This is a genomic window from Klebsiella sp. YJ, from assembly GCF_002108615.1.
Classification (GTDB): Bacteria; Pseudomonadota; Gammaproteobacteria; order Enterobacterales; family Enterobacteriaceae; genus Klebsiella; species Klebsiella planticola.
This window is the reverse complement of the sequence record NZ_MTEG01000016.1, coordinates 1-113,847: the sequence shown is the minus strand read 5'-3', so window position 1 is coordinate 113,847 and position 113,847 is coordinate 1. Positions and strand designations below refer to the sequence as shown.

Genomic DNA, 113,847 nt, shown 5'->3' with positions numbered 1-113,847 from the left:
GATCAGACGATAGCTATCAAGGCCATCGCGGGCCGCCAGCCATTCGCGCCAGGTCTGAGCCTGCTGCAGACGACGCTCGAAAAAAGCGTTATCGATAGCTTCATTGCGATCGAAGCTCCAGACGCGAGCGCGGATCTGCGAAGAGGGCGAATACGCGCCGCGGGCCAGCCATTTTCCCTGCGAATCAACGATATCGATGGTCTCACCGGAACGAGCTTTACCTTCCATCCGGGCGACGGCGCCGGAGAAAATCCACGGATGGCGACGCAGCAGGGATTTCTCGCGTCCTTTGGTTAACACTAAGCGGGGGAAAATGGAATCTGTCATGGAGCTACCTTTAAGCAACGGGAATGTCGCACCGAAAAATGGCGCGTAGGTTAGCACAAGTGACCGGCGCAAGCATCATTCCACCTGCGCCGACAGGTGAGCGTTTCGGCACAAAATGCCGGCGCTTTGGCACAATAAAAACCTTCCCGCGATCTTACAGTGATTCCTCACCCAACGGAGGAAAACACGATGAAAACAGGATCCCGGTTAGCGACAATCTTGATTGCGGTTATCAGTACCAGCGCGGCAGCAGCGCCATTTCGCGTCACCAGCAGCGATATGCGCGAAGGCGACAGCCTGGCGACATCCCAACAGTTTAATGGTTTTGGCTGTCGCGGGGGGAATGTCTCGCCCCAGTTGACCTGGGAACATGCGCCGACGGGTACCCGCAGTTTTGCGGTGACCGCCTACGACCCGGATGCACCCAGCGGGAGCGGGTGGTGGCACTGGACGGTGGTGAATATACCGCCGACGGTTTCCAGTCTGGCGACTGGTGCCGGAGATAAAAACAACGCTAAACTGCCTGCAGGCGCCGTGCAGGGGCGGAATGACTTCGGCTATGCGGGCTTTGGCGGAGCGTGTCCTCCGCCCGGGGATAAGCCTCATCGTTACCACTTTACGGTATGGGCGCTGAATACGGCGACATTACCGATTGATGCACAGGCCAGCGGCGCGTTGGTGGGCTTTATGCTGCGCAGCTATGCTATCGCCAGCGCCCAGCTGACGGCCATGTCAGGACGCTAAACGACAGACAGAGAGCTCAAATGCGGAATATTCACTTTCAGCATAACGCGTTATCGGCGGCGGAAATCACCTCCCGGCGATTATATAAACTGCATCGCGTCAGGCTTTTTTCGCCTGCGCTGTGTCGGGTCAATCGAGGAAGTAAAATCATCGTGCAGGGGGCCAGTCAGATGCAGGCCACCCCGCAGCAGCTGATTATTTTGCCCGCCGACGTTGAGCTCGAGGTCATTAATCAGCCGGACAATGGGCTATTTTGTTCCGACCTGCTCTCATTGACCGCCGACCTGCTCGCGGATTTTAAAGCACGTTACATGAGCGAGCCGCCGCCCGGCCGGCTGACATCACTCTGCGCGCCGATGACTCCTGAGCTGTCGTTTATGTGGCAGAACGTGTTGCAAGCAGTGCGTGGGGGACTATCGACGGAACTGCAGCATCACCAGACGATGGGGCTGCTGCTGGCGTTGCAGCAGGCGGGATATGCCGGACCGCTGTTAAACGAAAGACAGCAGGATCTGACCGGCCAGGTACGGCAAATTATCATGCTGTCGCCGGCGGAGGCGTGGAGCGTTCCCCGGGTGGCAAAGATGTTGTTTTTGGGGGAATCGACGCTGCGCCGCCGTTTACAGCTGGAATCGCAAAGCTTTCGTCTGATCGTTGAAGAGGTTCGCATGGCGTACGCCTTAGGCCAGCTGCAGTCAACGTCGCTACCCATAGGCGAGATCGCGCTCAACAGCGGCTATCAGTCCGGGTCACGCTTTACCGCGCGTTTTCGTCAGCACTATGGCCTGTTGCCGAAGCATGTACGCTGACGAGAATTTGCTATTCTGTGCATCAGGGCAGGCCAAAAAAGGAGCGTAACGATGGCGACAATCTGCACAATGGCATGGGTTTATGGCTCGGTTCAGGGCGTGGGGTTTCGCTACTCGACGCAGCGGGAGGCGCTACGCCTGGGGCTGACGGGCTATGCTCGTAATCTTGATGATGGCAGCGTGGAGGTGCTGGCCTGCGGGGAGGAAGACCAGGTTGCGGCACTTATCGCCTGGCTAAAAGCCGGCGGGCCGCGCAGTGCGCGGGTTGACAGAGTCAATACCGAGCCTCATCAACCCACCAGAGAGTGGCAAAAATTTGCCATCCTCTATTAAATGCACTTCACCGGTTTAGGCAGGCCGGCAATTTTGGTGGCCTGTTTGGCCGGCCCTTTCGGGAACAGACGGTAGAGATAGCGGCTGTTGCCTTTCTCTTCGCCAAACTTATTCGCCATCGCCTTCACTAACATGCGAATGGCGGGCGAGGTGTTGAACTCCAGATAAAATTCGCGCACAAAACGCACCACTTCCCAGTGTTCAACGGAGAGCGTAATGCCTTCCTGCCCGGCGATAACTTCCGCCATGGCTTCGTTCCACTGTGTCGTCTCTTTCAGATAGCCTTCGCTATCGGTCTCAATTTCGTTGCCTTCAAAGATAAACATAATTCTTCACATACCGTTCAGACTGGCCGCAGTGTAGCAAAAAATAAGGCCCCGCATAAGCGGGGCCTGAGCACAGCGTCGGCAGAGGTTAGTCCCGGCTTGCGAAGCCAAGGATGCTCAGCAGGCTGACGAAGATGTTGTACAGCGACACGTACAGGCTGACGGTAGCGCGGATATAGTTGGTCTCACCGCCGCGGATAATATTGCTGGTTTCAAACAGGATTGCGCCTGAAGAAATCAGGATAAACACCGCGCTGATGGCCAGGTGCAGAGCCGGCAGCTGCAGGAAGATGTTAGCCACCATACCGATCAGAACCACCACTACGCCTGCCATCAGCATCCCGCCGAGGAAGGACATGTCTTTACGGGTGGTCAGCACATAGGCCGAGCAGCAGAAGAACACCAGAGCGGTACCGCCCAGCGCCAGACCAATCAGGTCACCCATGCCCGCAGACAGATAGGCGTTGAGCATTGGCCCAAGGATATACCCCAGGAAGCCGGTAAAGGCGAAGGCCGCCAGAATACCTGTCGGCTTATTGGCCAGTTTATAGGTCAGGAACATCAGACCATACATACCCACCAGCGTCAGAATCAGCCCTGGAGAAGGTAGCATCAGCACCGTGCTGGCCGTTGCCGTAATGGCGGAAAATGCCAGCGTCAGACTGAGAAGGAAATAGGTGTTCCGCAGAACTTTGTGCGTACTGAGCAGCGATGAACGGTCACGCGACGACGTAATAATACGATCCATGAGTCACTCTCTTATGACAGATGTAATTAATAATGAAGCATAAAAAAACCGCGACGGAAGCCATAGTGCTTTTACCCATCTTTACTTAGACCCCAACGCAATCACGCAGCATATTATTCTAATAAATAATGGAAAGGTGGTGTGTTTGTGCGTTTGACTTCAGGAATCCGATCGGAATCTGATAGGTCACTGAAAAATATTGCGTTATTGCCGTTCTGTGGCTAAGTGTGGAGAGGGTACAAACGAAGCGTAATAAAGGCAAGGGATATGAAATCACAAAAATACAATCACATCACGCAAGCATTGCTGGCTCTCGGTTTACTCTGCACGACGGCCACGATATTTGCCGCTCGGGTTCCCCCGGGGACGGTGCTGGCAGAGAAGCAGGAACTGGTGAGAAATAACGGCAGCGAGCCGGCATCACTGGATCCGCATAAGGTCGAGAGTGACGTTGAGTTTAATATCATCAGCGATCTTTTCGAGGGGCTGGTCAGCGTCTCGCCGGCAGGTGAAATAGAGCCGCGGCTGGCGGAAAAGTGGGAAAATAAAGATAACACCGTCTGGACCTTCCATTTACGTCCGGGCGTTACCTGGTCTGACGGGACCGCCATCACCGCGCAGGATATTGTCTGGAGCTGGCAGCGTCTGGTCTCTCCTCTGACGGCATCTCCTTATTCCAGCTACCCGGGCAATATGCATATTGCGAACGCGCAGGAAATTGCCGAGGGGAAAAAAGCGCCGGAGACGCTGGGCGTGAAGGCGGTTGATGATGCGACGCTTGAAGTCACATTAACGCAGCCGAACGCGGCGTTATTAGCGATGCTGGCGCATCCTTCGCTGGTGCCGATTGATAAAGTGCTGGTAAACCGCTTTGGCGAGCAGTGGACCAAACCGGAGCATATCGTGACCAGCGGTCCGTATAAGCTGTCCGCGTGGGTAGTTAACGAGCGCATCGTGGCCGAACGTAACCCGCGCTATTGGGACAATGAGCATACGGTAATTAATAAAGTGACCTGGCTGCCGATTCATTCAGAGGCGGCGGACGTTAACCGCTATAAAGCGGGTGAAATCGATATTGTTTATACGGTACCGATTAACCAGTTCGCGCAGCTTAAAAAGACCATGGGCGATCAGCTGAACGTGTCGCCGCAGCTGGCGACCTACTATTATGAGTTCAACACCACCCGGCCGCCATTTAACGATCCGCGAGTCCGGCTGGCGCTGAACATGGCGCTGGATAAAGACATCATTGCTGAAAAAGTACTGGGGCAGGGACAACGCCCGGCCTGGCTGATTAGCCAGCCTGATATCGGCGGCGTAAAACTGCAAAATCCAGATTACGCCAGCTGGCCACGCGATAAGCGCATTGCCGAAGCCAAAAAACTGCTGAGCGAAGCGGGGTACTCGGATAGTCACCCGCTGGTGTTTAATCTGCTGTACAACACTTCGGAATCACACCAGCGCGTGGCGATTGCCGCCAGTTCGATGTGGAAGAAAAACCTTGGTGTGGAGGCGAAGCTGCAAAACCAGGAGTGGAAGACGATGCTCGACACCATGCACACGCACAATTTTGACGCCGTGCGCTATGCGTGGATTGCCGATTATGACGATGCCGCCACTTTCCTGAACAATTTCCGCACCGGCGACAGTGAGAATACCAGCCAGTACAGTAATCCTGCCTATGATGAAGCCTTAAAGAACGCCGCCAAAGCGTCGGATGGGGTGGCGCGCGGTAAGTACTACCAGCAGGCAGAGGATCTTCTGGCGAAAGATGTACCGGCGGTTCCGGTTTATCACTATGTCCGTACGCACCTGGTGAAACCGTGGGTGGGGGGATTTACGCCTGATAAGCTGGGATACTACTTCACCAAAGATATGTACATCAAAAAGCACTAACGCTCAGCGGGCAGATTTCGTGCTGAAAAAATGGTCAATCTGCTGTTGGTTCAATCGATTAACAGCATTTTGGCTATTTTTGAAGCAAGTGAACGGCTCCTGACTTTACACGGCGCAAGTAGCTGTTTATAGTGCGCCTCATTACGGAAGTGTGGCCGAGTGGTTGAAGGCACCGGTCTTGAAAACCGGCGACCCGAAAGGGTTCTAGAGTTCGAATCTCTACGCTTCCGCCAGATACAGAAAAATCCCGCGATAGAAGTATCGCGGGATTTTTTTCGTGTATTATCTGGAGTCTTCCTGTCCGGCCTGGGCTTTGTCGCTGAGCCAGCCCATCATATATTCGGCGTAATGTGTGCTATCCAGCAGAGGCTTTGCTTGCACCCAGCCATCATTGACTTCTTTTTGCCAGGAGTCTCCCCAGCTGTTGATAACCTTCAGAACATCCAGACACTGATTTTTTTTGTCACAGAGCGTTTTGCTACCGCTAATGACAACGGTATGCAGCACCAGACATTTTTTGCCTTTTGTATTTTTATCAAGGCAAATACCTTCTAACACCAGCGGCCTGCCGCTGTTGAGTACCGTTTTAATGACCGCGATGGCTTCTTTATAGTTACCGTGTCCTGGTTTTTTATTCTGTCCGGTCTCTTTTCCCGAACTGCCAGGTGTTGTCGTGTCACCTCCCGCTGGCGGATAAACCGCGACATCCACCTTTCCGGCGTTCTCAAGCCACACTTTATTCGCGACCCGGTGGCATTTTATCGGCACGGTAAGTTTAACGACGAAGTCGCGATAAGTGGGTTCCCGCATGAGCCTGAGAAAACTGACCGACTGCTCTTTTATATTGGGGAATATTTTCTTTAATGTTGAGAATTCTGTTTGGTGAGTATTAAAAAAATCCTCAATGCATGTCTGACAATTAAAGTCTGTTTTTTGAGCGGTATTTGTGAGGTTTTTGTAAATGTTATAAACCTGATTCCACATCGTATATTCCCGAACGCCGCCATCATCGCTAGTGGCGAAATCAGGCATCGTTTTATCTTTTGACGAGCACTCAAGTGATGGGTTACCGAACGCGTCATAGGCTGCATAATTTAAAGCATTTATTGCACTCCCGCCTTCATCTGCAAGAGGCTCATGACTTCTTGAATCCTCTTCGCCAAAAGGTTTTACCAGCCCGTAAGGTGAAAAGATTTTGTCTGGCGTATAGCGAGTACAATCCTCATGTAATTTGAGGCAGTTTTCCGCAGTAAGCACCACTGCCGCAGAGGCTGCGTAGCAGATCCCCCGACCTCCCTGCGCAGGTACTTTAGGTAAGTTAGTGACTTCAATCAGATCGCTTTGCACCGCATATTCTTTCGACGGTGGGGTGAATGCCGCAAATGAAGGATATTGAGCCGATGCTTCAGGCGGGATCAATAAAATAAACGCCAGAATAGCTAAGGTGTTGACCCTTTTCATATCGCCGAACCTTCTCTATGAGCACCGCTGTAAATAACGATGTTAGCGTATTGCTCGTTTTTTGCGCCATTGAGAGAGAAACCTTCGCGTTCGATAAATTCCTGCTTTACATGGCGCTAAGAGATGTTTATAGTGCGCGTCATTCTGGAAGCGTGGCCGAGCGGTTGAAGGCACCGGTCTTGAAAACCGGCGACCCGAAAGGGTTCTAGAGTTCGAATCTCTACGCTTCCGCCAAATAAAAAGAGGGGTTACCGAAAGGTAACCCCTTTTTGTTTTGGGGTCGTTTACCCTATCAGTCACATCGTCTACATTGTGAGGCGCGTATGACGCCATTCTCTTTACCCTGCTGCGCCGGGGCCGCGAACTGAGTTCCGGCGTTGTCTATTCGCCGTTTCACCGCATCACCTGTTGAGCAAGCCTGACAGCAGGCGATAAAAGCAGACCGTCTGCTCAGCGATAGTGAATATCTTGCCTGGCCGCAATGATCCCCCCTGGGAACTATCTGTTATGGATAGATTGCAACGCAGCGCCGTACTGCTTGTACACATTGATTAAAAGCAGAGGCCATTCCCGTGGTGGCATTCACTTTTGCCATTGAGATAAGCTTTCATATAGGGCTTTTATTGGCAAAGGTATTTGTCTGGTACAATTTCGGTACTGGAGCATCCGAACCGATCCGCCGGCACCTCCCGCAGTAAACAGATGCACTGCCCTGGTGCCGTCGCCGGTGAGGATAACATTGCGCGACCTTGAAACTAGCCGGAATTGTGACTAAATTCTAATTTGGTCATGAGTTGTCAATCAATGGCTATCACGCTAAGCTGAAAAAATGACTAAGAATATGAACGTCCCACCATCACGTGGTCCACTTGATCACAGCGTCCGAGAGCAAATTGTCGAAGCGGCTTTTGAGCATTTCGGCCATTACGGCTACGAAAAAACCACCGTGGCAGAGCTTGCTAAATCTATCGGTTTTTCAAAGTCCTATATCTATAAGTTTTTTGATTCCAAACAGGCTATCGGCGAGGTGATCTGCGCTAACCGCCTGTCGTTGATCATGGAGGCGGTCGATGCCGCAATTGCCGATGCGCCGTCAGCCAGCGAGAAACTCCGTCGTCTTTTCGGGGCGCTCACCGAAGCGGGGAGCGAACTGTTTTTCCACGATCGCAAGCTTTACGATATTGCCGCCGTCGCCGCGCGGGATAAGTGGCCTTCTACGGAAAAGTATGCAGAACATCTGATCAAGCTGATTGAGGGTATTCTGGTTGAAGGCAGGAAGAACGGGGAGTTTGAAAGGAAAACGCCGCTGGACGAAGCCACGCACGCGGTATATCTGGTGATGTGTCCTTTCGTTAACCCCGTTCAGCTGCAGTTTAATCTCGAAGCGGCTCCCAAAGCAGCGGTGCTGCTTTCCTCACTGATTTTAAGAAGCCTCGCCCCCTGATTAGTGACCATTGACTTTATTGGTCACTAGTCTGAGAATGCGGAAACTGTCCTGTTATTTTATTAAGGGTTTCCCATGCTCAGGCTTAATTCAGCCCGTTTTGCCGTTTGCCTCCTGCCGTTCATCCTGGGGGCCTGCGGCGACAATTCCGCTAATGACGATCCGCGCACGCGGCCGCCGCTTGTCAGAGCCGCATCCGTTGAACTCGCGAACAATACTTCCCGGACCTTTACCGGCGTGGTGGTAGCAAGAACGCAAAGCGATCTTGGTTTCAGGGTGCAGGGTAAGATCCTCGAACGCTTTGTGGATACAGGCCAGACCGTTAAACGGGGTCAGCCGCTGATGCGACTGGACCCTGTCGACCTGAAGCTGCAGGCGCTGGCGCAGCAACAGGCCGTTGATGCCGCCAGGGCACGCGCAAGAAAAGCAATCAGTGATGAGGCGCGCTATCGTGGCCTCGTTGCCTCTGGCGCCGTCTCCGCGTCAGAGTACGACCAGATTAAAGCGGCGGCCGATTCTGCTAAAGCGGAGCTCAGCGCCGCCCAGGCTCAGGCAAACGTGGCGCAAAACGCGACGGGCTATGCCGTGCTGCTGGCCGATTCCGACGGCGTGGTGATGGAGACGCTCGGCGAACCCGGTCAGGTCGTCAGCGCCGGACAGGCGGTGATTCGGCTGGCGAGAGCGGGGCAGCGTGAGGCGCTGGTGCAGCTCCCGGAGACGTTGCGTCCCGCCATCGGCAGCGAAGCTCAGGCTACGCGCTATGGCAACGAAACCGAGCCTGTTATCGCCAGACTGCGGCTGCTTTCGGATTCGGCTGATACTGCGACCCGCACATTCGAGGCGCGGTACGTGCTGGAAGGCCCGCTGGCGAACGCTCCGCTGGGGTCGACCGTGACGCTGCAAATTCAAAAAAATAGCGGGGAACGCCCGGTGATGCAGGTTCCGCTGGCTTCTCTGTACGATTCGGGTAAAGGGCCCGGGATCTGGCGGATTTCTACACCGCCAACCAAGGTCGTCTGGCAGCCCGTAACGGTGCTAAGCGTAGGTGCGGAAGCTGTGCAGGTGACTGGCGATGTGCGGCCGGGCGAGAAGATTGTGGCGCTAGGGGCGCATCTTCTGCACGAAGGCGAGGCTGTGCGACTTGCTGAACAACGCGATGCTGCCCATGCGGGGAGCAAACCATGAGCGCAAAACGCTTCAATCTGTCCGCGCTGGCGGTGCGCGAGCGCTCGATCACCCTGTTTTTGATTATTCTGATTACGATTGCCGGTATTTATTCGTTTTTTGGCCTTGGACGAGCGGAAGATCCGCCCTTTACGGTCAAGCAGATGACCATTATCAGCGTCTGGCCCGGGGCGACCGCGCAGGAAATCCAGGATCAGGTTGCCGAGCCGCTGGAAAAACGTCTGCAGGAGCTCAAATGGTATGACCGTACGGAAACCTATACCCGCCCCGGCATGGCCTTTATCACGCTCTCATTACAGGACAGTACGCCGCCATCCCAGGTGCAGGAAGAGTTCTATCAGGCGCGAAAAAAGCTGGGGGATGAAGCCAAAAATCTCCCCGCCGGCGTGATAGGGCCGATGATCAATGATGAATTCTCCGACGTCACTTTCGCGCTTTTTGCGCTGAAAGCGAAAGGGGAGCCGCAGCGCCTGTTGGTTCGTGATGCCGAAACATTACGCCAGCAGTTCCTGCACGTCCCTGGCGTGAAGAAAGTCAATATTATCGGCGAGCAGGCGGAACGCATTTATATCTCCTTCTCGCATGCGCGTTTGGCTACGATAGGGCTCTCTCCGCAGGATATTTTCAATGCGCTTAACAGCCAGAACGTCTTAACCCCGGCGGGTTCAATTGAGACTCGCGGCGCACAGATCTTTATCCGCCTCGATGGCGCTTTCGATGAATTGCAGAAGATCCGCGATACGCCATTTATCGCTCAGGGCAAAACGCTCAAGCTGTCCGACGTGGCAACGGTTGAACGCGGTTATGAAGACCCTCCCACTCTGCAGATTCGTAACCAGTCTGAACCGGCGCTGCTGCTCGGTATTGTCATGCGCGAAGGCTGGAATGGCCTGGCGTTAGGTAAAGCGCTGGATGCCGAAGCGGCAAAAATCAATGCGGCTATGCCGCTGGGGATGACCCTGACGAAAGTCACCGATCAGTCGGTGAATATCAGTGCGTCGGTCGACGAGTTCATGCTCAAATTCTTCGCCGCCCTGCTGGTCGTGATGATGGTCTGTTTTGTCAGCATGGGGTGGCGCGTGGGCGTGGTGGTCGCGGCGGCGGTCCCCCTGACGCTGGCGATTGTTTTTGTGGTGATGGAAGCCTCCGGTATCAACTTTGACCGCGTCACCCTGGGCTCGCTTATTCTTGCTCTCGGCCTGCTGGTCGATGATGCCATTATCGCCATCGAAATGATGGTGGTGAAAATGGAGGAGGGCTACGACAGAATTAAAGCTTCGGCCTACGCCTGGAGCCATACCGCCGCGCCAATGCTGGCAGGAACTCTGGTGACCGCCATTGGTTTTATGCCTAATGGTTTTGCGCAGTCTACCGCTGGAGAATACACCAGCAATATGTTCTGGATTGTCGGTCTCGCCCTGATCGCCTCGTGGTTGGTTGCCGTTGTTTTCACGCCGTATCTGGGCGTGAAGATGCTGCCGGATATTGCAAAAGTGGCAGGCGGCCATGCCGCTATCTATAACACGCCGCGCTATAACCGCTTCCGCCGTATGCTGGCCCGCGTTATCGCAAGCAAATGGGGTGTGGCCGGGTCCGTCGTCGCGATTTTCGTTTTGGCCGTTCTCGGAATGGGGCTGGTGAAAAAACAATTTTTCCCCACCTCTGACCGGCCGGAAGTTCTGGTCGAAGTGCAGATGCCCTATGGCACCTCTATTGGGCTGACCAGCGCAGCGGCGGCCAAAATAGAGGCGTGGTTGCAAAAACAGCCGGAAGCGAAAATGGTGACCGCCTACATTGGCCAGGGCTCACCGCGTTTTTATCTGGCGATGGCCCCCGAGCTACCCGACCCGTCGTTTGCCAGGATAGTGGTGTTGACGGACAGCCAGCAATCACGCGATGCGCTCAAACTCCGGCTGCGGGAAGCCGTCGCCAGCGGACTGGCGCCTGAAGCGCGCGTTCGCGTAACGCAACTGGTGTTTGGCCCGTATTCACCTTTCCCCGTGGCATGGCGGGTAATGGGGCCAGATAGCGATAAATTGCGCGACATCGCAGATAAGGTTGAGAGCGTGCTGCAGGCCAGCCCGATGATGAGGACCGTTAATACCGACTGGGGGCCGAAGGTACCCGCCTTACATTTCACCCTCGATCAGGACCGTCTGCAGGCAACCGGTTTAACGTCGAATGCCGTGGCCCAACAGCTCCAGTTCCTGTTATCGGGAATTCCCATTACCTCTGTACGGGAAGATATTCGCTCGGTGCAGGTCACGGGGCGCGCCGCCGGTGATATACGCCTGGACCCGGCGAAAATTGAGGGGTTTACCCTGGTGGGCAATGCGGGGCAGCGCATTCCTCTCGCACAAATCGGAAAGGTTGAGGTCAGAATGGAAGACCCGCTACTGCGTCGTCGCGATCGAACGCCGACCATTACCGTGCGCGGTGACATTGCCGACAACCTTCAGCCGCCGGACGTTTCTGCCGCCATCATGAAACAGCTACAGCCGATTGTTGATTCGCTCCCCCCTGGATACCGTATCGATATGGCGGGCTCGATTGAGGAATCGGGCAAAGCCACTCGGGCGATGGCGCCTTTATTCCCCATTATGATCGCCCTGACGCTGCTGGTCATCATTCTGCAGGTACGCTCCATGTCGGCCATGGTGATGGTGTTTCTTACCGCTCCGCTGGGGCTGGTCGGCGTGGTCCCTGCGCTGCTGCTTTTCAATCAGCCGTTTGGCATCAATGCCCTGGTCGGGTTGATCGCGCTTTCGGGCATTCTTATGCGTAATACGCTGATTCTTATCGGTCAAATTCATCATAACGAGAGGGAAGGCCTCGATCCGTACCATGCGGTGATAGAAGCTACGGTACAGCGGGCGAGGCCCGTGCTACTGACGGCAATGGCCGCTGTGCTGGCGTTTATTCCCCTGACCCATTCGGTGTTCTGGGGAACCCTCGCTTATACGCTGATTGGCGGAACGTTAGGGGGCACCATCATGACGCTGGTCTTCTTGCCGGCGATGTATGCTATCTGGTTCCGGATCCGTCCTGAGGTTCCGCCCCATTCGGCACGACAACAGGCGTAAACGGTAGTGCTTCGCATCGCGAGCGCCACGGCCAAAGAGGGGGAGGTGAGACGTCAGGCGCCCCCCCCGAACAGGGGGTGATATTTTTGTGATGCAAGTCATAAAATAACGTCCGGTTATTGTGATGTTACTTGCACGCAATGGATTTGAATTTGAATCAACCCGCGCTATCTCTGCGGGTTTTTTTTCTTCCCGCGCTTGCTGACCGGCGATCGGCTACGGGTCAGACGGAATCAAGGGCAGAAAACCGCACCGACTCCATACCCATTTCAGCCAAAGCGCTCATGCCGCTTGCGGCGGGGAGTGACTCACCCATCGCTGGGCTATCGCTGGGGTATCGCTGGGCTATCGCTGGCTGAGCAGAGAGAACATTTGTCTGGCGCAGACTATTTGCCGTTGCCGGATAATGTGACCGCCCAGATGTCTTGCGCCATAGCTGGCTGCGTAAAACCCATTGGGCTTTCACTCCACGTCCTGCGATGGCGGGTTTATTCCCCGCTTTTTTCAGTGGCAGGACGTTTAAGGCAGCAAATTTTTCACCTTCCTGTCATCCGTTGCTATATGTAGTGCGGTTTGCGGCCACTAAAGAGTTGTTTCTCTTCCCGGCTGTCTTCGACATCAGGAATGACCTTTGCCTGGCCCTCTCTATCAGGTTACGTATTTCCCTGCCAACTTGTTGCGCCGGGTTTGCCACGATTTATCTTCCGGGTCTATGATGACTATGCAGGCATCATGTGCCGTCCAGGCAGGTTAAACACTGAGTAACAGGTGTTGTTATGGCCACCGATCCGGAACGAATTTATCTTGAGATCCTGGAAACTATCCTGATGGCCACGCTGGATCCCCAGCTGTGGAAACTCGCGCTGCAGAAGCTGTCGTTCCTCACCGGTCATCAGTACGCGGCATTACTTTTTTATGATAAAGGTAATGCGCATCTGATGACGGATTCATTCCTACTTGAAGAAAAGGTAGTTACGGCCTACCGGGATGTCTTTCTGGCCATTGACCCTGCCGAGAAAATACTGACGGGATTGCCTGTCGGACAGATGTACCGGGACAGGGAGTTTTTAGGCGATAAATTTATTGCGAACAGCATTTATTACAATGAATTTCATCACCCGAATGACCTGAATTATCTGACCAGTGTCAAGCTGTGTACCGTCAATGGTTATTCCACCTATTTATCGCTGATGACAGCCAACGATGCCGTCTATCCGCAGTCTGCACAATTTGACCTGTTTCAGCGCCTCATCCCGGCCTTAATGACCGCCAGCCAGCTTCACGCCAGATTTGAGCAACTTCGTGACACGATTAAGTATCAAACTGCCATTATGGACAACGGTATTTACCCGGTCTGGCTTGTGGATCGTAGTGGGAAAATTCTTTACGCCAGTGCCCATGCCGAAAGTTACCAACGTGCGAACGTCCGGTTAGCCTGGTCTGCCGGCGCTGATACACTCAGTCTGGATACCGACAACAAAAAACTGAAACATGCCATCGAACAGGCCACGCGAACCGCGGAGCCACCCCGGGCAGGATTATGCTACACCGCCAGACGCCCGGCAAAACCGATTCTGGTTCTTCCGGCTTCCCGTATTCCCGGGGTAGCCTGCATTATCATTCCCGAGCCTTTCTTCAGCGGTAGCGCATTGATGGCGGTGTTTAATGTCAAACCCGCCGAAAATGCGGTGGCTGAACTGCTGGTCAGGGGGATGACCCCTGCTGAATGCGCCCTACATCTGGGCGTATCCATCACTACCATCAGAACTCATCTCAGTGCGCTGTACCGGAAAACGCATACCCGAAATCAGTCCGAATTGCTGCTTATTATCCGGGCCATTCACGGCTGATTTATTTCACTTACTCATTCATATGAATGAGTGAGAATTGCATTATCGCCATTATACTCATGCTTATACGGCCGGGCGGATTTTAATTATCTTCATTAATGCCAGCGGCATATCGGTGTCTGTTTACGGGATGCGGTAATGATGTTTTAGCTTAGTCCGACAGTCCTGCTGTTTTTAGAATGCCAGGGTATATTTTTTGTCTGGAATTGCATGAAAAATATCCTGAAACTTCTTTCGTTCATCATTCTGACATTACTGCTCTCGGCGTGTGGTTCTGAATAGGTCGCGAATCACGGAACAGCGGCATGGCAAAAATAAGCGAGATAACATCCTGTTGCAAAGGATGTATCTATATGAATGACTTTGTCTTCGCATGTCAATAATAAATGAAAGTGATATTGATGAGGAGTGTATTTATGTTTTCTCTCAAAACATACTGGTCAGCACATGCAATATTCTTGCTCTTTTTTTCTGCTGCCGTGCTGGCCGGGGAACCCTCAGTGCAGGGGCAGCATCTGTGTGGCGAGAATTACAGACTTATTTTCTCATCTATAATACTTTTTATTGTCATCTTTGGGACGCTGATTTCTATTTTAGTGATCCGCAACTCTCTTCCTGAAGAATGGTCTTTGGCCGATGCGCTTTCTGAAGATGTGGCGTTATCTGCCGTCTCTGAAGTTAAGGAAACAAAAAATGGCATTGATAGCGTGACAAAAACACCGCTTTATGACGCAGCAGGTAAACCTGTTCTGGAAACAGTCATGAAAGCCAGTTCGAGTCGGTTGATTGCGCTGATAGGGATGCTGGTTATTTTGTTTATGTTTGTTGGTTTTGGGTCCTTAATATTACTTGATTATGGTATGACTGGTGAAATATCAAGTCCTGAATCCGTTGGTGAGATTATTAAATTCCTGTCTGCCGGGATGACATTATTTGCACCATACCTGGTAAATAAGTTCTCTTCTCTGTTTCAGAGCTTATCCTCAAATAAATAGAGGAAAAACAGCGTCTCTGCAGTAATAAACCCATGAAGGAGAATATGATGGAGACTATGAACAAACGTATATTCATCACGACCCGCTATCCTGTCAGCGCGCAACATGGTCGCCCGCCCAGTGAGTTTCTGCAACAACTGGTCGAGACTCTGGATGCTTTACCCGATGATGTTTTTGCCGAAAATGAGCTTCATGATATCTATGCCGTCATGAAAGGGGTGCTTGGGCCTTACACCAGTCTTCAACACCGAAAAGCAGTGATGTGTGAAGTGCTTCGCGTGCAGGCGGGATTTGAATCGGACTGGCGCTGGGAAGCTGGCGTCGATCTGAGAAATCATCATTCCCGGACTCACATTGAAAGCGAAGAGACCGGAGCCTTTCAGGTCTCATTTGACAGTATTGGCACCAGGCAATCGGCACTGCTGGATTTTGCCAAACGGCATGGGATAGACACGGCTGAAACGTTCATTACCAAAATGAAAACCGACCACAGCCTGGCCGTGGAATATTGTGCCCGACTATTGCGTATCAGCACCGCCTGGTGCGGTACGATAAAAGACCCGGGTAAGGTTATCTCCCATGTGCGACGCGATGCCGTAGAGGAATTTCAGACATTTCTCTCGCCGCGAATAGCTTCCCAGACGCTATTCGCGGCAGGTATCGGGCCGCTCAGCGACAAAGAGAAAATGATCGAGGTGATGAATATTGCCAGAACGCCAGCTCGTTATGAAAAAGTACAGGAGGTCGCCGCGAGTGAGCTCTTTAAGCTAACCCATGAGAGCTGGCCACATGATGGCTGTGCGCTAAATCTGGCTAATCTATTGCAGGAAGGTGGGATTGCCGTTCCCGATATTACGCAAGCATTAGCGTTGGGCAACTATCTTCACGATGAAAGAAAATGGGAAAAAATTCCTGTTGGTCAACAGCAAGCGGGAGATGTCGGTTCTACCTGCGGCCCGATGGCTCATCATGGTTATGATCATATTTATCTGGTGCTGGAACGTCAAGATAGCGACAAAATGGTGATTGTCGATAATCAAAAACCCCAGCCTCATGAACGACTCGCCAGCGGAAAGGGTAAAACACCCACGAAATTCTTTTTGCGCCCGGTCTGAAGCAGCAAAACAAAGATCGACCCGATTAGCGCGTCGCGCCTCTCCCGGTGTGGCCGGGGAACCGTCAACGCCAGCGGAAGCACAAGTTGGCAACTGCATTATTTCAGCCGTTGCCGCACGGAACCCACGCGATATATGGCGGTGGGTTCTCTACGCATCATTCGATGCTCAGCTTTCAGGGCATCTGCTCTACCTTGCTCGCCAGCAGCGTGCAGGGCGCGCAACCCCGATATATTATCGGGACTGCGAGAGCGGTTATTTATTTAACATCTTATTATAGACGTAGAAATCCGTGTCGCGTACGAAGCCATTTTTCTCATACAGCGCTTGCGTATTATCCGTTGCGGTACTGAGCATAATAAACGCCGGGTCGGACTCTTTGGCTAATTGCCCGGCGCGGGCGATAAGCGCTTCAGCAACTCCTTGTTTACGGGAAGAAGGATCAACAAAAAAGTCATACAGTAACCAGATACGCTTCATTTCTAATGAGCAAAACAGCGGATACAGCTGCGTCAATCCCACGACTTTGTCAGCCACTTGAGCAAAGAAAATAGTCGATTCATTAAGCTGTAAGCGCTGCAGAATAAAATCACGCGCCTGTTCGCGCTATGTCGCGACATCATAAAATTCGCGATATGCCAGAAACAGGGGCAGGATTTTATCCACATCCTTGGGTTGCGCCTGATAAATATTCATATTAAACCTCGTGACAAAGACCCATTATGGGATGCCGAATTATGCCACCGTAAATGCCAGCCCGGTGGCAAAACAAAATGCTGGCCATTTCACGCGCCGCGCTCGTTGTCTGTCCGGGGGATCATGCCGTCAGTGGAAAGACCTGCCGCTATCGTGGCGCAGATTCGCGCTCGCTGGCGTCGGCTAAACGGATGGTGTAGGATTTTTGTTCGCGGCAGAAATGCAACTGAGATCATATTTTTCATATTCTCTGCGAAAAAACGAACATTTCTTAAGGTTGTTTTAATCTTTCATTTTCCATTGTTTTAAATAAAGCATTTTCAGATAAGAAAGCTATGCAGGGCAGTATTTTTAACTATTTTTATTTTATGGGAATTGTTTTCATTATCATTCCTATTTCTCTGTGTTTTAATCCTTTCCGGCCAGGCTATCGGCGGCCATTTGTCCATCAATACTAAGGATTAGCACATGAATTTTCGCCTGTCGTCTTATTGCTCCGCCGCGCTCGTCGCTGCTTCGGTGTTTCTTGCCCCTCAGGTCCTGGCGGCCGAAAGCGGTGAAGGCATCGTTGTCTATAACGCGCAGCATGAAAATCTGGTCAAGTCGTGGGTGGATGGCTTTACCAAAGAAACCGGTATTAAAGTGACTCTGCGTAACGGCGGCGATAGCGAGCTGGGAAATCAGCTGGTGCAGGAAGGCACGGCTTCACCGGCTGACGTTTTCCTGACGGAAAACTCCCCGTCTATGGTGCTGGTCGACAATGCAAAATTATTCGCGCCGCTGAATGCCGACACCTTAAGCCAGGTCGCGCCGGAATTCCGCCCTGAGCATGGCCGCTGGATCGGCATTGCCGCGCGTAGCACCGTTTTTGTCTATAACCCGGAAAAAATCAGTGAATCTCAGCTGCCGCATTCCCTGATGGATCTGGCGAAACCGGAATGGAAAGGGCGCTGGGCCGCTTCGCCATCGGGTGCTGATTTCCAGGCCATTGTCAGCGCGATGCTGGCGCTGAAGGGCGAGAAAGCCACGCTGGACTGGCTCAAAGCGATGAAAACCAACTTCGTAGCCTATAAAGGCAACAGCACCGTGATGAAGGCTGTCAATGCCGGGCAAATTGATGGCGGGGTGATTTACCACTACTACCGCTTTGTCGATCAGGCCAAAACCGGTGAGAACAGCAAAAACACCAAACTGTACTACTTCAAACATCAGGATCCGGGTGCTTTCGTGAGTATCTCCGGCGGTGGCGTGCTGGCCTCCAGCAAACACAAAGAGCAGGCCCAGGCCTTCATCAAATGGATCACCGGCAAGCAGGGCCAGGAGCAGCTGAGAACCAATAATGCATTTGAATATGCCGTGGGCGTTGATGCCGCCTCTAACCCGAAACTGACGCCGCTGAAAGCGCTGGATGCACCAAAGGTCGAGCCTTCTTCGCTGAACAGCAAAAAAGTTATCGAACTGATGACGCAAGCTGGCCTGCTGTGATCCCTCCGGTGAAGTGAATACCTTATGTCTGGTCTGAGTATTACACTCGGAAAAAAAGTACGACGCCTGCCTGAGCGCAGGCGTCCTGCATTTCCGATGGTTGCATTAGCGGTACTGTTTTCATTATTAGCCCTCCTCCCGCCGGGTTTTGTCGTTGCCGTGGGTATTGATACCGGCTGGGAGACCATTAAGGCGCTGGTGTTCCGTCCGCGCGTCGGGGAGCTGCTCAGCAATACGCTGTGGCTCAGCGCCCTGACCGTACCGGCGTGCATTGCGCTCGGCGTGACGGTCGCGTGGTTGACTGAACGCACGACCCTGGCGGGGCGGCAGGTCTGGTCGGCGCTGGCGGTTGCCCCGCTGGCGATACCGGCGTTTGTGCAGAGCTATGCCTGGGTCAGCTCGGTGCCATCGATGCACGGCCTCTCCTCCGGCGTGTTCCTCTCGGTGCTTGCCTACTATCCCTTTATCTATATGCCAGTAGCGGCGGTGCTTCGCCGCCTGGATCCGACGCTGGAAGACGTTGCTGCCTCGCTGGGTACGCCGCCGTGGCTGGTTTTTTTCCGCGTGGTGTTGCCGCAGCTGAAGCTGGCCATTTGCGGCGGCGCACTGCTGGTGGCGCTGCACCTGCTGGCGGAATACGGCCTGTATGCGATGATCCGTTTCGACACCTTTACGACCGCGATCTATGACCAGTTCCAGTCCACGTTCAGCGGCCCGGCGGCAAATATGCTGGCCGGCGTGCTGGCGCTATGCTGCCTGGCGTTCCTGCTGCTGGAGAGCGTCACCCGGGGCAAAGCGCGCTATGCCCGTATTGGCGCCGGGGCCGCGCGGGAGCAGAAACGCAAACAGATGAACGTGATGGCGACCCTCGCGGCGCAGTCGCTGCTGTGTGCGCTGGTGCTGCTGGCGCTAGGGGTACCGCTGATGGTGCTGTGCCGCTGGCTGTGGTTGGGAGGCCTTGAAAACTGGATGAACGCCGACCTGTGGCTCTCTCTTCGCCAGACGCTCATGCTGGGGGCCAGCGGGGCGCTGCTGACGACCGCCTGCGGCATCCCCATCGCCTGGCTGGGGATTCGCTATCCGCATCGTCTGTTTCGTCTGCTTGAAGGGTGCAATTACATGACCAGTTCGCTGCCGGGTATCGTGACCGCGCTGGCGCTGGTTACGGTGACCATTCACTACGCCCGGCCCATCTATCAGACCGAAGTGACGCTGTTTCTGGCCTACCTGCTGATGTTTATGCCTCGTGCGCTGATCAATCTTCGCGCGGGAATCGCCCAGGCGCCGGTGGAGCTGGAAAACGTCGCGCGGAGTCTGGGAAGAAGCCCGGGGCGGGCGCTGTGGAGCATCACACTGCGTCTCGCCGCGCCGGGGGCGACGGCCGGGGCCGCTCTGGTCTTTCTCGGCGTCAGCAACGAACTGACCGCGACGCTGCTGCTTTCACCGCTGGGAACCCGTACGCTGGCCACCGGCTTTTGGGCATTAACCAGCGAGATAGATTATGTCGCTGCGGCGCCTTACGCGATGCTGATGATCGCGATTTCTCTACCGTTGACCGGTGTGCTCTATCACCAGTCGAAAAAAATTGCAGGTCTGTAAATGCTGGAATTAACCGCTATCTCAAAATCTTTTGCCGATGTGCAGGTGCTGGATAACCTTTTTCTGTCGGTGGCCCCCGGCAGCCGGACGGCCATCGTCGGGCCGTCCGGCTCCGGGAAAACAACGCTGCTGCGTATTCTCGCCGGCTTTGAAACGCCGGATGCCGGGCGCATCGTGATGCAGGGCCGGACGCTGTTTGATGAGGGGGTTTTTATTCCCGCCCATCAGCGCGGCATCGGTTTTGTTCCGCAGGAGGGAGCTTTGTTCCCGCACCTTAACGTCGCTGACAATATTGCCTGGGGCTTAGATTGCTCCCGGCAGGAGAAGCGCCGTCGGGTCGCGGCATTGATGGAGATGGTGTCGCTGGATGGGCAGCTGGCCACGCACTGGCCGCATGAAATTTCCGGCGGCCAGCAGCAGCGCGTGGCCCTCGCCCGGGCGCTGGCGCAGCGGCCATCGCTGATGCTGCTGGATGAACCTTTTTCCGCCCTCGATACCGGGCTTCGTGCCACCACGCGAAAGGCGACGGCAGACCTGCTTGCCCAGGCCGGCGTCGCCTCGATTCTGGTGACCCATGACCAGAATGAAGCGCTGTCGTTTGCCAGCCAGGTCGCGGTCATGCGTCAGGGGCGCTTTACCCAGGTGGGCACCCCGTTTGAGGTCTATTCGCGGCCCGCCGATGAAGCCACGGCGCTGTTTCTGGGCGATGCGCTGGTGCTGCCTGCCGAGCTTCATGGCGGGCGGGCGCAGTGCGCGATTGGTGCGCTGCTTACCGATAATGACGACGCGACGGGGCAGGGGCGGGTGATGCTGCGTCCGGAACAGCTGATGATTACGCCTTGCCAGAATGAGGAGAGTGCCGTCACCATCCTCGACGTTGATTTTTCCGGCCATCTGTCGACCTTAACGCTGGCGATCGCCCAGCAGACGCTGACCCTGAAAACCGTCAGCCGGGCGGACTGGGTACCGGGCCGCCGGGTACATATTGAGGTCAGCGGGAAAGGGCGGGTATTTATTCCTTAATAAATAAAGATCGCGCCAGGCTATTTCTGGCGTCATTTATTCTACCGGCGACCGTGACGTGGATGAATAATATCGACACGCACGGTTTGGCGGCTAAAAATTCTGCGTCCGGATCTCTGTCCGCTATCCACGCCGCATTTCCGCGCCCGTCATGCCGGCGTACAGGCAACCGTTAACCCTTGAGTTAACTGAATGAATCGATTAATGTGAGTCGTCCTTCATCCTTTGCACGTGCCGTGGGCCCTCTGAATAACTAAAAATACGAATAAGATAACACGCACTTCCTCTTTGCTATCGGTGAAGCGTAACGGCGTGCGCGGTAATGCAAAATAATAGAATAATGATTGTGCTGGAGTTCATATGTGGACTGTGATTGGCATTTTTTTCGTTCTGGTTGTTATCGGCAATTTAATAAAGAAAAAAGAAACGCCCCCTACTAAAACAGGTAGTCGGGTAGCCGAGCCGTTGGTTGACGTTGAAAAACGGAAAGCCTGTACCCGGCAGGTTGATCCGCTCAAGCCGCTGACGAAGCCGCGAATGCTTTTGGGTGACATACCGACGGATGACAAAGCGCCGCGCCCGTTAATGGTCGATGTAAATAATACTGCGCCCGGTATTACGATGGCGGAAGCGCTGAATCTTATTATGTATATCGACGGCTTTAAAGAATATATGTTAACGCGCTATGCAATTACGGGGTTAACTCACCTGGCACCGGCTTATATGTCCGATGTCCACGATGATTTCATGCGCTTAATTGCGAATAAACCCTTCTATGCGATTCAGCAATTTAACTGGGCACGAGTCATTGATTTTTCCTCCACCCGGCGGCGAAATATTTCTTCGCTGTATCACTTTAGTCATCTGTCAAATCTGAGAAGCATATTTAAATCTGGGATTATTAGCCGCCAAAGACTCGAAGAGGGCGGGCACAGTTTTCACTATAATGACGAACTGCGGCTGGAAGGGGTGCGAGATGCTATTTCCCTCTCGTTAGGTGAGGTGAATAAAAAAATGCTCTACAAATATTCCAACGGGCTGCGCGATCGCGACTGGGTAATCCTCAAAATAAAAAAAGAGTTGATTAGCGGACCCACCCAACCTTCATTCGATCATCGGGCTTTGCTCAAGCGGGCCATTTTTTGCCACCGCAACGCGGCGTCTTCCTCCGTCAGAGCTATCAGCGTGGAGCAGCGGCAAAAACATCAGGCTTTCCAGGCGATGTTTTGCGGTGATAATCATGAAGATTCCGGCGATCGTCCGTATGATATCCAGGCCGAAATTTTATATTCTGGCGAGATTCCCGCCTGGTTTATTAGTGACGTTGTTTTTTATTCCGCGGATAAGATCCCGCCGTGGTTACGCGACTATGCGGTGAACATCGTGGTTGATCCTTCACATTTTTCTTTCAGGTGAGTTTATGGCCGTTCGTCCCGTCTTTATCCCGACCCGAGAAGGGGAGGCGCTGGTGGACATCGTTAACGTGGATTTCAGCTGGTCACCGGGTCTGGCGGTCAGTCAGAAACAAAAGTCGATTGCCGCGCTGCATGATGGTTACGCGCAGGTGTCGCCGGGAGCAAAGATTCTTGAAGTATCCAGTAAATCTCCGGATGCACTGGGCGTTCAGCTCAGCGCCTTTAACATGGGCGTCGGTAGCCTCGGCGGACAATTTATCAGCGTGGAATCGCTGTTCCAGTCTTCGAAAGTGTTTACCGATAGCGGAACGTTACGCGGGCCCTTTCGCGAGCTGATGCGCAAGGCGCCAAAAGAGGCCAGGCGCGCGGAGCTGCTCAAAACGTCGGGTCGCTTAGCCCACTTTTCCTTTCAGCCCACTGAGGCGCGTGAACCGGTTATCTGGCCGCTGGAGCCGAAAACCGCCTTCTATGACTGGCTGTATCTCAATGCGCTGTACCACTCGCCTTGTAAAGAACAGGTGCTGAACTATTCGGCCTTTACCGACATCGAGTTTAATCCCATGAAATCGGTCAACTGCCAGGCCTACTCCGTGGCGCTGTGGTGTGCGCTACGCCAGCGGCAATTGTTAACAGCGGCAATTCCCCCGCGAGATGCGTTCATCGCACTGATCGAACGCTTCACCATTCACAACACCAGCGATGGCGATCTCCGCAATATGTCTCTTTTCTAAGTAATCAGGAGCGATGATGGCAAGTCAACTACCCAATGGCGATATCCCTGTGCCGACCGCTTCTGCGGCAGAGACCTTTGACGATATACCGCAGGCGCGTAAGCAGGCGATTCGCGAAGAGGTGATGGGCGACTATTACGCCCGCCTCCAGGCGGTGAAAAAAGCGGTGGATGCGATGACCATTACCCAGCGCGAAATGTTTCACCGTAGCCTGACGGAGACGCTGGCATTGCTGTCGGTCGGGGAGACGAAAAAATGAACGAGAACAAAATCCTGGCCGCCGTTGCCGAATCCCTTAATAAAACCCACGACGCCATCAACCAGGCCAATAATGCGCTCGGGACGCTGGCACGCGAGTATTTGTATCGCTCAATGCTGGAAAGCGCCCTCTCCGGAGAGCTGATTGCTATGGAAGCCGCATTGAAATCGGTGCAGGAGCGTATCCAGCGTCAGGAAAAACAGGAGGCGATGCTGGCGGGAATGGATCCCCAAAATCGGCAGACGTTTAACGCGCTGTATGAAGAAAACAGGGCCAGATACGCCCGGCTGCTGAATGAAAAACGTCCCGGAAAGTAAGCCGCCATGGTCGCATTCAGGCGGTGAAAAAAAGCCAGCCAGGAGCTGGCTGGCGAAGACTCGGATACAACTCCATATTATGATTGGTGTTTCGGGGGTTCCTGAACACCTGTCTGGAAACGGCGGCACAGGCTGCAATACCCAGAAAGCTGGTCAGCTATCGTTGGAGCCCGGGGTTATTCTCCGGCCAGCAGCTTTTTGCAGCGGTAGATAAACGCGCTGGAACGCCGCGTTAACCCTTCAATCTCCCTCGGCTTCATGCCGTTACGCAGATGCGTCATAATCCATTCCCGATCGGCGTCGATATGGGATCGGCAGTGATATTTCGCTGCCTCTTTCTCTACTTTTTGCTGCGTCAGCAGCGCGGCGATCTCCTGTTGTTTGTGGCGGGCTATCGGCGTCAGTTCGCTGTCGCCGTGTCGCGCGATTTCGTTCCACAGCGCTAAGGCACGCCGCAATAATCCCCGCTCCTGTAGACTTTGCGCCTGAACCTGTTTCTCTTGCAGTGTCGTTACCATGATATCAGCGCGGCCCGTTTCGCTGTGGAGTTATTTGTCATACAAATATGGCGGTGATTGATTCAGAAAGGAAATGAATAATTTTTATCTTAATTATGAATGAATGGCATGATTTTATATGTCGCTGATTTAAATGAATTTTATTTTACCGGCGGGAGAGGGGCAGGCCCGGCGTCTGAGATCCTGTGGTGCGCTATCATCAGACCCCGGAGAGGGCAAAAATTACAAATCAATGACTAAGTTTGCCGAGCGGCTGCGCGAGCAGCACAGGGCTATCTGCTGCGCGGCGGCAGATTTCTCGGCCTCTGACTGTACCGTATCACGATGATCGGCCTCACCGGCCATCAGCGGTGTCAGGCAGGCGCCGCACATCCCCATTTCGCAGGAGAGCGGCACGGCGACGCCATGTTCCTGAAGCACCTGGGCAATGGTCTTATCGCCCGGAACCGGCCACGTCTCGCCTGACGACGCCAGGGTGACGGTAAACGTATCCTGATCATCGCTCGTCGCGGCGGCCTTCAGCGGCTGGAAGGCTTCGCTATGAACCTGCGTCTCGGGCCAGTTTTTCTCCGCCGCAATTCGCCGGGCGGTATCCATAAAACCCGACGGGCCGCAGAGATACAGATGGTGGTCGGCGCGCGCATCGCCCAGCGTATCAGCCAGCGACGCGCGCGGACTTTGCCCTTCATCTGAACAATGGACCACGCAGGTGCCATGGCTGATGATTTTTGCCATTTCGCCGACAAAAGCCGCATTTTCCCGACGCTTAACGTAGTAGTGCAGCTCAAACGGCGTGCCCGCCGCGTCGAGATGCAGGGCCATGGTATACAGCGGCGTGATGCCAATGCCGGCGGCCAGCAGCGTAACCTGTCGCGCAGGCTGCAGCGCAAACAGATTGCGCGGCGGAGAGATAAGCAGCGTCTGGCCCGGGCGCAGCGTCTCATGAATATAGCGTGACCCGCCGCGGGAGGCGCCCTCCCGACTCACGCAGATCAGGTAAGCGTCGGCGCCCGCTTCGGCGTGGCGACCGGTAAGCGAATACTGGCGAATTATCCCGCAGGGCAGGTGAACGTCAATATGTGCCCCCGGCAGCCAGCCGGGAAGCGGTCTACCGTCCGGTGCTAACAATTTGATGGCGAGGCTTTTGTCCCCCTCGCGCCACAGGCCATCGACAACGACCTTCAGTACGTCACTCATCACTCTTCTCCCTTTACACCAGGAAAAACTCACCAAAACCCATTTTCTTCAGGCTACGGCGATAGGCGATTGAACTGCGATCGGCGGGAATGTGCGCCTCAAGCGTTAAGTCCAGCGGCAGCCGTTCCGGACGTTGAGTCTCCACCATCAGACGGTCCTCTTCGAACACGCGCAGGTTGAACGCATGTACCTCTTCCACCGGCACATGCAGGTCAAAATTGCGCGCAATGGGGGCAAACATTCGGGTCACCCGCGATGATACCGGTGAGGCGGCATTCATGATCACCAGTCGGGCCTCGCCAGGGAAATGGATGGTCAGGGTTGCCGTAAAGGGCAGGTGCAACTCAAAATGACGCAGCCACTGGAAGCCATCCGGGGCCCGAAATTCAGAACTGGCCGGGTAATTGCCGACCGAACTCCAGTAATCGGCTGTGAAGCCAAAGGGGGTCTCCTGCGGGGTATAGTCGGGAACCACTTGATTATCGGGATCCGCGAAGGTCTCGGTATGGATCCAGGCGAAGTGGGCAACATCGAGAAATCCCTCGACCTGGCGACCGGCAAAGCCGTTGACTTCAAAGGCCGGGCAGTTGATCTGCTGGAAGCCCTCATCGTCCCAGTGGGGAAGGGTGGGCAACGGCATCGGGTTTTCCGCATCGAAAGCCAGGCAGGTCCAGATGAGCCCGTAGCGCTCCTCGACCGCGTAGCAGGTGAGATTAAGTTTCGCCGGTACCGGCCGATCGGGGCTTGAGGGAATGCGGTTGCAGAGACCATCTTCCCCGAAGCGCAGGCCGTGATAGGGACAAACGATCCCCTCTTCATCATGGAAGCCCAGCGTCAGCGGCACGCCGCGGTGCGGGCAGACGTCGCGCGCGACCACGACCTGGCCCTTAATGCGATAGATAACCAGCTGTTCATCCAGCAGCACCGCTTTCACCGGCGCGGCGCCAATATCTTCGGCACGGGCGACCGGATGCCAGCAGCGGGCCAGGCGTAACCAGTCTTCAGGATCGAAAGTGCAATGGGCGGGGGGCGTTGGCGCGGCTCTGTTCATGATTTTCCTTCCTGCTCACAGAATACATTTGTTTAATTGTTGTGAGTTTATTGTTGTCATATTAGGGTGTTGACATCCATCAGCATTAATTCACTAACCCGTTGCAAAAAAGAGGACAGGGTAGACATGAGTCCGTTTTCGCGTTTTGCGCTCTATTTTGCTGAAGTCGCCCGCAGCGGCAGCCTGCGTCGGGCCGCTGAAAAGCTGCATATTTCGGCTTCGGCGATCAATCGCCAGATCCTGCAGGCCGAAGAGGCATTTGGTACGCCGCTGTTTGAACGCCTGCCGGAAGGGCTGCGAATGACGACCGCCGGCGAGCTGCTGTATGACAATCTGTTGCGCTGGCAAAAAGAGTTTCGCCTGACCCGGCAAAAGTTTGATGAGCTGCAGGGGCTGAAGCGCGGAACGGTCAGCGTGGGGATGGTGCAGGCGCTGGCGGAGGGAAGCTTTGCCGCGGCGCTGGCCGATATTATCGGTACCTGGGACTGGCTGGAACTGGTTTTGCAGGTGGCCGACAGCCATACGGTCAGCGAAAAAGTTCGTCAGGCCGATCTCGATTTCGGCCTGATTCTTGATCCGGAAGGCCAGGTGGGGCTGAGCGTACTGGCGTTTGTGGAACTGGAAATGGGCGTTGTCATGCGCCCGGATAACCCCCTGGCGGATGCGGCCGCGCTCTCCCTGGGGGAGCTCAGCCAGCAGCGCCATATTGTCCCTGGCGCTCCGTTGATTGTGCACGAACGCGTCGGCCTGCTCTATCGCCATTATGATTTTAGCCCGGCCAACAGCATCAGCTGTAACGATATCCGGCTGATTAAATCGCTGGTGCTGAAAGGCAGCGGCGTGACCGTTCTGAGCCTGCTGGATGTTCTGGATGAGGTGAAAAGCGGCCAACTGGCGTTTGTTCCGCTGCGCAATAAGCTGCTGCGGCCGCTGACGCTGGCGCTGTGTACGGCGCCATCGCGCCAGCTGTCTCGTCCGGCGCAAATGGCGATTCAAAAATTGACGGCGGTGATGGAGGAGATGCAAACCGTCGGCGGAGGTTAACCCAGCGGGCCGCCCTGGATGGTTTCGCACAGGCCATTGATAATTCGCTCCCCGGTCTCCTCTTTGAGCTCCTGATACCACGCCTGGGTCAGGGCCATATCTTTCCCGTGCGTGATGTCGCAGCGCTTGCGCGCCTTGAGTATCAGGTCGCGTACGCGCGCGCAGCGCAGCGCTTCGTACTGCCGCAGCGCGGAAACAATCTCACGATTTTCCAGGAAAATATTGCCCAGCACCACCGCATCCTCCATCGCCGCGCAGCCGCCCTGTCCGATGTCCGGGGTCGTGCTGTGACCGGCATCGCCGAGCAGCGCGACCTTGCCGCGAACCAGGGTATCCAGGGGTTCAATGTCATGGATTTCAACACGGTTGGTTGTCTGCGGATCCAGGGCGGCAATCAGTTTTTGCACCGCTGGCGCCCAACCGCTGAAGTAGCGGCTGAGATCGTCGCGCAGGGTGTGCCGATCTTCGGCCAGACCGGCGGGCAGCGGAACATCAAAGAAGAAATAGAAACGGCCATGCGCCACCGGCATCAGCGAGACGCGTTTGCCTTCGCCGACGAAGGTGGTCCACTGATCCGCCGGCGCAATGCTCTCATCGATATCCACCAGTCCGTTCCAGTTGACGTAACCCGCATAGCGGCGTTCGGGCTGATGGCCAAGTACATAGGGGCGCAGCGCCGAGTGGCTACCGTCGGCGGCGATCAGAAAATCACCGTGGGCCGTGCTCCCGTCGCTAAACCAGACGGTGACACCGTCAGCGTTTTCTTCCGCGCGAGTCACCCGTTTACCAAACTGCACCGCCTCGCGTCCCCAAAAATCGAGCATCTCTCTTTGCAGTTCGCTGCGTGACACCGGGCAGGGGCGGCCACCGGTGCGTTCAACCAGCGGAGCGAGGCTAAAGCGGGTCAGGGTTTCTCCGCCCTGATACTCTTTATAGGCTAAAAAGTGCATCGGGCCGCCGTAGGTTTCGATGATCTCGCCCATGCCGAGGTTGTTCATGCACTTCACGCCGTTTGGCCAGATGGAGATCGCCGCGCCGACCGGCTTTATCTCTTTCACCGCCTCAAACACCTCGCAGGTAATTCCCGCATTCTTGAGGGCTACCGCCGCGCTCAGACCGCCGATACCGGCACCAATCACTAATGCTTTCATGCTGTTCTCCTTATATTGCGTCATCAGGGAAGTGAGCAATTTGCGTACCAGCTTGCTCAAAGCACTAAAATCGGCCTTGCGGCGACAACACGGCGAGGTTTTGCACTTATCTGGTGCGTCAGAGGGTGGCAATTGCCATTTTCTGAACTAAAAATTTCTTAAGGATAATGATGGAATCGAAAGTTTCATCAACGGCGCACAACAGATGAGCGGGCAGGTAACAGCGATATCGAGTAATTATCATTAATAAACAACAGGTTATTGAGCTTCGCTATTGACGGGCGGCCCGCGGCGCCACTCTGGCCTGCTTTGTGCACTGTGCAGACAACGTTGAGGTGAAACGGGGGAATGGAGATGTTGCAAAACAACAACAGCGGTCAGTTGACGGCCTGGGCAATGGACAATGGCGCGGGGCCCTGTCCGCGTGGCCAACGACGGGCGACGCCCCGGCATGGGTTGTTATCACGCGGACAACGCGCGGCGGCGGCAAGGAGGGACAATGATCCTGCTTACTGACTTTAACCAACTGCCAGCCGACGAGGCCGCGCATCTGCTGGAGCCGTGCGTGGCGATTGACGCCTGGGTGACGGCGCTGGTGCAGGCCCGGCCATACCCGAACCTGGCGACGCTGCACGCCGTGGCGCAGCAGAAGTCGCTGGCGTGGGGCGAACCGGAGCTGGATCTGGCGCTAAGCGCGCATCCGCGCATTGGCGAAAAACCCGCCGCCCGGCACGGACATGCCGCGCTGTCGCGGCAGGAACAGGCGGCGGTCAACGATCGGGATGCGTCGCTCATCCAGGCGTTAACGGAGGGCAACGCCCGCTATGAAGCGCGCTTTGGCCGGGTGTTCCTGATTCGTGCCAAAGGTCGCAGCGGGGAAGAGATACTGCAGGCGCTGACGCAACGGCTGACCCACAACGCGGCGCAAGAGGTTGCGTGCGCGCTGGCGCAGCTACGTGAAATTACGTTATTACGACTAACGGGAGTCATTGGCGAATGAATACGTTGAGTACCCATATTCTGGATGTTTCCACCGGCAAGCCTGCACAGGGGGTGGTGGTCAACCTGCTGCGGGGAGGGCAATCTATCGCCAGCGGCATCACGGATGCGAATGGTCGCATCGCGTCGTTGGCGCCGGGCAAGCTGGTCGCCGGCCGCTATCGGCTGGTGGCGGATATTGGCGACTGGTTCACCCGCGGCGGTCTTGAGACGCTGTATCTGTGCGCGCAGATTGATTTTGCGATTGCCGAAGAGGCGGATGAACATTTCCATCTGCCGTTCTTGATTGCCCCCGGCGGCTGGTCAACCTATCGCGGGAGCTGAGCGTGCCAACGCCCGGCAGCGAGCCGGGCTTACTTATTCCGCCTCTGTGTGCCAGACGCACTCGCCATTGACCCAGGTCTGGTGAATATTGCGTTCGTCGCCCAGCGTCATCAGGACAAACAGCTGTTCGTAAATATCCTGACAGCGGGAGAGGCGCAGCCGCTGCAACGGCGTCACCCCAGGGGTGATGGCGACAAAGTCGGCCTCTTTTCCCGGCTGGAAGTTGCCAATCTTCTCATCGAGAGACAGCGCCCGGGCTCCTCCCAGCGTGGCATGGTAAAAGGCTTCACTGGCGCGTAGACGATAGCTTTGCAACTGCGCCACTTTATAGGCTTCGCCCAGAGTGCGTAGCATACTGAAAGTCGTCCCCGCGCCGACGTCGCTGCCGATGCCGATACGCACCTTCTGCTGCCAACTGGTGGGCAAGCGGAACAGACCGCTGCCGAGAAACAGATTTGAGGTCGGGCAGAAGGCGAGCGCCGAGCCGGTCTCGTGCAGGCATCGCCACTCCGCATCGGCGAGGTGAACTCCGTGGGCAAATACGCTGCGTTGGCCGGTTAAGCGATAGTGGTGATACACATCAAGATAGTGCTCATGCTCCGGCCACAGGCTTTTTACCCACGCTATCTCATTGAGATTTTCGCTCAGGTGGGTATGCAGCCAGGTATCCGGGAACTCTTCCCGCAGGCGTTGAACCGCGGTCAGCAGCTCCGGCGTCGACGTGGGGGCAAAACGCGGCGTGATGGCGTAGCCGAGGCGGCCCCGATGGTGCCAGCGCTGAATGAGCTCGCGGGTTTGCCGGTAGCTCTGCTCCGCCGTTTCACTCAGATAGTCCGGGGTGTGGCGGTCCATCATCACTTTACCGGCCAGCAGGCGCATATTCAGCCGCAGGGCTTCGCTGAACAGCGCATCGACGGATTCGGGATGCAGGGTACAAAACACCAGTGCGGTGGTGGTGCCGTGGCTCAGCAGCTGGTTGATAAAGAACTGCGCGATCTCTGCGGCATACTCTTCATCACAAAACTGACTCTCCACCGGAAATGTGTAGGTGGTCAGCCACTCCAGCAGCTGCTCGCCGAAGGCGCCAATCATCTCAGTTTGCGGATAATGCACGTGCGCATCGACAAAACCGGGGAGTAACAGCTGCCCGCGCAGATCGAGATAGCCTGTTTGCGGATGCAGGTACTGTTCGCCCTCCTGCCACGGCAGCAGCGCCTGAATTTTTCCCTGCTGGATAAACAGCACGCCATCATCAAGGTAGCGCGCATGGCGAGCGATATCGTCGGCGCTGTCGGCGATGTGGGCGATATCGAAAAAGGCGCCGCGAACGGCGGTGTGGTACTCAATCATCAGGACAACCTTCTTTGTTCCAGATAGGGGCAAGGGTATTGAGCAAAAATAATGCCAGTTTGTCGGACGGGAGATGCCGCGGCGCGGTGCCGCGGCAAAGAGGGGCGTTACTCTTTCTGGGCAAGCGGGCGGGAGGTAAAGCGCGATGCGGCGGGGGCGCGATCGTCGCGGGCGATCCAACGATAGGCCGCGCCGCTCAGGAAGACGCCGATAAACCAGCTAAAGTTCGCCACTTCATGCAGGGCCGGAATAAAGCTAATCACCAGCCCGAAAGCCACCGACGGGATCAACGCCGCGATGGCTTTCGGGTTAAAGCCGTTGCGATACCAGTACTGGCCCTGCGGCGTGGCATCAAACAAGTCGTCAACGGACACCTGGCCGCGCTTAATCAGGTAGAAGTCGACAATCAGAATACCAAACAGCGGGCCGATAAAGGCACCCAGAACATCCAGCGTATAGTGAATCAGCTCCGGTGAGTTAAACAGGTTCCACGGCGTGAGCAGAATGGAGCCGACCGCGGCGATCATGCCGCCGGTACGGAAGCTGATTTTCTGCGGTGAACAGTTGGAGAAATCAAATGCCGGTGAGACAAAGTTGGCGACGATATTGATCCCGATGGTGGCCGTGATCATCGTCAGCAGACCAATGGCGACCGCCAGATCGTTCCCCACGCGGCTGACGGTTTCAATCGGGTCGGTGATCATCCGGCCGAACAGCGACTGGGTGCCGGAGACAATCACCACGGTAACGATCGAAAACAGCAGGAAGTTAAACGGCAGACCCCAGCGATTGCCGCGCCGGATTTCGCCCATGCTTTTGCCGTAGCGCGAGAAGTCGCCGAAGTTCAGCAGCGGGCCAGAGAAGTAGGAGACCACCAGCGCGGTGGCGGTGATCATCTGCCAGGTCTGCTCGCCGGCGGTCAGCGATTTGCTGGCCAGGGTAAAGGAAATACCGTCAAAGCCGGTTTTGTATACGATCCAGCCCGCCAGTGCCAGCATCACCACGTAGACCGCCGGTCCGGCAATATCAATAAAGCGCTTAATGGCGCTCATTCCGTGCCAGAAGACCATTGCCTGCAGCAGCCACATGGTGGCGAAACAGAGCCATCCGAGGTGCGACAGACCCAGGAAAGTGGCTTCGGTTAATGTCGCCAGCGAAGGCCAGAACTTGAGCAGCACCAGCATCAGCGCGTTGGCCGCCAGATAGGTCTGGATGCCGTACCAGGCGAAGGCGATAAGCCCGCGGATCACCGCCGGGATATTGGCGCCAAAGACGCCAAACGCCTGACGACAGATGACCGCATAGGGCACGCCCGCCATCTGGCTCGGCTTCGCCACCAGGTTGGCGCACAGCTGGACGATACAAATTCCTACCAGCAGGCAGAGAAGCACCTGCCAGCTGGCCAGCCCGAGCGTGAAGAAGCTCGCCGCCACCACGTAGCCTCCCATGCTATGGACGTCGGACATCCAGAAAGAAAAGATGTTGTACCAGCTCCAGTTCTGGTCGCGCGTCGGCGCCAGATCCTCATTACACAGCCGTGGGCTGTAGCCGACGGTGGAGTCAGCGGCCTTAACCTGATGGGTATGTTGTCTGTTTGGCATGAAACCTGCTCCTCTGAATGAAAACCCTTTTACGTTACTGGTTGAGGCTGTTGCAGGATTCAGGCCAGAATCGTTAATCTTGTATACAAGAAATTTATTTTATGTATACGATTGGCTATCGAAAAGTAAAATCCGGAGTGGGTGAATGCGTAATGAAAACCGTCAGCAGGCCGCGCCAGCGCTGCATGACAAGGATGAATCCATCTATCAGGCCCTGCTGACCGCCATCGTGGAGCATCAGCTGCCGCCGGGCAGCAAGTTGCCGGAGGAGGCGCTGGCCGAGGTCTTCGGCGTGAGCCGGACCGGGATCCGCAAGGTGCTGCAACGACTCAATGCTGTGCAAATGGTGACATTAACGCCCAAACGTGGTGCACAGGTGGCCAGCCCAACGGTGGAAGAGGCGCGGGAGATCTTCCGCACCCGCGCGCTGCTGGAGGTGGCGAACCTGCCCGAGGTGATCGCCCGCTGTCAGCCGCCGCACCTGGCGGCGCTGGAGGCGATTATCCGCCAGGAGCAGCAGGCGCATGAAGCTTACGATGGCCCGGCGGCGATTCGCTTTTCCGCCGAATTTCATATTCAGCTGCAGGCCATTTCCGGCAATCAGGTCCTCACCGAAATGGTGACCCGCCTGAGTCAGCGCTCTTCATTAGTGATTGCGGCATGGGGAGCGCCGTGGCGTCAGGGCTGCCGCTGCGACGATCACGAGCAGCTTGTCCAGCTGCTGCGGCAAAAAGCGCTGCCGCCCCTGAGCGCGGCGTTAACGCACCATTTTGAACATATCGTTGCCAGCCTCTGCTTTGAGCGGGCTGGTGAATGCCTGCCTGATTTTGCCCGGCTGTTTGCCGGCGACAAGGAGTCCTGATGGCCACTATTTGTATACAAGTGATTAATCCCAACACCAACCCCGGGATGACCGACACCATCGCCACCGCCGCCCGCATGGCGGCGGCGCCGGGGACCGAGATTATGGCGGTCTCGGCACGGGAAGGGGTGCCGTCCATCGAAGGCCATTTTGATGAGGCCATTGCCGCCGTCGGCGTGCTGGAGCAGATTCAGGCCGGCCGCCAGCAGGGCGTTTCGGGCCACGTGATCGCCTGTTTCGGCGATCCGGGATTGCTGGCGGCCCGCGAGTTGGCGCAGGGGCCGGTGATCGGCATTGCCGAAGCGGCGATGCATCTGGCCACGCTGGTCGCCACGCGCTTTTCCATTGTTACCACGCTGCCGCGTACGCTGATTATCGCCCGTCATCTGCTGCATCAATATGGCTTCTACGACCGTTGTTCCGGTCTGCATGCCATTGATCTGCCGGTGCTGGCGCTGGAAGACGGCAGCGGCGTGGCGCAGGAGAAGGTGCGCGCGCGCTGTATCCAGGCATTAAAAGAGGATGGCTGCGGCGCCCTCGTGCTGGGCTGTGGCGGAATGTCCACCCTGGCCCAGGAGCTGACCCGCGAACTGCAGGTGCCGGTCATCGATGGCGTCAGCGCGGCGGTGAAGATGGTGGAGTCGCTGGTGGCGCTGGGTCTGTCGACCAGCAAACGCGGGGACTTAGCGTTCCCGGAAGCCAAAACCCTGAGCGGTAAATTTCAGGTATTCAATACATTTTCAATTTAAGGGGTGGGAGATGACGTCAGCAGCACAGAATTACCCTCGCGACCTGCGAGGATACGCCGGTCAACCGCCGCACGCGCAGTGGCCGAACCAGGCGCGCATTGCCGTGCAGTTTGTCCTTAATTATGAAGAGGGGGCGGAAAACCATGTTCTGCATGGCGACGCCGGTTCCGAGCAGTTTCTCTCCGATATAATCGGCGCCGCCAGCTACCCGGACAGGCACATGTCGATGGACTCGCTGTATGAGTACGGCAGTCGCGCCGGGTTCTGGCGCATCCATCAGGAGTTCAGCCGACGCGGGTTGCCGCTGACGGTGTTCGGGGTGGCGATGGCCCTCGCGCGTCACCCCGATATCGTCGCGGCGATCAAAGCCGCCGACTACGACGTGGTCAGCCACGGCTGGCGTTGGATCCACTATCAGCATATGGATAGCGACATGGAGCGCGAGCATTTGCATAAGGCAGTGCACGTCTTAACCGACCTGTTCGGCAAGCCGCCAACCGGCTGGTACACCGGGCGGGATAGCCCCAACACGCGACGGCTGGTGGTGGAACACGGCGGTTTCGATTACGACAGCGACTACTATGGCGATGATTTACCTTTCTGGACCGAGGTGCAGTGCGGCGACGGTTCGCGCAAGCCGCATCTGATTGTCCCCTATACCCTCGACGCCAATGACATGCGTTTTGCCACCGCGCAGGGCTTCAACACCGCCGAGCAGTTTTATACTTACCTCAAAGACAGTTTTGATGTGCTGTATGAAGAGGGGGAAGAGGCGCCGAAGATGATGTCTATCGGCATGCACTGTCGCCTGCTTGGCCGGCCGGGGCGCTTCCGCGCCCTGCAGCGTTTCCTCGATTATGTCCAGCAGCACGAGCGGGTCTGGGTCTGTACGCGCCAGCAGATCGCCACCCACTGGCGCGAAGTCCATCCGTTCCGGGAATAGTGGCCGTCCCCGGGTAGCCCGGCTCAGCGCCGGGTTAGCTCATCAGGCTGACCTGCGCGGCAACAATCCGCCAGCCAAACGGAAAACGGACCCAGGTTTGCTGCTGGCGGCCGATCCGCTCGCTGCCGGCGCGGGTAAACTCGGTGCTGCACACCGCGTAATCCTCGCCGAAGGTGACGATCTCGGTGTGGCGTAATTCGCGCTGCAATCCCGCCGCCGGACGGGCGGCGCGAAAGGCGCGAATTTCATCGATACCGTAGAGGTTCTCGCCGGCCCCCAGGCGCACCGTCCGTTTATCGTGCCAGAAGAGCTCATCCAGCACCGCAATGTTGTTGCTGACCAGCGCCTCTTCGTAGCGGTAAAAAGCGGCGGTTACCTCGGCCAGAACGCGCGGCCGGTTAATATTATCCTGATTGATCATCATGCTCTCTCCGCAGGGCGGGCCTCGGTGATGCCCGCGTGTTCCAGAGCGCGCGCAGCGCGCAGACAGGCCTGTTCATTAAACGGCGCGGCAATCAGCTGCACGCCAATGGGTCGGTTGGATGCCGTGCGCAGCGGGACCGTGACCACCGGCAGGCCGAGGAACGAGATGGGCTGGGTGAGTATGCCCATACTGGCGCGAACGGGCAGTATCTCGCCGTTGATCGTCATCGTCTGTTGGCCGATAAGGGTGGCGCTGCACGGTGTCGCCGGGGCGATGAGTACATCGACGTGGTGAAACAGCGATTTTATCGCCTGCCGGGCATGGCGGCGAAAACGCTGCGCCTGAAGATACCAGGCCGCAGGAATCATCGCCCCGGCCAGCAGACGCTCCCGCGAGCTCGGTTCAAAGCGTGCCGGTTCACGCCGCAGCGCCGGCAGATAGTGATTGCCCCCTTCGGAGGCGCTGATGATAAACGCCGCCGAACGCGCCAGTTCGGCCTCGGGGAACAGATGCTCTTCCCGGGCGTCGAGGGCCTGCGCGACGCGGGCTACCGCGGCACGGGCGTCGCTATCGCACCAGTCGCTGAAATAGCCGCCAAGCACTCCGCAGCGCAGACCCTCCGCCGCGCGTTCCAGCCGCTGGCGAGTGGGGGCAACGGCTTCGTCCGCCTGGGCATCATCGTCGGGATCGTGCCCCTGTAAGGCATCGTAGACCGCCGCCAGATCGTCGACGCAGCGGGCAAACGGGCCAATGTGATCGAGGCTGGCGACGAACGGATGGCTGCCCGCACGCGACAGGCGGCCAAACGTCGGCTTCAGGCCAAAAATACCGCACAGGGAGGCCGGGACGCGGATTGAGCCGTTGGTATCGCTTCCCAGAGAGAAGTGAACCAGCCCGGCGGCAACCGCCGCTGCCGAACCGCCGGAAGAGCCGCCGGCGATGCGCTGCGGATCGTGCGGATTATGGGTGGCGCCATAGTGGCTGTTTTCGGTGGTGAACCCATAGGCGTAGGCATCCATATTGACCATTCCGCTAAGCAGACCGCCTGCCGCGCAGATCTGCCGTACTGCCCAACCGTCGTTGACGGCAGGCGGGAGGTCGCTGAACAGCTGTGCGCCGGCGAGGGTGGTTTCCCCGGCAACGTCGAACAGATTTTTTACCGCGTAGGGAACCCCCGCCAGCGCCGGTAACGGCTGGCGGGTTCGACGCAGCGCATCAATCTGGTCGGCTTCGGCGAGCATCCGGCGTTCGGTGATCTGCGTCCAGGCATTAATCCGCCGGTTAACCTGCGCCATATCGTCGAGAGTACGGCGGGCAATCTCTCTGGCGCTCAGCTCACCGTCGGCCAGCGCGCGCTGAATATCAGCAATCGTCATCTCAGTCAGGGTCATGCTTTGTACACTCCGGCAATCTCCAGGCGTTCATCGAGCGGCAAGGCCATCAGCGGCTCAGCCATGGCGGCAATACGGGAGAACTGTAGCTGAAGCTCAGCGCGGCGGGTGTCGTCCAGCTCCAGTGCCAGCAGGTGTTCCATTTGCGCCAGATAAGTGCGCCAGTCGTTTACGCTATGGGTCATGTTCGTCTCCTAATAACCGGCGGCGGCGCCGTTGCTGCGCGGATCGGACGCCCCTTCAAACAGGCCGTTGGGATGACGGACGATGGCGCCGGCGTGCCCCATGGCTTCGCTATAATCGGCCAGCACCTCCACGTCATGACCCAGCGCCCGCAGACGGGCGATGCTCTCCGGCGCGAAGCGGCCTTCCAGCTTCAGTGAATCTGAGGTTTGTCCCCAGGTTCGGCCCAGCAGCCAGCGCGGGCGCGAAATACTCTCCTGCAGCGGGATGCCCTGCAGGATGTAACGGGTGAAAATGGCCGCCTGAGTTTGCGGTTGGCCATCCCCGCCCATCGAACCGTATACCATGACCCGGCCGTCGTTGAGGCGTGCGGCGGCGGGGTTGAGGGTATGAAACGGCTGTTTGCCTGGCGCCAGCGCCAGCAGATGTGCGGGGTCGAGACTGAACGAGGCGCCGCGGTTTTGCCAGACGATCCCGCTATCCGGCAGTACGACGCCGCTGCCAAACTCATGATAAAGACTTTGAATAAAGGAGACCGCCAGCCCGCTGCTGTCCATCACCCCCATCCAGACGGTGTCGCCGGGGCCTTTTCCCGCCCCCCAGGGGACGGCCTGCCGATCGTCGATGTTATCGGCCAGCTGCTGGAGCGCCTGCGGGTCGAGCAGGCTTTGAATATCCACGTCGAGATGACGGGGATCGGTAATGTGGGCATCGCGCAGGCCAAAAGCCTGCTTGGTGGCCTCGACGATACGGTGCACGGTCTGCGCGTCATCGGCATCGTGCATCGCCAGCCGGTCGGTAATCCCGAGGATCGCCAGCGAGACCAGTCCCTGCGTTGGCGGCGCCAGATTCCACAGTTCGCCGTGCTGGTGCTGAAGCTTCAGCGGCGCAGGGCGACGGGCGCGATGCTGCTGTAGATCGGCAAGGGTGATGGGCAACCCGCAGGCCGCCATCCCCGCAGCCAGACGGCAGGCCAGCGGGCCGCGATAAAAACTGTCGAGGCCATCGTCGACCAGCTGCTTAAGCGTCGATGCCAGCGCGGGCTGACGAAAGCGACTGCCGGCGGCCGGCGGTTGTCCGTTGACCAGAAAGGTCTCCGCGAACCCTGGCAGGTCATGGAGTTCGGCGAGTTTTCCGGCGCTGGCGCTGGACTGGGACGCCGTCACCGGCGTGCCGTCAGCGGCATAGCGAATCGCATCATCCAGCAGGCGCGCCAGCGGCAGCGCTTTTCCGGTCAGCGTCTGCGACACCTTCAGCGCTTCATCCCAGCCGCTGACGGTCCCGGCGACGGTCAGCGCCGCTTGCGGTCCGCGGTGCGGAATTTGCGCCAGCCCGGCGTAGGCTTCCGGCGTGGCCAGCGAGCCCGCTGCGCCGCTGGCGTCAATGGCCATCGGTTCGCCCTCCGGCGGGACGATAAGCCAGAAGCCATCGCCGCCCAGGCCGTTCATATGTGGGTAAACCACCGCAATGGTGGCCGCCGCGGCGACCATGGCTTCTATCGCGCTGCCGCCTTCGCGCAGCACGGCAACCGCGCTTTGGCTGGCCAGATGGTGCGGGGCGACCGCCATTCCGTGGGCGGATACATTACTCTGCATGGGTTGTCCTCATGATCCAAAGGTGATGTCAGCGCTGCAAAAGCTGTTCCACTTTGAGCGTAAAGTTTCATTCGTCGGGAGGGGCGGCCCTTTTTCTTAAACTGGCATGCATTATGAAAGCGCTCTCATCATGTATAGTTTGATGAAACAAAAGTTACAGAGGCTGTATGGAACAACTGGATGAACGCTTGAAAGGGCAATATGCCTCATTGTCGCCTCAGGAACAGCGGGTGGCGGATTTTATTTTCGATCACTTCGACGACCTGATTAGCTATAACAGCGCTGAGCTGGCGCAGCTGAGCGGGGTGTCAAAAGCCACGGTGAGCCGTCTGTTTAAGCGGCTGGGCTACGAAAAATATAAGGATATGCGCGATGAGCTGCGCACGTTACGCCAGAGCGGAATGCCGCTGACCGATCATCGCGATGCGGTGCAGGGGAACACGCTGCTGGCGCGGCACTATAAGCAGGAAATGGCGAATCTGACGCAGTGGGTCAATGCCCTCGATGCGCAGCAGTTTGCCGAGGCGATTAGCGGGATGGTCAACGCCCGGCGCATTGCGATCATCGGAATGCGCAACTCCTGGCCGGTGGCGCTGCACCTGCGCCAGCAGCTGCTGCAGGCGCGCGGGCAGGTGCAGGTGCTGCCGCAGCCGGGACAGAGCTTAAGCGAGGAACTGGTGGATCTGACGGCGGACGATCTGGTGGTGGTCATGGCCTTTCGCCGCCGTCCGCGCATTATTCGCCCGCTGTTGCAACAGCTCCAGCAGCGCGGTATTCCGGTACTGCTGATCTGTGAACCGCAGGCATACAGCCTGTTTCCGCTGTCCCGCTGGCAGCTGTGTGCTCCCCTGGATAGCGTCTCGGCCTATGACAGCTACAGTTCGGTAAACAGCTTGATCAACCTGCTGGCGAATGCGTTCCTGCACGAAATTCTCGATAAAGGCCGCCCGCGCATCCACGATATCGCCACCCTTTATCAGCAGCTGGACGAGCTTGAGCAACGATAATGGGGCCTCAGGCTGGTGCTTTGCTCTTTTATGGTGCAATAAAATAGTGGGGGAATGAACTCCGTTTCCCCGCTGTTTTCCGCTATCTCCTGTTTCTTCTCTCTTTTCTCGCGCTTTGCGCCGTGACCCTCCCATTTTTTGTATCTGGCACATTAGTTGCAGAAGTTTATTTAAAGAATCTTTTGTTTCATACTAACGTAACGGGTAAACATCATGAAAAAACTGCTGATCGCACTGGCCGGGGCCGCTTGTCTGTTCACGCAAATCACAGCGGCGAAAGCCGACCAGCTGCAGGATATCGAAAAGCGCGGCGTGATTCGCATTGCGGTTCCGCAGGATTTCCCGCCGTTTGGTTCGGTGGGGACCGATCTCCAGCCGCAGGGCTATGACATCGATATGGCGCGTTATCTTGCCAGTCAGATGAAGCTCAAGCTGCAGCTGGTGCCGGTGACCAGCGCCAACCGGGTGCCTTATCTGCAAACCGATAAAGTGGATCTGGTTATCTCCAGCCTCGGCAAAAATGCGGAGCGCGAGAAGGTGATTGATTTCAGCCGCCCGTATGCGCCGTTCTTCCTTGGCGTATTCGGCCCGAAAGGGGAAGAGCTGAAGGATGCGGCGGCGCTCGGCGGCAAAACCGTCGGCGTTACCCGTGGCGCGGTGGAAGATATGGTGCTGACCAGCATTGCGCCGAAAGAGGCGCAGATTAAACGCTATGAAGACAACAACACCACGCTGTCGGCTTATCTGTCAGGCCAGGTGCAGTACGTGGCGACCGGTAACCTGGTGGTGGCGGCGATTTCCCGGCAAAACCCGGCTAAAGCGCCGGTGCCGAGCTTTATGCTGAAAGATTCGCCGTGCGTGATTGGTCTGAAAAAGAATGAGCCGGCGCTGAAAACGAAAGTCGATGCGCTGATCGAGCAGGGAATTAAAGACGGTACCCTGAACAATTTGTCTCAGCAGTGGCTGAAAGCGCCGTTGCCCGCCGACTTTTCCGCATAAGGTCAGTGAATGACGGAACAACTTCATTTTTCTGCGCTCTGGCCGCACTGGCCGGAGCTGCTGGCGGGACTGTGGGTGACGGTTCAGCTGACGGTACTGGCGACGGTCGGCGGCCTGGCTATCGGCATCTTCGGCGCCGCTATTCGTAGCGGGCGGCCATCCTGGTTCAGCCGTTTGTGGGGCGGCTACGTGGAGCTTATCCGCAATACGCCGTTTGTGGTTCAGCTGTTCTTTATCGTCTTCGGTCTGCCTAACCTCGGGCTGAAGATGACGGCAGGCGAAGCCGCGCTGCTGGCGATGGTGGTCAACCTTGGCGCCTACAGCACCGAGATCGTTCGCGCCGGGATCCAGGTGACGCCAAAAGGCCAGTGGGAGGCCGGGCGTGTGCTGGGGCTGAGCCGCACGCAGACTTTTATTCGGGTGGTGTTGCCGCCGGCGCTGCAGCGGATTTACCCGGCGCTGGTCAGTCAGTGCATTATCGTGATGCTGGGATCGTCGGTGGTGTCGCAGGTCTCTTATGAAGAGCTGACCTTTGCCGCCAACCTGATCCAGTCGCGGACGTTTCTGAGCTTTGAGGTCTATCTGGTGACGACGGGGATCTACTTAGTGCTTTCGATAACCATGCGTCAGCTGCTGATGGCGGCAGGGCGAAAATGGCTGGGGGTGCAGGCATGATGGTCACCTTTACTGACTGGGATATTATTCGCAATCTGCTGCTGGCCGGCCGCTGGACGGTGCTGTTGTCGCTGGTGGCGTTTATCGGCGGCGCGCTGGTGACGTTGCCGCTGCTGCTGCTGCGCCTCACCGGCGGACGCCAGGTTAAGCGCCTGATTCGCGGCTATATCGAGCTGTTTCAGGGGACGCCGCTGCTGATGCAGCTGTTTCTGGCCTTCTTCGGCGTGGCGCTGTTCGGCATTGACGTCTCGCCGTGGACCGCCGCGTCGCTGGCGCTGACCTTCTACACCAGCGCCTTTTTACTCGATATCTGGTTCGGCAGCATTCGCGCGTTGCCGAAAGGGCAGTGGGAAGCTTCGCGCTGTCTGGGCCTCAGTTTCGCCCAGACCTTGTTTCGCGTCATTGCGCCGCAGGCGCTGCGTATCGCCATTGCGCCCACCGTAGGGTTTGCGGTGCAGGTGGTGAAAGGCACCGCGCTGGCGTCGATTATTGGCTTCGTCGAACTGACCAAAGCTGGCACGATGCTGACCAACGTGACCTATCAGCCGTTTAAAGTCTTTGCGCTGGTGGCGCTGGGCTACTTCATTCTGTGCTACCCGCTGTCCCGCTACAGCCGCTATCTGGAGAATAAATTCAATGCCTCTCATCACCATTAATCAGATGCAGAAGTACTACGGCGACAACCACGTGCTCAAAGGTGTCGATCTGGACATCGAGATGGGCGAGGTCATTTCGATTATTGGCCGTAGCGGCTCGGGGAAAAGCACGCTGCTGCGCTGTATTAACGGGCTGGAAGGGTATCAGGACGGCAGCATTAAGCTGGGCGGCATGACCATTACCGACCGCGATTCGCAGGCCCGCGAGATCAGCCGTTCCGTCGGGATGGTGTTCCAGAATTTTAACCTGTTTCCGCACATGACCGCGCTGGAGAACGTGATGCTGGCGCCGCGACGGGTGCTGAAAAAAAGCGCCGCCGAATGTCGTGAGCTGGCGCAGCGGATGCTGGAGAAGGTCGGCCTTGGCGATCGGCTGGACTATTATCCCTCGAGCCTCTCCGGCGGCCAGCAGCAGCGGGTGGCGATTGCCCGCGCGCTGGCGATGTCGCCAAAAGTGTTACTGTGTGACGAGATTACCTCGGCGCTGGATCCGGAACTGGTGGGCGAAGTGCTCAAGGTTCTCGAGCAGCTGGCTGCCGAGGGAATGACGCTGATTCTCGTCACCCATGAAATGAATTTTGCCCGTGAAGTGGGCGATCGGGTGGTGTTTATGCATCAGGGACGGGTCTGGGAGCAGGGTGACAGTAAAACGCTGTTTGCCAACCCGCAGACCCATGAACTGAAGCAGTTTATCTCCTCCGTTCGCGGCCTGAATTAATCAAAGGACTCTAAAATGGATATCGCTCAATTTTCGCAACTCAACCCGCCGCCGCGCCTGCTAATGGGGCCGGGGCCGATTAACGCCGACCCGCGCGTGCTGCGCGCCATGTCGAGCCAGCTGATTGGTCAGTACGATCCGGCGATGACCCACTATATGAATGAGGTTATGGCGCTGTACCGCGGGGTGTTCCGTACCGAAAATCGCTGGACGATGCTGGTGGACGGCACCTCGCGCGCGGGAATCGAAGCGATTCTGGTGTCGGCTATTCGCCCTGGCGATAAGGTGCTGGTGCCGGTATTTGGCCGCTTCGGCCATCTGCTGTGCGAAATCGCCCGCCGCTGTCGCGCCGAGGTTCACACTATCGAGGTACCGTGGGGCGAAGTCTTCACCCCCGATCGGGTTGAAGACGCCATCAAACGCGTGCGTCCGCGCCTGCTGCTGACGGTGCAGGGCGACACCTCGACCACCATGCTCCAGCCGCTGGCGGAGCTGGGCGATATCTGTCGCCGTCACGAGGTGCTGTTTTACACCGACGCTACCGCCTCGCTGGCCGGCAATGCCCTGGAGACCGATGCCTGGGGGCTGGATGCGGTATCCGCAGGGATGCAGAAATGCCTCGGCGGCCCGTCCGGTACCTCGCCGATTACCCTCAGCGCGCGCATGGAGGAGGTGATTCGCCGCCGCAAATGCGTGGAGGAGGGCATTCGTACCGACGCCCATCTTGATGGCGTGGATGAGATGGTTTACTCCAACTACTTCGACCTCGGCATGGTGATGGACTACTGGGGGCCGGAGCGCCTGAATCACCACACCGAGGCCACATCGGCGCTGTTTGGCGCTCGCGAATGCGCGCGACTGATCCTGCAGGAGGGGCTGGATCGGGGGATCGCCCGACATAAGCTGCATGGCGATGCGCTGCTCAAAGGCATTCAGGCGATGGGGCTGGAGACCTTTGGCGACCTGAAACATAAGATGAACAATGTGCTCGGAGTGGTGATTCCGCAGGGCATCAACGGTGACCAGGTACGGAAGCTAATGCTGGAAGATTTCGGCATTGAGATCGGCACCTCCTTTGGCCCGCTGCATGGCAAAGTGTGGCGTATCGGCACCATGGGCTATAACGCGCGGAAAGATTGCGTGCTGACCACGCTCAGCGCTCTGGAGTCAGTACTGAATTACCTGAAATTCTCTACCACCCAGGGAGCGGCGATGCAGGCGGCGTGGGATCACTATTGCAGCGAGAGTGCGCGATGAATCAATCAACACGCCAGCAGGCGGAGATGATGGCGGCCGCGGAGCGGGTGATGGCCCGCGCCGATGAGCTGGCCGCGATCAGCGAAACGGCAGAAGGGCTGACCCGGGTGTATCTCTCGCCGCAGCATTTGCAGGCCAATCAGCAGGTGGCGCGCTGGATGACGCAGGCGGGAATGACCGTCTGGCAGGATAGCGTCGGGAACATTTGCGGGCGTTATGAAGGCGAGCAGGAGGGGGCGCCGGCAATTCTGCTGGGATCTCATCTGGATACGGTACGCAATGCCGGGCGCTATGACGGCATGCTGGGAGTGCTTACGGCGATTGACGTGGTGGAAAACCTGCATCGGCAGGGGCTTCGCCTGGCGAAAGCGATAGAGATTGTCGGTTTCTGCGATGAAGAAGGGACCCGTTTTGGCATCACGTTGCTGGGCAGTCGCGGCCTGACGGGAAGCTGGCCGGAGAGCTGGCTGGCGCAGACCGATGCTCAGGGGATCAGCGTGGCGCAGGCGATGGCGCAGGCCGGACTTGATCCTGCGCGAGTCGGCCTGGCGGCGCGTCCGACGGCGGATATCGCCGGCTATCTCGAGCTGCACATTGAGCAGGGGCCGTGCCTTGAGCAAGCGGAGCTGGCGCTCGGCGTGGTGGAGGCCATCAACGGCGCCCGCCGCCTGAACTGCCGTTTTACCGGCGAAGCGGGCCACGCCGGAACGGTACCGATGAGCCAGCGTCGGGATGCGCTGGCCGCCGCCGCCGAATGGATGGTCCTCATTGAGACGACAACCCGGCAGCACGGGGGAAACCTGGTGGCTACGGTGGGGACGCTGCGCTGCGCCCCGGGCGCGGTTAACGTCATTCCCGGCGAGGTGGCGCTGACTCTGGATATTCGCGGCCCGCAGGATGGTCCGCTCGACGCGCTGCTCACCACGCTGCTGGATGCCGCGCAGGCGATAGCCGCCCGTCGCCATCTGCGCTTTGCCGCCGAAGCGTTCTACCACATCGCCGCGACCGCCTGCGATCGGCGGCTACAGGCGGTGTTGACGCAAGCCGTCACCGAGGTTCAGGGGCGCTCGCTGTCCCTGCCGAGCGGCGCCGGGCACGATGCGATCGCCATCGCCGAACGTTGGCCGGTAGGCATGCTGTTTGTGCGCTGCAAAGGCGGCGTCAGCCACCACCCGGCGGAATCCGTTACCTGCCAGGATGTGGCGTTGGCTATTGCGGCGTTTCGCCGCGCGACGCGGGCGCTGGCCGAAAACGCATAAGCCGTCCCGCGCGGTCGCACTAGCGGCTTCTTCTGCGCCGGCGCCGCGCTGAGGGCCGCTGATCGGCGGCTGATTGACCGAAGTGACGGGCTATTTTTACCCGAAAGTAGCACAAAGTGCTAAATATGCGGATGATGAACTCTATACCATCCGCGGCACTGACCTCGTCGCCATGGATTGGTAGTCAGTTGGAATCATTCCGCGGGGTCAGTCTGCTCTTCTTGTTAAGCATCGATGACGCCTTTAACCCTCAGATAATCATCATTTTTATTCGCTGAAAATTCCCCGACTGTTATGCTACTTGTGAAAAGATATGCTGCTGACGAGAGACATGCCGATGCTGAATTCAGAACAGAGTATTAATATACAGACGCAGTCCTCCCGTTCCGGGATGAATCTTTTCTCCGCATTACTGATAATTATCGCCGTTTCCGCATTGTGTATTGTGATTTCGAAACCATTAGGTCCCTGGGACGTTATCTTCGCCAACGCCGGGCTGTATATTGATCTGTTAGCCTTATTGTTCCTGGTGTTTATGTTATGGATTTCGGCAAAAGTCAGAATGAGTTATGTCGCGGTAAACTGGGTGCGCTACGGGCTGTTGCTCTGGATAGCCGGCTGTACCTTTGATGTAATGGACGAAATATTTGTCCAGCCGAAATGGATGGGCTATTACTGCGAAGATCTGCTCCGTCTTTCCGGCATGCTGTTGACGACCATCGGTATCTACAAAATTATCGAGCGTATTAACGTGCTGTACGTCGACGCGCGTTCTCAATCGTTAAAAGACGAGCTTACTCAACTGCCTAACCGGCGTTTTTTCATTGATACCATCCGGGAAAAACAGGGCCACCAGCTGGCGCTGATGATTCTGGATATTGATTTTTTCAAGAACATCAATGATACCTACGGCCATCTGGTGGGCGATGAGGTGCTATTTGCGTTGGGTAAACAGCTGGCAAAATTAACCAGCGATAAAATTCTGCCGGCCCGGATTGGCGGCGAAGAGTTTGCCATTATTGTTGACGGGATGCCGGCCGAAGAGGTGCGCAACCTGGCGCAGTCCATTCTGGAGAATGTCCGCTCCATTCTGATTAATCATGATTATCCGCTGTCGGTCAGCATTGGCGTCGGCATGCGTGAAAAAGGTGAAGCGCAGGATGCGTTTATTAAGAAGGTGGATGAAGCGCTCTACCAGGCGAAACATAACGGCCGTGGACGCGTCGAGTGGGCCACATCCTGAGGCCGCCGCTATCCCTGCTGCGCGCTGCGACAATGGCGGCGATATTCAGAAGGGGAGCGTTCGGTATAGCGTTTAAACACCCGGCAAAAATAGTTACTGTCGACAAAACCGCAGTTATGGGCAATCTCTTTGACTTTTAAATCGTAACCCCGCAGCAGCTTTTTGGCCTGCTCGAGCCGGACGCGGGTCAGGTATTCGTTAAAGCCGACGGAACCCGACTTCTGAAAAATGTGCGACAGGTAGTTGGGGGTGATATGAAAACGTTTCGCCACCGATTCGCGGGTTAACGGCTGGCTGAGATTCTCCTCCAGATAATCCTGTACCGCCATAAACAGGTCGCGGCTACGGCTGACCCGCATCTCCAGGCCGACCAGCTGTTCAAGGCAGTGGCTCAGCAGCGCCGACACCACCAGCCGGGCGGTGACCGGGTCTGGCTGCAGACATATTTCGTTCAGCGCCAGCAGCAGATAAGAGCCCACGCGCGGTCCCAGGCGAGCGACGCTCTGTTTCTCCGTTCGCAGCCGTTTACCGTCCCAGTGCTGGATGCAAAACCCCAGCTTTTGCCTGCCAAATAAAATACTTAAGGTCGATGCCTGACCGGTCCACTGCGGACAGGTCCATTTTCCCGCCTGAACATAAAGCACCTGTGATGTTGACAGCACCATATCGGACAAGGGTAAACCGTTCTCCCGCAGCTCCCCCTCCAGCACAATTTCCAGACGCGGAAACGCGACCTGATAGGCCAGTTCCGGGACAGAAATATCCGGTTCCGGGAACCTGACCAGCAGCCTGTCCTTCTGATTGACCAGACGATTTAAAATACCCGGCAGATCTTCAATCATCCCTTCACCCCGAGAGCGAACTATTATCCTGTTGAATATAATCTATTTAATACCCGCAGATCTCTTTTAGATCGCCCGATTGAGCGCCCGGAGCCGGCCTGCGGCCGCCCGCAGCTCAGAGTTTGATGATCATCACACTTTGTCTCCCCGCGTACGGATGTCCAGTTTTTCGTAGGAATCGCCTCATGTTTTTCCCCTGGCCGACGATTAGAGTTTATTTCGTGTTATCGAAAGGTTAAGGAAAGGAAATATGGAACATCAATCTGCTGTCTATCTGGATGCCCTCGGCGCCAACATCGCCTTATCCGCCAAAATGAAACAGGAGCTGGATACGCTTGGCTACACCGTGGTGCATCATCTGGCCGACCCGGCATGGCTGGCGGCGATGCGCGAGCTTATCGATGCGCTTGTCGAGAGCGAGGGAGATAACCTGGCCATGGAACACCATCAGGAGGCGACCGCGACGCGTATTGCCAATCTGGTGAATAAAGGGGTGATTTGGGAGAAGGTGTGGTCCCATCCGCTGGTGCTGTCGGCCTGCCGCTATATTTTTCAGGGCGACTTTAAAGTGTCCAGCCTGAATGCGCGCGAGGCGCTGGTTAACGGCGGCCACCAGCCTCTACATGCCGACTGGAAAAAACCGCGTCCCGATTTTCCCAAAGTGCATCTGGTCAATACCATTTGGGCAATCGATGATTTGAGCGCCGAGAATGGCGCCCCGCGAATTATTCCCGGTACGCATCTGCGCCCGGAACTGCCCGAAGAGGTCCTGAGCGACCCTGAACTGCCGCACCCGGATGAGGTGGTGTTTGCCGCCCCGGCGGGGAGCGTGATGATTTATAACGCGCATACCTGGCACGGCGGAACCTGCAATATCACCGGCAGCAGAAGACGGGTGCTGCACGGTTTATACATTGACCGCCAGGACAGCGCGCAGCAGGACCAGCGGCTCTGGTTAAAGCCGGAAACCGCCAGCCGCCTGACGCCGGCGCAAAAATGGCTGCTGGATGTGGAGTAACCCGGTGCGCCGTGGTGTCCGTTTTTTGCCAGGTGGCGGCTACGCCTTACCTGGCCTACGAAACGGTTGCGTCCTGGGCGGCGGGGTAAATCCCTTGTCCGGGCTACGGTGTGCACCGGCTGTAGCCCCGGTAAGCGTAGCGCCACCGGGGAGAGATTCCCTGGCGGCGGGGTAAATCCCTTGTCCGGGCTACGGTGTGCACCGGCTGTCGCCCCGGTAAGCGTAGCGCCAGCGGAGAGAGGCTCCCGGGCGGCGGGGTAAATCCCTTGTCCGGGCTACGGTGTGGCACCGGCTGTCGCCCCGGTAAGCACAGCGCCAGCGGGGAGAGGCTCCGGGGCAGCGGGGCAAATTTCTAGTCCGGGCTACGGTGTGGCACCGGCTGTAGCCCCGGTAAGCGTAGCGCCACCGGGGAGAGGCTCCCGGGCGGCGGGGTAAATCCCTTGTCCGGGCTACGGTGTGGCACCGGCTGTAGCCCCGGTAAGCGTAGCGCCACCGGGGAGAGGCTCCCGGGCGACAACCCGGCAGACGCTAGAGGTTCGTCTTCCCAGGGAGGCAGTGGAATGAGCAGGCCGCTCTCAGGGGATATCTAAATAAACGATCGGCTTTTTCATGATGCTTTTTACCGCTTCAGCGATGTGCTGCGGCTGGAGTAAAAACGTTTTGATGCTGGTTTTAATCGTGCGCTGACCGCAAAAGCGCCTGGCGTCGTCGATTTCAATATCCGTGACCAGCAGGACGACATCGGCCTGGGCAATATCGTCGGGGGTAATTTTATTCTCAATCCCCAGCGCGCCCTGGGTTTCGATTTTAATCTGCCACTTTTCGTGGTGGCCGACTTTTTGTAAACGTTCCGCCGCCATATAGGTATGGGCCACGCCGCTCACACAGGCCGTGACCGCAACGATCTTGAGAACCATAGCATCCTCCGGGCATTAGCCACCGACAGTTACGCGAAAACCAGCTTGTTCAGCCATGAGAGTGAATCGGTTCATTTCTGCTGCCGATGGCGCACCGACCTTTGCCATCGCCCATCTCTTGCCCAACAGCGAGTATTTCGGCTCGCCATATTGGTGAAACGGCAGCAGGTGAATGTCAGACAGGGCAAACGGCGCCAGGAAGGAGAGAATCTGGCTGAAGTTCTTTTCACACAGGGTAAAGCCGGGAATGAGCGGCACTCTGGGAATGACGTGAACGCCATTTTCCACCAGCCGGCGGAAATTTTCCAGCACCCGGGGGAGATCCATTGCGAGCTGCTCTCTGGCCTGCCCGGGATCCATGATTTTCAGATCAAACAGCACTTCGTCGCACGCCTGGGCAAGAGGGTAGACGCGGCTGAAGGCGGCGTCGCCCGCCGTTTCTATCGCCGTGTGGATCCCCCACTGGCGCAACGCGCGTAAGAAGCGGGTGGCAAACCCGGCCTGCATTAACACCTCTCCGCCCGATAGTGTGACGCCGCCGCCCGAGGCGCGAAAAAAGATCTCATCTTTCAGCACCTCTTTGAGCAATGCTTCCTGAGTGACATCGCGGCCAATCTGCTCCCATGCACCGGAAGGGCACTCTTCGACGTCCCGCTGGCAGTGTGCGCAGTGGAGACAGCGGCTTTCCCGGCGCACGGTTTCAATTTTGGGCGAGAGGGATTCCGGGTTGGCACACCACGGGCAGGTGTGTGGGCAACCTTTAAAAAAGACGACGGTTCTGATCCCCTGGCCATCGTTGAGCGAGTAGCGCTGGAGATTGAAAATGCGCGCCCGGTCGGCGCGCGTCTCGATAACGTCACAGTTGATGCGTAGTGCGGTGGATAATGTCATCCTGGATCTCCTTCGATAACTCCACAAAGAAGGCGCTGTAGCCGGCGACGCGTACCACCAGGCCGGCGAAATCCTGAGGGCGCTGCTGCGCTTCCCGCAGCGTCTGTGCGTTGACCACGTTAAACTGGATATGCTGTAGCTTCAGGCTGGTGAAAGCCTGTAAGAAATCGGCCAGCTTGTTGAGCCCGCTCTCTCCGCTCAGGGTCGCCGGGGTGAACTTAACGTTCAGCAGCGTGCCATTGGAGAGCAGGTAGTTATCCAGCTTGCTGACCGATTTCAGGACCGCCGTTGGCCCCTGAGAATCCTGGCCGACCATCGGCGACAGACCGCCATCGGCTAACTGCTCGCCGGCCAGGCGGCCATCCGGGGTTGCGCCGACCACTGAGCCGAGCGGGACGTGTGCCGAGACGGTATACGAACCGGGGGTGAAATGCCCGCCGCGCGGGTTGCGGTACTGCTCAACCTCTTTACAGTAAAAGCGCAGCAGGTCGGCGCTGATATTGTCCACCTCATCGATATCGTTGCCATATTTTTCAAAGCGGTGAACCAGGCGGGCGCGGATTTTCTCGCCTTCCGGCGTCTGGAAATTAGCCTTGAGGACCTGAATCAGCTCGTCGTAGCTCATGCGCTGCTGGTCGAAGACCATCCCCTTGAGCGCATGCAGGGAGTCGCTGAGATTGGCGATACCAATCCCCTGCACGCCGGAGAAGTTGTAGCGCGCGCCGCCTTCGGTGATGTCCTTTCCGTGCAACGCACAATCCTGAATAAACGAGGAGAGCAGGGGAACCGGCGCCTGATCCCGATGGCCGAGGTCGCAAATGTTGCTGCCTTCGACCATCAGCTTGATGTAGTAGCGGGTCTTCTCGCGGATCTGCTGAATCAGCCCGTCCCAGCTGATATCGGGGTTACCTTCGTTCTCCAGCATCACGATTTCCATCACCTTCAGCAGGTTGAACATCGCAATATCGTGCAGCCCATAGGTACGGCCGGGGATGGAGAGTTCGACGCAGCCCACGACGGCATAATCTCGCGCATCCTCCAGCGAGACGCCGCGGTTGAGAAAGGCCGGAACCACCACTTCGTCGTTGAAAATTTGCGGGATCCCGGTGCCTAAGCGGATGGTTTCCGCCGTTTTGTGCAGGAACGGGCGGTCGATCAGTTCGTTGACCCGCACCCCGAGATTGGGCTGCGGTAGACGGACGTTCTGATAGGCATCCAGCGCGAGAAAGGAGAGCACGTTTACCGCGCTGCGCCCGGTCTCGCTCAGGCCGCCGAGCAAGGCGGTATAGCCCGTCGGGAAGCCGGCAAAGTAGCGGGCGCTGCTGGATGAGCGCAGCAGGACGATATCGTTGCACTTGACCCACAGCGATTCCAGCAGCGTTTTCAGGAACGCGGGATCCTCGCCGCGGGTTAACGACGCCTGATAAAACGGCAGCATATACTGGTCAAAACGGCCAAGCGAAATCGAACTGGCGTTGGACTCGTACTGCAGAATGATGTTCATGTACCAGAACAGCTGGCAGGCCTGCCAGAAATCCTCCGGGCGATGCTCGGCGTTATGACGCGAATGAGCGGCAATCGCCTCCAGCTCCTGGCGTCGCTGCGGATCGTTGCAGCGGCGGGCCATGTCAGCGGCGAGGGTGGCGTAACGCAAAATGTGGCGCTGCGAGGCCGCCAGTAAAATCAGCACCGCCTGATAAAAATCGTTCTCCGGATGCTGCCGGGCCAGGGTTTTCATTTCCACCGTCAGCGCCGCCAGTCCTTTATTCAGCAGACGGGGATAATCAATAATGATGTGTCCCTGGCCCTTGTCGGTCTGGTTGATGCTGAAAATCTGCGTGCGTACCGCCGCTTTCACCTCGTCGGTCATCTGTGCGTTAATGACATCTTTCATCGAGCGTTTTTCCCAGTACGGGAACAGCGCTTCACGGTAGATGCGCTTGTCTTCGTCGCTGATAGCGAAGCGATCCTGCGGACGGACCGGGAACCGATCCAGCTCGTTAAGTAACCAGTAGGGGTCCATCTCGGGGGAGACGATGCCGGCGCGCGGTTTGATTGTCCGGTTGCCGGCAATCAGTTCATCATCACGAATCGAAATCTGTACATGGTCAAGGATCCAGGCGGTGGCCTTCGCCCGACGAATCATCGTCGGCTCACCCTCGGTGCGTTTGTGGCTTTCGGTATAGAGCAGGGCGCGTTCGAGCGAGATTTCCCGGGGGTGAGCGAACAGGCTTGCTATTAAGCGTTGGGTACGATTGGTCATGACAAACTCCATGTGAACGCCCTCTCCACGCGCGGATTGAGGCAATTCGCGACGCGGTTCGCGCACGGACTGCCGGTCACGATGACGCTCGTGGAGCGAGGCGCTGAGTCTTGCGCAGCGTCGCTGCGCGTGACGGTATTCAGGCTTTCTGCGAAAGATGGCTGTCGATTTTGTTCATAATGGCGTCAGCCCGCTTCACGGCATCGCTGATATTGACGCGAACGATGGTTTTACCGGCAAAACGCTCTTCACTCTTGATGCCGATATCTTTGGTCAGAATCACGATATCGGCGCTGGCGACATCGTCTGCCGACAGCTCATTCTCAATACCGATGGAGCCCTGAGTCTCCACCTTGACCTGCCAGCCTTTGGCTCTGGCGGCGCTCTCCAGCGACTCCGCTGCCATGTAGGTGTGTGCGACTCCGGACGGGCAGGCGGTAACGGCGATAATCCTGGTCATAAACTCTTCCTTCTGCGGTTTCAGTTAATTTCGAAATCAAGATCCAGTTCGTCATCGGCTTTGGCTGCTGACGCTTTCTTCTTCGTGAGGGCTTTAAGTACGATGACGCAGGCGGCGCTGACAAATGCCCCGACCAGCAGGCCGATAATGAACCCGCCTTTACCCTCAACCACCGGCAGGACAATCAGTCCACCCCAGCCGGCGTAGCACTGAACGCCGAGCAGAGCGGTCGTCGCGCAGCCGCTTGCGGCGCCAATCATGATGGACGGGATGACGCGTAGCGGGTCGGCGGCCGCGAAGGGGATTGCGCCTTCCGACACGCCAACGCAGCCCATGACCAGGGCGGCTTTGCCCGTTTCGCGCTCCTCTGGCGTGAAGTATTTGCGCCCCATCAGCGTCGCCAGCCCCATGCCCAGCGGCGGAATGGCGATCCCGACGGCGGCGATAGCCACCACGCTATAAACCCCCTGGGAGACGCAGATCAGCATGAAGGCGTAGGCCACTTTATTGACCGGGCCACCCATGTCGAAAGCCAGCATCAGCCCCATGATGATGGCGAGGAGCACGATACTGCCCTCGCGCATGCCCTGTAGCCAGGTTGTCAGACTGGCGGTGAGCGCGCCAATAGGTTCACCCAGCCCCCACATCATGATCCCGGCCGTAATAAAGGTGCCGATAATGGGGATAACAAAAATGGGCATCACGGAGCGCAGCACTTTGTGGACAGGGATTTTCTTCAGGTAGTAAACCACCAGGCCGCCGATCATCCCGGCGATCAGGGCGCCGAAAAAGCCGGCGCCAAAACTGTTGCCGACCCACGCGCCAATGGCGCACGGGGCCAGCGCCGCGCGGTCAGAAATGGAGTAGCCGATATAGGCCGCCAGAAAAGGCACCATCAGGGTCAGTCCGGCGACGCCAATATCAAACAGTTTTTTCAGGTTGGGATCCGTTGCGCCATCGGGCACGGCGCCCTTGCCGTACAGCATGACCGAGACGGCGAGGAGGATCCCTCCGGAGACCACAAAGGGAATCATATGTGAGACGCCGGTCATGAGATGCTGGCGTGTATTTTTTAGTATTTGCACCAGTTCGTTCATTGCTTGCTCCTGAGCGCGCTTGCGCTCGTGACAGTATTGTTGCTTCAACAGTAGGAAAATGGCGGGGGAGAAAACAGTAGAGAAAAAGTGCATTTACTGGATATTTGTAAGGTGCGCGTGAAATTGCGATCCACCTCAAATCTTAAGTGCTATAGGGTCATGTTGCGACAAAAAGAGAGAATTGTGAGGCGGAGCAGAAAAAAGATCTCTGTGTACAATTTTCCAGTAATTCACTCTTTTCTCGCGTAGTCCCTGCCGCGCGCTTTCTTTACCGTTGAGGCAATGATGTCTTGCTCAGGAGAAAGCCAATGGCCCAGGTCATTAAATTCCGTTGTGATTTGCCAAATGGCGTCCACGCCCGTCCCGCCAGTCTGGTGGAAACGCTATGCAATACCTTTTCGTCTTCTGTTGACTGGTGGAATACGCGCAGCGACCTGCGCGGCAATGCGAAAAGCGCACTGGCCATTATTGCAACCAACACGATACGGGGCGACGAGTGTCAGTTAACGATCAGCGGTGAGGATGAGCAGCGGGCGCTTGCTGCGCTGTCGGCATTTATTCAGGATGAATTTCCGCACTGCGATACGCCGTTGCCGGCGGCGGAAAGTATAGAGGTACAGCCGGTTCCGCAATCGCTGTCCCGACTGAATCCTGTTTTGTTTCACGGCCGGCCGGTGTGTGCCGGGAGCGCCGGGGGCACGCTCACCCGGCTGAAATCTTTCGATCTGCGCAACCCGGGCCCGCTGCCTGCTGCCGGGAGTATTGAGCACGAGCAGGCGCTGCTGGATCAAGGATTGCTGCTGCTGGTTAAAAATATCGAGCTGCGGCTGCTGGATAACGACGGAACCGCCGGCGCCATTCTGGAGGCGCATCGTTCGCTGGCGACGGATGCTTCTCTACGCCAGCATCTGCTGGGCGGGCTGCTGACCGGCCTGAGCTGTGCTCAGGCGATCGTCGCCAGCGGCGAGCACTTCTGCGCTCAGTTCCACGACTCCGGCAACCGCTATTTACAGGAGCGGGTGCTGGACGTACGCGATGTCTGTTTCCAGCTTCTGCAGCACATCTACGGTGAGTCCCGCTTCCCGGCACCGGGTAAGCTGACCGTCCCGGCGATTTGTCTTGCCGATGAGTTAACGCCCAGCCAGTTTCTTGAGCTGGATAAAACGCTGCTGCAAGGCCTGCTGCTGAGCGGCGGCGGGACCACTTCGCATACCGTGATTCTGGCGCGTTCGTTTAATATTCCGACTCTGGTCGGCGTGGAGATGGCGGCGCTGCTGCCGTGGGTAGGGCAATCGCTATTTATCGACGGCAATGCCGGGCTGGTGGTGGTTAACCCGGATGAGGCGGTGGAACGCTACTACCAACAGGAGGCCTGGACCGCGGCGCAGTTACGTCGCCAACAGCAGGCGTGGTTTGATAAAGACGGGGTCACAAAAGATGGCCTGCGTCTGGAGGTGGCGGCCAATATTGCCCACTCCGTTGAAGCCGCCGCGGCGTTTGGCAACGGCGCGCAGGCGGTGGGCCTGTTCCGTACCGAAATGCTGTATATGGACCGGCCCGGCGCGCCGTCCGAAGATGAACTTTATAATATTTTTTGCCAGGCGCTGGAACCGGCGAACGGCCGCAGCATTATCATTCGCACCATGGATATCGGCGGCGATAAGCCGGTGGCCTATCTCAATATCCCGGCGGAAAACAACCCCTTCCTTGGCTATCGCGCGGTGCGAATTTACGAAGAGTACCAGACGCTGTTCCGCACGCAGCTCAGGGCGATTCTGCGCGCCTCGGCGCACGGCTCGTTGAAAATTATGATTCCGATGATCTCCTCGATGGAAGAGATTCTGTGGGTGAAAGATCAGCTGGCCGAAGCCAGGCAATCCCTGCGCGATGAACATATTCCGTTCGATGAGAAGATCCCGTTTGGCATCATGCTGGAAGTGCCATCGGTGATGTTTATCATCGACCAGTGCTGTGAAGAGATCGATTTCTTCAGTATCGGCAGCAATGACCTGACGCAGTATCTGCTGGCGGTGGATCGTGATAACAGTAAGGTCACGCGCCACTACAACAGCCTCAACCCGGCTTTTTTGCGCGCGCTGGACTACGCCGTGCAGGCGGTACATCGCCAGGGGAAATGGATTGGCCTGTGTGGAGAACTGGGGGCGAAAGGTTCGGTGCTGCCGCTGCTGGTGGGGCTTGGGCTGGATGAACTGAGCATGAGCGCGCCGGCAATACCGGCGACGAAAGCGCGTCTGGCCCGGCTGGATAGCCGGGCCTGTCGCCAGCTGTTGAACCAGGCCATGCAGTGTCGCACCTCGCTGGAGGTGGAACACTTATTAGCCCAGTTCCGCATGGCTCAGCAGGACGCGCCGCTGATTACCACGCAGTGCATTACCTTAAACAGCGACTGGCGCAGTAAAGAAGAGGTGCTGAAAGGCATGACCGACAATCTGCTGCTGGCGGGGCGGTGCCGCTACCCGCGTAAGCTGGAGGCCGATCTCTGGGCGCGCGAAGCGGTATTTTCCACCGGGCTGGGCTTCAGCTTTGCCATCCCGCACAGCAAGTCGGAGCATATTGAGCAGTCGACCATCAGCGTGGCTCGCCTGGCCCGGCCGGTGGCGTGGGGAGATGACGAAGCGCAATTTGTGATTATGCTGACGCTGAACAAACATGCCGCCGGGGATCAGCATATGCGCATCTTCTCTCGCCTGGCGCGGCGCATTATGCATGAGGCGTTTCGTCACGCGCTGGTCACCGCCGACAGCAGCGAGGCCATCGCCGGGTTATTGCAGCGCGAGCTGGAGCTGTAGTTCCTCCGGCGGCACGGCGCCGGGGAGGCGGGTTAGCGCAAAATCGCCTGGCAAATGGCGTCGCTGACCTGCCGGGTCGAGGCATTCCCCTTCATATCCGGCGTTTTCGGCCCGCTGGCGATAACCTGCTCAATGGCCAGTAAAATACCGTCATGCGCCGCCTGATAGCGCGCGTCGCCGGCGCCGAGGAAATCCAGCATCATGGCGCCGGCCCAGATAGTGGCTATTGGGTTGGCGATGTTTTGGCCATAAATATCCGGCGCCGAGCCGTGCACCGGCTCGAACAGCGACGGGAAGGTGCGCTGCGGATTCAGGTTCGCCGACGGGGCGATGCCGATAGTGCCGGTACAGGCCGGGCCAAGATCGGAGAGGATATCGCCGAACAGATTTGAGCCGACGACCACGTCGAAGCGTTCCGGCTGGAGGACGAAGCGGGCGCACAGGATATCGATATGCTGTTTATCCCAGCGGATGTCAGGGTACTCCCGGGCCATGGCTTCTACGCGCTCATCCCAGAAGGGCATGCTGATGGCCAGCCCGTTGGATTTGGTGGCGGAGGTCAGGGTCTTACGCGGGCGGCTTTGCGCCAGCTCAAAGGCGTAGCGCAGGATCCGGTCTACGCCGCGGCGGGTGAATACCGACTCCTGAATCACCATCTCATGTTCGGTCCCGGGGTTCACGCGTCCACCGAGCGAGGAGTATTCCCCTTCGGTATTCTCCCGCACCACGTAGAAATCAATATCGCCGGCTTTTTTACCCGCCAGCGGGCAGGGAACGCCGGGAAACAGGCGCACCGGGCGCAGGTTGACGTACTGATCGAACTCGCGGCGAAACTTGAGCAGCGAGCCCCACAGTGAGACGTGATCCGCGACGGTTTCTGGCCAGCCGACGGCGCCGAAATAGATAGCATCAAAGGTCTTCAGCTGCTCATGCCAGTCGTCCGGCATCATTTTGCCGTGGCGGGCGTAATAGTCGCAGCTGGCCCATTCAATCTGTTCAAAGCTTAATGACAAATCCCAGCGTTCCGCCGCGGCGTGTAATACGCGAATACCTTCAGGCAGAACTTCTTTACCAATACCGTCCCCTGGGATGGCGGCAATATGACAGGTTTTCTTCATACCGGTTCTCACTTATCAGCGATGAAAATTGACTTCCTTTCTATCCTATAATTGACTGGTTCATAATTAATCACGCTAACTGGTGAAACATAAAACACAGTTCATGAATAATCTGCCGCTGCTAAATGATTTACGCGTGTTTATGCTGGTTGCCCGCCGCGCCGGTTTTGCCTCAGCCGCCGAAGAGCTGGGCGTTTCGCCCGCGTTTGTCAGCAAGCGCATTGCGTTGCTTGAGCAGACGCTGAATGTGCTGCTGCTGCACCGCACCACCCGGCGGGTCACGATTACCGAAGAGGGCGAGCGCATCTACGAATGGGCGCAGCGCATTTTGCAGGACGTCGACCAGATGATGGATGAGCTGTCCGATGTGCGTCAGGTGCCGCAGGGGACGCTGCGGATTATCAGCAGCTTTGGCTTTGGGCGCCGGGTGGTGGCACCGGCGCTGTCGGCGCTGGCTCGTCAGTATCCGCAGCTGGAGCTGCGGTTTGATGTTGCAGACCGGCTGGTAGATTTGGTGAACGAAGGCGTCGATCTCGATATTCGCGTGGGTGACGATATCGCCCCCAATCTGATTGCCCGTAAACTGGCGACCAATCAGCGGATTCTCTGCGCTTCGCCGGCGTTTCTGGCCCGCTATCCGCAGCCCAGGCAGCTTAGCGATCTGGCGACCTTGCCCTGTCTGGTGATTAAAGAGCGCGATCGGCCGTTTGGCGTCTGGCAGCTTCACGGAAAAGAGGGGGAGCAGGCCATTAAGGTGACCGGTCCGCTCTCCTCTAATCACGGGGAGATCGTGCATCAGTGGTGTCTGGACGGGCAGGGGATCTCGCTACGCTCGTGGTGGGATGTCCGTGACAACATCGCCAGCGGCCACCTGGTGCATCTGCTGCCGGAATACTCTCAACCGGCCAATATCTGGGCGGTGTATGTGTCGCGGCTGGCGACCTCGGCGAAAATCCGGGCCACGGTAGAGTTTTTACGCCACTACTTTCAGCAGCACTATCCACAGCAATGCATCGTGAGCCGCGAAACCTGATGCGTAAGACGAGAACACGCCCGGCGGCGGGTGCTGCCGGGCGCGGGATCAACGAACCCGGCGGCAGTTATCGACCCCAGGCGGTGTACCGGCTTACACCCCGAGGCGGTCGCGCAGGCTGTAGTACGCCGCGCCCATCGCGGTAAACGGAATACGCAGGCTTCGTCCGCCCGGGAACGGGTAGTGCGGCAGGTTGGCAAAGGCGTCGAAGCGCTCGGCATCCCCGCGCAGCAGCTCGGAAATCAGCCGACCGGCGAGGTGGGTACAGGTGACGCCGTGGCCGCTGTAGCCCTGCATGTAATAGATGTTGTTGTCCAGGCGACCGAACTGCGGCATCCTCGAAAGCGTCAGCAGGAAGTTGCCGGTCCAGCGATAATCGATTTTCACCCCTTTCAGCTGCGGGAAAGTCTTCAGCAGCTTCGGCATGATCAGGCGTTCAACATCGTCCGGATCGCGGGCGCCGTAGACTACGCCACCGCCGTACAGCAGACGGTTATCGCCGGTCAGGCGGTAGTAGTCCAGCAGATAGTTGCAGTCCTCCACGCAGTAATTTTTCGGGATCAGCGAGCGGGCGACCTCCTCGGACAGCGGCTCGGTGGTGACCACCTGGGTACCGCACGGCATACTGCGTTTGGCCAGCTCCGGCTCCACTTTGTCGCCAAGGTAGGCGTTCCCGGCGACGATCACGTAGCGAGCGGTCACCTGGCCTTTGGCGGTGCTCACCACTGCCGGGCTGGTGTGCTGGATACGGGTGACCGGCGATTGTTCATAAATCCGTCCGCCGTTCAGACGAATGGCATCCGCTTCGCCGATGGCCAGATTCAGAGGATGAATATGACCACCGCTATGATCGAGCAGGGCGCCGGTGTAACGATCGCTGTTGACCTCGCGGCGGATGGCATTGGCGTCCAGCAGCTCTAGCTGGTTATTACCGTAGCGCTCCCAGTTCGCTTTCTGTTCTTCCAGGGTTTCCAGCTGTTTGTGGTTCATCGCCACAAACAGGCCGCCGGGACGATAGTCGCACTGAATCTGATAGCGCTGGATACGTTCGCGGATGATCTCGCCACCTTCAAACATCATGCTGCCGAGCATTCTTGCCGCGTCCGGTCCGTAGGTTTTTTCAATCACGTCGATATCGCGGCTGTAGGAGTTTACCAGCTGGCCGCCGTTGCGCCCGCTGGCGCCAAAGCCGATCCGGGCGCTTTCCAGCAGCACCACGTCGTAGCCCATTTCGGCAAGATGTAAGGCGGAAGAGAGGCCGGTGTAGCCGCCGCCGACGACGCAGACATCGCAGCTGATGGATTCGCTCAGCGTCGGAAACGGTGCGTATTTGTTGGCGCTGGCGGCGTAATAACTGGTGGTATGTTCGGTCATAATTAAGACTCCAGAGTCATCCAAATCGTTTTCAGTTCGGTGAATTTTTCCAGCGCGTGCAGAGACTTATCGCGTCCGTTTCCGCTTTGCTTATAGCCGCCAAACGGGACGGTCATATCACCATCGTTATAGTTGTTCACAAAAACGGAGCCCGCTTTCAGGCGCCGGCTCATGCGGTGGGCGCGGGAAAGATCGCGCGTCCAGACCGCGGCGCCCAGGCCGTAATGGCTGTCGTTGGCAAGCCGTAACGCCTCTTCTTCGCAGGTGAAGCGGGTAACCACCAGTACCGGGCCGAAAATCTCTTCCCGGCTCAGAGGGGAGGCCGGATCGACATCGACAAAAATGGTCGGGCCGACGGCGGCCGGCCACGGATTTTTCCGCCCATCGATCAGTAAGGTGCTGTGACTCTCACCCACGCGGATAAAGCTGTGGACGCTGTCGGCATGGGTGTTATCAATCAACATGCCCATGGTGGTGTTGGGGTCGAGCGGGTTGCCCGGCTGCCAGAGGCGAGCCTGCTCCTGCAGACGGCTGAGGAACTCATCGGCAATGCTGTCTTCAACCAGCAGGCGGGTCCCGGCGATGCACACCTGGCCCTGGTTGTAGAAGATGCCGCCGGCGGTGGCGTTGACCGCTTTTTGCAGATCCGGGCAGTCGGCAAAGACGATATTGGCGCTTTTACCGCCGGCTTCCAGCCAGACGCGCTTCATGTTGCTGTCGCCGGCATCTTTTAACAGCTGTTTGCCGGTGCGGGTGGAGCCGGTAAAGGTGATGACCTCGACGTCCGGGTGCAGCGCCAGGGCCTGGCCCGCTTCATGGCCAAAACCGCTGATCACGTTCAGCACACCGTCCGGCAGCCCGGCTTCTTTCGCCAGGCCTGCAAGACGCAGGGCGGTGAGCGGTGATTTCTCAGACGGTTTAAGCACGATGCTATTGCCGGTAGCCAGCGCCGGGCCGAGTTTCCAGCAGGCCAGCAGCAGCGGGAAATTCCACGGGACCACGGCGGCAATCACGCCTACCGGTTCGCGGACGATCATCGCCAGCTCATTGACGCCGGTCGGCGCGACTTCGCCATACACTTTGTCGATGGCTTCCGCATACCAGCGGATGGCCCTGGCAGCGCCGGGGATATCGTCGCGCAGGCTGTGGCGGATCGGCTTTCCGGTATCGAGGGTCTCCAGCAGCGCCAGCTCTTCACGGTGGCTTTCCATCAGGTCCGCCAGCTTATTGAGCACCGCTTTACGCTTCGCGGGTGACGCCTGTGACCAGTCGCCGCATTCAAAGACGCGGCGCGCGGCCTGAACGGCGAGGTCGACGTCGGCCTTTTTACCGCGGGCGACGTGCGCCAGCGTGTGCTGGGCGGCAGGGTCGATGGTTTCAAACGTGGTATTATCGACAGCAGAGCAGTATTCGCCATTAATAAATAACCGCGTTTCAATCTCCATGCTTTTCGCTTTATCCTGCCACCAGGCCAGATGTTTGAAATCCATATAAGACTCCTTAATCACATAATCGAATAGTGGGCATTTCAGACAGCACAGGGCGCAGGGCGTCCCCGGAGTCAGATACCGTCTTTAGCGCGTTTTATTTGCGCGTATTATTGCGGCCAGCAGGAAATAAGATTCCGCACTACGCTGCGTATTATTTGCGTGTTCTTCGCTCCGCCGGAAACAGGGCATCCGACGGAGCAGGCCAGAAGAAAGCCTGAAACCTGCTCAGGCTAAAAAATCAGAATGTGGTGGGGGTATGGGCACTGATAATTCGGCAAATGCCGGCCGAAGTATTGCTGAAACTGTGCGGTATGCCGGTATTTATGGCATAGCTTTGCCCAGCAACCAGATGATACGACTGACCATTGATGACCAGTACGACTTCACCTTCCAGTATGGTGCCAATTTCCTCACCTTGATGTTTGATCCTCTCCCCGGTTGTGGTTCCAGGCTGGTAAGTTTCAAAAATCATCGCCAGCGTACGGTTCGGATTTCCGTTATGCACCAGCTTCATCGAAACCCCCTGACTGCCGATTTCGATAAGGTCATCCTGATTAATAACCACCTGCGGTTCATCAGGTTTTTCTGGTTCAGAAAAGAATTCCGAGAGCGACAGCCCATAAACTTTCAGCAGCTTTTGCAGCGTACTGATGGCAGGACTGACTTTGTCCTGTTCTATGGTACTGATGGCACTATGTGTTAACCCAGACAGTTCGGCGGCACGACGTTGTGAGAGACCCAGCTGTTGGCGGATCGCTGACAGACGTTTTCCTGGCGCCAGTCCGTCATCGCTCATATTTGCATTTCCTTAACTGTAATGGTCAGAGCCGCGGCTTTTCAGCCATGCGGTTCTGACAGGCGGTGATAAAACCTTCAAACAACAAACGCGACAGGGCGTATTCACTACTGTTCCATTCCGGATGCCACTGTACCCCCAGCGCGAAGGGGTGGTCATTGACGCTGACCGCTTCTGCCAGCCCATCGGAAGAACGGGCTTCGACGCGCAGACGCGAGCTTAATGTCTTTGCTCCCTGCCCATGTAGCGAGTTTACCCAAAACGTGTTGCAGCCCGGTATTAACTGTGAAAGTAATCCTCCTTGCTGAACCTGTACTTCGTGAGACGGCGCATATTGCTGCTCTACCGGCAGTTCTGCATCTTCGCGATGTTCGAGGAGCTCCGGCTGCTCGAAAAGACGACGATACAGAGTCCCACCGGTGGCGACAACCAGTTCCTGTAACCCACGGCAGATGGCGAAAATGGGGATGCGCCTTTCGAGTGCGGCGTTTATCAGTGCCATGCTCAGAAGATCACGCCCGGGATCGGCGTCAGGCTCATCGCCGTTTTCACCATAAAGGTGCGGCTGCACATTGCTGGGGCTGCCCGGCAGGTAAATGCCGTCCAGTTGCGGTAACAACGCGGCAAGCAGTTCCGGTTCGGCCAGCGCATGCGGCAGGGCAATCGGCAATCCACCGGCGTTAATTATTGCATTCAGGTATTTTTCTTGCAGGGTCTGGGTCTGGTGACCCTTCAGCCTGTTCCTGCACATCACGACACCAATAACTGGCTTGTACATTATATTTTCCATGATCGCCCTCACAAAGTGGACTAAATTATGACCGTTTAGCGCTTTAAATGGCCATATCGTTCAATATTTTCTCAATCTAGCAGTGAGAATTGCCGTTTGCAAACTTAATTTAACATTTTACAAACATTTTGTTTGCATACACATTCGAATGGTGGACATTATATTTAACGGCAAGAAAGCCCGGCTCCGAAACCAACACAACGGCGGTGAATGATGGAAACCAATATTGTAGAAGTTGAGAATTTTGTTCAGCAGTCAGAAGAGAGACGGGGCAGCGCATTCACCTGGGAAGTGAAGCGCTACCTTGAGCAGTATCCGAATACGCAGTACGTCGATGTGCTGCTGACCGATCTGAACGGCTGTTTCCGCGGTAAGCGCATCCCGGTCTCCAGCCTGAGCAAACTGGAAAAAGGGTGCTACTTCCCGGCCTCCGTTTTTGCCATGGATATTCTGGGGAATGTGGTGGAAGAGGCCGGTCTGGGCCAGGAGATGGGGGAACCGGACTGTACCTGCGTACCGGTACCGGGCACCTTAACCCCTTCTGCCGCCGACCCGGAGTCTATCGCGCAGCTGCAGCTGACCATGGTTGATGAAGATGGCGCTCCCTTTGACGTTGAGCCGCGGAACGTTCTCAATCGACTCTGGCAGCAGCTGCGCCAGCGTGGGTTGTTCCCCGTGGTAGCGGTAGAGCTGGAGTTCTATTTACTCGATCGTAAACGCGATGCGGAAGGCTATCTCCAGCCGCCTTGCGCGCCGGGTACCGGCGATCGCAACACCCAAAGCCAGGTCTACTCCGTGGATAACCTCAACCACTTCGCCGACGTGCTCAACGACATTGATGAGCTGGCCCAGCTGCAGCTGATTCCGGCCGATGGCGCGGTGGCGGAAGCGTCGCCGGGTCAGTTCGAAATCAACCTTCATCACACCGATAACGTGCTGGATGCCTGCGACGATGCGCTGGCGTTAAAACGCCTCGTGCGTTTGATGGCAGAGAAGCATAAGATGCATGCCACTTTTATGGCCAAGCCTTATGAAGAGCATGCCGGTAGCGGGATGCACATCCATATCAGCATGCAAAACAACAAGGGCGAAAACGTTCTCGCGGATGCCAGTGGCGAAGATTCTGCGCTGCTGAAACGCGCGCTCGCCGGGATGATTGACCTGATGCCGGCGTCGATGGCGCTGCTGGCGCCAAACGTCAACTCATACCGCCGCTTCCAGCCGGGTATGTATGTGCCGACGCAGGCCTCCTGGGGGCATAACAACCGGACGGTGGCGCTGCGGATCCCCTGCGGCGATCGCCAGAATCACCGGGTGGAGTATCGCGTGGCGGGGGCCGACGCCAACCCGTATCTGGTGATGGCGGCGATCTTTGCCGGCATCTTGCACGGTCTGGACAATACGCTGCCGTTGCAGGAAGAGGTAGAGGGCAACGGTCTGGAGCAGGAAGGGCTGCCGTTCCCGATCCGTCAAAGCGATGCGCTGTGGGAGTTTATGCAAAACGATAGCCTGCGTGAGCGCCTGGGGGAACGTTTCTGCCACGTTTACCACGCCTGTAAACATGACGAATTACTGCAGTTTGAGCGTCTTATCACAGAAACCGAAATTGAGTGGATGTTGAAAAACGCCTGATTGCCGCCCCGCAAGGGGCCTGTAGATTTGATAGACAAGTAGCATCATACGGCCTGAGCGGAGCCTGGTCGGACGTTTTTGCTGGGAGTCCAGCCATTTCCCGGATGTCGCGTAAAGGAGCGCAGGCGATAACGGGGCTTCAGTTAACGACACAGTGTGTGACGAGGTAAGAGATGACGCCGATGTTCAAATATCCGCAGGGAGAAGGAGGCCATGAAGGCCGCGATGCATGCCGTAATAACGCGAAATCAACCGCCGTATGCCGAAACGTTTTAACCGATTATTTATGCCTTACCCCCTTGCTAAGCAGGTTTGTTACCCGGTCATTGCGCCCGCAAACCCACGTTTACATGGGGGGGTATAACTATGGCTGCTAACACTTCTCTCGACATCTCATCCGCGGCGGGGAAACCGCGTTTGCGCAAGTCGCTCAAGCTCTGGCAGGTGGTGATGATGGGGCTGGCCTATCTCACCCCGATGACGGTGTTTGATACCTTTGGTATTGTCTCGGGAATCAGTAACGGCCACGTTCCCGCGTCCTATCTTCTGGCGTTGGCCGGGGTGCTGTTCACCGCCATCAGCTACGGTAAGCTGGTGCGACAGTTCCCGGAGGCCGGGTCGGCGTATACCTATGCGCAGAAGTCGATCAGCCCGCACGTGGGTTTTATGGTGGGCTGGTCTTCACTGCTGGATTATCTCTTTTTACCGATGATCAACGTGCTACTGGCGAAGATCTATCTGTCGGCGCTGTTTCCGGAAGTTCCGCCGTGGGTGTGGGTGGTGGGATTTGTGGCGATTCTGACCGCGGCGAATATCAAAAGCGTCAATCTGGTGGCCAACTTCAATACGCTGTTTGTGCTGGTGCAGATTGCGATCATGGTCGTCTTTATTTTCCTGGTGGTGCAGGGGCTGCATAAGGGTGAAGGGGTCGGGACCGTCTGGTCGCTGCAACCGTTTATCAGCCAGAATGCCCATCTGATTCCGATTATCACCGGGGCGACGATTGTCTGTTTCTCGTTCCTCGGTTTTGATGCGGTCACCACGCTGTCGGAAGAGACGCCGGATGCCGCACGCACCATTCCGAAAGCCATTTTCCTGACGGCGGTCTATGGCGGGATTATCTTTATCGTCGCCTCCTTCTTTATGCAGCTCTTTTTCCCCGATATCAGCCGCTTTAAGGATCCGGATGCGGCGCTGCCGGAAATTGCGCTGTACGTCGGCGGGAAACTGTTCCAGTCGATTTTCCTCTGTACCACCTTCGTCAACACGCTGGCGTCGGGGCTGGCGTCGCACGCCAGCGTCTCCCGCCTGCTGTATGTCATGGGGCGCGATAATGTCTTTCCGGAGCGTATTTTTGGCTATGTCCATCCGAAATGGCGGACCCCGGCCCTCAACGTGTTGATGGTGGGCGTGGTGGCGATGTCGGCGCTGTTCTTTGATCTGGTGACCGCGACGGCGCTGATTAACTTTGGCGCGCTGGTGGCGTTTACCTTCGTCAACCTGTCGGTGTTCAACCACTTCTGGCGGCGTAAAGGCTATAACAAAACGTGGAAGGATCGCGTGCACTACCTGATTCTGCCGCTAATTGGCGCGGCGACGGTAGCGGTCCTGTGGGTTAACCTGGAGGCAACATCATTGACCCTGGGTCTGGTGTGGGCGGCGTTAGGGCTGCTGTATCTGACCTGGCTGACCCGTCGCTTCCGTCAGCCTCCGCCGCAGTTTGACGCCCGTAAAGCGGAGCAGGCCTGGGAGTCGTAACCGTTCAGACTGAACAGGAAGTAAAGAATAAAAGCAGGCATAACGCCTGCTTTTATTCTTCCTGGATGCGTCGTGGCGCAACGTGGTACCTCGGGAGGGGCTATTTTTTCTTCTTATGGGTCGGGAGCTGGCTGGCGCGGCGTTCTTTGACGTATGACACCAGACTGTAAATCGCCACTCCCAGCAAAATGACCGCGACAACAATGAGAATAATACCGGACATAAGCGATCCTGGGCTTGAGTTGAAAACCATGAACTCTATTAAGTTACGTGTAAGATAGCATCAGGATGTGTCCGAAATATGACTCGTTTTACGGTTAAAATCGAAAAAAATCAGGATGATAAAATCATACTGACCGGTCTGAAGCGCCGTTTCGTCGGCCGGGTAACACTCCGTTAAGTGATTTTACAGACGTACGGCCCGCGGGCTGATACCCTGCATTTGAGTAAGAATTGTCTGAGAGTAATGCATGCGTAATCAACATATCGTCGGCCTGGTTGGGCTGACTCTTATCCTGACTTCATTTGCCGGCGCAGCGGAGTCAGATCGCCAACAAACCCGCGAACGAATCATGGATCAGGTGCTAAAACCCTGTGAAGGCAAAAAAGCGGGGGACAAAGTGGTGATGGTCGATCGCCGCGGCGGCGAGCATGAGGCGATCTGCACGCTGGCGGCGGTACCGCTACCGGAGTAACGCCCGCCGCCGCCGGATCAGAGATTTCCCGTGCCGCCATCCACCCGCAGTTCGCTGCCGAGTACGTAGCTGGACTCATCCGATGCCAGATACAGGGCGGCGTTGGCCAGCTCCTGCGGCGTGCCCATCCGTCCCAGCGGCACCAGGTTTTTGATCTCCTCCTGCAGGTCGCTCAAGGCCTGGGCGCTGAGGCCGAGTTTATCCAGCGCCGGGGTGCGCACGGGGCCCGGACTCAGGCCATTCACCCGGATACCGTGCGGTAGCAGCTCCGCCGACAGGGTACGCGCCAGCGACAGCAGCCCGGCTTTACTGGCGGCATAGGCGCTGCTGGTGGGCAGGCCGATATGGGCGCTGACCGATCCGCAAAGAATGACCGACGCCGGGTTGGCGAGCAGCGGCAGCAGCGCCTGCAGCAAGAAGAACGGCCCTTTCAGGTTGATATTCATCAATCGATCCCACTCCGCTTCGCGCCAGTCGCCGAAGGGGGCATGGGTGACATCACCGGCGTTGACGAACACCACATCCAGCTGCGGCCAGCGGTCGGTGAGGGTTGCGGCCAGCTGGCGCTGCCCGGCGGCGTCGCCGGAATCGGCGGCGATGACCCAGCCATTGTTACCCAGTAGCGCCTGCGCCTGCTCAAGGGCGACCGGATTGCGCCCTGTCACCGCCACCTGCGCCCCTTCGGCGATAAACGTCTGCGCCGTAGCGAGACCAATCCCGCTGGTCCCGCCGGTTATCAGCGCATATTTTCCTGCTAAACGTCCCATTACCTTCTCCTGACAGTGCTGTGGAAAAGGGACTATAAAAGCTTTAGTATCCAAAGGATACCAGGTACCAATTGGATACTAATGAGGCGAAAGGTGTGCTATGGCGAAGACAGCGGCGCGCGTCGGGGAAAATAATTTCGTGCAGCATGCTTGCCCGATGACCGATTTTGTTAATCTGATTGCCGGGAAGTGGGCGATCCCGATTCTCTACCGGCTGATTGTCCTTAATGCGCCGGTGCGCTTCGGCGAACTGCTGCGCGCGGCGGCGCCGATTACGCAAAAAGAGCTGACCCGCCAGCTGCGGCTGTTCGAGCAGCGCGGGCTGGTGTCGCGCTGCGTCTATCCCGAAATTCCCCCCCGCGTTGAATATCAGATAACTGACCTGGGGCTGTCGATGCGCAGCGCACTTCAGCCGCTGGCGGAGTGGATGAGTCAGCACGGCCACCTGCTCAAACGTTAAGCCCGGCGATAGCGCGGCGCCGGTTGGCCGGTGCGTGCGCTGCCGAACAGCGCGAGCCTCGCCTGGTCGTAATGGGTCCAGAGCGCCAGATCGTGAACCGGCGGCAGGGTGATATTTTCGCCCTGATCAAGGCCGCTAAGCGCCGCGTCCACCAGATCTTCCGTCGTCATCACCGAGCCTGCCGGCAGTGCGTCAAGAGCGACGCCGGAGGTGGGCCACAGATCCGTCGCGGTTGCCGCCGGAAGCACCGCCTGAATACGCAAACCGCTGTCGGCAAACTCCTCCTGAAGCGCGCGGGTAAAGCTCAGCACCCACGCCTTGCTGGCGCTGTAGACGGCGCTGCCCGGTAGCGCATGCAGCGCAAGAATGGAGGCGATATTGATCAGCGTCCCCTGACCTCGAGGGCTGAAGGCGGCCAACGCCGCATAGCTCAGGCGCAGCAGAGCGGTGGTATTCAGGGTATGAATCATCTGATGTTCGCGCACATCCGTGGTCAGTAACCCTCCCATTTTCGCCGTGCCAGCGTTGTTAATCACCAGCGCAATCGTCGGATCCGATTGCAGGCGCGCTTCAACGGCGCGGATACCGCTTTCTTCGCTCAGGTCTGCCTTGAGCACGTCGGCCCGGATGCCGTACTGGCGCTGCAGCTCTTGGGCGAGGGCCTGCAAACGTTCTTCCCGACGTGCGACCAGAATCAGGTGATAGCCGCGAGCGGCGAGACGTTCGGCATAGCGGGCGCCGATGCCGGAAGATGCGCCGGTAATCAAAGCGGTATAAGAAGGGGTCGTCATGGAGTTACCTCAAGTAATATGGTTGCATTATTAAACCAAATTCAGCATGCGTTAAATGGTTTAATAATGCAACCAATTGACGGAGGTTATTTTATTATGAGGAATGATTAAAAAGTAATAATGATTAAAATCAGTCTGTTAGCGGCAGTCTGGCGGTAATGTCGTCGGGGCGGAGCGTCCGGCCATCGGCGGCCTGTAGCACCAGCTTGCGCAGCGGCTGGCGCGTGAGATTATCAATCAACACGGTGGCGGGTTCGTCGGGCGTCAACAGATACTCGTCGGCCCATTGCGCCAGCGCCACCAGCACAGTTTGCAGCCCACGCCCCTTTTCGGTAAGCACGTACTCCTGCCACGCGCTACCGTCCGAAGCGGGCTGCATCGTGAGAATACCTTCTTCCACCAGCATTTTTAGCCGCCCGGCGAGCATGTTCTTAGCAATGCCAAGGTGCTTTTGAAATTCGCTGAAGCGCCGGGTCCCCCCCAGGGCATCGCGGACAATGAGTAGCGACCACCAGTCGCCAATGACGTCAAGTGAGCGGGCAATGGGGCAACTGCTGTTTTCCAGACGAGTACGTTTCACGAGAGCTCCTGTGGCTTCAGTCGTTTTATTATAAAACTATTTCCCCGGGCTGCGAAAAGTTTCTCCCGTTGCGTGAGTTTGCGAGCCGTCGTGCGGAAAAATGTCATCAATTTGTCACAATGAAAGCGATGATAATCACTGACTGAGGATTAAGGGATGCAAAAGAGTCTACTCGCCAGCGTCGTGGCCGGCGCCGTATTGTTATCGACGGCTGCCCAGGCAGAGGAACAGACGGCACCGCAGGGCTATCAGCTACAGCAGGTGTTGATCATGAGTCGCCACAACCTGCGCGCGCCGCTGGCCAACAACGGCAGCGTGCTGGAGCAGTCAACGCCGAAATCATGGCCGGAGTGGGATGTGCCCGGCGGTCAGCTGACCACTAAGGGCGGCGTGCTTGAGGTCTATATGGGGCACTATATGCGCGAATGGCTGGCGCAGCAGGGGCTGGTCACCCGCGGCGAGTGTCCGGCGGAGAATAGCGTTTACGCCTACGCCAACAGTCTGCAACGTACCGTGGCGACCGCGCAGTTCTTTATAACCGGCGCGTTCCCCGGCTGTGGGGTTACGGTTCATCACCAGCCGCAAATGGGCACCATGGACCCGACGTTTAATCCGGTGATTACCGACGATTCTGCCGCCTTCAGCGAAAAAGCCGTACAGGCGATGGAAAAAGAGCGGCAGACCATGCAGCTGGCCGACAGCTACAAGCTACTCGAAGTGATGACGGACTATCAAAATTCACCGTCCTGCAAAGAGAAGCAGCAGTGCTCGCTGAGCGACGGCAAGGATACCTTCAGCGCAAAATATCAGCAGGAACCGGGCGTTTCCGGGCCGTTAAAGGTGGGCAACTCGCTGGTTGATGCCTTCACGCTGCAGTATTACGAAGGGTATCCGCTGGATCAGGTGGCGTGGGGCGAGATAAAAACCGACAAACAGTGGCAGGTGTTGTCGAAGCTGAAAAACGGCTATCAGGATAGCCTGTTCACCTCGGCGGAAGTGGCGCGCAACGTGGCTAAACCGCTGGTGAAATATATCGATAAAGCGCTGGTCAGCGATCCCGCTCAGGCGGCGAAAGTGACGCTGTTGGTGGGGCACGATTCCAATATTGCCTCACTGCTGACGGCGTTAGACTTCAAACCTTATCAGCTGCATGACCAGTATGAACGGACCCCGATCGGCGGGAAAATTGTTTTCCAGCGCTGGCATGATAGCGGCGCCAACCGTGAGCTGATGAAAATTGAGTATGTGTATCAAAGCACGGCGCAGCTGCGCAATACCGAAACCTTAACCCTGCAATCCCCGCCGCAGCGCGTGACCCTGGCGCTGAACGGCTGTCCGGTGGATGCAAACGGCTTCTGTCCGATGGAGACCTTTAAGCAGGTGATGAACGACGCGGCGAAATAAAAAAAACGGACCGGCCATGGCTGGTCGGTCCGGGTCTTGTTTTGTTGGCCCGGTCATGCGCCGGGCACTCCGGGTTACACGTTTTTGCGCTCGATGGTCTGTTCGCCCCAGAAAAGGGCGTCTTTATCCGTTTTCGCGAAGGCCAAAGAGAGCACTTCATCGCTGCCTTCTTCCCAAATTTTCTCTGCTAGCTTTTCATCGTATTTGGCTAATTCAAAAATCGCTTCGGCGATCTCTAAAGAGGTATTTCGTAAACTAGCCCATTCACCCACGTGGTGGGCTTTCGCTTCTTGAGTTGGCATGCAAATCCTCCTGCTGAAGGTTAGCCGTGTAGTTTAACTGCCAGTCCTGCGACATGTTCACCCTGATAGCGGGCGATCGCCAGCTCTTCCTGACTTGGCTGACGAGAACCATCGCCGCCGGCGATAGTGGTTGCGCCATACGGTGTGCCGCCGCGCACCGCCGACACATCAAAAAGCTCCTGGGCGCCGTAGCCGATAGGGACAATCACCATCCCATGATGGGCAAGCGTGGTCCAGGTCGAGGTAATGGTCTGCTCTTGTCCACCGCCGGTACCGGTAGAGCTAAAGACGCTGGCCAGTTTGCCGTACAGTGCGCCCGATGCCCACAGGCCGCCGGTCTGATCGAGGAAGGTGCGCATTTGTCCGGACATATTGCCGAAACGGGTGGGGGTACCAAAGATGATGGCATCATACTCTGCCAGTTCCTGCGGCGTGGCGACGGGCGCATTCTGCGTTTTCCCGCCTGCTTTGGCGAACGCCTCAGCTTGCATAGTTTCCGGCACGCGCTTCACGACCACCTCAACGCCGTCTACTTTGTTCGCCCCTTCGGCGACAGCGTGAGCCATGGTTTCGATGTGTCCATACATTGAATAATAAAGCACCAGAATTTTAGCCATTTGCATCACTCCTCGGTTGCGTTAGAGACCAGCCAAACGACTGGCTACCTTTAAAGATAAGGCCTCTGGCTAAGAGTGCAAATCTAACAATCATTTATTTGATTTATAACAAAATTGCAAAGAACGCGTTTGTCGCAAAAAGAAACATCTTTATCTGCCCGCTTTTCATCAGCCATAAGAGACGCTTAGCGCGGCACGGGCGGCGGTAAATCCGTTGTGGCCGTCAAATTATTACAGAATGTTACTATTTGTCTGGTGAATGAGTTTCCTTCACTACGCTTAACAGCACGCAATACGAAAAATGGCCATGCCATATGCCGCTGAGTCGCGGCTTCGTATTGTACGCAATGCAAGATGATGTCTAACCAAGTGGAGGTCAGTGATGGCAAACCATCGTGGCGGTTCCGGCAACTTTGCTGAGGATCGTGAAAGAGCATCAGAAGCAGGTCGTAAGGGTGGCCAGCATAGCGGGGGGAACTTCAAAAACGATCCTCAGCGCGCCTCGGAAGCCGGCAAAAAAGGGGGGAAAAACAGTCACGGCAATCGTCATAGCTGACCTGCCCGGCTGACTGTGTTCGATGTGGCTCTACTCTCCTCGGCACCTGCCACATCCTCCTCGCCGCCGGCCTCCGCCGGCGGTTTTTATTGCCTGTCGCGAGCCCCCCTGGCAGCGCATGAGATTGTGGGGCGACACGTTCTTCGCCGCCCCGTAAGCGTAGCGTTTTAAACGGGGGTGACGTCGGGCTGTTCTGCTTCACGTACGCGGCGGTTCAGCAGCGCGTGAAGTAAAATCGCGCCAAAGGTGGCCGTTCCGATCCCGCCAAGGGTAAACCCGCCCAGCGACAGGGCGAAATCTCCGGCGCCGAGCACCAGCGTGACCGCCACCATGATCAGATTGCTGTTCTGACTCAGGTCAACCCGATTCTGTACCCAGATACGGGCGCCGGCGACCGCAATCAAGCCAAAGACCACGATCGACGCGCCGCCGATAACCGGCCCGGGGATCGTATGGATCAACGCGCCAAACTTCGGTGAAAAGCCGAGTAAAATGGCAATCAGCGCGGCGGCAACAAACACCAGGGTGGAATAGACTTTGGTCACCGCCATCACGCCGATATTTTCCGCATAGGTGGTCACGCCGCTGCCGCCCACCGCGCCGGAGAGCATCGTCGCCAGCCCGTCGCCGACGAACGCCCGTCCCATATAAGGGTCCATATTGCGTCCGGTCATGCCGGCGACCGCTTTCAGATGCCCCAGGTTTTCCGCCACCAGAATCACCGCCACCGGGGCTATCAGCATCATCGCCTGGCCGTCAAAGGTCGGGGCGGTAAAGTGCGGCAGCCCGAACCACGCCGCCTGGTGCAGTAAGGTAAAGTCGAGCGGTTTACCCAGCCCGAGGAGATTCGCCAGCAGCGCGTACAGCCCGCAGGCAACGATCAGGCCGACGAGAATCAGCAGCCGCTGGATCATCCCGCGGGTAAAGACCGCCACCAGTCCGATACAGAGTACGGTCAGCACCGCCATCCAGCCATCGAAGGCGGAGGCGGAGACGCTGTGTACGGCGATAGGGGCGAGATTGAGCCCAATGGCCATCACCACCGCGCCGGTCACCACCGGCGGCATCAGTCGTTCAATCCAGCGGGTACCGATTTTCATCACCACCACGCCAATCAGGGTATACACCAGGCCGCAGGCGATAATTCCTCCGAGGGCGACGCTAAGGTGCGGATTGAGTCCCTGACCATTAAAGCCGGTGACGGCGATAACCACGCCGATGAAGGCGGCGCTGGAGCCCAGGTAGCTTGGCACCCGACCGCCGGTCACCAGGAAAAACAGCAGCGTGCCGATACCGGACAATAAAATCGCCAGGTTAGGATCCAGCCCCATCAGGATGGGCATCAGCACGGTGGCGCCAAACATGGCGACCGCGTGCTGGACGCCCATGACCATCGTTTGTCCGACGGAGAGGCGTTCATCGGGGGCCACCACGCCGGACGCGGCGGAAGGGGAGGTCAACTGCCAGCGAGGAAAATCGAAAAGTGCCATGATGATATCCCGGGTTTGAAGTTAACAGGCTGGACGCATAAGCGTGTGGTAGCCGCGGTCGAACCACATCAGCCCGCGCGGCTCTGGATGTCTGACGATGGCGGCCACTTCACAGAACAAAATGTCGTGGGTGCCGACGCTGACTATCTGGTTGATACGACAATCGAAGCTGACCAGCGCATCGACCAGGCGCGGGCAGCCGGTGAGACCGGTTTGCCATTCGGCGGCGGCGAAACGCTCCGCCATCGGCGTTTTACCGCCAAAGACGTTGGAGAGCGACTCCTGGCCAGCCGCCAGGGTGTTGACGCACAGCGCCTGGTGCTGGCGGAAGGTCGGCCACACCGAGGCGGAGCGGTTGAGACAGACCAGCAGCGTTGGCGGTGTATCGGTGACGCTACAGACCGCGCTGGCGGTAAATCCGGCGCGACCCGCCGGGCCATCGGTGGTAATCACGTTGACCGCCGCGCCGACCTGGGCCATGGCGTCACGAAAACTCTGTTTATCCGCTACGGACATAGTGGCTCCTTACGCCAGCTGGCAGGCATCATCAAAGGACAGGCGCGGCAGGCGGCCATACAGTTTGGCAGTGTCGCCATAACCAATATTAATCAACAGGTTGCTCTTCCAGCCGCTGTCGGCAAAGAACGCCGCATCAACCTTGTCGCGGTCAAACCCTGACATCGGGCCGGTATCCAGGCCAAGGGCGCGGCAGGCGAAAATCAGATATGCCGCCTGCAGAGAGCTGTTGCGAAAGGCGGTCTCTTCCGCCAGCTGCGGACTGGAGGTGAACCAGCTGCGGGCATCGCCGTGGGGGAACAGCGTCGGCAGGCGATCGTAGAAGGCGCGATCCCAGGCCACGATGGCGGTCACCGGCGCGCGCAGGGTTTTTTCGAGGTTGCCGCTGGAGAGCGTCGGACGCAGTTTCTCCTTTCCTTCCGGCGTGCGGACAAACAGGATCCGTGCGGGGGAGCAGTTGGCGGAGGTCGGCCCCATTTTCATCAGATCGTATATTTCGTGCAGCAGGCTATCGCTGACCGGTTTATCCAGCCAGCCATTGTGGGTACGGGCGTGAGTAAACAGACTGTCGCGCGCGCTTTGGCTAATGCTTTCGCTCATAGATTCTCCTGATATCAGGCCAGCATGGCGGCCAGCCCGTTGCATAAAATAGGGTTGAAGGTGTCGGCATCGGTCACGTTGCAGGCGTGGCCGCCCCAGGCCATCTCGACCCGCTGGCTGCCCGCTATCGCCGCTTGTAGCGTGCGCGAACAGGAGGCAGGAACCAGCAAATCGTCATGGGCGCTGACGATCAGGGTCGGGCATGCCACGGCGGACGCCCGGCGAGAAAAGTCGGCCTGCTTCAACGCCTGCAGCCGCTTGAGCAGATTCTCCTTGCCCTGAAAATGGCTGAGGGCGAGAGCATCTTCCGCCTCTAGCCTCGGCATCCGCGCGGCCATCCACTCCGCCGGGTAGAGAAATAAAGGCTGTGCTTCGACCCACGCCTGGGCACCGCCCGCGTGCAGCAGACGCTCGCGTACCTGAAAACAGCGGCGGGTGTGGGGAGACAGGGTTAGCCAGCCGTTGACCAACACCAGGCCGCTGACCGCCTGCGGAAAGTCCAGCGCCAGCTGCAGGGCAATCAGCGCCCCCAGGGCGTGACCCACCAGGGCAAAGCGGGATATTCCCGCCGCCTGCAGCGCCTGATTGAGCTCCTGCGCCATAGTCGCCATGCTGTAGCCGGCGGGCAGCGGCCCGGCGTTTTCACCGGTGCCGTTTTGATCATAGCTCACCAGCTGATACCGTTGTTCCAGCGCCGCGCGCTGCGGCAGCCAGTAGCTGCCCGCACCGCCTAAGCCGGCGCTCAGCACGACCGTCGGTGCTCCCTCAAAGGGGGGCGGGGAGATATTCAGTTTCATGATGCTGCTTTTCCGATATGGGCGACGGTCGCTATCTCTACCAGCGCCTCCGGCTTGACCAGTCCGCACTGAATGCAGAAGCGCGCCGGTTTATCACCGGGGAAAAATTCGGCATAGACTTCGTTAATCGCGGCGTAGTTTTTCCAGTCGGTGATAAAGATGCTGTTGAACGTCACATCCTCCATGCTGCCACCCGCCGTTTCGATCACCGTTTTGATCGTTTCCAGAACGTGACGGGTTTGCGCCTTTGGGTCGCCGATGTGGACCACGTTATTTTGCTTGTCAAACGGCAGGGTGCCGGAGACATACACCACCCCATCGGCCAGGGTGCCAGGGACGAAAGGGGCAATCGGCGTGGTGGTGCCGGGCGGAATAATCACCTGTTTAGGCATAACGTTTCTCCTCCGGGAAAGATAGCGGGGCGGCCGGGGCCAGCGCATCGCAGAAGCTGGCGACGTCGCTGACCCAGCCAAAGAAGGTCTCAATATTGAACAGTGCAGCCTGCTGGGCGAAGGCCGGGCCCGCCTGGTGGGTGGCGTCTTCCAGCACGACGCCGAAATACTCGAGGAAGAAGCCGTCGCGCAGGGTGGACTCCACGCAAACATTGGTGGCGATGCCGGTAAAGATCAGGTGGCGAATGCCGCGGCTGCGCAAAATACTGTCCAGCTGAGTGTTGAAAAAGCCGCTGTAGCGCGGTTTCGGCAGCACCACATCGCCGGGCTGGGGCTGCAGCTCATCGACCAGTTGATAATCCCAGCCGCCTTTAGCCAACAGTTTGCCCTGCAGTTCAGGACGACGGCGCATGGTCTTCAGAGCGTTAGATTTGTGGTAGTTCGGCGAGCCCGGGCCACCGGCTTCCATATACTCCTCATCCCAGCCGTTCTGGAACCAGATGATCAGCATGCCGGCGGCGCGGGCCGCGGCAACGGCGGTATTAATGTTGTCGATAACCGGCCGGGTGGCGGAGACATCAAACCCGGCGAGATCGAGATATCCCCCCTGGCTGGCATAGGCGTTTTGCATATCGACGACGATCAGCGCGCTATTTTGCGCCGGGAAGGTCAGGGATTCCGGACGGGCGGAAAGCGTAATCATCAGGCAACCTCGCGGGTAACGGTGGCAATATGGTCACGGCAGCGCATCAGCGGCTGAATGCGCTGGCCAAAGGCATCGATGCCAGAAAGAAAATCATCAAACGTCAGCAGCACGCCGTCGGTGCCGGGGACGGAGGCGACGTCGTCGAGCATTCGGGCGACGTTGGCGTAGGAGCCCACCAGCGTTCCCATATTGATATTGACCGCCGAGGTCGGGTCGGCCATCTGGCGGACGTTGGTGTCGCTGCCGGAGCGGGTGTCTTTTTGGCTTTGTTCGGTGAGCCAGGCCAGCGCTTCGTCATCGGCTCCCGCCTTGTAGTGCTCCCATTTGGCGCGGGCCGCTTCGTCGGTTTCATCGGCGATGACCATGAACAGCACATAGGAGCCCACGTCGCGACCGGTCTTTTCCGCCGCCTGCATCATGCGCGCGGCGGTCGGCGCAAAGGCGGTCGGGGTATTGACCCCTTTGCCGAAACAGAAGTTGTAGTCGGCATACTGGGCGGAGAAGGCCATGCCCGCGTCGCTTTGCCCGGCGCAGATCACTTTCATCGGCTGCGACGGCTGCGGGCTGACGCGACAGTCGTTCATCGTGAAGTGGTCGCCTTTAAAGTCGCTGCGCCCGGTGCCCCACAGGTCGCGCAGCACCTGGACATATTCGGTGAGATAGTCGTAGCGGCGGGCGAAATAATCGTCGCCGGGCCAGATGCCCATCTGCTCATATTCCGGTTTTTGCCAGCCGGTCACCAGATTGACGCCGAAGCGGCCGCCGGAGATAGAGTCGATGGTGGAGGCCATCCGGGCGACAATGGCCGGCGGCAGCGTGAGCGTCGCGGCGGTGGCGTAGATCTGGATCCGCGAGGTTACCGCGGCCAGGCCGGCCATTAAGGTGAAAGATTCGAGGTTATGATCCCAGAACTCGGTTTTGCCGCCGAAACCGCGCAGTTTGATCATCGACAGCGCAAAATCAAAATGATAATGCTCCGCTTTCTGGACGATCGCTTTATTCAGTTCGAACGTCGGCATGTACTGCGGGGCATGGGTTGAAATCAACCAGCCGTTATTACCAATCGGAACGAAGACACCAATTTTCATACGTACCTCTCTGCAATCGTTGACGAAGAAGGCGCGCGGTGCTGCATCCTGCATCTCCTGGGTCACCTCGCCAGAAAGCTAAAGCAAAGGGAATGCCAGTTTTGCAAAAATCAATGTTATTAATGTGTTGCGTATTGGTTGCTTAAAATGAAGGTGATAAAAGTGGACTAAATGGTCAAAATGAGTGCACGAAAAAACGGCAGTCATGCGCAATTGGGGTGCATAAGGTCGTGTCAAGGTTGGGCTTTTGCTATGCTGATGGCGTTGAAAGAAGGAGATGATGATGGCAGAGGGCGCTGTGAAAAAAACCGGGAAGCGTTCGCAGGCGGTGAGCGCAAAGAAAGAGGCTATCCTGGCCGCTGCGCTGGACGCATTTTCCCAGTTTGGTATCCACGGTACGCGGCTTGAGCAGGTTGCAGAGCTGGCCGGGGTATCGAAAACGAATCTACTCTATTACTACCCGTCGAAAGAGGCGCTGTATGTCGCCGTGCTGCAGCAGATCCTCACCATCTGGCTGGCGCCGCTGAGGGCGTTTCGCGAAGATATCAGCCCGCTGGTCGCTATCCGCGAATATATTCGCCTCAAGCTGGAGGTGTCGCGCGATTATCCGCAGGCCTCCAGGCTGTTTTGTCTGGAGATGCTACAGGGCGCGCCGCTGCTGATGGGCGAGCTGACCGGCGATCTGAAAGCGCTGGTGGATGAAAAGTCGGCGATTGTCTCTGGCTGGGTCGATAGCGGGAAACTGGCGCCGGTCGACCCTCAGCATCTGATCTTCATGATCTGGGCCACCACTCAACATTACGCCGATTTTGCCACGCAGATTGAGGCGGTCACCGGCGCAACGTTGCGCGACGAGGCGTTTTTTCAACAAACCGTAGAGAACGTCCAGCGGATGATCATTGAAGGTATCCGGGTACGTTAATTGGCGGGGGGAAGCGGGCAGCTCTGGTCGCCATCTTCACACTGCAGCAGCGAAGCAAGGAACGATTCACGCTCCACGGTTTTGTCTGCCATACACTGGTTGATAAGCATCGGCTGGACGCTGCCGCCTTCGGCGCCGGAAGCGAGGAAGGTGCAGTCGGCGTCGCGCAGCGCTATCCACGCCAGCTGCGCTTTTTTCAGCTGTTCCTGCTGTTTACCCGCGGCGCGTTTCAGCGCTTCCTGATAGGTCTGATTCAGCTTGCTATCGGCCGCCTGATATTGTGCTGCCGTACACTGGTTCAACTCAGCCTGATTGCCGGCGTTAGCACATTCGTCCGCCAGCGCCTGTCCGCTTGCCAGCAGGGCTGCGAGGGCAATTAAAGTTCGTTTCATTGGTCCACTCCCATAAAAAAAGCTCCCGTCGGGGGAGCTTTAATTAACCACAGCCGGCGTCCGGTGTCATCAGCTGACGTGGATGTCGGTCGCAACAGACCCTTAGCCGATGGTCATCAGGCTAGCGTTACCGCCTGCCGCCGCAGTATTGACGCTCAGCGAGCGTTCAATATAGAGGCGTTCCAGCAACAGGTTGCTTTCACCGCGGGCGAAACCCTGAACCGAGATAATCGCGCCGTCGCGTGCCGCCACCTGTTCACACAGTTCCCGCAGCTGATCGGAATCGCCGTGGTAGATAACCGCATCGAAAGCCTGAGCGGTCAGCATCTCTGGTTTGGCAAAGTGGAGACGTTCGCTGACCTCGCGCGGCAGCTTCTTCGCCAGCTCGCGATGCAGAGCGCTCTCCGGCCACAGGATTTCACAGCCGACTGCGGTGACCGCCGCCAGCTGAATCAGCGCATCCTGCTCGTTATCCGCCACGCACAGTACGCGGTCGCGAGGGATAAAGGTCAGGGTATTGCGCTCGCCGGTTGGACCCGGCAGCAGACGTTGGGTGCCGGCTTGCGCCAGTTCACGGTACTGCTGACACAGCGCCTGCAGTTCAGGACGACCGGCGGCCCACTGCTGCAGGGCGTTTAGCGGTTTTTCCAGCAGGGTTTTCAGCTGCGCATCCAGCGGACGTTCCGCATCCTGGCGGGCGAGCGTGGTTCCCACGGCGTTTTGCGGGCGGCTGGAGAGCAGACGATACAGATACAGCGGGCCGCCGGCTTTCGGTCCGGTCCCCGACAGACCTTCGCCGCCAAACGGCTGCACGCCGACCACGGCGCCAACCATATTGCGGTTAACGTACAGGTTGCCGACCTTCGCGCTGCCGGTGACCTGAGCAATGGTTTCGTCGATGCGGGTATGGACGCCGAGGGTCAGACCGTAGCCGGAGGCGTTAATCTGCTCGACCAGCTGATCCAGCTCGTTGCGGTTATAGCGAACCACGTGCAGCACCGGACCAAAGACCTCTTTTTTCAGCTCATCAAAGCTCTCGAGTTCGATCAGGGTCGGCGGAATGAAGGTCCCGCTTTGCCACTCACGCGCATCCTCGCTGTTTTCCCGTACCGCCTGGAACACCGTGCGGCCTTTGGCGCGCAGGCTCTGAATATGGCGTTCAATATTCTCTTTGGCTTCGGCATCGATGACCGGACCAATGTCGGTCGTCAGACGGCCAGGGTTGCCCATCCGGCATTCGCCCATTGCGCCGCGCAGCATGGTCAGCGTATGGTCGGCGATCTCTTCCTGCAGGCAGAGAATACGCAGGGCGGAACAGCGCTGCCCGGCGCTATCAAACGCGGAGGCCAGCACGTCGATCACCACTTGCTCGGTAAGGGCCGAGGAGTCGACGATCATGGCGTTCATCCCGCCGGTTTCGGCGATAAGCGGCGTCGGGCGACCCTGTGCATCCAGGCGGCTGGCGATATTGCGTTGCAGCAGCGTGGCGACTTCGGTGGAGCCGGTGAACATCACGCCGCGCACGCGTTCGTCGGTGGTCAGCGCGGCGCCGACGGTTTCCCCGCGGCCCGGCAGCAGCTGAATCACGCCCGGCGGAACGCCGGCTTCCAGCAGAATCGCTACGCCCTGAGCGGCAATCAGCGGCGTCTGTTCGGCGGGTTTCGCCAGCACGCTGTTACCGGCGGCCAGCGCGGCGGCAATCTGACCGGTGAAAATCGCCAGTGGGAAGTTCCACGGACTAATACAAACTACCGGTCCCAGCGGACGGTGGGTTTCATTATCGAAATCGTCGCGCACCTGACCGGCGTAGTAGTGGAGAAAATCGACGGCTTCGCGGACTTCGGCGATGGCGTTGCTGAAGGTTTTACCGGCTTCACGGACCAGAATGCCGATCAGCGTCTGCATCTGGTCTTCCATCAGCACCGCCGCGCGTTCAAGGATCGCCGCTCGTTCCTGCGGCGGGGTGGCAAACCAGATAGGCGCGTTATTGACTGCGCTGGTCAGCGCCAGTTCAATCTCTTCCGGGTGGGCTTCACGCACGTGGCCGACGATATCTTTCGGCTCGGCCGGGTTAATCACCGCCTGCAGTTCGCCCGCCATCACCGGATGCTCCAGCGCCGGCAGCGCCTGCCATTTGTGCAATGCGCTGTTCAGCAGAGAGGAGGAGAGGGAGGCCAGACGGTGTTCGTTGGCCAGATCCAGGCCCGCGGAGTTGCTGCGGCCTTTGCCGTACAGATCGCGCGGCAGCGGGATCTTCGGATGGGGCAGGCCGGCCTGACCCTCCTGGCGGGCCAGTTTTTCCACGGCGCTGACCGGGTCGGCAACCAGCTCGTCCAGCGGCAGCGTAGTATCCGCGATACGGTTAACAAAGGAGGTGTTGGCGCCGTTTTCCAGCAGGCGGCGTACCAGGTATGCCAGCAGCGTCTCGTGGGTCCCGACCGGCGCATAAATTCGGCACGGACGGTTCAGTTTCCAGTCGGCAACCTTGCCGACTACCTGTTCGTAGAGCGGTTCGCCCATGCCGTGCAGGCACTGGAACTCATACTGGCCCGGATAGTAGTTTTGCCCGGCCAACTGATAAATGGCTGCCAGGGTATGGGCGTTGTGGGTGGCGAACTGCGGGTAGATAAGGCTCGGCACCGCCAGCAGCTTTTTCGCGCAGGCGAGGTAGGAGACGTCGGTGTACACCTTGCGGGTATACACCGGGTAGCCTTCGAGGCCGTCCATCTGCGCGCGTTTGATTTCGCTGTCCCAGTAGGCGCCTTTTACCAGGCGGATCATCAGGCGACGGCGGCTGCGGGTGGCGAGGTCAATCAGGGAATCAATGACGAACGGGCAGCGTTTTTGGTAGGCCTGAATCACGAAGCCAATTCCGTTCCAGCCGGCCAGCTCTGGTTCAAAGCACAGCTTCTCCAGCAGGTCGAGGGAGATCTCCAGGCGATCGGCCTCTTCGGCATCGATGTTAATCCCGATATCGTACTGACGCGCCAGCAGGGTCAATGATTTCAGCCGCGGATACAGTTCATCCATCACCCGATCGTATTGTGCGCGGCTGTAGCGCGGGTGCAGCGCAGAGAGTTTGATCGAAATCCCCGGGCCTTCATAAATGCCGCGGCCGTTAGAGGCTTTGCCAATCGCGTGGATCGCCTGCTGGTAGGAGACCATATAGGCCTGAGCATCGGCGGCGGTGAGCGCGGCCTCGCCCAGCATATCGTAGGAGTAACGGAACCCTTTCTCTTCCAGCTTGCGGGCGTTGGCCAGCGCTTCGGCGATGGTTTCGCCGGTCACGAACTGTTCGCCCATCAAACGCATCGCCATGTCGACGCCTTTGCGAATCAGCGGTTCGCCGCTTTTGCCGATAATCCGGTTCAGCGAGCGCGAAAGGCTGGTTTCGTTATGGGTAGAGACCAGTTTGCCGGTAAACAGCAGGCCCCAGGTTGCCGCATTGACGAACAGCGACGGGCTGCGGCCGATGTGCGACTGCCAGTTACCGTTGCTGATTTTGTCGCGGATGAGGGCATCGCGGGTGGCTTTGTCCGGAATACGCAGCAGCGCCTCCGCCAGACACATCAGCGCCACCCCTTCCTGTGAAGAGAGCGAAAACTCTTGTAGCAGGCTCTGCACCATGCCGGCGCGACCGCTGGCGGTTTTTTGATTACGCAGTTTCTCCGCCAGCTGATAAGCCAGCTTATGCGCCTGTTCAGCCAGCGGCTGCGGCAGGCGCGCTTGCTCCAGCAGCATAGGGACGGCGTCAGTTTCTGCCCGGCGGTAAGCGGCGGTAATCGAGGCCCGGGTGACGGACTGCGGCAGAATCTGCTCGGCAAATTCGAGGAATGGCTGCCACGGCTCATCGACCGGGCTGCTGACGTCATCGCTTTCATTGGCGGCGCCGGCAAGCAGGGCCGGCAGCTCGGGCAGCGTCTCGTCGTTTTCCAGCTTTTCCAGATAGTTGAAAATGGCCTGTTTAATCAGCCAGTGCGGCGTGCGGTCAATACGGCTCGCGGCGAACTTGATGCGTTCACGCGTCGCGTCGTCAAGCTTAACACCCATGGTGGTGGTGCCCATGCTTATCACTCCTGTTATGAATCGTTGTTCTTTTTTGCGGTTACGCGAAAATATCTACTATGTTGCAACTTTGTGCAACCTTGTTAATCGTGACCTGTGTAGCAAGCTGAGAAATGAGTGAGTTGTTAATTGAGATGGTGGATGTAACGGAAAATTAACCTTTCTGCGCTGGGGTTTTTTATGCGTCAGTTAACAGTTTTACAAGGTGCAACCAATAAAAACGTGAGAGAGTGCAACCTATAACAAAATGAAGTTTGGTAAGGACAAAAATTAGTGTAAATGCTGTGTTAAATCGTTTGTGAAATGCCGACGCTTCCGTCAGGATACGGTCGCCCAATACAATCCTTGTGCCACTACCCCGTTCCGGTAGTGGAATAAAATGACAAAGCAGGACGTTGTCGACAAAAGAATCTGGAGATTTTACATGGCTATTAGCACCCCCATGTTGGTGACTTTTATTATTTATATATTTGGCATGGTACTGATCGGTTTTATTGCCTGGCGATCGACAAAAAACTTTGATGATTATATTCTCGGCGGCCGCAGTCTCGGGCCATTTGTGACGGCGCTCTCCGCCGGCGCCTCCGATATGAGCGGCTGGCTGCTGATGGGATTGCCCGGCGCAATATTTCTCTCCGGTATTTCCGAGAGCTGGATCGCCATTGGTCTGACGCTCGGCGCATGGATTAACTGGAAACTGGTCGCCGGTCGTCTGCGCGTACACACCGAGGTAAATAATAATGCGCTGACCTTACCGGATTATTTTACCGGGCGCTTTGAAGATAAAAGCCGCGTGCTGCGTATTATTTCGGCGCTGGTTATTTTGCTGTTCTTCACCATTTATTGTGCCTCCGGGATTGTTGCCGGTGCCCGTCTGTTTGAAAGCACTTTTGGCATGAGCTATGAAACGGCGCTGTGGGCCGGTGCGGCGGCGACGATTATTTATACCTTCGTCGGCGGATTCCTCGCGGTAAGCTGGACCGATACCGTACAGGCCAGCCTGATGATTTTTGCGCTGATTCTGACGCCGGTGATGGTGATTATTTCCGTTGGCGGCTTTGGTGAATCGCTGGAAGTGATCAAGCAGAAGAGCATTGAAAATGTCGATATGCTCAAAGGACTGAATTTTGTGGCGATTATTTCGCTGATGGGCTGGGGCCTGGGCTACTTTGGCCAGCCGCATATTCTGGCGCGTTTTATGGCGGCGGATTCGCACCACAGTATCGTTCACGCACGTCGTATCAGTATGACCTGGATGATTCTCTGCCTGGCGGGTGCCGTGGCGGTCGGTTTCTTCGGTATTGCATGGTTCAATAATAACCCGGCGCTGGCCGGCGCGGTTAATCAGAACTCCGAGCGCGTGTTTATCGAACTGGCGCAAATCCTGTTTAACCCGTGGATTGCCGGTATTCTGCTGTCGGCGATTCTGGCGGCGGTGATGTCCACCCTGAGCTGTCAGCTGCTGGTGTGCTCCAGCGCGATTACCGAAGACCTGTATAAAGCGTTTCTGCGCAAAAACGCCGGTCAGAAAGAGCTGGTGTGGGTCGGACGGACGATGGTCCTGGTGGTGGCGCTGATCGCCATTGCGCTGGCGGCAAACCCGAACAACCGCGTGCTGGGTCTGGTGAGCTACGCCTGGGCAGGCTTCGGTGCCGCGTTTGGTCCGGTCGTACTGTTCTCGGTGATGTGGTCGCGGATGACGCGTAACGGGGCGCTGGCCGGGATGGTGATTGGCGCGCTGACGGTGATTGTCTGGAAACAGTTCGGTTGGCTGGGCCTGTATGAAATCATCCCTGGCTTTATCTTTGGCAGTCTGGGCATCGTGGTCTTCAGCCTGCTGGGCAAAGCCCCGTCGACATCCATGCAGCAACGCTTTGCCGAAGCGGACGCCCATTATCATTCGGCTCCGCCGACACCGGCTACCGCCGAGTAAACTCACGACCGGTTAATCAAGCCCGCGTTCAGCGGGCTTTTTTGTGGCTGAAAGCCGGCCAGGCGCCCGGCACGGCTCCCACCTCTTGCTAATTCCATGAAAATACGCTGATATCGGGGGCACAAAAAACAATGAGGATAGCAAAATGACGTTCAGACAGGGTGCGCTGGTGCTGGTGATGGCAGGGCTGCTTGGCGGCTGCGTGGCACCGGTGAAGAAGAGTACGCCGGTTGCCACGGCAGCGGTATGCCCGGCAGAGAATGCGATGGTGCAGACCACGCTCTATTTCGGTTTAAGCCGCCCGGCGGGTAAAGATATCACCCCCCAGGAGTGGCAGCAGTTTGTTGACCGTGACGTCACGCCGCGTTTTCGTGAGGGATTAACGGTGTTTGACGCCCGAGGCCAGTGGCTGGGGAATGATGGCAGCGTGGCCCGCGAGCAGAGCAAAGCGCTGATGCTGATTCATGGTAAAGACGGTGGCAGCGAAGAGGGGATCGAGGCGTTACGTAACCTCTATAAATCGCGCTTTGCCCAGGAGTCGGTGATGCGCGTTGACCAACCGGTCTGCGTTCACTTCTGAAAAAACGGCGGGGAAGTCCCCGCCGTATCTCTTCTATAGCACCAGGCCGGCAAAGCTGGCGGAAAGCAGACTGACCAGCGTGGCGCCGTAGACCAGACGCAGGCCGAAGCGGGAGACGATATTGCCCTGCTGTTCGTTCAGCCCTTTAATGGCCCCGGCGATAATGCCGATGGAGGCAAAGTTCGCGAAAGAGACCAGGAAGACCGAGAGGATGCCCAGTCCACGCGGAGTCATGCCGGCGGCAATTTTTTGCAGCTCAATCATCGCCACAAACTCATTGGCCACCAGCTTGGTTGCCATAATACTTCCGGCGTTCAATGCATCGCTGAGCGGAATACCAATCAGCCAGGCCAGCGGATAGAATACATAGCCAAGAATTTGCTGGAAGCTCAGGCCAAACAGCGTGGCAAACAGGGCATTAATGGCGCTGATCAGGGCGATAAAGCCAATCAGCATCGCCAGAATAATCATCGCTACTTTAAAGCCGGCAAGAATATATTCCCCGAGCATTTCGAAGAAGCTTTGTGATTCGTGGAGCTTCTCCAGCTTAATCTCTTCTTCGCTACCCGGACGCGTCGGGTTAATAATCGACAGCACAATAAAGGTGCTGAACATATTCAGGATCAGCGCCGCGACCACATATTTTGCATCGAGCATGCTCATATAGGCGCCGACGATGGAGAGCGATACCGTGGACATCGCGGTGGCTGCCATGGTGAACAGCCGACGTGAGGAGAGGTCGCCCAGCACGCCTTTGTAGGCGATAAAGTTCTCCGACTGGCCGAGAATCAGCGAGCTGACGGCGTTGAAGGATTCCAGTTTACCCATGCCGTTGACTTTGGAGAGCAGGGTGCCAATCACGCGGATGAAAACAGGCAGAATGCGCCAGTGCTGCAGAATACCGATCAGCGCCGAAATAAAGACAATCGGGCACAGCACGCCAAGGAAAATAAACGCCATCCCTTTTTCACTCATGCCGCCAAATACAAAGTTGGTGCCTTCGGCAGCAAAGCCGAGCAGCGAAGTGAAAAAGCCAGAGATATTTTTAACTATCCACAGACCGCTTTCGGCATGCAGGAAAAAGAATGCCAGCGCAATTTCAATGATAATTAACTGGATAATATAGCGAACGCGGATTTTTTGTCGGTCATAGCTGGCAAGCCAGGCAAGGCCGAGGATAACCGCCAGCGCCAGCAGGAAGTGCAAGAATTGTGTCATGTTGTTCATTTCGCAGGTCAATAAGGCCGCTATTTAGCCACAGCCGGTCAACCTGGTAAATATCTGCAGCGAAAAAACCGCCGCGCCGACTGGCCGAACGCGACGCAGACAGATAGTCCCCTAAGTGATTATTTTACAGCAATTAATTTACAACTCGTCACCAAACTCTCTACATTTCACTTGTGTTTCTGATTATTGTAATGATAATCACTATCAGAAATATTTACTTATCTTTGCATCCACTGACTGCGATTCACATTGAAGGGTGTCGGCATGTTTGTTCCATTTCTCATTATGTTACGCGAAGGGCTGGAGGCGGCGCTGATTGTCAGCCTGATTGCCAGCTATCTCAAACGCACCCAGCGCGGCAGCTGGATTGGCGTCATGTGGATTGGCGTTATCCTGGCGGCGGCGCTGTGCCTGGGCCTGGGGATCTTTATCAACGAAACGACCGGCGAGTTTCCCCAGCGGGAACAGGAGCTGTTCGAAGGCATCGTGGCGCTGGTGGCGGTATGCATCCTGACCTGGATGGTGTTCTGGATGCGTAAAGTCTCGCGCAACGTGAAGCAGCAGTTGGAACAGGCGGTGGATAATGCTCTGCAGCGCGGTAATCATCACGGCTGGGCGCTGATCATGATGGTCTTTTTCGCCGTCGCGCGGGAAGGGCTGGAGTCGGTGTTCTTCCTGCTGGCGGCATTCCAGCAGGATGTCGGAATTTGGCCGCCGCTCGGGGCGATGCTGGGACTGGCTACCGCGATTGTCCTCGGCTTCCTGCTTTACTGGGGCGGGATCCGCCTTAACCTCGGCGTATTTTTCAAATGGACCAGTCTGTTCATTCTGCTGGTGGCGGCCGGGCTGGCTGCCGGGGCAATTCGCGCCTTTCATGAAGCCGGTCTGTGGAACCATTTCCAGGACGTGGCGTTTGACCTGAGCGGCGTGCTGTCGACCCACACGCTTTTCGGCACGCTGCTCGAAGGGATCTTCGGTTACCAGGAGACGCCTACCGTCAGTGAAGTGGCGGTCTACTTTATCTATTTGATTCCGGCGCTGGTGCTGTTTGCGCTGCCGCCGCGTAACAATACAGCAACCTCGCGCACCGCTCCGCTTAAGTAGGGCGCCGCAGGATTATGGTTACAACATACTTACCGAAAGGGATGATCATGATGATTCATTTTCGCCGTAATGCGCTGCAGCTTGCCGTCGCAGCGTTGTTCAGCTCTGCCTTCTACGCTCAGGCTGCGGATATCCCGCAGGTAAAAGTCACCGTTAACGACAAACAGTGTGAGCCGATGAACGTCACCGTCAAAGCGGGGAAAACGCAGTTCATTATTCAAAACCACAGTCAGAAAGCGCTGGAGTGGGAGATTCTCAAAGGCGTGATGGTCGTGGAAGAGCGCGAGAACATTGCGCCAGGCTTTACGCAAAAGCTGACGGCGAACCTGCAGCCGGGCGAATATGACATGACCTGCGGTCTGCTGACCAACCCGAAAGGCAAGCTGATCGTGACCGGCGCCGCCACCAAAGATGCGGCGAAAGCCGATGCGCTGTTAAGCCTTGGCGAGGCGATTACCGCCTATAAAGCCTACGTTACGGCGGAAACCGCACAGCTGGTTAGCGGTACGAAAGCTTTCACCGACGCGGTGAAAGCGGGCGATATTGAAAAAGCGAAAGCGCTGTATGCTCCGACGCGTCAGCACTACGAGCGCATTGAACCGATCGCAGAGCTGTTCTCCGATCTGGACGGCAGTATTGATGCGCGTGAAGACGATTACGAGAAAAAAGCCGAAGACCCGAAATTCACCGGCTTCCACCGTCTGGAAAAAGCCCTGTTTGGCGACAACAGCGTCAAGGGGATGGAAAAGTATGCCGACCAGTTGAACAGCGATGTGCTTGAACTGCAAAAACGCATCAGCGAACTGGCATTCCCGCCGTCGAAAGTGGTGGGTGGCGCGGCGGGCCTGATTGAAGAAGTCGCGGCCAGCAAAATCAGCGGCGAAGAAGATCGCTACAGCCACACCGATCTGTGGGACTTCCAGGCGAATATCGACGGCGCGCAGAAGATCGTTGACCTGCTGCGCCCGCAGCTGCAAAAAGAGAACAGCGCGCTGCTGGCGAAAGTGGATGCTAACTTCAAGAAAGTTGACGCTATCCTCAGCAAATACCGCACTAAAGACGGCTTCGAAACGTATGACAAGCTGACGGATGCGGATCGTAATGCGTTAAAAGGGCCGATCACCACGCTGGCGGAAGATCTGTCTCAGCTGCGCGGGATCCTTGGGCTGGACTAAGTCGATGGCAGAACAGAAGCAATCTGACGTGAATGAGCCTTCACGTCGTCGATTATTAAAAGGGATCGGCGCGCTTGGCGGCGCGCTGGCTATTACCGGCGGCTGTCCGGTGGCACACGCGGCGAAGGGCAGCAGCTCTCCGGGTGTGCTGTCGCCGGACGCGCGGGCCGAGGCGCAGCCTTTTTACGGGCAGCACCAGGCCGGCGTGCTGACGCCGCAGCAGGCATCGATGATGCTGGTGGCCTTTGATGTGCTGGCCAGCGATAAAGCGGACCTGGAGCGTCTGTTTCGTCTGCTGACTCAGCGCATTGCCTTTCTGACCAAAGGGGGGCCGGCGCCGGACACGCCCAATCCGCGCCTGCCGCCGATGGATTCGGGGATCCTCGGAGCGTGGATCTCCCCGGATAACCTGACCGTCACCGTTTCGGTTGGCCATTCGCTGTTTGATGAGCGCTATGGATTAGCGGACCAGGCGCCGAAAAAGCTGCAAAAAATGACCCGCTTCCCCAACGATTCGCTGGATGCGGCGCTCTGCCATGGCGATTTGCTGTTGCAAATCTGTGCCAATACTCAGGATACGGTTATCCATGCGCTGCGCGATGTGATTAAACATACGCCGGATCTGCTCAGCGTCCGCTGGAAGCGTGAAGGGTTTATTTCCGATAGCGCCGCGCGGAGTAAAGGCAAAGAGACGCCGGTTAACCTGCTGGGCTTTAAAGACGGCACCGCGAACCCGGTCAGCAGCGATAAGGCGCTGATGGATGAAGTGGTATGGGTGACCGCCGATCAGGGGGAGCCGGCATGGGCAACCGGCGGCAGCTATCAGGCGGCGCGAATCATCCAGTTCCACGTGGAATTCTGGGATCGCACCCCGCTGAAAGAGCAGCAGACCATTTTTGGGCGCGATAAGCACAGCGGCGCGCCGCTGGGCATGCAGCATGAGCATGACGTGCCGGATTACAGCCGGGATCCTGACGGCGATATTATTGCCCTGGACAGCCACATTCGACTGGCGAACCCGCGGACACCGCAGACGCAGTCAAGTCTGATGATGCGTCGTGGCTACAGTTATTCGCTGGGCGTAACCAACTCCGGGCAGCTGGATATGGGACTGCTGTTTGTCTGCTATCAGCATGATCTGGAGAAGGGATTCCTGACGGTGCAAAAACGCCTTAACGGCGAAGCGCTGGAGGAGTACGTCAAACCTATCGGCGGTGGCTACTTCTTTGTGTTACCGGGTGTTATCGACAGCCAGCACTTCCTGGCGCAATCTCTGCTTGAAGCCTGACGCACCTGCCCGCAAGGGCAGGGCGTTTCTGCTGTTTTTCCATTCTTTTTTTGTATTTCCTGCCTTGTGTTATTTTTCTGTAATCTAAATGACGGAAACTCGCTCCAGCTGTACGGGGAAATATTTGTTGCGTCTATGTAAAAAATAAGTTGCATTAAGAATAATTTTTGATGTACTTATTACAGACGCGGTAGTTCCCGGCAGTGATGTCGTTTCACTATGGAGATCGCGAATGGTAGGGTCCTGTACCGGACAACGCAAAACAACACACCGTACTCTTCAGCACGGAGGGAAAACCTCCGGCAGCGATTTCGTCAGCGTAAATTCACCTCTTTCCACCCCCACAGAACATCCGAACCCTGACCGGGTACGCGGTGCGCGTAGCCGTGACTCGTTGTCAATTCAACCGGCAAGCAATGGCTTAAAAGGAAGCCAAACCTCAATCGTTTGTGCGCATAATCGCGTCGATGCTGACGCGTGTGATGTAAACCAACAACGCAAGGTGCTATCCATGGGAAGACAAAAAGCAGTGATCAAAGCTCGTCGTGAGGCAAAACGTGTGCTGAGACGCGATTCGCGCAGCCATAAGCAACGCGAAGAAGAATCGGTCACATCGCTTGTGCAAATGAGTGGCGTAGAAGCAATTGGCATGGCGCGGGACAGCCGTGATACTTCCCCAATTGAAGCGCGCAATGACGCTCAGGCGCATTATTTGAATGCCATCGACAATAAACAGCTGATTTTTGCAACGGGCGAAGCCGGGTGCGGTAAAACCTGGATTAGCGCAGCAAAAGCCGCCGAAGCCCTGATTCACAAAGATGTGGACAGGATTATTGTTACCCGTCCCGTTCTGCAGGCCGATGAAGATCTCGGCTTCTTACCGGGAGATATCGCCGAGAAGTTTGCTCCCTATTTCCGACCGGTGTACGACGTACTGGTGAAGAGGCTGGGCGCTTCCTTTATGCAATACTGCCTGCGACCGGAAATTGGCAAGGTGGAAATCGCGCCGTTCGCCTATATGCGCGGACGTACATTTGAAAATGCCGTGGTGATTCTGGACGAGGCCCAGAACGTGACGGCTGCGCAAATGAAAATGTTTTTAACCCGCCTCGGGGAAAACGTGACGGTCATCGTGAACGGCGACATTACCCAGTGTGATTTACCCTCTGGCGTGAAGTCCGGGCTGGTCGATGCGCTGGCGCGTTTTGAGGAAGACGAGATGATCGGCATTGTGCGTTTTACCGCCGATGATTGCGTCCGTTCGATGCTCTGCCAGCGAACGCTGAAAGCCTACTACTGATCGCTATCTTGTGTGCAAAGCCCGGGGAAACCCGGGCTTTGTTATTTTGATGCGGCGACGACGCCGGCAGCGAAGCGCTAACCCCTGTTAGCCTATCGCGCCCAGCGCATCTTCGCTGCCCTGCGTTTTCGGCAGTAAGAACAGGGTGGCGAAAATATCCAGCAGATACAGAAGGGCCAGCAGCGTGATGGCAGCGGTGAACGACCAGTGGCTGACGCACAGACCAATCACCAGCGGCCCAAAACCACCGACGCCGCGACCAAGGTTAAACAGCACGTTCTGCGCCGTAGCGCGGACCTGTAGCGGGTAGGTATCAGAAATAAGCGCCCCGTAGCCGCCAATCATGCCGTTGACAAACATTCCCATTACCGCCCCGGTAAACAGCATCAGGGTCGGGTCCCGCAGCTGGGCATAGATAATGACCATCACGACGGCCCCAACCTGGTAAATCAGAAAGATCTTCCAGCGGGCGAAACGGTCCGCCAGCACGCCGAACAGCCAGATGCCGAAGGTCATCCCCACGACGGTGACCGCGGTCCAGAGTCCTGATTTGGTGAGCGAAAAACCAAAACTGGAGGAGAGATAGCTGGGCATCCAAATCATCAGGCCGTAGTAGCCAAAATTCTGTACCGAGCAGAGGATGAGGATCCCGATACTGGCCTTCGAGGTGGCGCGGTCAGCAAACAGCATCCGGAGACGGGTCGTGAAGGAGACCTGTTGGGTGACTGCGATATCTTTGGTAAACGCGTCGGGCTCCCCCATGCCGCGGCGAATGGCAAATGAGACCAGGGCGGGCAGCAGCCCAACGAGGAACATTCCGCGCCAGCCGATGATATCCAGCAGGAGAGGGGTGATAAAGGCGGCAAGCAGCACGCCAAGCTGCCAGCCGATACCGACCCATGCCGAGGCGCGATTGCGTTTGCTGGCGGGCCAGACTTCAGCAATCAGCGCCATGCCAATACCGAATTCGCCGCCTAGCCCCATACCTGCAAGAGTTCGATAGGCCAACAGATCCCAATAACCCTGCGCAACCGCACAGAGGCCGGTAAAGACCGAGAACATCAGGATCGTGAAGGTCAGGACGCGAATACGGCCCAGGCGGTCGCTGAGATGACCGAAAAAAATCCCGCCCAGTACCGCGCCAATCAGCGTCCAGGTCACGAGGGAACCGGCCTGAGAAGTGCTGAGCGCCAGCGAAACGCTGATCGCAGGCAGCATGAAACCGAGGATCAGCAGGTCAAAGCCATCCATTGCGTAGCCGCTGATCGCCGCGACCATCGCTTTCGCCGGCGTGACGCCGCGTTTGTTAAGTGGAGAAGAGAACGTCATGTCCAGACCTTAGAGTGAAAATTGTGCGCCAAGTATAAGTTTGTCGGCGGCCGCAATCTACAGGCAACGCGGGGTAAAAGGGGCCGGGCAAGGCAAGAATGCCGACCGCAGGAAAAGGCATGCGCGCTGCCGTCGGTCAGGGCGATGCGGTAGGCGGAAAAAACGTGGCTGCGTACGGACTTTCGGCAGACGACCAGGTGGTACGCATATCCACCTTTTTGTGCCTTAAGTCTGGCTCCCCCTGAAGGGGCCGGGTGTTATTTTAGCCCCTCCCATAGTCCTTCAACGATCGCGGCAGCCATTGAGGAACTGTGGCCGGTATGTTCCACGCAATATGACTGCGCGGTATCGAGGTCTTTGCGAACACGGTGGCTTTTGGCAAATGCCTGGCTTGATACCGATGAACCGCCCGTGTAGATCTCAAGGCTGGCAACGCTTTCTGCATGACGCGTCACGTCAAAACGATTTACGCCGACTTCATTGTTGAGTTTTCCGTACTCCAGAAGGTATCCCTGAGAAAAAAGCTTATCCTGTATGCAAGAGTATATCGCTCTGGGTTTTGCTGAATCCTTGTAAAAGTAGCTTTGGGTGACCTCAGTATCCTTGCCGTACGGCTGAAGCGATGCGCAGCCGGCAATCAACAAGGGGACCACAAGAACAGTTCTTTTCCGCATAAAGGTTATTCCTTTTAAGGATACGTATCATTGCGCCATCGGTCATAAGAACAGATATTCCTGCTATGCTGCGCTCCGCTATTTGACATCCTCTTTAAGGAGTAAATATATCAACACTGAGGTGGGGCAATGCTTCAGATTTTAATTCTAATATTAACGAAGTCGTGTAAACCTGAGATAAACAAACTTAAGATAAAACTTTCCGTATCTGATGGGCTAAAGCAGAACTGCGTTGCAACCGCTGCATACATATAATTAACACTCCAGACATTGGTATTAACAAAAGGGCTGTTGGTGTTGATTCAATTAGCAGGGTAGAAGTGGCAATGGCAATGCAGGAAAAATACTGTACTCACGCCACCACTTTGCTTCGCGAAAAGCTGAATAAGGGACGGTCATCCACTCGACTGTTTGAGGACCAAATCTGCTATATCGTGAAAAAATAGTACAGGTTCTACTAACACGCTTTTTAACTATACGGCGACCGCGCGTGACAAACCCCTACAATCGACTTCGTTGTCGTCATGATATTGCATGATCCTGTCCCCGCATTATGGGTCTGACTTTTTCTGCCAGGCGCGCTTCATTCACACTGAGATTTGGCTTGATTTGAAACTTAAACGGAATTCAAACACCAGCAAATTAGTTTGTTTTATAAATATTACAACTATTATAATTAACTTACGAAATCATTGCGGTGGTGCTGTATTTCTGAAGTGAAGATCATTGAATTATATACAAATTAAATTTCCTCATGTTACATGCGTGCTAATAAAAAGATCCGCGGGATACTTTTCAATAGAAATAAACTATCAAAATGTTGGTTTTGATAGTTTATGTGATTTTGTGATTTTTATTAGATGGTTTAATTTCTGTCGCATATGAAATGCACATGATTGTCATCTGGCTTTATTTATAAACAGGGGGCGGGAAAGATATTTCTGACAATAACTTTATTTAACTTTACATTGGTTAGTCCGCTAAGAATTGGGGAATATTCCTATGCCGGCGCTGGCAATTTTCTGTAGCGGAGAGGTTTTTTTCTAAAATTCAGCGTGCATCATGTCCGAGACGCTCTACCAGAGAGGGCCTGATTGCTTATTCGTCACTAAAGGGGAGGTTGCCATTTTATTTAAAGTCGCTAATGATTGTTTATTGATTCAAATCAAGTCATTTTTATAATGAATCGCATAAACAAAGAGTTATTTTTTTGTTGCTCATTATTTATTAAGATTTTTCCTCAAAAAAACAATGATGAAAACTTCATATTTAATCATTGGCCTGGAATACAGTGGCGCTTACAGGCTGAAAAATGATTTGTTTTATCTATCAAAACCCATGTTGATTTGAGTTAAAAACTGTTAGGAAAAATTTGGGTGGTATGATTTAAATAAAGGTGTAAGAAAACAATACTAAACAATTTTGAATGTGTCTGTTTGACACGTTGATTTCGTGTGCGTTGAATAAACAGAGAGAAAATGCGATATCATATTGTATCAGATAATTTATATTTTCTCCTGGGGGTCAGAGGACTATTTAACCGGAAGGGGTTGTTTGCATTTATATATTACAGCTGTGAGCAGTCTACGCTGGAGTTGATGCGTGATATCAATGGTCATCTGAAACCTGGTGATGTGCTGGTTTGTGCACTCAATGATATTATTCTTAGGCAGAATGTACTGAAGTTATCATGCGTATTGTTTGGGCGAATATTATTTATGCCTTTTTTTACAGTATCTGAAAAAACGACGGGTTCATTACCCTGGGTCCTGAATAGTACTGTAACAGAAGATGCTTTCTTTATTCTCCTGAAGAAAATGGAAACCGCTACATACTCTAAAAGAAATATCACCGATAAACATATGGAAACAATAGGGTTTCTGACGTCCGGTAAAACAATTAATGAACTGGTCATGGCGACGGGCTGGACCGCGAAAAAACTCTATTACCAGCGAACGGCATTGCTGAAGAGGTGCGGTCTTACCGGAACCACGGATCATGAAGTTCTTCTCTGCAGAGACATATTGACCTTATTAAGGAGGCATAACGTAACGAAAGCTGAAGTACCGCCATCTCAACATCATCTGTCAAAAGGTGAATATTATTCATAGTTAAGTAGTAAAGGGACCTGTATGAAAAGAAATACTTTATATAAAGCCTTAATTTCCGCTTTCGTGATTGTGGGGGGCTTGTCAGCCAATGCAAACGCTGCCGACGGTACCATCAACTTTCAGGGAACAGTAACATCGAGCGCCTGTACCACCATTGTTGGGGCGGCTCCGGCTGGAGGGACTGCCGGGAGTACCACAACCGTTAACCTTCCTCCGGTATCTGCCGACACGCTGAACGCCCTGGCCGGTACCTATGCCGGACATACCGCATTCACCATTCAGCTGACCGGATGTCAGGCTGCCGGTTCGTTGAACAGCGTGCGCGCAACGTTTTCTACCGCTTCTCCGGCTGCCGGAGACAATACGGTAATGGGCAATACCGCCCCTTCCGGTGCGGCCGACGTGGCAGTTGCGATTCTGACCGCGCAAAGTGCACCGATTCATCTGAACGGTGGCACATTGCTCGATCCCGGTGCCGCGCTCCCTACCGCGGCGGCCGGTCCGGTTACTCTTAATTATCTGGCGGCATACAAATCCCTCAGCACAGCCGTCACCCCCGGTCCTGTCACTGGCATTGCCGACTACGTGATTTCCTATTTCTGATAATACGGAATAACTGTTGTATTTGTGATTAAAGCCGGGTCGACCGGCTTTTCTGGGTAACGACAGTATCTGGTTTCTACCGCGCTATACCGGGGAATATCATTATATGTATCGTTTTTTACTGCGCTGTATTCACACGGAAGAACCACGGAGTCAGGTATCCCGGATATCGATGATTCTCCCGGTGCTTTTCAGTAGTGTCAGCGTCAGTGTTTTTGCCGGAAACGATTTTGAGGAAGCGTTTTTGCGGCGCGATAAAAACGGTGTATCTCAGGATGTTTTTATGTACCAGGATCCTGTTATGCCCGGGAGGAGACTGACTGATATCGTTATTAACGATCGGTTACGGGAAAAGACCGAAATTGACTTCGTCAGCAATGGCAATAACAAGGTTATCCCCTGTCTTTCATACCGCCAGCTGAAAGCCTCAGGCATCAGGGTTAGCCACTATTCCGGCTGGGAAACCCGCGAAGGGGAAGCGGCTGGTTCGTCTGACGCGGAAACCTCCGTGCCTTCCCGCTGTGAAGATCTCGCGCTGCGAATACCTGCTGCTTTTGTTCAGTATGACCACACCCACCAGGTGCTGAACATCACCGTACCGCAGGAGGCCATGGACAACGAGCGCTTCACCATGATCTCGCCAGCTGAATGGGATCACGGCACTCCCAGTCTGCGCTCATCCTACAGCGGCTATTTTTACTCGTCACGGCTGAAGGGGGCATCCGGGCCGGGCTGGAAGGTAGATGATAGTACCACCGAGAGTGCCTGGCTTAGCTTGAATACCACGGGAAATGCCGGCCCATGGCGTCTCTACAGTATTGATTCGTTTTATCGTAATGACCGGCATCAGTGGAAATCCAATCATGACAGAGCCTATCTGGCACGTGATATTGCGTTACTGCGCAGCAGCCTGCAGGTAGGTGAAATCTACACCCGAACCTCAGGCACGATGACCGGAGCCATCCCTCTGCGGGGGATCTCGCTGGCAACCAGTGAACGCATGTCGCTCGATAACCAGTACAGCTATGCACCGGTTATCCGGGGAGTGGCGCGCACTAACGCCAGATTGACTGTGCGCCAGCGTGATGCGGTGATTTACAGCACGTTGTTGACCCCTGGCGCATTCGCAATTGATGATCTGTATACCGCTCAGGTGGGGGCCGATCTTGACGTTATGGTGGAGGAATCGGATGGGCAAATTCAGTCCTTCCGGGTTCCCTATACGGCCCTGCCGGGCATGATTCGTGCCGGCGCGATACGCTACAGTCTGGCCGCCGGTACCTGGCGTGGTCCGGACGGTGGGACATCCGAACCTGCGCTGTTATCCGGTACTCTGGAATACGGTTTTGAACATTTCACCCTGAATAGTGCATCTGTGATGACTGAAAATTATCAGATGTTCTCCTCGGGAGCGGCATGGAATATCGGTGCAATCGGGGCTTTCTCTGCCGACCTGGCGTATGCCCGCCACAGCGAAACCTGGAGAGATAACCGCCAGCGCGAAGGTACGGCAGCCAGGCTGCTTTATGCCCGTCAGTTTGATGTCACCGGGACATCATTGCAACTGCTGGGCTACCAGTATCAGTCCGAGTCCTTTCTTGATGCCGGGGAATTTCTTGCACGTCAGAGCCAGAGCTGGATTGACGGGTATGCTCCGGATACGACGACCTGGCAGAGGCGCCGGCGTAACCGGATGGAGATGACCGTCAGCCAGAATATGAACTCTGTCGGCAATCTGTATATGACCATCAGTCAGGAAAGCTTTTACGGCACGGGTGATAAAAACAGCTCGCTGAGTGCCGGAGCGGGTACCACCGTCGGTTCGGCCAGCGTATCCCTGGCTCTGACGCACAATCGTTACCAACGTCTCAGCGATAATCAACTCACTCTTTCTCTCAGTCTGCCGTTGTCAGTATGGCTCCCCGCCAGGCAGGATGCTGGTTTTCTGAGCTATGGTCTCAGCCGCAACAAAAACAACCAGTACGGCCAGTCTCTGGGGTATGCGGGCAACAGCGCTGGCAACGACTTCAGTTATTCGGCCAGTCTCCAGCGGGATACTCAGGGGGAATACAGTCAGTCAGGATCTCTGGGCTGGAATAGCAGCAGGGCAAATATTACCGCAGGAATTAGCCACGCGAGGGATTATCGCCAGTACTCCGCCGGGATGTCCGGCGGTGTGACGCTGTACCGCGGAGGGGTCATTATGTCGCCGCCATTGGGTAACACCGTGGCGATTGTTGAAACCCCTGGAGCGGAAAATATCAGGGTTTCCGGTATCAATAATGCCCGGACCGATTCAGCTGGCCGGGCGGTGGTGACCTGGCTGACGCCTTATCGCTATAACCAGATTAACCTGGACGCCGGGGAGTCTGATGGTGCTGAGTTGCAGGAGTCGTCCCGCAAAATCGTCCCTACAGAAGGTGCCGCCGTGCTGCTCCGGTTTGCCACCCGGTCGGGTAGAAGAGCGCTGGTGGAAATTTACAGCCGAAAAAGTATTCCGCTGGGTGCGCTGGCGTACACCGAAAGTGCTCCCGGTGTTAATGAGACCGAGGAGGCCGGTATCGTGGGTCAGAAAGGACTTGTCTGGCTGACCGGGCTGGATACCCACAGGGCGCAGGTACTGAATGTTATCTGGGGCCAGCGGCCTGAAGAACGATGCCAGATTGCGCTTTCCGCACCCACTGAAGAGCAGCTTAAACCCGATAACTGGCATAAAAAAATCAGAGCGGAGTGTCTCTGATTCTTCACCATGAAACTGCATAAAAAGAGTAACGTAATGAAATTGCTGAAATTATATATCACCGGGCTTCTGACGGTCATTTTCCTCGCCGGTACGGCGACAGCCGGCGTCAGGCCGCAACTGACACGCATTGTTGCCTATGCACAGGACAGAGAAACTCCGGTAGACGTGATAAACGACAGCCAGGAGACCTATATGGTGCAGGCCTGGTTGGAAGATCTTCGGGGGAATGACAATGATCTTCCGCTGGTGCTGACTCCGCCGGTGATGAAGCTTGAGGCTAAAAAACAGGGGAAATTCCGACTCGTGGTTCTGAGGGGAGGGATTGCGAAGGACAGAGAGTCCGCATACTGGCTATCGCTGCAGGAAATACCGCCAAAAGCCGGCAGTGCAAATAAGCTGGTGATTGCCGTACGCAGCAGACTTAAAGTTTTTGTCCGTCCTGACGGACTTAACTCTGCCGGTGCCCGCGATGCGGTAAAGCAAATTCGCTGGAGTCTTGAGAAAGACGGTAATGCCGTCTGGCTGAAAGCAAGCAATCCCACGCCTTATTTTGTCAGCTTTGCCCGCCTGAGTGTGGGGGCCGGCAAGGGGATTACGTTGGAGGATCGCCATCGTATGCCTCCGCCGTTTGGTGGCGAACGTTACCGTCTGCCTGCTTCAGTTAACCATACCAGTGTGACCGTGACCTGGAGTGGGATCCATGACTGGGGCGGTGCGGGTGAAGAATACCGGGCGGAGCTAATACCATGAAGAGGGCGGCAGGCACATGTATCGTACTCATCAGAATAAGGGGTCTGTCCCTTTTTCTGATGGCTGTCGTGCTTATGTTTACTACAACAGTAACGAGGGCAACGACGTATACCATCAGTTACGTCTGGTCATCCGCCAGTGACCCTAATGTGAATAAACTGGCAGGACAATGTTCTTACACCTATCCGGATAATCAGCCTTTTTCTGTTCCCCGTTCCGTTGTTGCCGATAACTCGGTACCGGCAGGAACGATTCTTGCTTCGTGGAGTTACGCTGACTTAAATGTCCCTCTGTCGGTGAGTTGTAGCGGGAGCGGTATTGAAGGTACGACCCCGCTCGTCTCTTCTTCATATGGCGGGATTATTGCCAATTCAAGCAGCCTCACCGTTATGGGATATAATATTGCGGGGTCATTAGTGGATTCAGGGATCCTGAACACCACCGTCCCCGGTATCGGTATTCGGTTTTATGTACAGTCAGATACGCCGGACCTCGGGAACGGGATTGATACGCCTGCCTATATTCGTCTGACCGGGTTTGGTGACTCTTCCGGTTCAGCTGTATTTGCCGCAAGTGGTGTGGAGTATCCGTATGCTGGCCCTACCGTAGGGCAGGCGGCTCTGGCCATGAGTATGCTGCGGTCGCGTACAGAAAATGGAACGACCCTCTGGTATATTCCAACACGGAGTTTATCGATTTCCCTGCGGGCTGAACTGATTAAAACCGGTTATGTAGAGAATTATGGTCCAGTCTCCTTCAGTCATCTGTTTAACTCGTGGATAACGCCATCTCCATCGGGTTCGGCGAGTGTTGTCCTGCCTCCTTCCATCCATTTTCTGACGGGGACGGGGGTGACGCTGGTCCGGCCGACCTGCAAACTGAGCTCACAGCGTCCAACGGATTATTCGGTCAACATGGGAACGAGGGATGCCAACACCATTTCCCGAGAGGGAGCCCCTGCCTTCGGGCCTGATGTTCCGGTTCCGGTGGAACTGGAGTGTAATGGGATGGCGGAGAATATCCGAATGCGATTTGAAGATGCGGGTGCGTCGCCTCTTCCGGTGAGTAACATCGGTCTTTACGATGCCGCCGGTGGACATAAAATTGATGGGCTGGAAATTGAGCTGCGGTACAACGGTAACCATATTGATGTCAACGGGTCGGCCGTCAATATTGGGAGTTATGGTTCGGGGGCCACGTCAGTGGGAGGGGATAAAATGTTTGCTGTGCCATCGACAAGTTTTGTGCCGATAACCTTCCAGGCACGCTATATCCAGCGAGCAATGATCACGCGATCTGCTGTCAATTATACCGGGCCAGTCAGCGGCACCGTTAATCTGTTTATGGTTTATGACTGATGATGCTTTCAACGGGGATCTGCTGCGGGGAAGAGAGGCCTGCTCGCAGCGCGATCCCTGATGCTCGCAGGACTGCGCCAGCTGTCGAACCCCGGTCGGGGATTCTCATCCCCCCGCAGGCGTGCAACATGCAAAAAAAAGCCCGCATTTTCATGCGAGCTCTTCTTAAAATATGGCGGTGAGGGGGGGATTGACTCGCTTTGCTCGCCCTACGGGCAGCCTGTTCGCTACGCTCTCAGTCTGTCCAGCTGGCTGCGCCAGCTGTCGAACCCCGGTCGGGGATTCTCATCCCCCCGCAGGCGTGCAACATGCAAAAAAAAAGCCCGCATTTTCATGCGAGCTCTTCTTAAAATATGGCGGTGAGGGGGGGATTGACTCGCTTTGCTCGCCCTGCGGGCAGCCTGTTCGCTACGCTCTCAGTCTGTCCAACTGGCTGTCGCCAGTTGTCGACCCCCGGTCGGGGCTTCTTATCCCCCCTGGTGGGGTGGTGCAACATGCATAAAAAAGCCCGCATTTTCATGCGAGCTCTTCTTTAAATATGGCGGTGAGGGGGGGATTCGAACCCCCGATACGTTGCCGTATACACACTTTCCAGGCGTGCTCCTTCAGCCACTCGGACACCTCACCATATTGTTTTGCTGCTCACCCTGGGTGGGCAACGGGGCGCTACTATAGGGAGTTGCGCTAAAACGGTCAAGCAGTATTTATTCTTTCTTTACCGTTCGGTCAAGCAATGAACACTACGCCAGCCGAAAACCGTCAGGGCAGCAGTTTTAACGCTGAGAATCAAGCTGTTCGCTATTCTTCAGGACATCCTGAGCTTTACTGTAGCTTTCGATCAGCAGCTGGTAGGCCGGGAAGATTTTGGTATACACCTCCGCCCACTCCGCAGCATCCGGACGGTTCCAGCTGCGCTGGAGCTCGGAAGCCACCGCCGCGGTATCCATCGGCACGACGCCAGCTTGTACCACACGTGCCAGAGTGATCTCCTGCGCCATCTTGCTGTAGGTGCCGGACGCATCTATGACGGCGAAAACCCGATAGCCGTCGGCAACTGCGGCGATAGAGGGAAACGCCATGCAGACGCTGGTAATGGTGCCGGCAATAATCAACGTCTTGCGTCCGGTAGCTTTCACGGCGGCAACGAAATCCGGATTATCCCAGGCGTTGATTTCGCCTTTACGCGCAATGTATTGCGCGTGAGGCGCATTTTCGTGGATTTCCGGGATCAGCGGCCCGTTCGGCCCCTGCGGTACCGAGGCCGTCGTGATCACCGGGAGTCCTGCCAGAGAGGCCATTTTTGCCAACGCGGCGGCGCGAGCGCGCAGTTCAGGCATTGGCATATCGCCCACGGTCTGGAACAGGCCGCTTTGATGGTCAATCAATAACATGGCAGTATCGTTCACATCAATCATTGGACGAGAGTCGTTAAAGTTTGCTGGAGCAGACATCTTATTTACCTCTGTAGTTTCAGATTTGGCCAAAGCGGCCGCTGTTGTAATCCCGCACGGCTTCTGCGATCTGGGCTTTTGTGTTCATCACAAACGGGCCGTAGCCTACGATGGGTTCCTGTAACGGCTCACCAGCCAGCAGCAGTACCCTGGCGTTAGCCGTAGCGTGGAGATGAATCGCTTCTCCTTTCTGACTTAACACCACCAGTTGGCCTTCACGGGCATTGTCACTGCCGTTGACGTTGACTTCTCCTTCGAAAACCACCAGCGCGCTGCTCCAGCCATCAGGTTGCGTGAACGTCACGTCGTGGCCCTGATTTAACTGCATATCCCAGACGTTCAACGGCGAGAAGGTATGCGCAGGTCCGGCAATATCACCGTAACTGCCGGCGATCACCCGCAGAGTACCGGCGCCATCCGGTAGGGCGGCATCAGGAATGACATCCGCCGCAATGCTCTGATAGCCAGGATGGGTCATCTTGTCCTTGGCTGGCAGATTGACCCACAGCTGGATCATTTTCAGCTCCCCGCCGGTGCGGGTAAATTCCGCCGAATGGAACTCTTCATGCAGAATGCCGGCACCTGCGGTCATCCACTGCACATCGCCTGGGCCAATGATGCCGCCTTTGCCCGTTGAGTCACGGTGTTCAACTTCACCGGAATAGACGAGGGTCACGGTTTCAAATCCGCGATGCGGATGTTCACCGACCCCGCGCTTACCGCTTCCCGCCGGGAAATAGTGTGGACCGGCATAGTCCAGTAGCAGGAAAGGACTCAGCTGTTCGCCCTGTGTCTGGTAAGAAAATAGCGAGCGAACCGGGAAACCGTCGCCCACCCAGTGCTGTGCGGGGGAGGTATAGACACCTGTAATCTGTTTCATTGTGCTCTCCTGTGTGTCTGTTTCTGATGTCAATAAGCTTATATGTGCGACCTATAAGCCGGTAGATAGTAAAAATGACCTATACTGTTCTAAAAATGGAACAGTGGGGGAAGGATGCAGGATCTCAACGATTTAGCCTGGTTTGTGCAGGTGGTGGATCATGAAGGATTCGCTGCTGCAGGCAGGGCGCTCGATCAGCCCAAATCAAAGTTAAGCCGCCGGATAGCGCAGCTGGAAGAACGGCTTGGCGTGCGCTTAATTCATCGTACGACCCGACAGTTCGTGGTGACTGAAGTCGGACAGACGTTCTACCAGCACTGCAAGGCGATGTTGATAGAGGCTGAAGCGGCGCAACAGGCAGTGGAAACGCTGCGTTCGGAACCGCGCGGTAGCGTGAAGCTCACCTGCCCGGTGACCTTATTACATGCGCATATCGGACCAATGCTGGCGCGGTTTATGCTGCGTTACCCTGGGGTGAATGTGTTGCTGGAGGCAACGAACCGGCGGGTTGATGTTGTTGGAGAAGGGGTCGATGTCGCGATTCGCGTACGCCCGCGACCGTTTGATGACAGCGATCTGGTGATGCGTGTGCTGGCCGATCGCGGGCATCGGCTGGTGGCCAGCCCGTCATTGATTGCACGCATGGGGCGACCTCAGGTGCCATCAGAACTGAGCGCGTGGCCTGGGCTCAGCCTTGGGGCCGGCAGGCATCAGCATAAGTGGCAACTGACAGGACCAGGGGGGGCGCGGGCGGAAATTTACTTCACGCCGCGTATGGTGACGACGGATATGCTGGCGCTGCGCGAGGCTGCAGTAGCGGGCGTCGGAGTGGTTCAGCTGCCGCTGTTAATGGTCCGCGACCAGTTGGCTGCCGGTGAGCTGGAGGTGATACTCGATGCATGGCAACCGCAGCGGGAAGTGATTCACGCGGTCTTCGCCTCTCGCCGCGGTATGCTGCCATCGGTGCGGGCACTGGTAGATTTTCTGAGTGAAGAATATCAGCGAATGGAAGAAGATTGATCTTTTGCCGGCGTGGTGTAGGCGAGACAGTTCTGTCGACTCCCGGTCGGGGCTTCGCATCCCCCCGACCTGCGCAATATACGAAAAAAGCCCGTGACCGCGTACGAGCTCTCTTAAAATATGCGCTGAGCGGGCCGCAATGTACGAATGCCTTGATGGCCTCTTTATCATGCTAACAATATGATATATAAAATTTATACGGATTGGTTGGTCTGACAAAATCAGTTGTTATCCTGTTAAAGCCAGTAATATATGACATAGTTTTCGATCCGGATGCTATCAGCGAGATCCGCGATCAATGGGGAGTTTTCAGAGATCGTCATCCTGAAATGTCTACCGCGATTCCTACCTCTGATGGGGAGGCTCGTGGGAAACGGGAAGTGTTAAATCAGACCCGGAACCCGTTTTGCCTGGCGCAATTCACGTGGTGTACTCTACTCGGCAGCCATTTTCGGCAAAAATGCGCGGAATGACTCATTTTCGGATTAAGGCTTTTCAGCGCCATGGTTCGTGGGATAGCCGTAAAATTAGTCCTCGCCGTGGGTCAGTCTGCGAATTTATCCTGCTGAGTCAGGGTTCAATAACGATTCGACGAATAAGGTTACCTTCAAGGTAGAACTGCATGAGTCCGCAGCCATTAAACTTATCGCTTTTTACATTGATCTGTACAGCCTGGCCAGACAAACCATCACGCTCAATTGCATTGACCGAAATAACTTTCATTGTGGCATTTACCCCAATGTTATCGGTGGTATTCCAGTCAAGCAGACCCTTTGCTCCCTGGTAGTGATGGCCCCAGTCGGTGATATCTGCATCTGAAGTAAATTGAGCAAGATATGCTTTTGTATCATGGTTATTCGTTGCGGTGATAAAGTTTTTCACAGGTATGGCAAGGGATTGGTTCATAGCATTATGATCCGGAAAATGAGTCCTTGTAGGGTCTCCGCAGGCATTGAGAAATATGCTGAAAAGTAGAAGCAAAATGCACCGGGCTGAGACATGATGAATATTTATTTTACGGTATGCGTTCATAACGGGTTATTTATCCGAGCGCCACAACGCGACTAAAACCGGCGGAAAAAATATTAACAGGAAAATCGGCAACTCTTCCAGGACGCTATAGCCAGCTCTGGTAACGCCGAGGATCATGTTAGCTGCTGCCAGACCGAACCACAGCACGGAAAACAGAATGGGAAATGTGCCGGGAGCTGGTGGGTAAACCGGTAGAGATAATCGAACCAGCAGGCGACATAAGCCTGCTAACAGAAAACCAGTAGCCAAAAATAGCAAGGTTCGCATAGCCAGAACTTCCTCAGCAGAGGGGTAATCGGCCGGAGTTTCTCCGGCCCTCGGCGATATCATTCATGGCTATGGGGAGTTAATAAATCCCCTAATCCAATGCGTTGTAAAAACTCTTTGCGGATACGATCGGCTACCGCGTTAACAACGATGGCGCCATCATCTGATGGATCGACATGTACCCTGAATGGACGTGTTCTATAAGGTGTATTAACGATATCGACCATTGCCGCTGCGACCTCAGCAACATCTGCATCTTCTGGTTCGCAGGCGGCGAGGCCGCGCAGCGCTTCATCGCCAAGACCTGCGGTTGGACCGGTTTCGGTATATTCGCGTTCGCGTTCAGTATCTGCTGGCTTACCGGAATGCAGGAAGTGGTTGGTGCCTTTAGTAAATGCGCCTGGCACAATAATGGAGGTTTCGATCCCCCAGCGTGCCAGTTCCGCAGCATAACTTACCGCAACGGCGTCCATCGCCGCTTTTGCCGCGAAGTAAGGTGCCAGGTATGGCGGCGTGCCGCCGCGGGTACTGCTGCTACCGACCCACAGTAACAATCCTTGACCTTGTTTACGCAACTGCGGCAGGGCTGCGCGGTTTACTCGCTGAGTGCCCAGAACGTTGATGTCATAGAGTTGTGAGAATTGTTCCGGCAGGAACGCTTCAGTTGGCCCGTAGACCATATGTCCCGCGTTATGTACCACCACATCCAGCCGCCCGTCCTGGGCGATAATCTGCGCGATGGCGGCATCTGCGGAATCCTGTGATTGAACATCCAGTTCGACGGTACGTAAATCAACATTATGCTGCCTGGCGTATTCAAGCGTGCTTTGCACTTGCGGAGCGTTACGGCCTGCGGTATCCCGCATACTGGCGTAGACAATATGACCCGCATGGGCGAATGCACGGGCGGCCAGCGCGCCAAAGCCGCTGGAAGCACCGGTAATCAGAATGACTTGTTGCATGATGATCTCCTGATAGCGGATAGGATGTTATCCGCATCACGGTGGAATTTAAGCGAAACCGCCGTTGACACGAATGACCTGGGAGTTGATCCAGCTGCCATCCGGTCCAGCCAGCGTGGCCACTACACTGGCAATCTCTTCCGGCGTGCCAATACGTTCCAGCGGCGCCAGTTTAGCAATGGCGCTGATCTGCTCTTCGCTTTTACCGTTAAAGAACAGATCGGTCCCGGTGGGGCCTGGCGCGACGGCGTTTACGGTAATATCGCGGCCACGGAGTTCGTTTGCCAGGACATGTACCAGACCTTCAACGCCTGCTTTGGATGCGATATACGGGCCATATGCCGGGAAAGATTTTGCAATAACGCTGGTGGACAGTGCGATAATGCGCCCGCCTTCGCTAACGGACTCCGCTGCGTTAGCCAGCACCAGGAACGCGCCGCGTAGATTTGTGTGAATCACTTTGTCAAAGTCAGCGAGGCCAGCTGGCGTGATTTTCGCCATCGGCATAACACCGGCGCTATGTACCACCACATCCAGATGACCGGTTACGGCTTTGGCCTCACTGAAAAGGCGGCCGACATCCGCTTCACTGGAGACGTCAGCCTGAATGGCGACCGCTTTACCACCCTTAGTGATAATGTCCTTAACCGTTTCTTGAGCTGCATTAGCATTGCCGGCGTAGTTAACGACCACCGAAAATCCATCCTGTGCCAGGCGTTCAGCAATTGCACGACCTATACCGCGTGATGCGCCGGTCACCAGAGCTGTTTTATTCGTTACGCTCATTGTCTTCTCCAGATGTTGTTTGATGAGTCACCCGTGTAACCACGGTGTGATGCAAGTATTAGTGTTTTATCTGGAAGTATAAAGTGGGGTAAATTGATATTATAATTCCATTTAAATTAATAATAGGTTGAGGGAAGGGCCGCTCCGATGGATAAATTTGACACCCTGTTGCTCTTTACCCGGATTGTGGAACTGGAGAGTTTCAGTCAGGCCGCTGACCAGCTGGGGATCCCCAGAGCCACTGCAAGCAACGCGATAAAAGCGCTGGAAAATAATCTGGAGTGTCGATTGCTGGAACGCACGACCCGACATGTACGAACGTCTCTGGACGGCAGGGCTTTTTATGAACGCTGCGTGCATATCCTCTCAGAACTGGATGATGCCGAATCTTCTCTGCGTCATACCATCGTGCGGCCACGCGGTATTTTGCGCGTTGATCTGCATGGCGCTCACGCAACGCGGATTGTTTTGCCGAGAATTGACGAGTTTCATATTGAATACCCGGATATACAACTGGTTATCAGTAGCGGTGACCGGCTGGTTGACCTGGTTCGTGAAGGCGTCGATTGTGCTGTTCGTGCGGGTAAATTGCACGACTCGTCACTGGTCGCACGCCATTTAGCCACCATGCCGCAAGTCATATGTGCCAGTCCGACGTATTTGCAGCAGCATGGCAGACCTCTTTCACCAGACGATCTCATGTCGCACCAGTGTGTGAATTTTTTCTCTACCAGCAGGGGGACTAACTATCCAATTGAACTTCTTGTTAATGGTAAAAAGCAGGCTTATCAACCAAAGGGATGGTTGACGGTTAATGATGCGGAAAACTATGTTATTTGCGCACTTCGTGGCGGTGGGTTGGTACAGTTACCTCGCTACCATGTTGCGGATGCGCTGGAAGAAGGGCGTCTTGTCGAGGTGCTGAGTGAATGGCAAAGTCCGGGAATGTCACTTTCGGCACTCTATCCACAGCACAGGCAGCTGTCGCCCCGAGTGCGGGTATTCATCGACTGGCTGCGTTCTCTCTACAAAGAACATTTCCCCGAAGAGAAGCAATAACAACATGAAACCCCGGATATTGATTATTGTTTCCAGTGAAAAGATGGCATGACCGGTCCCCGGTACGCTCCCGGTAGGGAGGAGAACCAAACCGTTCCGTAAGAAAATCCACGAAGGCGCGGACTTTTTTTGATGTCCGACGATTAGGGAGAAGCCGCGCTGAGATTGCGCCATCCTCTCTCCAGATCGGCCAGGATCCGCCTCGCGTGTTCATAATAAATTTCCCCGGAATTGGTCAGGGTCAGGTGCGGCGACAATGTTGCAGGAGGTGAATCTATTCGCTGCAAAGGGGCGGGGGGATAAAACATGCGGAAAATAACCACTCAAGCCACACGCCGTGTGGCTTGATATGAAGCATTGATGAGGCGTACTCACGGCGTCAACGGTGATGGTTGCGGATCAGCCGGGGAATTGGGCGTGACGAATCATATCCAGCACCTGCATATTCCGTAGGCTTTCCTCGGGCGATATCAGCCGTGCGGGCTGGTTTAGCACGGCGGCGGAAAAGTGATGGATTTCCGCCTGATAGCGATCCGATTGCGCGACGGAAAGCGCGCGTACTCCCTGAGCGGAATGCAGATATATTTCTCCCGCATCATCCAGAAAAGGCGTGTCGACACAGAGCAGGCCTTTGTCGCCGATGATTTCCGCATAGTTTCGCCCGAATGCGTTGAAACCGCAGTGAATATTGGCAATCAGTCCATCGTCATACTGCAACAGCGCCGATAAATTGGTATCCACGCCCTGCTGTATCTCACTCAGCACCTGGCAACGTTGCGGGAGACGCCCGGTGACCATCCCGAGAAAGTTGACCGGATAGCATCCCACATCATACAGGGCGCCACCGCCGAGTTCGGCTTGCATCTTGATGGTATTGGGACGATCCAGCAGGAAGCGGAAGGAGGCATTAATATGCCGCAATTCACCTAATTCCCCGCCGTCCAGCACCTCTTTTACCACCCGCATCCGGTCAGTGTAGCGGTACATAAAGGCTTCCATCAGAATACGGTTATGCTGGCTTGCGACCTGCTGCATGGCGGCCACTTCAGCGGCATCTAAGCCCAGCGGTTTCTCACATAACACGTGTTTACCCGCCTCCAGCGCCCGAATAACCCACTCTTTATGTAACGAATTAGGTAAGGGGATATAAACCGCCTGAATATCACTATCTGACAGCAGGTCGGCATAACTGGCATAGGTTCTCTCCCACTGATCCGTGGGTAATCCGTCAGAATTGCGCGAGGCAACTCCGAGTAGCCGGGCGTTTTCCGCTCGTTCGATGGCAGGAATAACGGATTGTCGGGCTATTCGGGCATAGCCCAGTACGCCCCAGGTGACGATATCAGACATCAGATTATCCTTATAAAATCAGGGTGATAATACGGTACCCGGCGCATGGTGCTCCCGGTATGTCTGACTGATTCTAAGGTTCTGCGGCCTGATAAGGTATGACAGCCTTCAATAATTTATCATATATATTTTGATATTTGTTATACAGCAATCATGGCGGGATGATCTTTCACCTCCGGATGCGCCCACAGAAATGCTATCTACCTGCTCCTGTTTGAAGTGATGAGCTTCATCTTTTGAAATGAACATTGAAGCAAAGCATTGTCAGGAAGAATAAGGCGTTATTGTCGGTTCCGTTTCTCTGCGGATATGTTCTCGCTGGCCGCTGTTTGCGTCAGGCATCTCAGCATGCACGCCGATGCGGTTTTTATTCGATGCCTTAATTTTTAGCCATTAATGAAATGCGATCGGCGCAGCGCTTTTTATGCAGATATTGCCATCGACGTACGACGCCTGGCATCTATGTAAAGGTCGCCCCGGTGATAAACAATTATGATCGGGGGGCTTTGGTACAGGAGATAACGATGGCAATCCTTAATATTCTCGACTTTGGTGCAGATCCGCAGGCCCGGCAGCTGGCAACATCCGCTATCCAGCAAACTATTGATAGCGCCGGAACCGGCGACACGATCCTGATCCCTGCCGGACGCTTTCTCAGCGGAGCGCTGTTTCTGAAAAGCGATGTGACGTTCCATTTAGCCAAAGATGCGCTATTACTCGGCAGTCAGAATCTTGCCGATTACCCTCTGGTGACTACGCGGGTGGCCGGTATCGATATGCCCTGGCCGGCAGGTATCATCAATATTCATCGCTGCCAGAATGTCCAGATCAGCGGGACGGGGACTATTGATGGTCAGGGGGCCATCTGGTGGGAGGCTTTCTGGGGGCGCGACGGCCGCGGCGGCATGCTGCAAACATACGCGGCGCAGGGGCTACGTTGGGTGGTCGATTATGATTGTCAGCGCCCGCGCAATCTTGTGGTCTACGAGAGCGATACTATTCTGTTACAGGATTTCACCAGTCGCGAGTCAGGTTTCTGGAATCTGCACCTGTGCTATTCACGTCGTCTGCGCGTCCAGAACCTGACGATTGCTAATTCCGCAGGCCCCAGCACCGACGGAATTGACGTGGACTCATGCGAACAGGTCCTTATTGAAGGATGTACCGTCTCCTGCAATGATGACAATATCTGCGTGAAGGCAGGGCGGGGAAAAGCGGCCGCGCTGAAGGGACGAGCGTCGCGGGATGTGGTGATTCGCCATTGCACGCTGCTACGTGGTTCCGGAATTACCCTCGGCAGCGAAACCTCCGGCGGCATTGAACGCATTACCATCGAACAGAACCGCTTTCGCGGTACCGGCGTCGGGTTTCGCATTAAATCGGCGCGCAATCGCGGTGGGTTTATTCGTGACATTACGGTCCGCCATCTCGACCTGTTGGATGTCGCCTTTCCGCTGATGATCCAACTGAACTGGTTCCCACTTTATAGCTACGGTGCGCGGGACGATCTTACCGATGCCCCGGCCCACTGGCGCGATCTGGCTGAAGGCGTCGATGGCGAGGCCGGTTTAACGCGGGTCTCCGCCATTGAGATTAGCGATATTTCAGCCCGCCGCGGGCAGCAGGAGGGCTTTTCCCGTGCGTTCTTTATTGAAGGTTATCCGGAGCAGGCGATTGACGGCCTGACCTTAAGCGCCATTGATATCGACGCGACAGAATTTGGCAAAATAGCCGGGGTGAAGAGGCTGCGGTTTGATCAGGTCACGGTGAACGCGCCGACCCTCACTCAGACAGAAAATGACACGTATGAGCGTTAGAAGGTGAACCGCCCAGACAGGGCTCGTTGGGTGGCAGCGATTTAGCCATGCGCCACCAGCCTGGCCGCGAGGAGTGATTTACCGGCGGGTAAATGAAAAGTACGAGCTGTTCTTAAAATATGGCGGTGAGGGGGGATTGACTCGCTTTGCTCGCCCTGCGGGCAGCCTGTTCGCTACGCTCTCAGTCTGTCCAACTGGCTGTCGCCAGTTGTCGACCCCCGGTCGGGGATTCTCATCCCCCCGCAGGCGTGCAACATGCAAAAAAAAAGCCCGCATTTTCATGCGAGCTTTTTTTTAAATATGGCGGTGAGGGGGGGATTGACTCGCTTTGCTCGCCCTGCGGGCAGCCTGTTCGCTACGCTCTCAGTCTGTCCAACTGGCTGTCGCCAGTTGTCGACCCCCGGTCGGGGATTCTCATCCCCCCGCAGGTGTGCAACATGCAAAAAAAAAGCCCGCATTTTCATGCGAGCTCTTCTTTAAATATGGCGGTGAGGGGGGGATTGACTCGCTTTGCTCGCCCTGCGGGCAGTCTGTTCGCTACGCTCTCAGTCTGTCCAACTGGCTGTCGCCAGTTGTCGACCC

The 113,847-nt window shown here is 56.5% G+C and carries 107 protein-coding genes, 3 tRNA genes, 1 other RNA gene and 2 pseudogenes (1 of these 113 only partly in view); 59 read left to right on the top strand and 54 right to left on the bottom strand.

Annotation, left to right across the window (positions count from 1 at the left end; genetic code table 11):
• Window positions 1-327, bottom strand: the start of a protein-coding gene (gene rlmI / locus BV390_RS17925; RefSeq protein ID WP_032688490.1) for a 23S rRNA (cytosine(1962)-C(5))-methyltransferase RlmI. The gene continues 876 nt to the left of window position 1, outside the view; 327 of the gene's 1,203 nt are visible here — the first part of the coding sequence; its start codon is at window positions 325-327; its stop codon lies off the left edge, out of view.
• Window positions 328-516: 189 nt separating this feature from the next.
• Here rlmI and BV390_RS17920 point away from each other — a divergent pair, with 189 nt between their 5' ends.
• The 3 genes from BV390_RS17920 to yccX are packed head-to-tail and all read left to right on the top strand — an operon-like array spanning window position 517 to window position 2,213.
• A complete protein-coding gene (locus tag BV390_RS17920; protein ID WP_085397170.1) occupies window positions 517-1,071 on the top strand; it encodes a kinase inhibitor in 555 nt (184 codons plus the stop codon).
• A gap of 20 nt (window positions 1,072-1,091) precedes the next feature.
• Window positions 1,092-1,880, top strand: coding sequence for a helix-turn-helix transcriptional regulator (locus BV390_RS17915; protein ID WP_032695679.1), 789 nt, complete (start codon window positions 1,092-1,094; stop codon window positions 1,878-1,880).
• Window positions 1,881-1,931: 51 nt separating this feature from the next.
• The gene (yccX, locus tag BV390_RS17910; protein WP_032695680.1) at window positions 1,932-2,213 is read left to right on the top strand and encodes an acylphosphatase; all 282 of its coding nucleotides are present in this window, start codon (window positions 1,932-1,934) and stop codon (window positions 2,211-2,213) included.
• Here yccX and tusE read toward each other — a convergent pair.
• On the bottom strand, window positions 2,210-2,539 hold the full coding sequence (gene tusE / locus BV390_RS17905; RefSeq protein WP_004860187.1) for a sulfurtransferase TusE: 330 nt from the start codon (window positions 2,537-2,539) through the stop codon (window positions 2,210-2,212). The genes yccX and tusE overlap by 4 nt on opposite strands.
• An 88-nt stretch (window positions 2,540-2,627) precedes the next feature.
• Window positions 2,628-3,287, bottom strand: coding sequence for an FtsH protease modulator YccA (gene yccA / locus BV390_RS17900; RefSeq protein ID WP_004860189.1), 660 nt, complete (start codon window positions 3,285-3,287; stop codon window positions 2,628-2,630).
• Window positions 3,288-3,554: 267 nt separating this feature from the next.
• Here yccA and BV390_RS17895 point away from each other — a divergent pair, with 267 nt between their 5' ends.
• A complete protein-coding gene (locus BV390_RS17895) occupies window positions 3,555-5,183 on the top strand; it encodes an ABC transporter substrate-binding protein (protein WP_085397169.1) in 1,629 nt (542 codons plus the stop codon).
• 145 nt (window positions 5,184-5,328) lie between these two features.
• Window positions 5,329-5,416, top strand: a tRNA-Ser gene (locus BV390_RS17890).
• Between the two features lie 49 nt (window positions 5,417-5,465).
• Here the strand turns inward: BV390_RS17890 and BV390_RS31520 are convergent.
• On the bottom strand, window positions 5,466-6,644 hold the full coding sequence (locus BV390_RS31520; protein WP_223525944.1) for a hypothetical protein: 1,179 nt from the start codon (window positions 6,642-6,644) through the stop codon (window positions 5,466-5,468).
• A 146-nt stretch (window positions 6,645-6,790) separates the two neighbouring features.
• Between BV390_RS31520 and BV390_RS17880 the strand changes: the two genes are divergently transcribed.
• The 8 genes and pseudogenes from BV390_RS17880 to BV390_RS17850 all read left to right on the top strand — a co-directional run bounded on the left by BV390_RS17880 (window position 6,791) and on the right by BV390_RS17850 (window position 16,316).
• Window positions 6,791-6,878, top strand: a tRNA-Ser gene (locus BV390_RS17880).
• Between the two features lie 595 nt (window positions 6,879-7,473).
• Window positions 7,474-8,088 (top strand): TetR/AcrR family transcriptional regulator, encoded by a 615-nt coding sequence (locus tag BV390_RS17875; RefSeq protein WP_032695682.1) that lies wholly within the window; start codon window positions 7,474-7,476, stop codon window positions 8,086-8,088.
• Between the two features lie 75 nt (window positions 8,089-8,163).
• Window positions 8,164-9,273: an efflux RND transporter periplasmic adaptor subunit gene (locus BV390_RS17870; RefSeq protein WP_032695684.1), complete on the top strand. Its 1,110-nt coding sequence runs from the start codon at window positions 8,164-8,166 to the stop codon at window positions 9,271-9,273.
• A complete protein-coding gene (locus tag BV390_RS17865) occupies window positions 9,270-12,356 on the top strand; it encodes an efflux RND transporter permease subunit (protein WP_085397168.1) in 3,087 nt (1,028 codons plus the stop codon). The genes BV390_RS17870 and BV390_RS17865 overlap by 4 nt, the downstream gene beginning before the upstream one ends.
• Before the next feature lie 776 nt (window positions 12,357-13,132).
• Window positions 13,133-13,246: pseudogene (locus BV390_RS31515) on the top strand (helix-turn-helix transcriptional regulator); the annotation flags it as partial.
• A 48-nt stretch (window positions 13,247-13,294) separates the two neighbouring features.
• Window positions 13,295-14,206: a helix-turn-helix transcriptional regulator gene (locus BV390_RS31940; RefSeq protein WP_369804326.1), complete on the top strand. Its 912-nt coding sequence runs from the start codon at window positions 13,295-13,297 to the stop codon at window positions 14,204-14,206.
• Between the two features lie 416 nt (window positions 14,207-14,622).
• Window positions 14,623-15,201 (top strand): hypothetical protein, encoded by a 579-nt coding sequence (locus BV390_RS17855; protein ID WP_085397167.1) that lies wholly within the window; start codon window positions 14,623-14,625, stop codon window positions 15,199-15,201.
• 44 nt (window positions 15,202-15,245) lie between these two features.
• Complete coding sequence (locus BV390_RS17850) at window positions 15,246-16,316, top strand: hypothetical protein (protein WP_227517239.1); 1,071 nt, start codon at window positions 15,246-15,248, stop codon at window positions 16,314-16,316.
• Between the two features lie 255 nt (window positions 16,317-16,571).
• Here the strand turns inward: BV390_RS17850 and BV390_RS17845 are convergent.
• Window positions 16,572-17,012: pseudogene (locus BV390_RS17845) on the bottom strand (GNAT family N-acetyltransferase).
• 468 nt (window positions 17,013-17,480) lie between these two features.
• On the opposite strand from BV390_RS17845, the gene BV390_RS17840 reads away from it, so the two are divergent.
• From BV390_RS17840 to BV390_RS17810, 7 genes are all read left to right on the top strand, one after another.
• Window positions 17,481-18,497, top strand: a complete 1,017-nt coding sequence (locus BV390_RS17840) for an iron ABC transporter substrate-binding protein (protein WP_032688471.1) — start codon at window positions 17,481-17,483, stop codon at window positions 18,495-18,497.
• A 24-nt stretch (window positions 18,498-18,521) separates the two neighbouring features.
• Entirely contained in the window at window positions 18,522-20,096 is a 1,575-nt protein-coding gene (locus BV390_RS17835) for an ABC transporter permease (RefSeq protein WP_085397165.1), read from the top strand.
• A complete protein-coding gene (locus BV390_RS17830; protein WP_032695690.1) occupies window positions 20,097-21,119 on the top strand; it encodes an ABC transporter ATP-binding protein in 1,023 nt (340 codons plus the stop codon).
• Between the two features lie 360 nt (window positions 21,120-21,479).
• Complete coding sequence (locus BV390_RS17825; protein WP_032695691.1) at window positions 21,480-22,535, top strand: DarT ssDNA thymidine ADP-ribosyltransferase family protein; 1,056 nt, start codon at window positions 21,480-21,482, stop codon at window positions 22,533-22,535.
• 4 nt (window positions 22,536-22,539) lie between these two features.
• A complete protein-coding gene (locus BV390_RS17820) occupies window positions 22,540-23,265 on the top strand; it encodes a DarT1-associated NADAR antitoxin family protein (RefSeq protein ID WP_064385542.1) in 726 nt (241 codons plus the stop codon).
• A gap of 13 nt (window positions 23,266-23,278) precedes the next feature.
• Window positions 23,279-23,524 carry a hypothetical protein gene (locus BV390_RS17815; protein ID WP_223849367.1) on the top strand — a complete coding sequence of 82 codons (246 nt, stop codon included), beginning with the start codon at window positions 23,279-23,281 and terminating at the stop codon, window positions 23,522-23,524.
• Window positions 23,521-23,841 (top strand): hypothetical protein, encoded by a 321-nt coding sequence (locus BV390_RS17810; RefSeq protein WP_032688466.1) that lies wholly within the window; start codon window positions 23,521-23,523, stop codon window positions 23,839-23,841. Before BV390_RS17815 ends, BV390_RS17810 begins: the two co-directional genes overlap by 4 nt.
• Before the next feature lie 176 nt (window positions 23,842-24,017).
• On the opposite strand, the gene BV390_RS17805 is transcribed toward BV390_RS17810, so the two are convergent.
• From BV390_RS17805 to hpxD, 3 genes are all read right to left on the bottom strand, one after another.
• Window positions 24,018-24,359 (bottom strand): hypothetical protein, encoded by a 342-nt coding sequence (locus BV390_RS17805; protein WP_032688465.1) that lies wholly within the window; start codon window positions 24,357-24,359, stop codon window positions 24,018-24,020.
• 222 nt (window positions 24,360-24,581) lie between these two features.
• Complete coding sequence (locus BV390_RS17800) at window positions 24,582-25,556, bottom strand: PDR/VanB family oxidoreductase (protein ID WP_085397164.1); 975 nt, start codon at window positions 25,554-25,556, stop codon at window positions 24,582-24,584.
• Window positions 25,557-25,569: 13 nt separating this feature from the next.
• Window positions 25,570-26,607 carry a molybdenum cofactor-independent xanthine hydroxylase subunit HpxD gene (gene hpxD, locus BV390_RS17795; protein WP_047664576.1) on the bottom strand — a complete coding sequence of 346 codons (1,038 nt, stop codon included), beginning with the start codon at window positions 26,605-26,607 and terminating at the stop codon, window positions 25,570-25,572.
• 126 nt (window positions 26,608-26,733) lie between these two features.
• Here hpxD and hpxR point away from each other — a divergent pair, with 126 nt between their 5' ends.
• Complete coding sequence (gene hpxR, locus BV390_RS17790) at window positions 26,734-27,651, top strand: LysR family hpxDE operon transcriptional regulator HpxR (protein WP_032688461.1); 918 nt, start codon at window positions 26,734-26,736, stop codon at window positions 27,649-27,651.
• On the opposite strand, the gene hpxO is transcribed toward hpxR, so the two are convergent.
• On the bottom strand, window positions 27,648-28,802 hold the full coding sequence (gene hpxO / locus BV390_RS17785; protein ID WP_032688460.1) for an FAD-dependent urate hydroxylase HpxO: 1,155 nt from the start codon (window positions 28,800-28,802) through the stop codon (window positions 27,648-27,650). The genes hpxR and hpxO overlap by 4 nt on opposite strands.
• A 499-nt stretch (window positions 28,803-29,301) precedes the next feature.
• Between hpxO and uraD the strand changes: the two genes are divergently transcribed.
• Together uraD and uraH are read left to right on the top strand one after the other, a co-directional pair.
• Window positions 29,302-29,802, top strand: a complete 501-nt coding sequence (uraD, locus tag BV390_RS17780; RefSeq protein ID WP_085397163.1) for a 2-oxo-4-hydroxy-4-carboxy-5-ureidoimidazoline decarboxylase — start codon at window positions 29,302-29,304, stop codon at window positions 29,800-29,802.
• Window positions 29,799-30,125, top strand: coding sequence for a hydroxyisourate hydrolase (gene uraH, locus BV390_RS17775; RefSeq protein ID WP_032688458.1), 327 nt, complete (start codon window positions 29,799-29,801; stop codon window positions 30,123-30,125). Before uraD ends, uraH begins: the two co-directional genes overlap by 4 nt.
• A 33-nt stretch (window positions 30,126-30,158) precedes the next feature.
• Here the strand turns inward: uraH and guaD are convergent, their stop codons facing one another.
• Both guaD and BV390_RS17765 read right to left on the bottom strand, forming a co-directional pair.
• Window positions 30,159-31,475, bottom strand: a complete 1,317-nt coding sequence (guaD, locus tag BV390_RS17770; RefSeq protein ID WP_032688457.1) for a guanine deaminase — start codon at window positions 31,473-31,475, stop codon at window positions 30,159-30,161.
• A 107-nt stretch (window positions 31,476-31,582) separates the two neighbouring features.
• Window positions 31,583-33,076, bottom strand: coding sequence for an NCS1 family nucleobase:cation symporter-1 (locus tag BV390_RS17765; RefSeq protein WP_032688456.1), 1,494 nt, complete (start codon window positions 33,074-33,076; stop codon window positions 31,583-31,585).
• 145 nt (window positions 33,077-33,221) lie between these two features.
• Here BV390_RS17765 and BV390_RS17760 point away from each other — a divergent pair, with 145 nt between their 5' ends.
• From BV390_RS17760 to puuE, 3 genes are read left to right on the top strand one after another with little or no spacing between them, the layout of a single operon-like run.
• On the top strand, window positions 33,222-33,938 hold the full coding sequence (locus tag BV390_RS17760; RefSeq protein ID WP_032688455.1) for a GntR family transcriptional regulator: 717 nt from the start codon (window positions 33,222-33,224) through the stop codon (window positions 33,936-33,938).
• Window positions 33,938-34,687: an allantoin racemase gene (gene hpxA, locus BV390_RS17755; protein WP_085397162.1), complete on the top strand. Its 750-nt coding sequence runs from the start codon at window positions 33,938-33,940 to the stop codon at window positions 34,685-34,687. Before BV390_RS17760 ends, hpxA begins: the two co-directional genes overlap by 1 nt.
• 10 nt (window positions 34,688-34,697) lie before the next feature.
• Window positions 34,698-35,630: an allantoinase PuuE gene (gene puuE / locus BV390_RS17750; protein WP_032688451.1), complete on the top strand. Its 933-nt coding sequence runs from the start codon at window positions 34,698-34,700 to the stop codon at window positions 35,628-35,630.
• Window positions 35,631-35,664: 34 nt separating this feature from the next.
• On the opposite strand, the gene hpxZ is transcribed toward puuE, so the two are convergent.
• The 4 genes from hpxZ to hpxW are packed head-to-tail and all read right to left on the bottom strand — an operon-like array spanning window position 35,665 to window position 39,223.
• Window positions 35,665-36,051: an oxalurate catabolism protein HpxZ gene (gene hpxZ, locus BV390_RS17745; protein ID WP_032688618.1), complete on the bottom strand. Its 387-nt coding sequence runs from the start codon at window positions 36,049-36,051 to the stop codon at window positions 35,665-35,667.
• The gene (locus BV390_RS17740; RefSeq protein ID WP_085397161.1) at window positions 36,051-37,445 is read right to left on the bottom strand and encodes an AtzE family amidohydrolase; all 1,395 of its coding nucleotides are present in this window, start codon (window positions 37,443-37,445) and stop codon (window positions 36,051-36,053) included. The genes hpxZ and BV390_RS17740 overlap by 1 nt, the downstream gene beginning before the upstream one ends.
• Complete coding sequence (gene hpxX / locus BV390_RS17735; protein WP_032700346.1) at window positions 37,442-37,630, bottom strand: oxalurate catabolism protein HpxX; 189 nt, start codon at window positions 37,628-37,630, stop codon at window positions 37,442-37,444. Before hpxX ends, BV390_RS17740 begins: the two co-directional genes overlap by 4 nt.
• Window positions 37,631-37,639: 9 nt before the next feature.
• Complete coding sequence (gene hpxW, locus BV390_RS17730) at window positions 37,640-39,223, bottom strand: oxamate amidohydrolase (protein WP_085397160.1); 1,584 nt, start codon at window positions 39,221-39,223, stop codon at window positions 37,640-37,642.
• Window positions 39,224-39,390: 167 nt separating this feature from the next.
• Between hpxW and hpxU the strand changes: the two genes are divergently transcribed.
• The 8 genes from hpxU to BV390_RS17690 all read left to right on the top strand — a co-directional run bounded on the left by hpxU (window position 39,391) and on the right by BV390_RS17690 (window position 47,037).
• Entirely contained in the window at window positions 39,391-40,230 is an 840-nt protein-coding gene (hpxU, locus tag BV390_RS17725; protein ID WP_032688446.1) for a MurR/RpiR family transcriptional regulator HpxU, read from the top strand.
• Between the two features lie 213 nt (window positions 40,231-40,443).
• The gene (locus BV390_RS17720) at window positions 40,444-41,229 is read left to right on the top strand and encodes a transporter substrate-binding domain-containing protein (protein WP_032695697.1); all 786 of its coding nucleotides are present in this window, start codon (window positions 40,444-40,446) and stop codon (window positions 41,227-41,229) included.
• Between the two features lie 9 nt (window positions 41,230-41,238).
• Window positions 41,239-41,904 (top strand): amino acid ABC transporter permease, encoded by a 666-nt coding sequence (locus BV390_RS17715; protein ID WP_032688444.1) that lies wholly within the window; start codon window positions 41,239-41,241, stop codon window positions 41,902-41,904.
• Complete coding sequence (locus BV390_RS17710; RefSeq protein ID WP_032688617.1) at window positions 41,904-42,560, top strand: amino acid ABC transporter permease; 657 nt, start codon at window positions 41,904-41,906, stop codon at window positions 42,558-42,560. Before BV390_RS17715 ends, BV390_RS17710 begins: the two co-directional genes overlap by 1 nt.
• The gene (locus tag BV390_RS17705; RefSeq protein ID WP_032688443.1) at window positions 42,541-43,278 is read left to right on the top strand and encodes an amino acid ABC transporter ATP-binding protein; all 738 of its coding nucleotides are present in this window, start codon (window positions 42,541-42,543) and stop codon (window positions 43,276-43,278) included. The genes BV390_RS17710 and BV390_RS17705 overlap by 20 nt, the downstream gene beginning before the upstream one ends.
• 15 nt (window positions 43,279-43,293) lie before the next feature.
• Complete coding sequence (locus BV390_RS17700; protein ID WP_032695698.1) at window positions 43,294-44,535, top strand: pyridoxal-phosphate-dependent aminotransferase family protein; 1,242 nt, start codon at window positions 43,294-43,296, stop codon at window positions 44,533-44,535.
• Window positions 44,532-45,794 carry an allantoate amidohydrolase gene (gene hpxK, locus BV390_RS17695; RefSeq protein ID WP_032688442.1) on the top strand — a complete coding sequence of 421 codons (1,263 nt, stop codon included), beginning with the start codon at window positions 44,532-44,534 and terminating at the stop codon, window positions 45,792-45,794. The genes BV390_RS17700 and hpxK overlap by 4 nt, the downstream gene beginning before the upstream one ends.
• Before the next feature lie 337 nt (window positions 45,795-46,131).
• Window positions 46,132-47,037 (top strand): GGDEF domain-containing protein, encoded by a 906-nt coding sequence (locus tag BV390_RS17690; RefSeq protein ID WP_032688616.1) that lies wholly within the window; start codon window positions 46,132-46,134, stop codon window positions 47,035-47,037.
• Window positions 47,038-47,045: 8 nt separating this feature from the next.
• On the opposite strand, the gene BV390_RS17685 is transcribed toward BV390_RS17690, so the two are convergent.
• Window positions 47,046-47,879: an AraC family transcriptional regulator gene (locus BV390_RS17685; protein WP_032688441.1), complete on the bottom strand. Its 834-nt coding sequence runs from the start codon at window positions 47,877-47,879 to the stop codon at window positions 47,046-47,048.
• A 250-nt stretch (window positions 47,880-48,129) separates the two neighbouring features.
• Here BV390_RS17685 and BV390_RS17680 point away from each other — a divergent pair, with 250 nt between their 5' ends.
• Window positions 48,130-48,897: a phytanoyl-CoA dioxygenase family protein gene (locus BV390_RS17680; protein ID WP_032688440.1), complete on the top strand. Its 768-nt coding sequence runs from the start codon at window positions 48,130-48,132 to the stop codon at window positions 48,895-48,897.
• A 352-nt stretch (window positions 48,898-49,249) separates the two neighbouring features.
• Here BV390_RS17680 and BV390_RS31180 read toward each other — a convergent pair whose 3' ends face one another.
• From BV390_RS31180 to BV390_RS17655, 6 genes are all read right to left on the bottom strand, one after another.
• Window positions 49,250-49,390 carry a hypothetical protein gene (locus BV390_RS31180; protein ID WP_168185423.1) on the bottom strand — a complete coding sequence of 47 codons (141 nt, stop codon included), beginning with the start codon at window positions 49,388-49,390 and terminating at the stop codon, window positions 49,250-49,252.
• 82 nt (window positions 49,391-49,472) lie between these two features.
• Window positions 49,473-49,814, bottom strand: coding sequence for a PTS fructose-like transporter subunit IIB (locus tag BV390_RS17675; RefSeq protein ID WP_032688439.1), 342 nt, complete (start codon window positions 49,812-49,814; stop codon window positions 49,473-49,475).
• A gap of 15 nt (window positions 49,815-49,829) precedes the next feature.
• On the bottom strand, window positions 49,830-50,705 hold the full coding sequence (locus tag BV390_RS17670) for a [formate-C-acetyltransferase]-activating enzyme (protein WP_085397159.1): 876 nt from the start codon (window positions 50,703-50,705) through the stop codon (window positions 49,830-49,832).
• Entirely contained in the window at window positions 50,671-52,968 is a 2,298-nt protein-coding gene (locus tag BV390_RS17665) for a formate C-acetyltransferase (RefSeq protein WP_032700341.1), read from the bottom strand. Before BV390_RS17665 ends, BV390_RS17670 begins: the two co-directional genes overlap by 35 nt.
• Window positions 52,969-53,107: 139 nt before the next feature.
• Window positions 53,108-53,428, bottom strand: coding sequence for a PTS fructose-like transporter subunit IIB (locus BV390_RS17660; RefSeq protein ID WP_032688436.1), 321 nt, complete (start codon window positions 53,426-53,428; stop codon window positions 53,108-53,110).
• Between the two features lie 20 nt (window positions 53,429-53,448).
• Entirely contained in the window at window positions 53,449-54,525 is a 1,077-nt protein-coding gene (locus BV390_RS17655) for a PTS fructose transporter subunit EIIC (RefSeq protein ID WP_032695703.1), read from the bottom strand.
• Window positions 54,526-54,833: 308 nt separating this feature from the next.
• Here BV390_RS17655 and ptsP point away from each other — a divergent pair, with 308 nt between their 5' ends.
• Window positions 54,834-57,335 carry a phosphoenolpyruvate--protein phosphotransferase gene (gene ptsP, locus BV390_RS17650; RefSeq protein ID WP_085397158.1) on the top strand — a complete coding sequence of 834 codons (2,502 nt, stop codon included), beginning with the start codon at window positions 54,834-54,836 and terminating at the stop codon, window positions 57,333-57,335.
• 32 nt (window positions 57,336-57,367) lie between these two features.
• On the opposite strand, the gene BV390_RS17645 is transcribed toward ptsP, so the two are convergent.
• Entirely contained in the window at window positions 57,368-58,453 is a 1,086-nt protein-coding gene (locus BV390_RS17645) for a tartrate dehydrogenase (protein WP_085397157.1), read from the bottom strand.
• Window positions 58,454-58,535: 82 nt separating this feature from the next.
• Here BV390_RS17645 and BV390_RS17640 point away from each other — a divergent pair, with 82 nt between their 5' ends.
• Window positions 58,536-59,486, top strand: coding sequence for a LysR substrate-binding domain-containing protein (locus BV390_RS17640; RefSeq protein WP_162180108.1), 951 nt, complete (start codon window positions 58,536-58,538; stop codon window positions 59,484-59,486).
• 93 nt (window positions 59,487-59,579) lie between these two features.
• Here BV390_RS17640 and BV390_RS17635 read toward each other — a convergent pair whose 3' ends face one another.
• The 4 genes from BV390_RS17635 to puuD all read right to left on the bottom strand — a co-directional run bounded on the left by BV390_RS17635 (window position 59,580) and on the right by puuD (window position 63,924).
• Window positions 59,580-60,860 carry an NAD(P)/FAD-dependent oxidoreductase gene (locus tag BV390_RS17635; protein ID WP_032688430.1) on the bottom strand — a complete coding sequence of 427 codons (1,281 nt, stop codon included), beginning with the start codon at window positions 60,858-60,860 and terminating at the stop codon, window positions 59,580-59,582.
• Between the two features lie 2 nt (window positions 60,861-60,862).
• Window positions 60,863-62,350 carry an aldehyde dehydrogenase PuuC gene (puuC, locus tag BV390_RS17630; RefSeq protein ID WP_032695707.1) on the bottom strand — a complete coding sequence of 496 codons (1,488 nt, stop codon included), beginning with the start codon at window positions 62,348-62,350 and terminating at the stop codon, window positions 60,863-60,865.
• 238 nt (window positions 62,351-62,588) lie between these two features.
• Window positions 62,589-63,146: an HTH-type transcriptional regulator PuuR gene (gene puuR / locus BV390_RS17625; RefSeq protein ID WP_032688428.1), complete on the bottom strand. Its 558-nt coding sequence runs from the start codon at window positions 63,144-63,146 to the stop codon at window positions 62,589-62,591.
• A 25-nt stretch (window positions 63,147-63,171) separates the two neighbouring features.
• The gene (gene puuD / locus BV390_RS17620) at window positions 63,172-63,924 is read right to left on the bottom strand and encodes a gamma-glutamyl-gamma-aminobutyrate hydrolase (RefSeq protein ID WP_181890568.1); all 753 of its coding nucleotides are present in this window, start codon (window positions 63,922-63,924) and stop codon (window positions 63,172-63,174) included.
• A 225-nt stretch (window positions 63,925-64,149) separates the two neighbouring features.
• Here puuD and BV390_RS17615 point away from each other — a divergent pair, with 225 nt between their 5' ends.
• From BV390_RS17615 to BV390_RS17605, 3 genes are all read left to right on the top strand, one after another.
• Window positions 64,150-65,568 (top strand): glutamine synthetase family protein, encoded by a 1,419-nt coding sequence (locus tag BV390_RS17615; protein WP_032688426.1) that lies wholly within the window; start codon window positions 64,150-64,152, stop codon window positions 65,566-65,568.
• Window positions 65,569-65,741: 173 nt separating this feature from the next.
• On the top strand, window positions 65,742-65,945 hold the full coding sequence (locus BV390_RS32105; protein ID WP_072000007.1) for a YmjE family protein: 204 nt from the start codon (window positions 65,742-65,744) through the stop codon (window positions 65,943-65,945).
• Window positions 65,935-67,326, top strand: coding sequence for an APC family permease (locus BV390_RS17605; protein WP_032688425.1), 1,392 nt, complete (start codon window positions 65,935-65,937; stop codon window positions 67,324-67,326). The genes BV390_RS32105 and BV390_RS17605 overlap by 11 nt, the downstream gene beginning before the upstream one ends.
• A 100-nt stretch (window positions 67,327-67,426) precedes the next feature.
• Here the strand turns inward: BV390_RS17605 and BV390_RS30760 are convergent, their stop codons facing one another.
• Window positions 67,427-67,549: a small membrane protein gene (locus BV390_RS30760; protein ID WP_004860391.1), complete on the bottom strand. Its 123-nt coding sequence runs from the start codon at window positions 67,547-67,549 to the stop codon at window positions 67,427-67,429.
• A 247-nt stretch (window positions 67,550-67,796) separates the two neighbouring features.
• On the opposite strand from BV390_RS30760, the gene BV390_RS17600 reads away from it, so the two are divergent.
• A complete protein-coding gene (locus BV390_RS17600) occupies window positions 67,797-68,021 on the top strand; it encodes a hypothetical protein (protein WP_032688424.1) in 225 nt (74 codons plus the stop codon).
• A gap of 17 nt (window positions 68,022-68,038) precedes the next feature.
• Here the strand turns inward: BV390_RS17600 and BV390_RS17595 are convergent, their stop codons facing one another.
• Window positions 68,039-68,788 carry an SDR family oxidoreductase gene (locus BV390_RS17595; RefSeq protein WP_032695708.1) on the bottom strand — a complete coding sequence of 250 codons (750 nt, stop codon included), beginning with the start codon at window positions 68,786-68,788 and terminating at the stop codon, window positions 68,039-68,041.
• A 100-nt stretch (window positions 68,789-68,888) separates the two neighbouring features.
• Here BV390_RS17595 and BV390_RS17590 point away from each other — a divergent pair, with 100 nt between their 5' ends.
• A complete protein-coding gene (locus BV390_RS17590) occupies window positions 68,889-69,248 on the top strand; it encodes a winged helix-turn-helix transcriptional regulator (RefSeq protein WP_032688422.1) in 360 nt (119 codons plus the stop codon).
• On the opposite strand, the gene BV390_RS17585 is transcribed toward BV390_RS17590, so the two are convergent.
• Together BV390_RS17585 and BV390_RS17580 are read right to left on the bottom strand one after the other, a co-directional pair.
• Entirely contained in the window at window positions 69,245-70,039 is a 795-nt protein-coding gene (locus BV390_RS17585; protein ID WP_085397156.1) for an SDR family NAD(P)-dependent oxidoreductase, read from the bottom strand. The genes BV390_RS17590 and BV390_RS17585 overlap by 4 nt on opposite strands.
• Window positions 70,040-70,169: 130 nt before the next feature.
• Window positions 70,170-70,619: a winged helix-turn-helix transcriptional regulator gene (locus BV390_RS17580; protein ID WP_064793567.1), complete on the bottom strand. Its 450-nt coding sequence runs from the start codon at window positions 70,617-70,619 to the stop codon at window positions 70,170-70,172.
• Between the two features lie 156 nt (window positions 70,620-70,775).
• Here BV390_RS17580 and agp point away from each other — a divergent pair, with 156 nt between their 5' ends.
• The gene (agp, locus tag BV390_RS17575; protein ID WP_032695711.1) at window positions 70,776-72,023 is read left to right on the top strand and encodes a bifunctional glucose-1-phosphatase/inositol phosphatase; all 1,248 of its coding nucleotides are present in this window, start codon (window positions 70,776-70,778) and stop codon (window positions 72,021-72,023) included.
• A gap of 74 nt (window positions 72,024-72,097) precedes the next feature.
• Here the strand turns inward: agp and BV390_RS17570 are convergent, their stop codons facing one another.
• Window positions 72,098-72,325 (bottom strand): YccJ family protein, encoded by a 228-nt coding sequence (locus BV390_RS17570; RefSeq protein WP_004860407.1) that lies wholly within the window; start codon window positions 72,323-72,325, stop codon window positions 72,098-72,100.
• Between the two features lie 20 nt (window positions 72,326-72,345).
• Complete coding sequence (gene wrbA / locus BV390_RS17565; protein ID WP_004860410.1) at window positions 72,346-72,942, bottom strand: NAD(P)H:quinone oxidoreductase; 597 nt, start codon at window positions 72,940-72,942, stop codon at window positions 72,346-72,348.
• Between the two features lie 382 nt (window positions 72,943-73,324).
• Between wrbA and BV390_RS17560 the strand changes: the two genes are divergently transcribed.
• Window positions 73,325-73,498: a con-10 family general stress protein gene (locus BV390_RS17560; protein WP_004860412.1), complete on the top strand. Its 174-nt coding sequence runs from the start codon at window positions 73,325-73,327 to the stop codon at window positions 73,496-73,498.
• Window positions 73,499-73,665: 167 nt separating this feature from the next.
• Here the strand turns inward: BV390_RS17560 and rutG are convergent, their stop codons facing one another.
• From rutG to rutA, 7 genes are read right to left on the bottom strand one after another with little or no spacing between them, the layout of a single operon-like run.
• Window positions 73,666-74,988 (bottom strand): pyrimidine utilization transport protein G, encoded by a 1,323-nt coding sequence (gene rutG / locus BV390_RS17555; protein WP_032688418.1) that lies wholly within the window; start codon window positions 74,986-74,988, stop codon window positions 73,666-73,668.
• Between the two features lie 21 nt (window positions 74,989-75,009).
• Window positions 75,010-75,504, bottom strand: coding sequence for an NADH-dependent FMN reductase RutF (rutF, locus tag BV390_RS17550; protein WP_004860416.1), 495 nt, complete (start codon window positions 75,502-75,504; stop codon window positions 75,010-75,012).
• A gap of 9 nt (window positions 75,505-75,513) precedes the next feature.
• Entirely contained in the window at window positions 75,514-76,104 is a 591-nt protein-coding gene (locus tag BV390_RS17545) for a malonic semialdehyde reductase (RefSeq protein ID WP_032688417.1), read from the bottom strand.
• 14 nt (window positions 76,105-76,118) lie between these two features.
• Entirely contained in the window at window positions 76,119-76,904 is a 786-nt protein-coding gene (gene rutD / locus BV390_RS17540) for a pyrimidine utilization protein D (protein WP_032695975.1), read from the bottom strand.
• Entirely contained in the window at window positions 76,898-77,293 is a 396-nt protein-coding gene (rutC, locus tag BV390_RS17535; RefSeq protein ID WP_032688415.1) for a pyrimidine utilization protein C, read from the bottom strand. Before rutC ends, rutD begins: the two co-directional genes overlap by 7 nt.
• The gene (rutB, locus tag BV390_RS17530; protein ID WP_032695714.1) at window positions 77,286-77,996 is read right to left on the bottom strand and encodes a pyrimidine utilization protein B; all 711 of its coding nucleotides are present in this window, start codon (window positions 77,994-77,996) and stop codon (window positions 77,286-77,288) included. Before rutB ends, rutC begins: the two co-directional genes overlap by 8 nt.
• Entirely contained in the window at window positions 77,996-79,087 is a 1,092-nt protein-coding gene (gene rutA / locus BV390_RS17525; RefSeq protein ID WP_032688611.1) for a pyrimidine utilization protein A, read from the bottom strand. Before rutA ends, rutB begins: the two co-directional genes overlap by 1 nt.
• Before the next feature lie 283 nt (window positions 79,088-79,370).
• Between rutA and rutR the strand changes: the two genes are divergently transcribed.
• Complete coding sequence (rutR, locus tag BV390_RS17520) at window positions 79,371-80,009, top strand: HTH-type transcriptional regulator RutR (protein ID WP_032688413.1); 639 nt, start codon at window positions 79,371-79,373, stop codon at window positions 80,007-80,009.
• Here rutR and BV390_RS17515 read toward each other — a convergent pair.
• Both BV390_RS17515 and putA read right to left on the bottom strand, forming a co-directional pair.
• Window positions 80,006-80,401 carry a lysozyme inhibitor LprI family protein gene (locus BV390_RS17515; protein ID WP_032700332.1) on the bottom strand — a complete coding sequence of 132 codons (396 nt, stop codon included), beginning with the start codon at window positions 80,399-80,401 and terminating at the stop codon, window positions 80,006-80,008. The two genes, rutR and BV390_RS17515, sit on opposite strands and share 4 nt — an antisense overlap.
• 102 nt (window positions 80,402-80,503) lie before the next feature.
• A complete protein-coding gene (putA, locus tag BV390_RS17510; protein ID WP_085397155.1) occupies window positions 80,504-84,466 on the bottom strand; it encodes a trifunctional transcriptional regulator/proline dehydrogenase/L-glutamate gamma-semialdehyde dehydrogenase in 3,963 nt (1,320 codons plus the stop codon).
• A 424-nt stretch (window positions 84,467-84,890) separates the two neighbouring features.
• Between putA and putP the strand changes: the two genes are divergently transcribed.
• Together putP and BV390_RS17495 are read left to right on the top strand one after the other, a co-directional pair.
• A complete protein-coding gene (putP, locus tag BV390_RS17500; RefSeq protein ID WP_032688410.1) occupies window positions 84,891-86,399 on the top strand; it encodes a sodium/proline symporter PutP in 1,509 nt (502 codons plus the stop codon).
• Window positions 86,400-86,544: 145 nt separating this feature from the next.
• Window positions 86,545-86,979, top strand: a complete 435-nt coding sequence (locus BV390_RS17495) for a DUF3574 domain-containing protein (RefSeq protein ID WP_032695715.1) — start codon at window positions 86,545-86,547, stop codon at window positions 86,977-86,979.
• A gap of 33 nt (window positions 86,980-87,012) precedes the next feature.
• On the opposite strand, the gene BV390_RS17490 is transcribed toward BV390_RS17495, so the two are convergent.
• Window positions 87,013-88,197, bottom strand: a complete 1,185-nt coding sequence (locus BV390_RS17490) for a NupC/NupG family nucleoside CNT transporter (RefSeq protein ID WP_032688408.1) — start codon at window positions 88,195-88,197, stop codon at window positions 87,013-87,015.
• A gap of 273 nt (window positions 88,198-88,470) precedes the next feature.
• Here BV390_RS17490 and efeU point away from each other — a divergent pair, with 273 nt between their 5' ends.
• The 4 genes from efeU (at window position 88,471) to phoH (ending at window position 93,073) form a co-directional block, all read left to right on the top strand.
• Entirely contained in the window at window positions 88,471-89,310 is an 840-nt protein-coding gene (gene efeU, locus BV390_RS17485; RefSeq protein WP_032688407.1) for an iron uptake transporter permease EfeU, read from the top strand.
• A gap of 47 nt (window positions 89,311-89,357) precedes the next feature.
• A complete protein-coding gene (gene efeO, locus BV390_RS17480) occupies window positions 89,358-90,485 on the top strand; it encodes an iron uptake system protein EfeO (RefSeq protein ID WP_032688609.1) in 1,128 nt (375 codons plus the stop codon).
• 4 nt (window positions 90,486-90,489) lie between these two features.
• A complete protein-coding gene (gene efeB, locus BV390_RS17475) occupies window positions 90,490-91,773 on the top strand; it encodes an iron uptake transporter deferrochelatase/peroxidase subunit (protein ID WP_032688406.1) in 1,284 nt (427 codons plus the stop codon).
• 511 nt (window positions 91,774-92,284) lie between these two features.
• A complete protein-coding gene (phoH, locus tag BV390_RS17470; protein WP_032695716.1) occupies window positions 92,285-93,073 on the top strand; it encodes a phosphate starvation-inducible protein PhoH in 789 nt (262 codons plus the stop codon).
• An 87-nt stretch (window positions 93,074-93,160) separates the two neighbouring features.
• Here phoH and BV390_RS17465 read toward each other — a convergent pair whose 3' ends face one another.
• Entirely contained in the window at window positions 93,161-94,402 is a 1,242-nt protein-coding gene (locus tag BV390_RS17465; protein ID WP_032688405.1) for an MFS transporter, read from the bottom strand.
• 257 nt (window positions 94,403-94,659) lie between these two features.
• Entirely contained in the window at window positions 94,660-95,076 is a 417-nt protein-coding gene (locus BV390_RS17460; protein WP_085397154.1) for a hypothetical protein, read from the bottom strand.
• A gap of 1,598 nt (window positions 95,077-96,674) precedes the next feature.
• On the opposite strand from BV390_RS17460, the gene BV390_RS17455 reads away from it, so the two are divergent.
• The 5 genes from BV390_RS17455 (at window position 96,675) to BV390_RS30755 (ending at window position 102,641) form a co-directional block, all read left to right on the top strand.
• On the top strand, window positions 96,675-97,187 hold the full coding sequence (locus BV390_RS17455; protein ID WP_123618898.1) for a hypothetical protein: 513 nt from the start codon (window positions 96,675-96,677) through the stop codon (window positions 97,185-97,187).
• A 21-nt stretch (window positions 97,188-97,208) separates the two neighbouring features.
• Window positions 97,209-97,790, top strand: a complete 582-nt coding sequence (locus BV390_RS17450) for a fimbrial protein (RefSeq protein ID WP_085397153.1) — start codon at window positions 97,209-97,211, stop codon at window positions 97,788-97,790.
• A gap of 106 nt (window positions 97,791-97,896) precedes the next feature.
• Window positions 97,897-100,530, top strand: coding sequence for a fimbria/pilus outer membrane usher protein (locus BV390_RS17445; protein ID WP_085397152.1), 2,634 nt, complete (start codon window positions 97,897-97,899; stop codon window positions 100,528-100,530).
• A gap of 9 nt (window positions 100,531-100,539) precedes the next feature.
• Window positions 100,540-101,283 (top strand): fimbrial biogenesis chaperone, encoded by a 744-nt coding sequence (locus BV390_RS17440; RefSeq protein ID WP_085397151.1) that lies wholly within the window; start codon window positions 100,540-100,542, stop codon window positions 101,281-101,283.
• A 149-nt stretch (window positions 101,284-101,432) separates the two neighbouring features.
• Complete coding sequence (locus BV390_RS30755; RefSeq protein ID WP_139155994.1) at window positions 101,433-102,641, top strand: hypothetical protein; 1,209 nt, start codon at window positions 101,433-101,435, stop codon at window positions 102,639-102,641.
• A 173-nt stretch (window positions 102,642-102,814) separates the two neighbouring features.
• Here the strand turns inward: BV390_RS30755 and BV390_RS17430 are convergent.
• From BV390_RS17430 to BV390_RS17415, 4 genes are all read right to left on the bottom strand, one after another.
• Window positions 102,815-102,951: non-coding RNA, RtT sRNA (locus BV390_RS17430), on the bottom strand.
• A gap of 229 nt (window positions 102,952-103,180) precedes the next feature.
• Window positions 103,181-103,268 (bottom strand) — tRNA-Ser (locus BV390_RS17425).
• Between the two features lie 146 nt (window positions 103,269-103,414).
• Complete coding sequence (locus BV390_RS17420; RefSeq protein WP_032688400.1) at window positions 103,415-104,092, bottom strand: isochorismatase family protein; 678 nt, start codon at window positions 104,090-104,092, stop codon at window positions 103,415-103,417.
• A 19-nt stretch (window positions 104,093-104,111) separates the two neighbouring features.
• A complete protein-coding gene (locus BV390_RS17415) occupies window positions 104,112-104,972 on the bottom strand; it encodes a pirin family protein (protein WP_085397150.1) in 861 nt (286 codons plus the stop codon).
• 114 nt (window positions 104,973-105,086) lie between these two features.
• Here BV390_RS17415 and BV390_RS17410 point away from each other — a divergent pair, with 114 nt between their 5' ends.
• Window positions 105,087-105,992 (top strand): LysR family transcriptional regulator, encoded by a 906-nt coding sequence (locus tag BV390_RS17410; RefSeq protein WP_085397149.1) that lies wholly within the window; start codon window positions 105,087-105,089, stop codon window positions 105,990-105,992.
• A 570-nt stretch (window positions 105,993-106,562) separates the two neighbouring features.
• Here the strand turns inward: BV390_RS17410 and BV390_RS17400 are convergent.
• The 4 genes from BV390_RS17400 to BV390_RS17385 form a co-directional block, all read right to left on the bottom strand.
• Window positions 106,563-106,898 carry a hypothetical protein gene (locus BV390_RS17400; RefSeq protein WP_085397147.1) on the bottom strand — a complete coding sequence of 112 codons (336 nt, stop codon included), beginning with the start codon at window positions 106,896-106,898 and terminating at the stop codon, window positions 106,563-106,565.
• 132 nt (window positions 106,899-107,030) lie between these two features.
• Window positions 107,031-107,291: a hypothetical protein gene (locus BV390_RS17395; protein ID WP_032688396.1), complete on the bottom strand. Its 261-nt coding sequence runs from the start codon at window positions 107,289-107,291 to the stop codon at window positions 107,031-107,033.
• Window positions 107,292-107,350: 59 nt separating this feature from the next.
• Window positions 107,351-108,253, bottom strand: coding sequence for an SDR family NAD(P)-dependent oxidoreductase (locus BV390_RS17390; RefSeq protein ID WP_032688395.1), 903 nt, complete (start codon window positions 108,251-108,253; stop codon window positions 107,351-107,353).
• A gap of 48 nt (window positions 108,254-108,301) precedes the next feature.
• Window positions 108,302-109,039: an SDR family oxidoreductase gene (locus BV390_RS17385; RefSeq protein WP_032688394.1), complete on the bottom strand. Its 738-nt coding sequence runs from the start codon at window positions 109,037-109,039 to the stop codon at window positions 108,302-108,304.
• 147 nt (window positions 109,040-109,186) lie between these two features.
• Between BV390_RS17385 and BV390_RS17380 the strand changes: the two genes are divergently transcribed.
• Window positions 109,187-110,098 (top strand): LysR family transcriptional regulator, encoded by a 912-nt coding sequence (locus BV390_RS17380; RefSeq protein WP_032688393.1) that lies wholly within the window; start codon window positions 109,187-109,189, stop codon window positions 110,096-110,098.
• A 399-nt stretch (window positions 110,099-110,497) separates the two neighbouring features.
• Here the strand turns inward: BV390_RS17380 and BV390_RS17375 are convergent, their stop codons facing one another.
• Window positions 110,498-111,448, bottom strand: coding sequence for a Gfo/Idh/MocA family protein (locus BV390_RS17375; RefSeq protein ID WP_032695722.1), 951 nt, complete (start codon window positions 111,446-111,448; stop codon window positions 110,498-110,500).
• 524 nt (window positions 111,449-111,972) lie between these two features.
• Between BV390_RS17375 and BV390_RS17370 the strand changes: the two genes are divergently transcribed.
• Window positions 111,973-113,265, top strand: a complete 1,293-nt coding sequence (locus BV390_RS17370) for a glycoside hydrolase family 28 protein (RefSeq protein ID WP_085397146.1) — start codon at window positions 111,973-111,975, stop codon at window positions 113,263-113,265.
• Window positions 113,266-113,847: the final 582 nt, after the last annotated feature.

Coding starts and splice junctions, on each gene's coding strand:
- BV390_RS30760 (WP_004860391.1), bottom strand. CDS start 67,549: ATGTCCGGTATTATTCTCATTGTTGTCGCGGTCATTTTGCTGGGAGTG.
- BV390_RS17850 (WP_227517239.1), top strand. CDS start 15,246: ATGATGGAGACTATGAACAAACGTATATTCATCACGACCCGCTATCCT.
- BV390_RS17615 (WP_032688426.1), top strand. CDS start 64,150: ATGGAAACCAATATTGTAGAAGTTGAGAATTTTGTTCAGCAGTCAGAA.
- BV390_RS17515 (WP_032700332.1), bottom strand. CDS start 80,401: ATGAAACGAACTTTAATTGCCCTCGCAGCCCTGCTGGCAAGCGGACAG.
- agp (WP_032695711.1), top strand. CDS start 70,776: ATGCAAAAGAGTCTACTCGCCAGCGTCGTGGCCGGCGCCGTATTGTTA.
- hpxW (WP_085397160.1), bottom strand. CDS start 39,223: ATGCAGAGTAATGTATCCGCCCACGGAATGGCGGTCGCCCCGCACCAT.
- wrbA (WP_004860410.1), bottom strand. CDS start 72,942: ATGGCTAAAATTCTGGTGCTTTATTATTCAATGTATGGACACATCGAA.
- uraH (WP_032688458.1), top strand. CDS start 29,799: ATGAATACGTTGAGTACCCATATTCTGGATGTTTCCACCGGCAAGCCT.
- BV390_RS17560 (WP_004860412.1), top strand. CDS start 73,325: ATGGCAAACCATCGTGGCGGTTCCGGCAACTTTGCTGAGGATCGTGAA.
- BV390_RS17415 (WP_085397150.1), bottom strand. CDS start 104,972: ATGAAACAGATTACAGGTGTCTATACCTCCCCCGCACAGCACTGGGTG.
- hpxX (WP_032700346.1), bottom strand. CDS start 37,630: ATGACCCATAGCGTAAACGACTGGCGCACTTATCTGGCGCAAATGGAA.
- BV390_RS17680 (WP_032688440.1), top strand. CDS start 48,130: ATGGAACATCAATCTGCTGTCTATCTGGATGCCCTCGGCGCCAACATC.
- guaD (WP_032688457.1), bottom strand. CDS start 31,475: ATGATTGAGTACCACACCGCCGTTCGCGGCGCCTTTTTCGATATCGCC.
- BV390_RS17370 (WP_085397146.1), top strand. CDS start 111,973: ATGGCAATCCTTAATATTCTCGACTTTGGTGCAGATCCGCAGGCCCGG.
- BV390_RS31940 (WP_369804326.1), top strand. CDS start 13,295: ATGACGGATTCATTCCTACTTGAAGAAAAGGTAGTTACGGCCTACCGG.
- BV390_RS17490 (WP_032688408.1), bottom strand. CDS start 88,197: ATGACACAATTCTTGCACTTCCTGCTGGCGCTGGCGGTTATCCTCGGC.
- BV390_RS17825 (WP_032695691.1), top strand. CDS start 21,480: ATGTGGACTGTGATTGGCATTTTTTTCGTTCTGGTTGTTATCGGCAAT.
- BV390_RS17720 (WP_032695697.1), top strand. CDS start 40,444: ATGAAAAAACTGCTGATCGCACTGGCCGGGGCCGCTTGTCTGTTCACG.
- BV390_RS17595 (WP_032695708.1), bottom strand. CDS start 68,788: ATGGGACGTTTAGCAGGAAAATATGCGCTGATAACCGGCGGGACCAGC.
- ptsP (WP_085397158.1), top strand. CDS start 54,834: ATGGCCCAGGTCATTAAATTCCGTTGTGATTTGCCAAATGGCGTCCAC.
- BV390_RS17600 (WP_032688424.1), top strand. CDS start 67,797: ATGCGTAATCAACATATCGTCGGCCTGGTTGGGCTGACTCTTATCCTG.
- BV390_RS17495 (WP_032695715.1), top strand. CDS start 86,545: ATGACGTTCAGACAGGGTGCGCTGGTGCTGGTGATGGCAGGGCTGCTT.
- hpxO (WP_032688460.1), bottom strand. CDS start 28,802: ATGAAAGCATTAGTGATTGGTGCCGGTATCGGCGGTCTGAGCGCGGCG.
- phoH (WP_032695716.1), top strand. CDS start 92,285: ATGGGAAGACAAAAAGCAGTGATCAAAGCTCGTCGTGAGGCAAAACGT.
- yccX (WP_032695680.1), top strand. CDS start 1,932: ATGGCGACAATCTGCACAATGGCATGGGTTTATGGCTCGGTTCAGGGC.
- BV390_RS17760 (WP_032688455.1), top strand. CDS start 33,222: ATGCGTAATGAAAACCGTCAGCAGGCCGCGCCAGCGCTGCATGACAAG.
- BV390_RS17765 (WP_032688456.1), bottom strand. CDS start 33,076: ATGCCAAACAGACAACATACCCATCAGGTTAAGGCCGCTGACTCCACC.
- BV390_RS17700 (WP_032695698.1), top strand. CDS start 43,294: ATGGATATCGCTCAATTTTCGCAACTCAACCCGCCGCCGCGCCTGCTA.
- BV390_RS17685 (WP_032688441.1), bottom strand. CDS start 47,879: ATGATTGAAGATCTGCCGGGTATTTTAAATCGTCTGGTCAATCAGAAG.
- BV390_RS17380 (WP_032688393.1), top strand. CDS start 109,187: ATGGATAAATTTGACACCCTGTTGCTCTTTACCCGGATTGTGGAACTG.
- BV390_RS17835 (WP_085397165.1), top strand. CDS start 18,522: ATGTCTGGTCTGAGTATTACACTCGGAAAAAAAGTACGACGCCTGCCT.
- BV390_RS17815 (WP_223849367.1), top strand. CDS start 23,279: ATGATGGCAAGTCAACTACCCAATGGCGATATCCCTGTGCCGACCGCT.
- putP (WP_032688410.1), top strand. CDS start 84,891: ATGGCTATTAGCACCCCCATGTTGGTGACTTTTATTATTTATATATTT.
- BV390_RS17635 (WP_032688430.1), bottom strand. CDS start 60,860: ATGACCGAACATACCACCAGTTATTACGCCGCCAGCGCCAACAAATAC.
- BV390_RS17665 (WP_032700341.1), bottom strand. CDS start 52,968: ATGACCAATCGTACCCAACGCTTAATAGCAAGCCTGTTCGCTCACCCC.
- BV390_RS17830 (WP_032695690.1), top strand. CDS start 20,097: ATGCTGGAATTAACCGCTATCTCAAAATCTTTTGCCGATGTGCAGGTG.
- BV390_RS17395 (WP_032688396.1), bottom strand. CDS start 107,291: ATGCGAACCTTGCTATTTTTGGCTACTGGTTTTCTGTTAGCAGGCTTA.
- BV390_RS17705 (WP_032688443.1), top strand. CDS start 42,541: ATGCCTCTCATCACCATTAATCAGATGCAGAAGTACTACGGCGACAAC.
- hpxK (WP_032688442.1), top strand. CDS start 44,532: ATGAATCAATCAACACGCCAGCAGGCGGAGATGATGGCGGCCGCGGAG.
- BV390_RS17590 (WP_032688422.1), top strand. CDS start 68,889: ATGGCGAAGACAGCGGCGCGCGTCGGGGAAAATAATTTCGTGCAGCAT.
- BV390_RS17810 (WP_032688466.1), top strand. CDS start 23,521: ATGAACGAGAACAAAATCCTGGCCGCCGTTGCCGAATCCCTTAATAAA.
- hpxZ (WP_032688618.1), bottom strand. CDS start 36,051: ATGATCAATCAGGATAATATTAACCGGCCGCGCGTTCTGGCCGAGGTA.
- BV390_RS17455 (WP_123618898.1), top strand. CDS start 96,675: ATGCGTGATATCAATGGTCATCTGAAACCTGGTGATGTGCTGGTTTGT.
- BV390_RS17895 (WP_085397169.1), top strand. CDS start 3,555: ATGAAATCACAAAAATACAATCACATCACGCAAGCATTGCTGGCTCTC.
- BV390_RS17660 (WP_032688436.1), bottom strand. CDS start 53,428: ATGACCAGGATTATCGCCGTTACCGCCTGCCCGTCCGGAGTCGCACAC.
- tusE (WP_004860187.1), bottom strand. CDS start 2,539: ATGTTTATCTTTGAAGGCAACGAAATTGAGACCGATAGCGAAGGCTAT.
- BV390_RS17410 (WP_085397149.1), top strand. CDS start 105,087: ATGCAGGATCTCAACGATTTAGCCTGGTTTGTGCAGGTGGTGGATCAT.
- BV390_RS17800 (WP_085397164.1), bottom strand. CDS start 25,556: ATGAGTGACGTACTGAAGGTCGTTGTCGATGGCCTGTGGCGCGAGGGG.
- BV390_RS17855 (WP_085397167.1), top strand. CDS start 14,623: ATGTTTTCTCTCAAAACATACTGGTCAGCACATGCAATATTCTTGCTC.
- BV390_RS17915 (WP_032695679.1), top strand. CDS start 1,092: ATGCGGAATATTCACTTTCAGCATAACGCGTTATCGGCGGCGGAAATC.
- BV390_RS17655 (WP_032695703.1), bottom strand. CDS start 54,525: ATGAACGAACTGGTGCAAATACTAAAAAATACACGCCAGCATCTCATG.
- BV390_RS17690 (WP_032688616.1), top strand. CDS start 46,132: ATGCTGAATTCAGAACAGAGTATTAATATACAGACGCAGTCCTCCCGT.
- puuR (WP_032688428.1), bottom strand. CDS start 63,146: ATGAGCGATGACGGACTGGCGCCAGGAAAACGTCTGTCAGCGATCCGC.
- BV390_RS17670 (WP_085397159.1), bottom strand. CDS start 50,705: ATGACATTATCCACCGCACTACGCATCAACTGTGACGTTATCGAGACG.
- BV390_RS17840 (WP_032688471.1), top strand. CDS start 17,481: ATGAATTTTCGCCTGTCGTCTTATTGCTCCGCCGCGCTCGTCGCTGCT.
- hpxR (WP_032688461.1), top strand. CDS start 26,734: ATGAGTCCGTTTTCGCGTTTTGCGCTCTATTTTGCTGAAGTCGCCCGC.
- BV390_RS17400 (WP_085397147.1), bottom strand. CDS start 106,898: ATGAACCAATCCCTTGCCATACCTGTGAAAAACTTTATCACCGCAACG.
- BV390_RS17440 (WP_085397151.1), top strand. CDS start 100,540: ATGAAACTGCATAAAAAGAGTAACGTAATGAAATTGCTGAAATTATAT.
- BV390_RS17390 (WP_032688395.1), bottom strand. CDS start 108,253: ATGCAACAAGTCATTCTGATTACCGGTGCTTCCAGCGGCTTTGGCGCG.
- BV390_RS31520 (WP_223525944.1), bottom strand. CDS start 6,644: ATGAAAAGGGTCAACACCTTAGCTATTCTGGCGTTTATTTTATTGATC.
- BV390_RS17710 (WP_032688617.1), top strand. CDS start 41,904: ATGGTCACCTTTACTGACTGGGATATTATTCGCAATCTGCTGCTGGCC.
- BV390_RS17420 (WP_032688400.1), bottom strand. CDS start 104,092: ATGTCTGCTCCAGCAAACTTTAACGACTCTCGTCCAATGATTGATGTG.
- BV390_RS17460 (WP_085397154.1), bottom strand. CDS start 95,076: ATGCGGAAAAGAACTGTTCTTGTGGTCCCCTTGTTGATTGCCGGCTGC.
- rutB (WP_032695714.1), bottom strand. CDS start 77,996: ATGATTACGCTTTCCGCCCGTCCGGAATCCCTGACCTTCCCGGCGCAA.
- BV390_RS17715 (WP_032688444.1), top strand. CDS start 41,239: ATGACGGAACAACTTCATTTTTCTGCGCTCTGGCCGCACTGGCCGGAG.
- BV390_RS17820 (WP_064385542.1), top strand. CDS start 22,540: ATGGCCGTTCGTCCCGTCTTTATCCCGACCCGAGAAGGGGAGGCGCTG.
- efeU (WP_032688407.1), top strand. CDS start 88,471: ATGTTTGTTCCATTTCTCATTATGTTACGCGAAGGGCTGGAGGCGGCG.
- BV390_RS17645 (WP_085397157.1), bottom strand. CDS start 58,453: ATGAAGAAAACCTGTCATATTGCCGCCATCCCAGGGGACGGTATTGGT.
- BV390_RS17375 (WP_032695722.1), bottom strand. CDS start 111,448: ATGTCTGATATCGTCACCTGGGGCGTACTGGGCTATGCCCGAATAGCC.
- BV390_RS17570 (WP_004860407.1), bottom strand. CDS start 72,325: ATGCCAACTCAAGAAGCGAAAGCCCACCACGTGGGTGAATGGGCTAGT.
- BV390_RS17675 (WP_032688439.1), bottom strand. CDS start 49,814: ATGGTTCTCAAGATCGTTGCGGTCACGGCCTGTGTGAGCGGCGTGGCC.
- BV390_RS17740 (WP_085397161.1), bottom strand. CDS start 37,445: ATGACCCTGACTGAGATGACGATTGCTGATATTCAGCGCGCGCTGGCC.
- BV390_RS17870 (WP_032695684.1), top strand. CDS start 8,164: ATGCTCAGGCTTAATTCAGCCCGTTTTGCCGTTTGCCTCCTGCCGTTC.
- hpxA (WP_085397162.1), top strand. CDS start 33,938: ATGGCCACTATTTGTATACAAGTGATTAATCCCAACACCAACCCCGGG.
- rutC (WP_032688415.1), bottom strand. CDS start 77,293: ATGCCTAAACAGGTGATTATTCCGCCCGGCACCACCACGCCGATTGCC.
- BV390_RS17865 (WP_085397168.1), top strand. CDS start 9,270: ATGAGCGCAAAACGCTTCAATCTGTCCGCGCTGGCGGTGCGCGAGCGC.
- efeO (WP_032688609.1), top strand. CDS start 89,358: ATGATGATTCATTTTCGCCGTAATGCGCTGCAGCTTGCCGTCGCAGCG.
- BV390_RS32105 (WP_072000007.1), top strand. CDS start 65,742: ATGACGCCGATGTTCAAATATCCGCAGGGAGAAGGAGGCCATGAAGGC.
- puuD (WP_181890568.1), bottom strand. CDS start 63,924: ATGTACAAGCCAGTTATTGGTGTCGTGATGTGCAGGAACAGGCTGAAG.
- BV390_RS17445 (WP_085397152.1), top strand. CDS start 97,897: ATGTATCGTTTTTTACTGCGCTGTATTCACACGGAAGAACCACGGAGT.
- BV390_RS17465 (WP_032688405.1), bottom strand. CDS start 94,402: ATGACGTTCTCTTCTCCACTTAACAAACGCGGCGTCACGCCGGCGAAA.
- rutR (WP_032688413.1), top strand. CDS start 79,371: ATGGCAGAGGGCGCTGTGAAAAAAACCGGGAAGCGTTCGCAGGCGGTG.
- efeB (WP_032688406.1), top strand. CDS start 90,490: ATGGCAGAACAGAAGCAATCTGACGTGAATGAGCCTTCACGTCGTCGA.
- BV390_RS17450 (WP_085397153.1), top strand. CDS start 97,209: ATGAAAAGAAATACTTTATATAAAGCCTTAATTTCCGCTTTCGTGATT.
- BV390_RS17605 (WP_032688425.1), top strand. CDS start 65,935: ATGGCTGCTAACACTTCTCTCGACATCTCATCCGCGGCGGGGAAACCG.
- putA (WP_085397155.1), bottom strand. CDS start 84,466: ATGGGCACCACCACCATGGGTGTTAAGCTTGACGACGCGACGCGTGAA.
- hpxD (WP_047664576.1), bottom strand. CDS start 26,607: ATGAACAGAGCCGCGCCAACGCCCCCCGCCCATTGCACTTTCGATCCT.
- uraD (WP_085397163.1), top strand. CDS start 29,302: ATGATCCTGCTTACTGACTTTAACCAACTGCCAGCCGACGAGGCCGCG.
- rutA (WP_032688611.1), bottom strand. CDS start 79,087: ATGAAAATTGGTGTCTTCGTTCCGATTGGTAATAACGGCTGGTTGATT.
- rutF (WP_004860416.1), bottom strand. CDS start 75,504: ATGTCCGTAGCGGATAAACAGAGTTTTCGTGACGCCATGGCCCAGGTC.
- BV390_RS17385 (WP_032688394.1), bottom strand. CDS start 109,039: ATGAGCGTAACGAATAAAACAGCTCTGGTGACCGGCGCATCACGCGGT.
- BV390_RS17585 (WP_085397156.1), bottom strand. CDS start 70,039: ATGACGACCCCTTCTTATACCGCTTTGATTACCGGCGCATCTTCCGGC.
- BV390_RS17920 (WP_085397170.1), top strand. CDS start 517: ATGAAAACAGGATCCCGGTTAGCGACAATCTTGATTGCGGTTATCAGT.
- rutG (WP_032688418.1), bottom strand. CDS start 74,988: ATGGCACTTTTCGATTTTCCTCGCTGGCAGTTGACCTCCCCTTCCGCC.
- BV390_RS17805 (WP_032688465.1), bottom strand. CDS start 24,359: ATGGTAACGACACTGCAAGAGAAACAGGTTCAGGCGCAAAGTCTACAG.
- BV390_RS17545 (WP_032688417.1), bottom strand. CDS start 76,104: ATGAGCGAAAGCATTAGCCAAAGCGCGCGCGACAGTCTGTTTACTCAC.
- BV390_RS17875 (WP_032695682.1), top strand. CDS start 7,474: ATGACTAAGAATATGAACGTCCCACCATCACGTGGTCCACTTGATCAC.
- puuE (WP_032688451.1), top strand. CDS start 34,698: ATGACGTCAGCAGCACAGAATTACCCTCGCGACCTGCGAGGATACGCC.
- puuC (WP_032695707.1), bottom strand. CDS start 62,350: ATGGATTTCAAACATCTGGCCTGGTGGCAGGATAAAGCGAAAAGCATG.
- yccA (WP_004860189.1), bottom strand. CDS start 3,287: ATGGATCGTATTATTACGTCGTCGCGTGACCGTTCATCGCTGCTCAGT.
- hpxU (WP_032688446.1), top strand. CDS start 39,391: ATGGAACAACTGGATGAACGCTTGAAAGGGCAATATGCCTCATTGTCG.